Genomic DNA, 115,343 nt, shown 5'->3' with positions numbered 1-115,343 from the left:
CAGGATGTTTAAAAGCCCATCTTTTGGCATACGTTTTAAAAGCTTTATCAAAAAGTTCTCTTCCCATAATGGTTTCACGTAGAATATTCAGTCCTGTAGCCGGTTTTGCATAGGCATTTGGTCCAAACTGAATAATGTTTTCAGAATTACTCATGATAGGTTCCAACTGATCTTTCGGTAGTTTCATGTAATCTACAATCGTCCATGCCGGGCCTCTTCTAGACGGGAATTTATTGTCCCATTTTTCTTCTGTTAGGTATTCTGTGAATGTATTTAATCCTTCATCCATCCAGCTCCACTGTCTTTCGTCTGAATTGATGATCATCGGGAAAAAGTTGTGACCCACTTCGTGAATAATTACGCCGATCATCCCGTTTTTGATGGCTTCGGAATACGTGCCGTCTTTCTCTGTTCTTCCGTAATTAAAGCAGATCATCGGATATTCCATCCCGTTGGAAGCTTCGATCGATTGAGCTACAGGGTAAGGATAAGGAATTGTAAATTCTGAATACGTTTTAATGGTATGAGCAACAGCTTTAGTAGAAAATTTTCTGTATAAACCATAAGCTTCTTTCGGGTAAAAACTCATCGCCATTACTTTATTGTTGTTTTCAGGAATCGTAACTCTCATTCCGTCCCAGACAAATTTTCTTGAGGAAGTCCATGCAAAATCTCTTACATCTTTAGCCTCAAAAACCCATGTTTTTCTTTGCTTTGAATGATTTTTCTCTGCTTTTTTCGCTTCATCCAAAGTGGCAATTTCCACAGGCTCAGAAGCTGTTTCTGCTTTCTGATATCTTGAATACTGAGCTGGAGTAAGCACTTCGCTGTAGTTTTTACATTCACCCGTTCCGCCAATCAGATGGTCAGCAGGAACATTCATTTTAACTTTAAAATCTCCGAAAACCAAAGCAAACTCGCCGCGGCCTGTAAACTGATGGTTCTGCCACCCCTGAAAATCGCTGTACACGCACATTCTGGGATACCATTGTGTGATGGTGTAAAGGTCATTTCCGTCTTCTGCGAAGTTTTCGTAGCCGCCGCGTCCGCCCATCTGCATCCGGTTCGGTATGTTGTAATTCCAGTCTATTTTGAAGATAAATTTTTCACCTTTCTTTAAAATTTTGGGAAGATCAATCCTCATCATCGTTTTGTTGACCGTGTATTTTAGAGGATTTCCGTTGGCATCGGTCACCTTCTCCAGATTTACGCCGTAGCCATTGTCTTTCGCCGGAAGCTCTGAAACTTTCAGCTGCTGATCAGTGGTTGCCTTCGGAAGGGTAGAAGAAAACTGATAATCTGCTTTTTTAACGGTAGACTGTTGGTTTTCATCCAGCTGAAGCCAGATGTAATCTAAATCGTCTGGTGAATTATTGTGATAGGTAACAGTTTCTGATCCTTTAAGATTTCGTTTGTCTTCGTCCAGATAAGCTGTAATATCATAATCTGCCCTATTTTGCCAGTAGCCGTGACCTGGAGCTCCTGATGCCGAGCGGTAAATATTGGGAGTAGGGAGAATGGTACCCAGCTGTTCAAACCTATTCCCGTGGTTGCTTCCCGGATTATTCTGAATATTCTGAGCAAACGCAGCCGAACAGATGGCGGTAGCAAGTACAGTTATTTTGAGTTTCATAGCTTATGCATTAAGAATTTGTAAATATAATAATAACTGTTTGTGTTTTCAACAAAAATTATTAAAACGGAAGCCTCTCTAAAGTCATTTTGAGTGAAAGTGCAAAAACGCCGGACGATACAAAAAGAATCCAGTCTTTTTTGTTTACTTTAAATAGGTTTAATAAGATAAAAAGTAAAATTGAAATTCCTGCAACAATCACAATCTGCCCAAGTTCAAGCCCTACATTGAAACCGAAAAGTGGCACAGCAATGCTCTGGCTTTTGGCAATCATTACTCTTGCAGTGTTAGCAAAGCCTAACCCGTGAATCAGCCCGAAAAATAAGGCTAAATAATAATTGGTTTTATTTCCCGACTGCTTTTTGTTTTTCATTAAAATATTTCCCAAAGCCGTCAGAATAATAGTCAAAGGAATCAGAAATTCCACCCAGTCTGAAGGCAATCTCACAATGTCCAGAATGCTTAAAGCTAAGGTAACAGAATGCCCTATGGTGAAAGCGGTGATTAAAACTAAAATTTTTTTCCAGTCGGAATAAGAGTAGATTGCGATTAAAGCCAGTACAAACAGTTGATGATCAAGTGCATCCAGAGAAATAATGTGTTTCCATCCCAGATTCAGATATAATAAAAAATCCTGCATTTCAGTTTCGTTTTTAAAAAAGCGATTATACAAAAATTATTTTAACTTTGTCTAAATTTCAGTGTCTTGATTGTAAATATAGAATTAGAAAATAAGGAAGATTTCGCATTTATCAAACAGCTTTTAGAGAAAATAAAAGGTGTGAAATCTGTGTCTATTGAAAATGAATATGAGCAGAATGGAGAGTTGCCTGAAAATGTTTTAGAAGCTACTGAGAAATACGGAGCGTCTTTGCGGGATGATGATACGATTTCTAAAGAAGATTTTGTTCGATTATTGATAATGAAATATGCAGGTTGAATTCACAGAATTAACTCAGCGAACTTTGACCCACAAAAAAAATTAGAACTCCTTCAATGAATAAAAAACTCTTTAAATCTCTGCTGTCTGTTGCATTCTGCCTGCTTCTTGGCTCATTTGCCTTGATTCTTACCTCTTTCAGGCATCCTTATCATGTAGGGTCGGTGGAAATCAATCATAATAAAAAGTCTAAAACTTTTGAGATTACCGGAAGATTTTTCATGGATGACCTGGAGAATGCTTTGGGAAAAAAATACGGAAAGCCTTTTCATTTCAATGATCTGAAATTTAAAAATCAGCTTAATGAAGCATTAAAAAACTACAGCGCAGAATATTTTAAACTGAAATCCGACGGAAAATTTTTAAAAGTAAACTTCGTAGGCTATGAAGAGGATCATGAGTCTGTAAATATTTATCTCGAAAGCGAATCTGCAGAACGCCCAAAAAAAGTAGAAGCTGCTGTGAGTTTTCTATATAATTATTTTGATGATCAGATTAATATCGTCCATTTAATCATCAACGGAGAACGGATAAGCGAAAAATTAAGTTATCCTAACCGATATACTTTCGGTGTTTTTTAACCTGATACAACGCAATCGGCTCAACAAAATGTTGAGCCGGATTTTTTTATGCGTATACTTCTTTAAATTTTTCGATCATATGATCCAGATTGTGACGCTGCACATAAACGGTCTTTACTTCCTCATATCGTGGTGATCTATAGTAAACCTCATGGAAATCCATACTTCCATTTCCTACTTTTACGATTTTTTCTACATCAATTTTCAATTTCTTCATTTCTTCTTTGAAATACTGAAATTCATCCTGTATATTTTTCATTTATATATTTGGGTTAAGTTAAAAAATACTCTACATCTGCAAACACCCTACCAAAATAGGAGGGTCTATCCAGAATTCCTGAATAAAGTTAATAAATATTTTAAATAAACCTAATGAATTTTGTAATATATTGTAAAAAATCTTAAATAAATGAAAATTTTATCAAAAACCAGATGAAGAATAAAAAGTTTGAAATTGAAGCAATAATTTTTCACCTTGAAATTACTTATTAAAAAAACTTCTTCAGATTAAGAAACAGCTTTAAGCATTTAAGATTTACCCATTTCGTCAACTTCAGTTTCGTGACGAAGCTGTGCTTTGTACAGTGTAGAATAATATCCGTTTTGATCCAGTAAATCCAAGTGTGTTCCTTCTTCCACAATTTTCCCGTGCTCCATAACGATTATTTTATCGGCTTTTTCGATGGTTGAAAGCCTGTGGGCGATAATAATGGATGTTCTGTTTTTTGTAATTTTTTCTGTAGCCCGCTGAATCAGTTTTTCACTTTCATGGTCAATTGACGACGTTGCTTCATCCAAAATCAGAATTTTAGGATCTGATAAATATGCTCTTAAAAATGAGAGCAACTGTCTCTGCCCCAGTGAAATAGAAGAGCCCCGCTCGCTCACTACATATTCGTAACCGCCGGGAAGCTGCTCAATAAACTGATCTACTTCAATTTGTTTGGCAACGGATTTTATTTTTTCCAAAGTAATCGTGTCATCACCAAACGCCAGATTTTCATAAATACTTCCGTGAAAAAGGAATACATCCTGCAGAACCACACCAATGTGACTTCTCAAATTATAGAGTTCGTAGTCTTTCAAATTAACATCATCAATCAAAATATCACCTGAGTTGAGGTCATACAATCTTGTAATCAAACTGATGATGGTAGATTTTCCCGCTCCGGTTGCTCCTACAATCGCAACGGTTTCGCCGGGATTTACTTTAAAATCTATTCCTTTCAAAACTTCCTGCTTTTCATCATAAGAAAAACGGACATTTTTAAACTCGATCTTTCCGTCAAAATGATCTTTTTCAAATTTTCCGGTATTGGTCATTGCGTAATCTTCGTCCATCAGACCTAAAACCCTTTCTGCACCCACAATTCCCCGCTGGATGTTGTTGAAACGGTCTGCAATCTGTCTTAAAGGACGTATCAGCATTGAAATATACTGGATAAAAGCAATCACAACTCCCGCACTGATGGTGATATAACCGCCGTAAAACAAAATAAATCCTATAAAAAGTGACGAAATCAATTCAACAACGGGGAAGAAGAGCGAAAAAATAAGAACCGTTTTCAACAATGCTGCTTTTAAAGAGATATTAATGTCATCAAACTTTTTAAACTCAGCCCGCTGTCTGTTAAAAACCTGAATAATGGGCATTCCGGCAAGTCTTTCCTGCACAAATGAGTTTTGCGTAGAAGTCCAGTTTCTTTCATCACCAAAAGCTTTTTTAAGTTTTTTCTGAAAAAATCTTGTAATGAAAACCATCAGCGGAAGAATCGCCAGAGAAATATAACTCAGATGAACATCCGTCTGAAACATCATCACCAAAACAAAGATAATCCTCAGAACATCCCCGAAAACCATCAGAAAGCCATCAGTATATACCGTTGCAATAGTTTCTACATCACCCACGGCTCTTGTAACCAACTGCCCAATTGGTGTTTTGTCGAAAAATGAGGTTTTGAAGTAAATTAATTTGTTGTAAAGCCGTTCCCTGATGTCGCGGATTACGTTCTGGGAAATAAAATTGGAGAAATAAACTAGAAAAAAGTTCAGAACCGTTTCGGCGAAAACAAGACCTATCAAAATGTAGATATGCTTCATCATCAAAGCTTTATCCTGAAGTCTGGTGATGTCATTATCTACAATCTGCATCGTAAGATATGGTCTGTACGTAGAAACGACAGATAAAACGATGGAAATGATGAGGGTGAAAATAAACCACGAACGGAACTTCATTCCGATAAAGAAAAGCCTCTTTACAATATCCCAGGTGTCTTGCTTCTTCATTATTTTTAACGAACTGAAAAACTTATTTTAAAATTCTATGCAAAAATAATACTTTAAAACAGGAAAGCACTGTAAAGGTTTCTCTAAAATTTTCAGATTGTCTCTAATTGGTAAAAAATCTCCCGGAATTTAAGCAGGATCTCCTTTACCGATTTCGTCTATTTCGTAAAGAGGTTTTTTAGCTGCCTCAAGTTTAAACTTTTTCTTCAAAAAAAGATAAACAAGATAAACTATTATCACTGAGACAATCCAGCCTAAAAAGTTGACCAGAGAAAAACCGGTGTAATTCATGTTATTTGCTGCAGAAGGGTCTGTAATAATCAGGTAAGCGCCATACAAGACACCGAACATCAGCTGGGAACCGATATAAATAGCAATGGCCAGAACACCGTAGTGCCACTTGGTTTTGCGGTAGGCTTCTGCCAATCCTGCGTAATAACGGTAAGCGCCGATCAGAATAAAAATAGAAAGCATAGCATTAGTTTTGTAAAAAGATAAATTTAGAGATTATTTCCGAAACTTTATCATTTTTCACTCACTAAAATTATATCCTACATCCACCAGATACAGACCGTGCGCTGGGGCAGAGGTTCCGGCAGAACTGCGGTCTTTGTCTTCAATTATTTTTCTTACATCGTCAGGCTTGATCTTGCTTGCGCCTACCTCTACCAGAGTTCCTACGATGGCTCTAACCATATTCCGCAAAAAACGGTTGGCAGAAACGGTAAATTTTAATTCTGAACCATGCTGTTCCCATTCTGCTCTGTATATTGTGCAGTTATTGGTTTTGTTGTCGGTATGAAGTTTAGAAAAACTTGTAAAATCTTCGTATTCAAACAGAATTTTGCAGGCTTCATTCATTTTATTGATATCTAAATTTCTCTTCCACAGCTGCCACGCAGAATCCTGAGTGAAAGGATTTTTTTCCTGAGAAATATAATATTCATACGTTCTGAAAGTGGCATCAAAACGGGCATGGAAGTCATCTCTAACCTCAAATATTCTTTTAACTGAAATATCTGCTGGCAAAAAACTGTTCAGCTTTCTCGTGAAATGAGAGTCTAAAACGTGTTCTGTATTAAAATGGGCAAAAATTTTCTTCGCATGTACGCCGGTGTCAGTACGTCCTGCTCCTGTGGTTTTTATTTCTTCCCTTAAAATAGTTGAAAGTGCTTTTTCTAATTCTTCCTGCACAGAAACTGCATTCGGCTGAATCTGATAGCCAAAATAATTTTTTCCGTTGTATGAAAATTCTATAAAATATCTCAAGATATATAAAGTTTGAAGGTAGGTTTGAAGTTGAGAATTTTAAAATTTGGGTATAAATTTTAAATATCAAAACAGTTCTGCAAAAATACTTCAATTTGACGATTAAATTTTACAGATTTATTTGAAAACTGACTAAAAACATCCCTCAATAGGTTTAAAAATTCTTATTTTTGCCACCGTATGAAATCTCCATTACAAAAATTTTGTTGTAAACACCAATGAAGATATAGCGATAATATATGGCAATTTAAAAAAATAGATATCTACATATGAAAAGATGGTATCTCTATCCTTTTTCTCTGGGTTATCGTGCGGTTACCGGTTTTCGGAACTCATTTTATGATCTGGGGATTTTTAAATCTACACAATTTCGCACACCGGTGATCAACGTCGGTAATCTGTCTGTGGGCGGAAGCGGAAAATCTCCGATGGTGATGTATCTGGCAAAAAGTCTCTCAAAACAGTACAGAACAGGAGTTCTCTCGAGAGGTTACGGAAGGCTGACGAAAGGTTATGGCATTACCAACTACGAAAGCAACTACAAAACCGTAGGCGATGAAGCCATGCAGCTATTTGAAAGATTTAAAAACAGGTTCGTCATAGCTGTTTCTGAAGAACGCGTTCCGGGAGCCAGAAAAGTGATCGAAGATATGGATCTGGATGTTTTGATTCTCGATGATGCATTTCAGCACAGAGCGATAAAAGCAGGATTCAATATTCTGATGACCGATTTTAATGATCCTTACTTTAAAGATCATCTTTTGCCGGCAGGAGATTTGAGAGAATCCCGGAGCGGTGCCAAACGTGCAGACATCATCATGGTAAGCAAATGCCCGGATGAACTCACCGATGAAACCAAACAGTACTACATCTCCAGAATACGGCCTGAACGTGGGCAGAAAGTATTTTTTTCTTCCATAGGATACGACGAAAATGTATACGGAAGAGAAAAAATACTTCCCGATAACAATTTGAATTATTACGACATTCTTCTGATTACAGGAATTGCCAACCCGAAACCTTTGCTGGCTCATCTGGCGAAATTTTCCCAGCGTGTAAAGCATTTGAAATTCAGAGATCATCATAATTTTACAGATTCAGACATAAAAAATATCCTTGCTGAGTACAAAAAACTGGGTGAGTACAGATTGATTTTAACCACCGAAAAAGATTTTGTTCGCCTGAAAACTTTTGATTATCTGAGAGATCTCGTTTACTACTGGCCAATCAATGTTGTCATTGATAAAAAAGAAGAATTCAATCAGGAAATTATGAATTTCGTGAATAAAAGATAAAATCTTATCCGCAGCAACCGTTGCGGATTTTGTTTTGCTCAAAATAGAGTTTCTCAATCTCTCATATTATGTTAAATCATACAGTGTCATCATAAAAATTACGTTTCAATGTTTAGATTTGCATAAAAATTAAATATGAAGCAGTTACTGACGTTCATGATGTTGAGTGTTTTCACTTTAGGCTGTTCACAGCAGGCGCCTGAGGTTTCAAAAAAGGAATTTTCAAAGGAAGCTCTAAGCCACAAACTTCAGGATGAAGATGGGAAATCAATCAGCATTCAGGAAATTTTAAATCAGCATAAAGGTAAAGTTCTGGTCATTGATTTCTGGGCTGGATGGTGCAGAGACTGTCTGAAAGCAATGCCGAAAGCCAAAGAACTGGAAGAAAAAAATCCTGATGTAGATTTTATCTATTTTTCACTCGAAAGATCAAAAGAAGGTTTTGACAGAAGCCTCGAAAAACATGCTATGAAAGACAAAGAAAATTATTGGTTTTCATCTGGCTGGAAAAATGATTTCAACAATTACATCGAGCTGAACTGGATTCCGAGATACATGGTGATTGACCAGACTTCTCAGATTGCAAAATACTACGCCATTTCTCCGGAAGATCCGGAAATTCAGGCTACAATTGATAAACTTTCGAAATAAAGTGGAGGCTGAGGCAAAGGTTTAGGTGAAAAAACAATCAATTAATCACTAATCATCTCAAATTGGGATGATTTTTTTTGCATTAAAATGAAGATTTTTTATCTAAATTTACTTAAAACTAATTTCCAATGATTTCTTTAAAGCAAATGTTCTGTTTTTTGATTTTGCTCTGTTGCGGAAATTATTTTTTTGCACAATTAAATCTCAATCACTTCAATATTTCCCGGGTTTCCCAAGACGATGGGCTTTCGCAAGGATCCAATTATTTTCGGTTTGAAGACAGCAAAGGTTTTATGTGGATTACGGCAAACGATGCACTCAACCGTTTTGATGGCTCGAATGTGAAAGTTTATAACCTCAATTATTACTTTAAAAACTGCCCCAATTTACAGCAAGGTTACGGATTTGCAGAAGACACCAAAAACCTGTACATCGGTTCTACGAGAGGTTTGTACCAATACGATTACCTTAAAGATGAATTTAGATTAATAGAAATTTTCAAAAATTCTAAAACCAAAACCGCCATTCCGATTGGGTTTTTTGATGGGAAAATCTGGTGTTTCAATGAAAATTTTGAGTTGGCAACGTTTGATGTTACTTCCAAAAAAATTGAGAAAATTACGCAATTACCCATAGAACCAATGGTTTCTTTGCATGTTTACGGTAGCAATGGAACCTCGTTTTTTAATCAAATGCCATTTTTTGATAAAGAAAGTAATCTTTGGGGTTTTTCGGGAAACCAAATTGTACGCTATAATATGAAATCGAAGAAAAGCGATTTCCCGCTAGGTAAAAACGATGAAATTATCTATTCATCTGACTATGACAGCGAAAAAAATATTTTATACATAGGCACAAAAAACAGCTTGCTAATCTTTAATCTCAAAGATTTTAGAAAAAAGACAATCGCCGAAATTGATGGTGAAAAACTGAATGCAGTATCTTCTATCGCCCATCACCAAAATGTTTTGGCATTAAAAATAGAAAATAAAATCATTCTTTCAAACAATAGTTTTAATCAAAAATATATAGAAAATTATCGGAGAGCTTACAGTTTGACCTTTGATAAAACAGGCAGACTTTGGTTTTGCGATGATGGTTTGGGACAATCTATTTTCAATTTTGACAGGAAAATTTTAGGCAATTCAGAATCTTTCAGAGACCAAAAATTTTCTTATTTCAAAACGATGGGCGTTGGTAGTTTTGCAGAATTACCCAACGGAAATGTACTGGTTGATAAGAATATGGAACATAACGGATTGATAAATAGTTTGGTGCCGGTTTCAAAAACTAAAACTTTTATATCCAGAGTTTATTTTGATGCACAAAGAAATGGAAATTGGATTTACCAAGAAGGGAAAAATTACCATCAAATTGCGTTTTTAGATAGTAAGGAAAAATTGAAAACCATTTTCAAAATTGAAAATACAAACAATTCTCGTTTTCAATCGATGGCGGTTTTTAAAGATTTTCCGCTAATGCTTTCTTTTTCTAATGGCATTTTTTGGCTGAATGAAAAACAGAAAACAATTGAAAAAATAAAAGCGCTTCCCGAGAAAAATGGCTTTTACATCAACAAAATCAGCCAAAACCGAGTGGCGATAAGTTATCTGAACGGCGATATGATTTTGGCTCAAATAAATCCCGACAAATCTGTTAAAATTTTAAAAAAAATTCTTCCTGGTGTGCAGTCATTTTATCTTCAGGAAGATGAAAAAGCGAATCAATTTTGGGTAGGAACCAACGAAGGTGTTTTTCTTTTAGACAAAAATTTTAAAATCCTCAATAAATTCGACAGCAACAACGGTTTGGCGGGAACTTACATCTACGGAATTTTGATTGACGATGATGGAAACGCGTGGTGCAGCCATCAAAGAGGATTGAGTTCTATCGAAAAAAATACGTTCAGAATCATTAATTATGACCTGGAAGATGGGATTCAGCATTGGGATTTCAACAACCGGGCTTTTTTGAAAACCCGCGATGGAACGCTGTATTTCGGGGGTGTTAATGGTTTTAATTATTTCAAACCGCCCTTGAAAATAAAATCTCATTACCAAACGGAAATTTATTTTGATGAAATTCTTATTAATAATAAAAGAATAGAAGCGATAAATGGCTTCAATTCCATCGAGAAATTAACATTGAAAAATGATGAAAACAATATTAACCTCAAGGTTTTTATTAAAGATTTAGAATTCGGGAAACAGCGGAAATTGTTTTACAGAATAAAAAATAAAGAAAACAAATGGCGAATGATTTTACCGAAAAGTCCGTTGATATTCAACAGTTTGTCTCAGGGAGATTATATGGTAGAATTTGCGATCTATGATAAATTTTCGAACCAATTTTCGGGATTCAAAAAAATAGAAATCACGATAGAAAAAGCCTTTTACGAAACCATTTTATTTTGGATTTTGGTAAGTGGTTTGTTTTTCGGAGGAATTTTTGCGCTTTATGGAAGATGGCGGTTCTTGAAACAAAAAGAATTCTACCAACACGAATTGGATATGGATAATCAGCGGAACAAAATCACCGCAAATCTGCACGATGATTTGGGTGCGACGCTCAGTAGTTTGCAAATAAATTCTGCAATTGCCCGGAAAATGATGACCAAAGATCCTTTGCAAACAGAAATAATACTGCAAAAAATTGAAGCTCAGGCAAAACATATTTCAGAAAACATCGGCGATATTATTTGGAGTTTGAAGCCCGGGAAAAACGAATTTATGTCTTTGAGTACGAGAATTATCAACTCTGCCAATGAAATTTTGGGTCACACAGAAATTCCTTTTCAGATTAAGGTTTGTCCGGAAATTGATCAGGAAATTAAAGATTTTACGATGCGGAAAAATATTGTTCTCATTTGTAAAGAAGCTTTGAATAACATTGCAAAATACAGTGAGGCAACGAAAGTTGAAGTAGATTTAATGAAGAAAAATGAAGAATATCATTTGGGAATTTTTGATAACGGAATTGGTTTTAATCTGGAAAACAAAAAAGGAAACGGCTTGCACAATATGAAAAAACGCACCGAAGAAATGAACGGAAAATTTGAGATTGTCTGCAATCCTGGAACTTTAGTTAAAATTATTATCCCTACAATTAGGGATTGAGAAATCGTGTTTTTACGGATACATTTGTAGTAGAAAACTAATAACCACAGTATTACAAACCTTCAAGGTTTTTGAAATCTTGAAGGTTTTAATTTTAAAAAAATGATCAGAATATTCGCATACGATGACAGCCCAGAACGGCTACAAAGCTTAAAGGCACTGATTTCTTTGAGCGATAACCTTTTGTACATTGGCGATGCAGAATGTTGTGAAAATGTTTTGGATGAAATGACCCTGTATTCTCCAGATGTAGTTTTAATGGACATCAATATGCCAAAAGTTGATGGAATTGAAGGTCTAAAAAGGATAAAATCTAAATTCCCACAGATTAAAGTCTTGATTCAAACGGCTTTTGATGATAGCGACAAAGTTTTTAAAGCCATTTCGAACGGAGCAAGCGGTTATATTTTAAAATCCGACAATCCGACCCGAATTTTGCAGGCGATAGAAGAAGTGTATGAAGGTGGAGCATCGATGAATCCTGCAATCGCAAGAAAAGTGATGGAATATTTTGTCCCGAAAAAAACACAGGAAATACTTACTCCAAAAGAACAGGAAGTCTTGAAATTTCTTTCAGAAGGTTTGAGCTACAAAATGGTCGCCGATAAACTGGGAGTGAGTTATTCTACGATTAATACGCACACGAAACATATTTACGAGAAATTGCATATTTCATCTTTGGGAGAGGCGATTTATTGGTATTACAGGAATTCGCAACCGTAAAAAGTTTCAAAATTTATAAGAATTAGGTTTTGCTTTGAAAATTAATGATTAATAAGGCGAAAATCTATAATTAAAAAATTCCAATTACTAATTTCATCAATTTTACACCATTATAAACTGACGGAATTTTATTTATTTCCGTCAATTAGATGGCGGTATTTGTGTTTGTTGAGTATATGTGTATTCAAAATGTAAGAATATGGAACATAATAGATTAGCCGAAAAAATCATTTCTGATAAGCTTCAAGCGAATAAAGTGGTTGTTTTGTTAGGTTCAAGACGTGTTGGTAAAACGCAATTAATCAATAAAATAATAAAAGATAGTACCGAAAAAATTCTTTTTTAAATGGAGACGATGTAGAAATGCATCAGTTATTAGAAATTCAAAGCACCGCAAACTTCAACCGAATCTTGGGCGACACTCGGTTTTTAATAATTGACGAAGCCCAAGAAATTGCAAATATTGGCAAAAAATTGAAGTTGATGGATACCATCGAAGGTTTAAAAGTATTGATCACAGGCTCATCTGCGTTCGAAATCAATAACCAAATTGGGGAACCTTTAGTTGGCAGAATGAAAACCATAATGTTGCACCCAATGTAGCAAATGGAGTTTTCGCAAACTGAAATTTTTTTAGAAACTAAAGGCAATCTCAAAGACAGATTGATTTTTATTGGCTATCCTGAACTCACAAAATTGAAAAATCGAGAAGATAAAATAACGTATCTAAAGGAAATTGTAAACAACCAACTTTTACGAGATATATTGGCATTTGAAGGCATTAAAAAACGGGACAAAATAATTGCATTATTACAAATAATCGCTTTCAGAACGGGTAGCGAAGTTTCGTTGGAAAGCATTGGCAGAGATTTGCAAATTAGTAAAAACACGGTCGAAAAATATCTGGATTTGTTTCGTAAAGTATTTATCATCTACAGCGTGTCGCGATTTTGCAGACATCGGGATAATGAAATCACCAAAATGAAAAAATGGTATTTTGTAGATAATGGCATTCGGAATGCGATTATCAATTCTTTCAATCCATTTAATATGAGGGAAGATTCGGGAAAATTGTGGGAGAATTACCTCAATTCTGAACGCAGAAAAGCAATGGATTACAAACAAGATTTTGTATTTGATTATTTCTGGCGTACCCACACCAAACAAGAAATAGATAGAACTGAAGAAAAAAATGAGCAACTACAAGCATTTGAAATACAAATGGGGAAAAAGCATATCAAAAATCCCAACTGAATTAGCAAAATCTTATCCCAATGCTGGATTTGAATTATCAATCAGGAAAATTATTTGGATTATATTTTATAAGACGGATCGTTTTTTTGATAAATCATTTAAATCCCTTTGTCATTAGATGATTGGATTTTTTGGTGTTTTGATAGTTTTCATTTTTGTGTCATAATAATTTCAATCCCTATAATTAGGGATTTTTTTGTGTTAAAAAAATCTTAAAATTTGTAGAAACATTAAACGATTTTACAATGAAAAATTTTAGACTAATTTCAAGTGCAATCATCATATCAGCTTTCATTTGGCAATGTACAGACAAAGATGTGATGTTTGATAACGACATTACGCCGCCATCTGCAGAGCGTTTTAACCAGTTATTCGAAGATGGGCTGCGAAGTGAAACTGCATTTGCTCATTTCGATTCTGCAAACAACAATTTTATCTACACCTCATCAAGAGGAACCACAGTAAAAATAAATGGTTCTTGCCTGAGATTGAATGGGGCACCAGTAACAGGAACTGTCATTATGGAGTTTGTAGAACTGTACGACCGTGCAAAAATGCTTGTTGCAAACAAACCAACAATGGGCATCAAAACCAGTGGAGAAAAAGAAATGATGCTCTCCGGAGGTGAGTTTTTTGTGACTGTTAAGAAAGATGGCAATGTGCTTACAACTACATGTCCTGTCACTATAGAAACATTAACCTCAAATTCCGGTGGCACCGTTACCGGGATGCAGGCCTTCAATGGTGCAATAGCAAATAATACTTTGACATGGACGCCCACTGCAACCTGGGATGTGATTACCAATACGCAGGTTACGCCCAATAAATATACGATGAGCGTGCCGGGATTTGGATGGTTCAACTGTGATAAGTTCTATAATTATCCTAATCCTAAAACCACAATTACTGCTAATGTTCCTTCGGGATATGCCAATGCATCTCAGGTATTTATAATCACAAAAGATGTTCCCAACGCCTTAGGTACAATTGGCGGTCAATATCCTGTTGGCTTACAATGTTATCTCTTATTTGTCACAGAAAACAATGGCAATTTTATGTGGGTGACAAAAGAACAGACTTTAACGGCAAACCACACCATATTTTTTGATCTGAAAGATGCTCAGGTCGGCAAAAGTGCAGATTATGTGGGGCATGTAACTTTACTTAAATAAACCTAAAAACTATTAAAATGAAAACAAAAAACTTACTAATCATCATATTGCAGTTCTGTATGATGATATACTACGCACAAGCACCAAATCTCAGTACTACCAATGCTATCAACAAAGGATTTCAACTTTCCCTGAGGGGTGGGTATGACGCACTTCCTATCTACAACAACAATACGCCCTACATCGATTATAAGGGAAATTGGATGGCTGGTGGAAGTTTAGATTACTATGTAAACAGATGGTGGGGAATAGGGATAGACTTTGATTATCTGGTTAATAATCCCGAAAGCACTTATCCTACCGATAATTTGTGGCACAGCGGATTTACAGTAAATAACTTCCATTTGCAGGAAAAGCATATCTCAAGAACATTTTTGGGAATAGGTCCTTCTTTCAGATACAAAAAAAATGACCGCTGGAATATTGAAATGAGACTGCGTGGAGGTATTTCTAATATCAAAGGTGGCTACACTCTGCTAGACGGCACAATCAATACATCGCCAAACCCAACCATGCTTTACCTCAATCATCATGCGGGTTACGATGCAAAAAATGTGCTTTCAGGAAAGGCATCACTACAGTACAATTATTTTTTCAGCAAAGCTTTTGGAGTGCATTTAGGCGTTTATCACATCAACCATTTCAAAGTTCCTGAACTGATAGATCCTGTAACTGGAGCTTCTTCTATGTATTACAATTTTTCGTCTGGCAACAATCACCAAACAGGAAGCGCAGTTTCTGAGCTTGATTTGGATGCAACCATGAGAACCAAAGCTTGCAACTGCAACATCAATTCTACGGGTGTGTATGCTGGTATCACTTTGAGATTCCCCAAAAAAGAAAAATGCACCACCTGCCAATATTGTAATGTCTGCAAAAAAGTACACGAGCCACCAATGTGTACCGCAACTTGCAACACATGCGGATGCAAAATATCAATCACGGCAAAAGATAAAATTAGCGGAGAACTTCTTAATGATACCGATGTAGTACTGCAAAGACAAGACGGAACAATCGTAGAATCTGGTAAGACCAACAGTTTTGGCGTTGTGGTTTTTGATGAAGTTGCAGCCGGTAATTATACCGTAAAAGGTAAACTTCATAATGTAAATCTACAGGAAAACAGAATCACCCAGGCAGATTTTGATCAGTGCAAAGCGAATGGTGGCGTTATCCAAAAAGAAATTCTCTACACAGATGATAATTTCGTTCTCAAAGGTCAGGTTTTCGAATGCAATACAACCAAAACCATCGAAGGTGCAAATATAGAACTGGCACATTTACCATCAAATGCCAAGAAAAATACAATTTCATCTTCTACAGGAGAATATATTTTTAACGTGAGCAAAAACACCAAATATACCATCAAAGGCAACAAAGACGGCTACTTCTCCAACGAAATGGAAATCAACACCACTACTTATGACAGAACAAAATCATTGTTTATTAAGTTCGAGGTGTGTGTAGATCCTTGCGGCAAGGCAATCAGATTAAATAATATCAACTTCAACCTTGATAAGTCTGACATTCTTCCGGCATCAGAGCCAGACCTCAATTATGTAGTAAATCTTATGAAGAAAAACCCTAAATTAAAAGTAGAACTTTCTTCGCACACAGACTCCCGTGCAAGTAACAGTTACAACCAAAAACTGTCTCAGAGAAGAGCAGATTCTAGTGTAAACTATATTGTAAACAAGGGGATAGACAGAAACAGATTGGTATCGCGTGGTGCCGGTGAAGCAGAATTGCTCAACCGTTGTGCTGATAATGTGCCGTGTACCGAAGATGAACAGCGCATCAACAGAAGAACAGAATTCAAAATTCTTTGTGTAGAAAACTATTAAACTAAAACTATCGAAACGCTTACTATCAAAAAAAAGCACAAAAAATAAAGAGTAGGCGTTTCTGGTTTTTAAACTTTAAAAAATAAACCATGAAATATTTAAATATAAAAACAGCAGCAGTAGTAAGTTTATTTCTTCTACTGAATTGCGACAAGGAAACTTGCGAATACGTTACGCCTTGTGAGCCTTTAGGCAACAATACCGAGCAATCCGGACTTACCATCGTTACCTATAATGCAGATAATCCCACCGATTTTGTGGCTTCAATTTATGATACCAGAAATAATGCAACTGCACCTGTAGGAGCAGATTGGGCACCAGCTCTTGGAACGGGAGGCAAAATAACAAAACCCGCAGACTGGACCTTGGGTAAATTGGGCAGAATCTTTGGCATCGCAACAGATAAAAATGCAAATGTTTACCTTGCGGCATCAGGAATTTACGGACAAAACTTTATGAATGCTCCTTACCAAAATTTGGTTCCGGGAAGAATTTACAAAGCTACTGCTGGAACATATTCTACGGCTTCATTTGTAGATCTTCCCATGTCGTATGCCAGTTTAGCAGGAAGTTTAAACGGGGTTGGAAATGTCGCCTATGACAAAATCAACAATCAGTTATTTGCAACCAACCTTGATGATGGGAAGATATACAGAATTTCGATGAGTGGCTCAATACTTCAAACCTACGATCCTTTTGCTGTCGATTCCGGAACTCCCGATATCACAGTTCAGGACGAAAGAATTTGGGGAATCGGAGTAAATTATGAAAACGGAAACGTAAAAGTATATTTTCCGAGAATTACTATTCCTGTAACCACACTTACCAACAGAAATCTTTATTCTATAACCTTGAATTCCAGCGGAGCGATGCCTACTTCAGCTCCGACATTAGAAATTAGTAATCTTCCGGGGATTTTAGACGCAATCACAGATGTTGAGTTTTCGGCAGATACCAAAAAGATAATTTTATCAGAAAGAGGAGATCCGCATAATTCTATTGCATTCAGTTACAACAAAAATGGAAGCAATTGGACGTCTAATACCCAATATTTTGTCGGTGGTTCTACCGGTAAAAATGCTGCCGGTGGAGTAGATTTCCAATATATGGGAGATGATAAAAACTTAGTGAAATGTGAAGAGTTCATCTGGGCAAGCGGAAATTATCTTGAAGCAACAGCCGTTACATCAGGAAGAGTCTATGGTTTGCAGGGAATAAAATATACCGGAAATACTCTGTCAGCAGCACCTTCCACCGATTTATTTATAGACTACAATCCACCGGTTTATAACTTTGCAATGAAAGGAGATATCGGCGATGTAGATGTTATCGATGCCGATCAATGTACCTGTATTTCAAAATGATACAATATGTATTTATCATAAACTTTTAAAACTAAATATCTCGGTTATAACAGTCGGGGTATTTTTTTTGGCGCCAGTTTCCGCCCGTAATGTATCCTGAGCCTGTCGAAGGGTTTCCGCTGTCATTGAGAGGAACGAAGCAATCTTTTGGTAGAGCTATTTTGACCCTCGCAACGACGAGCTCCATTCAGGTCGGGGCGCGTGCAATTCGCTGTCAGAAAAATCAAGAGCATAGTTTAAATAATTGTCTGTAATTTTGTAGAAATGAGTTTCGTTTCCCGCAAAATTATTCATGTCGATATGGATGCATTCTATGCTTCTGTGGAGCAGCATGACAATCCCGAACTGCGCGGAAAACCTATCGCCGTGGGAGGCGGTCATCGTGGTGTGGTTTCGGCGGCGAGTTATGAAGCCAGGAAATATGGAGTCCGTTCAGCGATGCCCAGTAAAACTGCGAAAGAAAAATGTCCACATTTGATATTTGTTCCACCAAGATTTGCGAGGTATAAGGAGATTTCAAAAAAAATCCGTGAAATTTTTTATGAATACACAGATATGGTAGAGCCGCTTTCTCTGGATGAGGCATATCTGGATGTTACCGAAAATAAAAAAGGAATAGAGTCTGCCAATCAGATTGCCAGAGAAATCCGTCAGAAGATATTTGAAAAGACAGGTTTGACGGCTTCTGCAGGAATTTCAATCAATAAATTTTTAGCCAAAGTCGCTTCAGATATCAACAAACCCAACGGACAAAAAACGATTCATCCCGATAATGTTGAAAAATTTCTGGAAGATTTGCCTGTTGAAAAATTCTATGGCGTAGGAAAAGTGACAGCCAACAAAATGTACAGTCTTGCGATTTATAAAGGATTAGACTTAAAAAAAAGAAATATAGAAGATTTAACGAGACTTTTCGGTAAGTCCGGAAAATATTATTATGATGTCGTGCGCGGAATTCACAATTCTGAAGTGAAGCCTCACCGGATACAGAAAAGTGTGGCGGTAGAACGTACATTTTTTGAAGACCTTTTTGATCAGCAGCAAATTGACGAAAAACTGCAGAGTCTGAGTGAAGAACTACACAGCAGACTTCAGAAAAACAACATCATGGGAAGATCGCTTACGTTGAAGATCAAGTATAAAGATTTCTCTTTATTTACCAGAAGTTTCACAAAAGAAGAATATTATTCATCCCCTGAAGAATATTTCATCACCGGAAAAAAGCTTTGGGAACTGCGTCCCTTCGATAAAGCGGTACGATTATTGGGATTGTCTGTGTCACAACTTAACACCGAAGATAAAAAGCAGGTTTCTGTACAGCTTAAAATCCCATTTGAGGAATTTCGGAACGAGTTGTGATCACTTACAAACTATTTATTGATCAAAATCAACTTCAGATGACAAACCCAACAATGATTCAATACTTCCATTGGTATTCCGAAGGTAACGGAACACTGTGGAACGAGGCTAATAAAAACGCAGAATACCTTTCAGAATTAGGAATTACTTCAGTCTGGTTTCCTCCGGCTTACAAAAGTGCGAACGGCGGAAATTCCGTTGGTTACGATGCCTATGATCTTTTTGATTTAGGAGAATTTGACCAAAAAAATTCCATTCCCACAAAATACGGAACCAAAGAAGATTATATAAATACCATAAAAGCTTTAAAGGAAAAAAACATTCAGGTGATTGTAGACATTGTTTTGGGCCATAAAGCCGGCGGCGATGAACTTGAAAAATTTAAAGTGGTAAAGGTTGACGAAAACAACCGTGATAAAGTGATTTCCCGTGAAATTGATATAGAATCCTACACCAAATTTACTTTTCCCGGACGTGGAAAAAAATATTCAGATTTTGAATGGAATTTTACCTGTTTCAGTGGTGTAGATTATGCCGAAGGAGAAGAATCTCACATCTACAAAATCAAATCTGAATACGGCGACGACTGGGAAGAAATGATTGATGATGAGAAAGGAAATTATGATTTCCTCATGTTCAATGACGTAGAACACCGTAATCCACATGTGCGTGAAGAGCTTAACCATTGGGCAAAATGGTACTTTGAGCTGACGGATTTTGATGGGGTAAGACTGGACGCTTTAAAGCATATTTCTTACGATTTCTACAAAGAATGGCTCACAATGCTCCGTACCAATTCAGGGAAAAACATTTTTGCTGTAGGAGAATACTGGGCTCCGGGACAACTTAATCTTCTTCAGAAATACATTGATGCTACGGAAGGATGTATGAGTCTTTTTGACAGCTCGCTGCACAACAACTTTCACACGGCTTCCAAAGAAGGAGATTCTTATGACCTGAGACAGATTTTTGAAGAAACACTTACAAAAGCAGATCCTTTACATTCGGTAAGTCTGGTTGATAATCATGATACCCAGCCGCTTCAGGATCTGGAGGCCCCAGTGGAAGAGTGGTTTAAACCTGTGGCTTATGCATTGATTTTATTACGTGTAGACGGTTATCCATGTGTTTTTTACCCCGATTTATTTGGTGCAAGCTATAAAGATAATGGCAGTGACGGCAATGAGTATGAAATTTTCCTCAATAAAGTAGACGGAATTGAAGAGCTTTTAAAAGCAAGAAAAAACCACGCATACGGAGAACAGAAAGATTATTTCGAAGATGCCAACTGTTTGGGATGGGTTCGTCTGGGTGATGACGAACACGAGGGTTGTGCTGTAGTTTTAAGCAATAAAGATCAGTATGAAAAACCTATGGAAATGGGTGAAAGATACATTGGCAAAACTTTTTACGATGTTTTAGGCAGATTCGAGGATAAAGTTGTCATCGATGAAAACGGTTGGGGAAATTTCCCTGTTCCGGCTGGGAATGTGAGTGTTTGGCTTGTTGAAAATGATAGTGAAAACTAATACAATTTACGGACTTAAATTATAGAAATCCCTGCTTCAAAATGAGGCGGGGATTCTTATTTTGGTACATGTATTAATTTATATTTACAATTCATATAAATAATTATCTTTACATCCAATAATTTATCAAGTTTATGAGAAAAATTTTACTGTCTATAGCAATTACTTCAATAATTGGTATGCAGGCACAGAGTATCAATTCTGAAAATGTGGAATTTAGGGTTTTAAAAGCTCCACAAACTTCCATTAAGGAAAACGAAAGAACCTACAATATTTCGGTGAAATCACCATACAATCTGAGCAAGGAAGACGTTCTGAAGCAATCTAAAAAAGACCATCAGGATGCCGTAGCCAATTTCAGCAATACGATTAAGGAAAGTCAGGATAATTATCAGCAGTCATTGAAAGATTATAATGATGAGGTGATAAAAGCGAAAGAAACATTCGCACTAGAATCTGCAGAATTCAAAAAATTGAGTCTTCTGGAACGTCTGAATATGCAGGAAAAAGGAATGAAACCCACACTCAGACTTCCTTCTAAACCAATTTATGTAAAACCTTCTCCGCCAGTTTACAGGGAGCCTGATCTGAATGATTATTTTATCGTAGACAACAATGTTTTAGCTTCTCAAATTTCTATTGACGGATACAAAAAAGGAAATCCGGTAGTCGACGTTTATGTTGATATGGCAACTGTCAATTTTCAGGATAATGCAGGGCAGACCTTTGCTAACCAGCCTACAAAAATCACGGTGAAGGAGAATGGAACAGAGAAAATTAACACCAATATCGGTCAGGATTTTGTGTTTGTATCTTCACAGCCTTCTAATAACATCAACAAGCCTGCGGAGGAGAAAAAATTCTTAGGAAATACTATCAAATCAATCAATACTTTCCTGAATGAAAATTATGGTTACAAAACTTTAAACAAGCAGGTGAAACTTGAATTTGTGAAAAATAAAGGTGAATATAACGACCTTGAAAAAGCACAGATTTATGTAACGACGAACCTTAGAAAGCTTCAGGCAAACTCAGATCCGACTGCAAATAATGTTGCTTTCGAAAACATGAAAAAAGGTACAGATATTTGGGAACAGACTTTGGCTAAAGTAAATTATACCGATAAAAAAGCAGTTTACAATGCCAAAATCGGGAAGTTTCTGTTTTTAAATTTAATAAGACTGAATGTTGCTTTGGAAAACAAGAAAGTTGCAGAAAAATACCTGAACCAGTTGCAGGAAAAAATGGTAGAATTAGATTTATCATACAACGAAAAAGCAGAGCTGAAAACTTTGGAAAACCAAATCTACAAATAATCTGAACCATGAAATTTAAAATATTTACAATCCTTGCTTTGGGTATTGCTACAATGGCTTTTTCTCAGGCAAAATATAACCACGGAAACAAATTCGATTTCGATAAAGCCATCGAGAAAGATGTAAAAATGATTGCCGGAGATGCCAGTAGTTTTTACATGAGCAGCGTTGCCAACGAAAATACCATTGATAGTAAAAGCCAGATTTTTGTAAGAAAATTTGACAATACCAACAATCTGAAGCAGACTTTTACTCACAACATTCCTCAGATGGAAAAGTACGCCTACATCAATTATCTTGGGAGTTTTGATGCAGGAAACAACATCGTTTTTATCACAGAAACGTTCGCAGGTAAACTTAAGAAGAAGGAAATCTACAAAGTTATTTTTGATAAAACTTCCGGAACTTTTAAGGAAGATTTAATGGCGACTTTCCCGATAGAATCTGTCATGAAATCCGGAACTTCTTACTTCGAAAAATCTGAGAACGGAAGATACGGTGCAATAGTTTTCTATGAGCATTCTCCGAGAAAAGAACCTGTGAAAATCAATATCAATGTTTTTGAATTATCTAATCTGAAAACTGTTTGGGAAAAGCAGATCACGGGTGAAGCTGGAAGTTCAGACACTCACTTTTTTGTTGCCAATTCGGGTAACGTTGGTCTTTTGCGCTCTGCAAAGCAAAACGCTTCACTTTTATATGTGACTCCGTCTGGTCAGGAAGAGAAATTCTTTACTGAAAAAATGAAGGTTATAAGCGAACACGCAGTTTCCATCGGGGCTAAAGAATATCTTTTGGCATTCAACAGCACGCCGAAGACGATAAAAATGAACGCCGCCAACTTCGAAAATCTGATGTTGTACGATATTGCAGAAGGAAAAATTATTTCAAACGAGGTGGTTTCGCAATACAATGACGGAAGCAAGATTGTTGAAATTTATACGCCTTATTCCACAGTGAGTGGTGACAATATTTACCTTTTTACAGAAAGCAGACTCAATGCTGGAACAAGACAGGTAAAATCTCCGATGGGAACAATGATGATCGATGAAACCTACTACGTAACTGCAGATCCGAGAATGGTCATCATCAATTCAACAACAGGGAAAATTGACAATGTAGTTTCTCTGAATGGAAAGGGTCGCAAAAATGCTGATCTCAGTCTTCATGCTTTGGGAATCGTCAATGTAAAAGGAAATTACATCATGAAGAAGGGTGAAAACTATGATCTGTCTGCGGTAAATCTGGACAGCAAATCTGTAGTTGAACTTAAAAATATGCCTCCTTACAAAGAAACGCAGGCAACTCAGTTTCAGGGTTCGGGTGATGCTTACAGTCAGGCTTTGTTGTATAGACCTGATGTGAAAGGAATTTATTATCCAAGAACTTACGATGGTAGCAGAAGTGCTGCGATTGTCGCAATTGAAAACTTTGACGGAAAATAATTTTCAAAATATTTTATCAGTACAAATCGGTTTCATTAAATTGGAACCGATTTTTTTTTTAACTAAACTTTTCGTATTTCCAAAATTTCAGGTCTGTCTTTCGGATCTGAAATTTTTCCGTTTCTGGCAAATTCTGCCCAGACCGCACGCAGTTTTTTTCCGTTCTCAAATAGATATTCCCAAGGCACATGTTTTAAAAGTCCCGCTTCTTTCCATGCGTCTTCGTTAGCGAAGATTAAGGGAAGATCAAAACAGTGCGATGCTCCGATGAAGTGGTTTTTTAAAGTCGATTTAATTGTATACAAATGGATATTTCCTCCACCGGAAGCATAATTTTTGGCGAAAATTTCAGCAGGTTTTCCGTAGATTGATTTTGTGGTTGTTTTGACAATTCTGTTCAGAATTTTCTCCGGAAGATAAGTGTAGATACCTTCCTGAGCGGTTTTTACATAGAATGATGTTTCATCTTCATTAAAACCAATCAAAACATCAATTTTTGAAGCGTTCTGTTTCCATTTATCAAGAGTATATTTTTCTTCGGGAAGTGGAGCATGACCGTATTTGAGACAGAAAGGCATGGCGGCTTTTAAACCATATTTAAAACTTGACGGAAGAAAATTCTGGTAGGAATCAACCATTTTTAAAACATCAGTTTCAGTTTTAAGAAAATCGGTCTGACTAAAAAGTTCGGTATACATTTTCTCTCTTTTCAGCCTGAAACCTAAAGGTGCACTTTGAATAATTACTCTTTTAAATAAATCATCAATACCATCTGAAATTAAAAGGTGTGCAATGGCATCACCACCGGATGATTGTCCGAAAAGCGTGATGTTATCAGGATTTCCTCCAAAATCAGAAATGTATTTTTTAATCCATTTCAAAGCTTCGATAATGTCAAACAAACCGAGATTTGCAGGTCGCTCATCGTTGCCTCCCAAAAATCCAAACAAACCTAAACGGTAGGAAACTGAAACGACAATAATATTCTGTTCTTTTACCCAAACCGAAGGATCAGAAGTGGGTAAATCTCCACAGCCAATTTCATAGGAACCACCATGAATCCATACGATAACGGGAAGTTTTTCTTCAACTAAATTTTCAGGTCTGGTGATCGTTAGGAATTGAGTTGATTCTTCCGGCTGAAATTTTTCCAAATCTGTTGTACCAATTAATCTTTCTAAAAGCGGACTGATTTTCTGCGGACAAACCGGCGTTTTATCTGAAACGAAATTTTCTGCAAAATCTAATGGTATTGGCTTTTTAAACCTTTCAGATTGAGCATAGCGAATGCTTTTAGCTTTAATGACACCATTTTCCTTAAAAGCTAAAATTTTCCCGAATGAAGTTTCAAACGTATGATTGTGTAGTTGCTGATTTGTACTCATCTTCAAGTTCAAAACCGAAAATTAAGAAATAAAACAATAATCTGAGAAAATAATCTGTTGAAATGGTAAGTGGTTTTTCGAAAAAAGGTCGGAAATTTGTAAGACAAAAGATTACATTTAAAATTATCAATAAATTATGAGCACATTTTCTGTAAAAGCTTTTGGAGCAGAATCCAAAGAAGCTGACCTTAAAGAAATGAATATTGAAAGAAGAGAAATTACCGCCAACGATGTGGAAATTGAAATTCTTTACTGCGGGGTTTGTCACTCCGATTTGCATACTGCAAGAAACGACTGGGGTGGAACAAAATATCCGTCAGTTCCAGGGCACGAAATCGTGGGAAAAATCACAAAAGTAGGTTCTGATGTATCTAAATTTCAGGTAGGTGATCTTGCCGGAGTGGGATGTATTGTAGATTCTTGCGGACACTGCGATAGCTGCAAACAGGATCTTGAACAATACTGCGAAAACGGATTCACCGGAACATACAACGGAAAAGATACGTATTTGGGAGGTCATACTTTCGGTGGATATTCTCAGAAAGTGGTGGTAGATGCTGATCACGTATTAAAAGTTCCTGCCAATCTTGATCTGGCTGCCGTTGCACCGCTTCTTTGTGCTGGTATCACAACCTGGTCACCTTTAAGACACTGGAATGTTGGTAAAGATTCTAAAGTTGCTGTAATTGGTTTAGGTGGTTTGGGTCACATGGCGATCAAACTGGCAAAAGGTTTGGGCGCTGAGGTTACTCTGTTCTCAAGAACGCCTGGAAAAACTGAAGATGCTAAGAATTTAGGTGCAGACAACGTTATTATTTCTACAGATGACGAGCAAATGACAACTGTTCAGAGAAAATTTGATTTAATTATTGATACGGTTCCTTACGACCATGATGTCAATCCTTATGTGAATACTTTAAATGTAAACGGAACTTTGGTTTTGGTAGGATTTATCGGTAAAATGGAAGAGGCATTATTCACACCGCCAATGATTATGGGAAGAAGATCTGTTGCAGGTTCTGTAATTGGTGGTATTGCTGAAACTCAGGAAATGCTTGATTTCTGTGGTGAGCACAACATCGTTTCGGAAATTGAAATGATCAAAATGCAGGATATCAATGAGGCATACGAAAGAATGCTGAAAAGCGACGTGAGATACCGTTTTGTGATTGATATGCAGTCTCTGTCTTAAGAGATTTAAATTTAACTATAAGTATCTCGGCGGTGTCTTTGGGCTCCGCCGATTTTGTTTTCTAATTTAACATAAAAAAAGACTGACAAAATTTCACATAAAAATTTAAAAGTCTGCCAAATCTCCATCATCGTTCCCTTGGCATACAATTAGACAATTTCAACACAGAAATAATTAAAAAATCAAATATATTATGTCAGTAAACTTTAAACCCTTAGCAGACAGAGTGCTTATTGAGCCTATCGCTGCAGAAACCAAAACAGCTTCAGGTATTATTATTCCAGACACGGCTAAAGAAAAACCACAGGAAGGTACAGTGGTAGCGGTAGGTCCCGGTAAAGTAGACGAGCCTACAACTGTAAAAGTAGGAGACAAAGTTCTTTATGGAAAATATTCAGGTTCAGAATTAAAATTAGACGGAAAAGATTTCATTATCGCTAAAGAGTCTGATTTATTAGGAGTAATTGGCTAATTGCTATTGGCTTATGGCAGATGGCTTTCCAGCGTTGAAAATAGACAATGAGAGATTTTAAAAAATTTGAAGTTTGGCAACTGAGCCATAAATTAACTTTAAAAGTTTATAAGTCAAGCCAAAGCTTTCCTAAAGAAGAAATTTTTGGTGTAACTTCTCAAATCAGAAGATCTTTTGCTTCCATAGGATACAATATTTCTGAAGGAAGTGGCAGGAATTCAGATAAAGAATTTGCAAATTTCATTAACATCGCATTAGGATCATCCAACGAAGCCGAGAACCAATTAATTCTTTCAAAAGATTTAGAATATCTGTCAGAAAAAGATTTCCAAATCCTTTCGGATGAATTAACAATACTAAAAAAGAAGCTTGTCACCCTTTGGAACAGGCTTAACGGAAATTAAAATCAAATTATAAATTAATACAGCGAATCGCTAAAGCTAAAGGCCAAAAGCAATTCGCCAAAAGCAAAAAAATATGGCAAAAGAAATAAAATTCGATATCGAGTCAAGAGACGCTCTAAAAAGAGGAGTTGATGCATTGGCTAATGCAGTAAAAGTAACTTTGGGACCAAAAGGTAGAAACGTAGTAATCGAAAAATCTTTCGGTGCACCTCACGTTACTAAAGATGGTGTTTCTGTAGCAAAAGAAATCGAACTTGAAGACAGAGTAGAAAACATGGGAGCGCAAATGGTAAAAGAAGTTGCTTCCAAAACCAATGATATCGCAGGAGACGGTACTACTACCGCTACTGTTTTAGCACAGGCTATCGTAAGAGAAGGTCTTAAGAACGTAGCTGCTGGAGCTAACCCAATGGACTTGAAAAGAGGAATCGACAAAGCGGTAACTGCTGTTGTTGCTAACCTTAAAGAGCAGTCTAAACAAGTTGGTGATTCTACAGAAATGGTGAAGCAGGTTGCTTCAGTTTCTGCTAACAATGACGAAACAATCGGATCTTTGATCGCTGAAGCTTTCGGAAAAGTAGGTAAAGAAGGTGTAATCACTGTAGAAGAAGCTAAAGGTATCGATACAACAGTAGACGTTGTAGAAGGTATGCAGTTTGACAGAGGTTACCAGTCTCCATATTTTGTGACTAACCCTGAAAAAATGACGGTTGAATTGGAAAATCCTTATATTCTTTTAGTTGAGAAAAAAATCTCTTCAATGAAAGAATTGCTTCCGGTTCTTGAACCAATCGCACAAAGCGGAAAATCTTTATTGATTATTTCTGAAGAAGTTGAAGGTGAAGCTTTGGCAACTTTGGTAGTAAACAAATTAAGAGGTTCTCTTAAAATTGCTGCTGTAAAAGCTCCGGGATTTGGTGACAGAAGAAAAGCAATGTTGGAAGATATCGCGATCTTAACTGGTGGACAGGTAATTTCTGAAGAGCAAGGTTTCACAATGGAAAACGTATCTCTTGATATGTTGGGAACTGCTGAGAAAGTATCGATCGACAAAGACAACACAACAATCGTAAACGGTGGTGGTGAAGAAAGCAAGATCAAAGGCAGGGTAAACCAGATCAAAGCTCAGATGGAAACTACGACTTCTGACTATGACAGAGAGAAACTACAGGAAAGATTGGCTAAATTAGCTGGTGGTGTTGCTGTATTGTACGTAGGTGCAGCTTCTGAAGTTGAAATGAAAGAGAAAAAAGACAGAGTTGACGATGCATTGAACGCTACGAGAGCAGCTGTTGAAGAAGGTATCGTTGCAGGTGGTGGTGTTGCTTTTGTAAGAGCAATCTCTGCTTTAGCTAACCTTGAAGGCATCAATGCTGACGAAACTACAGGTATCAAAATCGTAAAAAGAGCGATCGAGGAGCCATTGAGACAAATCGTTGCTAACGCAGGAGGTGAAGGTTCTGTAATCGTAGCTAAAGTTGCTGAAGGCAGCGGAGACTTCGGATACAACGCTAAAACTGACGAGTATGTAAACATGCTTGAAGCAGGAATCATCGACCCTACGAAAGTAACTAGAGTTGCCCTTGAAAACGCAGCTTCAGTTTCTGGAATGCTTCTTACAACTGAGTGTGTAATCACTGAAATTAAGAGCGCAGAACCTGCTATGCCAATGGGTGGTGGAATGCCGGGAATGATGTAGTCATCATCGATGCTATAAATATTTAAACCGTTCAGATTTTTTCTGGGCGGTTTTTTTTGTTTTTAATCAAATCAAATATCCACATAATTATTAAATTTGTAGCTAAACTAACTCATTCTAAATTTATTGTAATGGCATTACCTCTCAAAAATGATAATGTTTATCCTAAAACTAAAAAAAATATTAACCATCTATTAAACTTTTATTTCAATGATTTAGAGCCAAACAGAATCGGTAGTACAGAGTATCTAATTTCAAAAACTTCATTGACATTAAATCAGGTGGAATTTATTGTGAAAAAACTATTTGAAAATTACAATTATATTCAAGGCCTTTTTAATATGAATGCAGATTTAAAACTCCTTTTGAGTTCTACAACAGAAGCAATAACGAAAGCTAGTGATTTATGGACTGGCTCGGAAAATAGAAAAATATTGCTAAGCAAGATAAAAAATAAAATTGATTATAATGAAGATATGGATAGTTATTGCAATATAAGTCCAAAAATAATTGACGAAGAAGATGATGAATTGTTTTTTCGTAATGCACATAAAAAAGAATTACCCAGTTCTCCCTCAGAAGATACATTTGGGATAACTTTAGACGAATTCGAAAAGCAGTTTGAATTTGATTTGTACAAACTAGGTACGGATTACTATTTTCACGTATGTCAGGATCCAGACTTTAAATATAACTCTTGGGAGTATAGAAATGATGACTCTCTACGATTCTATAATCATAATGATAATCACTTTGTAAGTGTTAATATTTGTGATTTGAAAGAATTTCTAGAATTTGAACTCGAAGAAAATGAAGAAGTTTTATTAGGTGTGAACAAAACTTTAGATCCCTTTCAGTATGTTAATTACCATATTGAGTATTTTCAAAAGATAAGGATAGGATATGAGAATGAAACAGATGTAGTTTCTAATGACTTTGAAACATTTGATGATTGGGTTAGAAATAACTTTTATGAAGATGATATTGATACTGTATATGGAAATCTAGATTAATTTGAAATGAATGATTTAACAAATAAACATATCAGAAATGCATTGGTGGTAGCGTTTGTTAAAAAAGATCCGAAATATTTCATTTCTTTTCTGAAGTCTGAAATTGTAATTGTAGATAGGGAAAGTAAATTAGATTTCTACAAATTATTTAGGAACAAAATTTTACACTCAAAAGTCCGCGGGAAGATAAAAGAGATAAAAGTCGAAAAAGAATTTAATGGATTCTACGATGACTATTTGCAATTGAATATTTATGATGGGTTTCATAAAAATCCAAGGTTTTCAATTTTCTATAAATACGATAATGAAAAAATACACTTAGGCTTTATGCCGTTTTAGAATTCCCCTCTGGTGCGAGCGTCTCGCTCGTACCCATTATTATGTCGCAGATTTCCAATCCATCACTTTTCCCTATATTTAAAACATATTTTTCAACCCAGAAAATCGATTAACCCGAACCTCAACACTATTGAAAGCAAAGTTATTACTCCTTTTAATTTCCGTGATTTTATGTACGGATTATAAATCCGCGCTATCTGATTTCACATTATTTAAAGTTTATTATATGAAATTTTTAGTTTACATTTCTTTTTTAATACTTATCATCAGTTGTTCTGCAATGTCATACAAACCTTTATCACGGGACGGAATATCTCAGTCACTCCTAAGATTTGATGGATATTATTATTCTTACAAAAGAATATCAGAAATAGATTCTTTAAATCCTCGAAAAGTAGACATTCCTGAATTATACCCAGCTAGATTATCAATTTATATGTTTAGCAGTGAGGGTAAAGCTATAAATAGGGTAATTGGGGCGGAAATGTGGCAAATACCTGGCTCAAGCAATGAGGACAGTTGGGTTTTTGACGTATTATTTGGTCGCTTGGGTTGGAAAAAATCAGATTTAATTAAAGAATACAAAAATGCTGACTCTTATATACTTAATGGCAATACTTTTAAATTAACATCTTTTTATAATAGAAAAATATATCAATATACAAGAGAATGTCAAATAGTTGATTCCAAAACCATAATAATAGATCAAGATACATTCAAATTCAAAAAATATTATGTGAACTTTAATACAATTAATGGGTATTGAGAGCTTGATGTGCTATATTCCCAATCCGTGACTTTTCCCTATATTTAAAAACATATTTTTCAACACAGAAAATCAATTAAACCAAACCTCAACGCCATTGAAAACAAAATCATTCCTACTTTCACTTTTCGGTTTATGTTTAGCCATTGCACAAACATTAAAATTTAAACACCTTTCGGATATGTCTGTTCGCAGAGGAGCGATAAGCAGTGCTATTGCAGGTGACAATATCTATGTGAGCAATGGATATAAAGACACGGATGGTTATGCAAATTTTATTGAGAAATACAGTACTAAAGATAACCGCTGGAGTCTCATCAACTCCAGTCTGGTTCCTAAAAGATTCGCCAATTCGGAGACTTACGGTAATAAAGTTTATATTTTTAACGGATGGGGAAACAGCCATCTTGAAATTATAGACCTTGAAACTCATCAAAAAACGAAGGGAGCTGTTAATCGTGCCTACACAGGAAATGCAGGCTCTGCCATTCATAATGGAAAAATATATACGTTCGGCGGCAGTGGGCTAAACAATGCCGCCACCACAGTATTTTCTGACAGGTTTCAATATTACGACATTGCTTCAGACACATGGCATACTTTACCCGATATGCCAACAGCCAGAGAAGCAAGGGGCAAAATTGTGAATGATAAGCTCTATGTAATCGGTGGTTTTAACGGTACGTCATCCCGTCTGGTGAATGTGTTTGATCTCAACAAAAATGAATGGACTGAGCAATACACGATGTCTGCTGCGATATCCGGTCATTCATTAGCGGTATCCGGTACTAAGATTTTTATTGCAGGCGGTTATAATAATCAAAATTTTCTGGCCTATTTTGATACAGAAACCAATAAGCTGCATAAGTTATCATCCAACATGATTCCCAGACGACATGCCGCTGCAGAAATATATAATAATAAACTCTACATTATGGGTGGAAGTACAGCATCTTCAACCAAATCAGCTCTTAAAAGCGTTCAGGTAGCAGATATTAGTGATGAGGTGCTTTCGGGTAAATAAACCATTGCAGTAACCTGCTTCCCGCTGATGTGCGCCTTTTGACTTTTTTAAATAATTAAAATAAACCATTAACCCTTATAGTGGACTCTTTATGAATTGGCATCAAATCTCTACACTCTTTTTTGAGTTTTTTATGCTCGCCATTGGAACACCAATAAAGGGAATTGGGTTTTTTACACTTGTTTTTTAGTCTTTTACATCCAGCTCCGCAAGGTGTTCACACTTGTTTGGAAACAGTAAAATCTCTGTTTTCTTTCAAAATGTTTTTTTTAATATTTAATTTTACATCATCTTAAAAACTACATTTAACCAATGCAAAAAAGACAAGTTCCATTCTCAGCGTTTATCAATTTATTGAAAGAAAGAAGACCATATTCTACCCTGGGAATTTTATTTCCTCTTTCCGCAATTCTGATATCTGTTGTTTTAAGTATTGTTTTAAACTTAAATAGACAACCTTTTGAGAGCTATGATTATGAGAAAATAGAAAAAAACGGTATCGAGAAAACGGCAGTAATTTCACATATTGAGAAAACCAACATGAATATTAACGGGGAATCTGTGAAAATTATTACGTATAAATTTGATGACGAAGGAAAGGAAATCACCGATAAATTTAAAATGTTGAAGTCTGATAAATTGACGGATCCAGACGTTGGAAAGGAAATACAGATAAAATTTTTTGAAGGTCAATCTGTCATAAAAGATATTGAACCTTTTGTTTTACCAATCTATTATGTCTTTATCTTCGCATCGGTTTTTCTTTTGATCGGAATTCCGTTTTTCATTAAATCTGTAATTCCATCCTTGAAAAACTTCAATCTCTACAAAAACGGAATTGTGAAAGATGCTGAAATCGTTTCAATGGAAATCAACAGCAATACGGTATCAGGAAATGGCTTCAGAAGCTACCGTACAGGAAATCATACAATAACAGTCAACTACTTTTTCAAAACAAAAAATGGTTCAAACGTATTTGGAAAATCTATTACGACAGATTTTTCTATATTGAATGAGAAAAAATCCGGTGATATTATAAAAATATTTGTTTCCGAAAATAATGAAAGCAAATCATGTCTCATCCCAAAATTGGAGGCTTTAAAAAATAACTGGAAAATATAATAATATAATCTTCTCAAGCTGCTGCAACTGCCGCACTTGTACCTTCAATCATAAAAATTGCTCTCATCCGGGCGGTTTTTTTCATTTCAAAAAAATTGCTAAGTTTTCTACTGATTTCATCTCAAAAAAAACGCAATCATGCTAAATAAAAAAGACGAAAAAATTCTGGATGCAGGTCCATTTTACCACGGTACAAAAGCCGATTTGAAGACCGGAGATTTGCTTAAAGCAGGTTTTAATTCAAACTATAAATCTGAAGTTGTTATGAATCACATCTATTTTACGGCTTTACCAAACGGAGCTGTTTTGGCTGCTGCTTTGGCTGAAGGAGATGGTGATGGCAGAATCTACATCGTAGAACCTACCGGAATATTTGAAAACGATCCTAATGTCACCGACAAAAAATTTCCCGGAAATCCTACGAGATCTTACCGAAGCAGTGAACCTTTAAAAATTGTTGGCGAACTGACAGATTGGGTGAGGCTCTCGGATGAAGAACTTCAGAACTGGAAAGAAAAAATTGCAAAGCTTCGTGAAAATCCTGATGCGGAAATAATCAATTGACTGGCGAAGAAATTCCAGTTTAAGAGTATCTGTTTTTTGTTTCAAAATAGACTGAATGTACCATCATGCTTCTGGCAGATCTTTAATGTAAACCGCAACAGCTATCAATTCCAGAATATCCTAAATAGTGTTAAAATATTCTTAAAATTATTTAATTTCCGTATTGGTTTATTGCGTAATTTTAAACAATATTTTACACCCATGAAAAAAACTTTACTGTCTTTAACTTTTTGTTTTTCATTATTTAATGCACAAACAACTGTTACCAAAGCTTTCAACGACCCTGTTGTGGGCGATGTAGCCAATTATGTGATTTTGGCCGGCACACCAGATAACAGCGCAACCGGAGCGAATACTACATTTAACAATGCCTCTCTTACACAGGGTGGTGGCAGTCCGGGGATTTATTCTGCGCCAACATCTGCTGAAATTGCTTCTTATCCCGGTTCTACCCTGAAGTATGTAAACGGTTCAAACACCATTTTTTACAAACAGACGGCTTCCAAATTGGAAATTACTGCATTGGTCACCGCTGATGCTACGCTAAATCTTTCAGCCAATAACGGGACTTTTATTACCTATCCTGCAGCTTTCAGCTATTCTGAGACAGATCAGGCTCAGGGAACTTTCACATCGGCAACCCTAAGCGGACTGTGTAAAGGAAGCATCAGCAATTCCGGTGACGCCACAGGAACTTTAATTGTTGGCCCTAAAACTTATACCAACGTTTTGAGGATTAAATCGGTACAAAATTTCAACCTTCATTTGCCTACAGACACTCTTTTTCTATTCCCGATAGGGACTATTGTAAACACTTCTTACAACTATTACGACAGCACACATAAATTTGCACTGCTTTCAACGTCGCAGGTAGTGGTGAACGTAGCTGCAGCCGGTATAAATAATCAGACTACTGACGGTGCCCAGGGATTAAATGAAATTTTTCTTGCTGTGCAGAACTCAAAGCTCAAAAATAATTTTGAATTTTATCCTAATCCGGTAACTGATGTGGTGCATTTTAGAAATGCTGAAAATGCGAATGTGGTGATCTACAACTTAGATGGTAAGGTTTTAAAACAGTTCAATAAAACCCAGGATGCTGTGCAGGTAGCAGATCTTCCGTCTGGTGTCTATTTTATCACAGCTGAAAAGGATGGTGCTGTATCTGAAACTAAAAAGTTGATTAAGAAATAAAATCAATTTTGCCTGCTTTTTGATATTACTTTTTCACACCAAAATCACATACTATGACCAAAAGAATCACTACTTTACTGGCAATCGGCGTTATGTCTGCTGCAAATGCCCAAATAGAAAATTCAATTCCGCCAGCTTCTGATGTTCCTGAGAAAATGAATATCGTAAAAACAAATGTTACAGCTTACGCCTTCAGAAATTTTAACCTTACCTACGAAAGATCCCTGAATCAGTGGTTTTCATTAGCAATAGGATTTGGTACCATGCCTGAAGGAAAAGTTCCTTTTATGGGAGTTTTTTTAGATGATGAAGACGAAAAGCAGTTTCAGAACCTGGAAATTAAGTCAACCAATTTTACCCTGGAGCCGAGATTTTATATCGGTCAAGGCTATGGGAAGGGTTTTTATTTTGCACCTTACTACCGTTATTCAAGTGTTGAGTCTAATGAATTTGATTTTTATTACAATTTTCAGCCTGTGGCAGGTGTCTCATATCCTATTCCGCTTACCGGCAAGGGAGATACGAGAGGTCACAGCGGCGGCCTGATGGTGGGAGCTCAGTTTTTCCTGAACAAGGCACAGAATCTTGTACTTGATTTTTGGATTGCCGGAGCCCATTACGGAACCGGAAAAGGAGACTTTGCCCTCACAAGCAATATTTATCTCACACCAGAAATGCAGGGTCAGCTGAAAAAAGAAATTGAAGACCTTGATGTTCCCTACGTTGAGTACACCGTAGAAACGAATACGGAGGGGGCAAGGGTAAAAGTAGACGGTCCATGGGCCGGTTTCAGAAGTGGCCTGTCGTTAGGATATAGATTTTAAATTATAATAAATTTTCTACATGTTTTTCCGCCCTTTAAGGGATGGGGAAAAGAAAAACATTTATAAAATTTTCAGTAATTTCTCCATATTTGTAGGCTGAGGCAGAGATAAACTATAAGGTAAATCTAAAAGTGTGTCATCAGATCATTGGTCTGTTTCGCATGTAAAAACAGTTCCTGAAAGAAGTTGTCATAGCATTCTTTCAGGAATTTTTTATTGTCTGTAAATGCCTCAAAAACGGGAATGTCTTTTTCTAAATATTTTGCCTTATTTAAAACATTTTTCATGCTGAAACCAATGTTTTTGTCATTTCTGTAGTTGTAAAGCCAATCCTCAGATTCCATTCGTGACAACATCAGTTTGAAATTTTCAGGAAATAAATGAATGTGTTGGTTTAATACTTTGTAAACATTCCGCGAATGTGATTTCCAGCCTTGTAAAGAATTAATTGATAGATCATTAGCTAAAAAGTAATCCATTGAAACATCTACAAAAGCACCGGAATATAATCTTACAAGCGGACTGAATACTTTCTTCGCCTCATGAATCGCAGGATGAGAATCTGTAAAAGTATCAATGGTGCGGTGCATGGTAATGCCATTTTGGATGTCTTTCGGGAAGGAAAAACGGTCTTTATTCCGGATGTAATCTTCCAGAAACTGCCCAACGATTTGTCCGTCAGAAAAAGAAAGAAAAGAGTGGGCGAGGAAGTTCATTTTTTTTTGTAATTAAGCTTTGGAGCGTTGTTAGGGCTTTAAGCCCTAACAACGCTTTACGTTATTTGATAGGATCATAATTTTGATGAAGCAGTCGGAAATTATCTAAACTGCCAAAAAGCGATATTATTTCTTTTGTAATTTTTCCATTCTGATTATTATTTAATATTTGTGGTAGTGAAGAGTGCTGGTAACTAAATATTTCGTTGGTTAAAAAATGTTTTTTAGGATTATTATGAATATATAGAATTGTTTTTATTAAATAATCATCAGATGTAATTAATCTTCTTCGAAAAGGAAGCTCAAAAAGCTTTCCTGTTCTGGAATAATTTTTATTCACTGCCTGCGTGTAGCTGTTGAAGACATTAGAAAACTGCTGACTTATAATCTTATCAACATCAATTTGTGCTTTTTCGCTGAAACTTTCACGGATTTCATTTTCAGATTTAGTTTTTATCAAAATATGAAAATGATTTGGGAGGAAGCAATATGCATATATTCCAGATACAGAGAGCACTTTATCTTTCAATAATTTTAAAAAGTAACTGTAGTTCTGACTTGAAAAAAAGATTTTATTACCATTAATACCTTTGTTGAAAATGTGGTAGAAGGAGTTTGGCTCCAGGTTAGTTACATATTTTTTCATCGTGTTTAAATTTAGCGATTTTAAAGCGTTGTTAGGGCTTTAAGCCCTAACAACGCTCAAAGATTAGAAGAGTCTCTCATGAAAATCCTCCACCTTGCTCACTTCTTCAATTATTATCCCGAATTTTTTCTTGGGTAGTTTATTCAGATTAGAAATGAAAATTTTCTCATAGCCCAGTTTTTCAGCTTCTGTAATCCTCTGCTCAGCCTGTGCAATCGGACGGATCTCTCCACTCAATCCAATTTCTCCGGCAAAACAGTAATGTTCTGAGATGGCAATATCTTCATTCGATGACAAAATTGAAGCAACAACCGCCAGATCCAAAGCAGGATCGTCTGTTTTTATCCCTCCCGTAATATTCAGAAAAACATCTTTTGCGCCCAATTGGAAACCTGCTCTTTTTTCTAAAACGGCAAGAAGCATATTCAGTCTTTTAGAATCAAAACCGGTGCAGCTTCTTTGTGGAGTTCCGTAAACGGCTGTGCTAACCAAAGCCTGAATTTCCAGAAGCATCGGTCGGTTTCCTTCCAGCGTTACGGCGACAGAATTTCCTGAAAGTTCTTCAGATTTTTTGGTAATTAAGATTTCTGATGGATTTTTAATTTCCTTTAAACCTTGTGAAACCATTTCATAAATACCGATTTCAGCAGTCGATCCGAAACGGTTTTTATTGGCTCTCAATAATCTGAAAAGGTGATTTCTGTCGCCGTCAAAATTCAAAACAACGTCCACCATGTGTTCCAGAACTTTTGGTCCGGCAATTTGCCCATCTTTCGTGATGTGACCAACTAAAAATACGGGAACATTGTTTTCTTTGGCATATTTAATAATCTCATTCGAACATTCACGGATTTGCGAAACTGTTCCTGGTGAACTTTCAATCAGCTGTGACTGCAAGGTTTGAATGGAATCAATAATCACAAAATCGGGTTCCAGTTTTTTGGCTTCGTGAAGAATTTTTTCCAAAGAAGTTTCTGTGTACAGAAAACAGTTTGGATTTTTGATTTCAGCCAAACGGTCGGCTCTCATTTTGATTTGAGAAGCACTTTCTTCACCGGAAACATAGAAAATTTTCTTCTTCATTTTTAAAGCCAGCTGAAGAAGCAGGGTAGACTTTCCAATTCCCGGTTCGCCACCAATCAACGTGACCGATCCCAAAACAATTCCACCGCCCAAAACTCTGTTGAGTTCATCAGAAGGCGTTTTTATTCTCGGTTCTTCCACAGCTTCAACTTCAATAATGTTGATGACGTGCTGTTTTGATTTTGAAAAAGGGGGCGTTTTTGATGAGGTTTTTTCTACAATTTCTTCTACCAGAGTGTTCCATTCAAGACAATTTTTACATTGCCCTGTCCACTGTGGATATTGTGAACCGCAGTTCTGACAGAAATATGCTGTTTTAAGTTTTGCCATACTGCTAAGTTGAAGATTTTTTTTGAAATTTTCTTAATTTTAGGAGATGAAAAATGTTATTCTGAAAAGCAGCCAGATATTTACTCTCATGGCTATGCTGAATTTTCTGCTTAGTGTTGTTGCGATTTACATCTTAGGACTACCTGGTGAAAGTTTGGGAATGGCTCCATTCCTAATTCTTCTTAAATGTGTTTTTACTCTAATTGTCGCCTTTATCACAGTGTTATTATTTAAGAAAAACTACAATTCAGTATTGAGAATCGCATTACTGTTTGAAATTATTTACCTTATAAGTTTGGTTATTTCGGGCTTTAATCCGTTTGGATTAAAAGAAGACAATATTTACAGCATGCTCATCTACCTCAATTCTTTTATTGTGTTGTTTTTCATCTTTTATGGTAGCCAATTAGTTTCATCCAAGAGAAGATCTTAACATAAATCAATGTCTTATTGTTTAAAGATTTATATCTTTGTTTCGTTTTAAAGCAATAAATAATTGTTTTGATTTTAAAATGTTTATAATAGTTTTTCATATTATATAATTTGGTTTGGGTAAAGGTTTTCGATAGCAGTATTGGAAACCTTTTTTGTTTCAAAAATTATTTTTAAGTGCAACAAAATTGCTTTGCTTTTCTTTTTGTCCTAACTTTGCACAAACCTAATCTAATGAGTAAAAAGAATACAAAGTACATCTTTGTGACAGGAGGTGTAACTTCATCTTTGGGAAAGGGAATCGTTTCTGCTTCTCTTGGTCTATTGCTAAAATCACGTGGCTTCAATGTAACAATTCAAAAACTTGATCCTTATATCAATATCGATCCGGGTACTTTAAATCCTTATGAGCACGGTGAATGCTATGTAACCGAAGATGGTGCAGAGACGGATCTGGATTTAGGTCACTACGAGCGTTATCTTGACTCGCCAACTTCTCAGAATAACAACGTTACCACAGGGAAAATCTACCAGACTGTAATCGAAAAAGAAAGAAAAGGAGACTTCCTTGGAAAAACAGTTCAGGTAATTCCTCATATTACCAACGAAATTAAGCGCAGAATTAAAATTCTATCCAAACAAAATTACGATATCATCATTACCGAAATCGGCGGAACTGTAGGAGATATTGAATCTTTACCTTACATCGAAACTGTTCGTCAGCTGAAATGGGAACTGGGTGAGAAAAATTCTATGGTAATTCACTTAACTTTATTACCATATCTGGCTTCAAGTGGAGAATTAAAAACAAAACCTTCCCAGCATTCGGTTCGTCAGTTGATGGAAAGCGGAATTATGGCTGATGTTTTGGTTTGCCGTACCGAACATAAAATTCCAAAAGATCAGAGAGCAAAATTAGCTCAGTTCTGTAACGTTCCTTTGGATAATGTGATTGAGTGTAAAGATTTGGAAACGATTTACGAAGTTCCGATGTACCTTCAGAAACAAAACTTTGATGATGTAGTTCTTAAAGAATTAGATTTAAAAAGTGATAAGGAAGCTGATCTTAAAGACTGGAAAACTTTCCTTAAAAAATTCCAGAATCCGAAGAGAACTGTTGAAATTGCCTTAGTTGGAAAATATATTTCGCTACAGGATTCTTATATTTCAATTGCTGAAGCTTTCAAGCATGCAGGTGCAGATTTGGAAACTGAAGTGAAAATCAGATGGGTTTACAGTGGTGATTTAACCAAAGAAAATATCAAAGAATCATTAGACGGAGTTTCCGGTATTTTGGTTGCCCCAGGATTTGGTGACAGAGGTATTGAAGGTAAAATTCTTACTGCTCAGTACGCAAGAGAAAATAAAGTTCCGATGTTGGGAATTTGTTTGGGAATGCAGATTATGACTGTTGAATTCGCAAGAAACGTTTTAGGATATACAAAAGCCAACTCAATGGAGTTTGATACTTCAACAGAGCATCCTGTAATTTCTTTAATGGAAGAACAGAAAAATGTAGTGGATAAAGGTGGAACAATGCGTCTTGGAGCCTGGAAATGTGCCGTTAAAAATGGATCTAAATTATCTGAAATCTACGGAAGCAAACATATTTCTGAAAGACACCGTCACAGATACGAATTCAACAGTGATTATATCGCAGAATTTGAAGATAATGGTTTTGTGGCAACAGGTACAAACCCTGAAACGGGATTGGTAGAAGCTTTGGAAATGCACGATCACCCGTTCTACGTTGGGGTGCAGTATCACCCGGAATACAAGAGTACAGTAGCCACTCCGCATCCTTTGTTCAGAGCTTTCATTAAGGCTTGTTCGGGAAAATAACACGATTTACAAACCTTCAGGGTATTCAAACCTTGAAGGTTTATCGAATATAAAGTAATTTAAAAATTACAAACGTCATAGATAAACTCAGACTGATCTTTCTCAGCCTGAGTTTATTATATAGTAACATATTATAATATAGAGTTCTGATAAAAAAACAGTATTTTTGTCGACTCAAAAAAGTGATAAAATTATTACTTCATTAAATTTAAAAATTTTAATTAAAATAAAATGCAACAGAACAAAGGACTCGATAAAAGTCAGATGATTAGTTTTGCGGTTTTATGTTTGGTTCTTTTCGGATTCATGTTTTATTTCCAGAGAAATAGTGCTGAAGAAGAAAAACTTAAAGCTGAACAACAGAAAACAGAACAGGCAAAAAGCGCTGTAAAGCAGACCCAGGCAGCTCAAATCAACACAAATGTAACTCCGGGAGCGATTCAAAATGTAAATCTTGCAAATGATGAGCTTAAAATTGAATTCTCAAGTTTAGGAGGGCAGGTTTCTAAGGTTGAGCTTGCAAAATTCAAGGCTTACAACCACAAAACTGATGTTGCAGACCTTCCACTTTATTTAATCACGAAAAACAACTCCAACTATGGTTTTCAGTTTAAAGATAAAGCAGGTAAAACCATCAATACTAAAGATTTAGTTTTTACCCCTTCAGTTGCTGGAAATGTAGCAACGTTGACGGCTAATGTTAACGGTGCTGTTATTCAGTTTGTCTACACTCTGATGCCGAAATACACTGTTGATTTTAAGGTTAGAACTAAAGGTTTAGCTAATGTATCTTCCGACAACAAAGCAGATTTTATCTGGGATTACAATGTAAGAAATCTTGAAAAAGGTAGAGCTCAGGAGCAGTCTCATTCCGAATTCTCTTACGCGTTTAATAATTATAAAGATTATGATTATGACGGAAGAACAGATATGTCTGAAGATGAAGAAACCCTGAACTGGATTGGCGTAAAACAGCAGTTTTTCTCTTCAGTAATCGAATCTAAAACAGGTTTCACAAACAGTAAAGGGAATCAGGAAACCATTGAGGAAGGAGAATACCTTAAAAAATTAAATTTTGAAGGTTTTGTAGGAATGAGCGGTGGTGAGTTGAATCAGGATTTCACGTGGTATTTCATGCCCTTGGATTTGCCATTGTTAAAATCTTACGACAAAAATTTTGATGAAATTTTACCATTAGGTTGGTCATTTATTGGAGCAATGAACCGTTATTTCTTCATGCCCATGTACAATTTCATTGCAGAATGGGGACTATCTGCAGGTTGGGTAATTTTCCTGATGACGATTATTGTGAAACTGATTTTGTCACCAATCATGTACAAACAGCACAAGCTGAGTGCAATGATGAGAGTGATTCGTCCGGAAATTGATGAAGCAACTGCTAAATTAAAGGATGCTGATCCAATGAAGAAGCAGCAGGCAACAATGGAAATTTACAGGAAAGCTGGCGTAAATCAAATGGCGGGATGTCTTCCGGCGTTGGTACAGATCCCGATTTTCTACGCATTATTCCGTTTCTTCCCGAACTTTATTGATTTGAGAGGTAAGGGTTTCTGGTTTGCAAAAGATCTTACAGCTTATGATGATTTGATTAAATTACCATTTAATGTACCGTTTTTAGGTGAACATTTAAGTGTTTTTGCACTTGCATGTACGGTGGTGATTTTAATTTATACAGTAATGACTTCTGGAAATATGCAGCAGCCACAACAGGAAGGAATGCCGAACATGAAAGTATTAATGTATATTTTCCCGATTACGTTCTTATTCTTCCTGAACACTTCTGCATCCGGTTTGTCATGGTATTATTTTGTGTCTAATGCGATTAACATTTTGATTATTTTAGTGATTAAATATCTGATCTTAGATGAAAAGAAAATTCATGCACAGATTCAGGCGAACAAAGAAAAGCCTAAAACCGAAAGCAAATTCCAGAAGAGAATGCGTGAAATGATGGAAAAAGCTCAGGAGCAGCAAAAAGCTCAGGGTCAGCAGGGATCCAGAAAGAAATAGAGGTTTTTACAAACCATTTAAAATATAATGAGAAGCAGAATGATGCTTCTCATTTTTTATTTGTAATCTGTTTAAATAATTTCCGTTGGCTTTATAATTTGTTAATGTTAAATTAATCAAACAATCAATCGTATTTCAGTCTGAAAGACTTTCTGTGATGCAGAGTTGGACCATGTTGAATCAACGCTTTCTGATGATGTTTTGTGGCGTACCCGAAATTCGTATTCCATCCATATTCGGGATACTCTTCATGTAATCGCATCATTAAGAGGTCACGGTAATTTTTTGCCAGAATGGATGCAGCAGCAATGGCTAAAATTTTTGAGTCTCCTTTTACAATACATTCGTGAGGAATAAAATTGTAAGGATAAAACTTATTTCCGTCCACCAAAATAAACTCAGGCCTGACTGTTAACTTATCTAAAGCTCCATGCATAGCATGAATACTCGAATTAAGAATATTATGCTCATCAATATAGGATGGTGGAAGTTCATGAATGGCGTAGCACTTCACATGATCTTTTATATAGGCATCAAGATCCAACCTTGTTTTTAAATTTAATTTTTTAGAATCGTCAATAAGATTCTGCTCAAAAGTTTCATCAATAATTACTGCAGCTGCTACCACCGGTCCGCAGAGACATCCACGGCCAACTTCATCGCAGCCCGCTTCAACATATTGAGAGTATTTTTTTATTAGTTGATTCATCTGTACTTCCGCTAAAAAACATCTGCAAATATAAAAGGTATTTCTTTATTATTGAAATCATAAAAAACGTCTGGATATCCTTATACATTTGTAAAAATTTTGTAATTATTATAAAATCTGCACGTTGTGTTAAATATTTTTAACAAAACATTTGTTTAATTTAAGAAAGTTTCACATATTTGCATTTAGTAAAAAATAATCAATTTAAATATGAAGAAATTAACTGCTAGTGTTTTATTGGTTGTCGTGTCTTCTTCTATGGCATTAGTAAATGCACAGGATAGAAGAAATGATACAATACCTAAAACTACAGAAATCGCCGAAGTTGTTTTTGTTCAACCTATAACAGGTAGATTAAAAGTAAAAGACGAAGTTACTACAGCTCAGCAAATTATCAGCAACGAGCAATTAAAAGTAGCAAGTAATCCAAATGCAATAAATGCAATTGCAGGTAAAGCTTCTGGGGTAAGAATCAACCAGACTAACAATAGTGTAAACTCATCGCAGAGTATTGTTATTAGAACTCCGAACACCATCACAGGTAATACTGAAGCGCTAGTTGTAATTGATAACGTAATTTCATCAGCAAATGTGTTATCTCAATTACCACCAGATGCGATTGAATCTGTAAACATCATCAAAGGAGCTGGTGGAGCCGCACTCTATGGACCCCAGGGTGTAAATGGAGTTGTAGTGGTTACTACAAAAAGAGGTACTGCTTCTGGAGGATTGCGAATAAGCTTCAATTCAGCAGTGGATTTTGAAACTGTAGCATTTTTGCCAAAGAGACAAAGGACTTATGGTCAAGGATGGTTTGGAGATAAAATTCATGTAGAAAATGGAGCTTGGGGTCCTGCATTTACAGATCCAAATTTTGCTGGAACTACTCAGCCTTATGGTATACCCTTGTTTGATGCAAATGGAAATGGTACTATCGATGTGAATCCTAACGACAGTAACCCAGCTGGAGATGAGGCAGGATCAATAATGTCTCCATTTACTCCTTATGGAAAAGATAATATAAAAGATTTCTTTCAGACAGGAACGATTTACCAAAATACTTTATCAGTAGCTACAGGTAATAGAGATGGTTATTTCGGGATGAATATTGGTAGTTTAGAGAAGGAGTTTATAGTAGCTAATGATAAACTTAGTAGATATTCTGTTTTGTTAAAAGGTGGCGCTAAAGTCAATAGATGGTCTTTTGACGGACAGGTAAACTATATTAGAACTAAGAGTTCTGAAGCAGATGCAACAATCTACCATGATCTTCTTCAAAGTTCTTCAGATATTCCTATTGAAAAATTCAAGGATTACGCAGATACTGGATATGCATGGAATATTTATTATACAAGCCCATACTATAGACAGAAGAATATACGTGGAAATTCGGTAAGGAATTATTTCAATGTGATTGCGGGAGTTGGTTACGATTTCAATGATCATATCAAGATGACTTACCGTGGAAATATGAACTATACTGCATTGGAATCTAGTAGCTTTAATAATGGTTATGTTGCTGCACCTATATATAATGGTATAGTAAATGATATTCAATCGAATTATTTTGAGTCTACTCAAATTGCACAAAGATATTATGGTGATTTACTATTGAATGCCAACTATGATATTGCGACTGACTTGAATTTAGATGTAACCGTTGGACACAACTTTCAGGATACGAGAGCTAAAAATGGCCAAGCTGGTGGCACAGGTATTGTTATTCCAGGTCTTTATGCTATTTCTAACTTGTCCAGCCCTGCACAACCAAGTTCTTTAGCAAATAACAGAAGCCACAACAACGTACATGCATTGCTTGCTAATATTGATTTGGGTTACAAGAAATTCTTATTTGTAAATCTTACGGGTAGATATGAATTAAATTCATTGTTGGTTCAGGAGCAGTATGGTAATAAGTTTCAATACATCTATCCATCAGCGTCAGTATCATTTATTCCTACCAAAGCATTTGATTTTGGAGGGGATGTATTAAACTTTCTTAAAATTACAGCCGCTGTAGAAGGCACGAAAGGTACAGGTCCAATAGCTGCATACAACCTTGATCCTATTGCAAACATTGGGCCTGGTTATCCTTATGCATCCAGTGGATATATTAGTTATATACCACAAACAACGATATACAACGTTAATTTGAGACCTCAAAATATTTCTAAAGCAGAGGTAGGTGTTTCATTTGGAATGTTTAAGGATAGAATTACATTTGATGGTGCTATTTTTCAGACAAAGACATCAGATTTGATTACTTTTCAACAGACTTCAACTTCCTCTGGTGTAAATGGTCAGTGGGACAACGTAGGAGATCTTGAGGGTAGAGGTATTGAGATGAATCTTAATTTGGTTCCTATAAAAACCAAAGATGTACGTTGGGATATTGGTGCCAACTTTACAAGTGCATATACATTGGTAACTAAACTTGCTGATGGTGCAAAAGAAATTGCATTACTTTCTAATTCATATTCTGGTTTATTTGCTATCGAAGGTGAAAGATTAAATACGATTAAAGGTACTACTTACGTAAGAGATGATCAAGGTAGAATCGTTGTTGACGCCGTAACTGGGTTACCAAGAGTAAATTCTCAGTTAAGCATCCTAGGTCAAAGTACGCCAAAATATATTTTAGGATTTACAACTACCCTGAAAGTCAAAGGCTTTACATTATCTGCTACTGCTGATTACCGTACAGGTCACCAATTCTTTTCAGGTACAAAGAACAGTTTAGCATTCTCTGGTCAGTTAGAGGAATCAGCTTCTTTCGACAGAACTCAGGCTTATGTGATTCCTAATTCTGTATATCAGCAAGGAGGCACTTATGTGGCAAATACTAATCCTATTTATGCTACTACCTTGAACAATCCGACAAATCCAAATTTTAATCCAACATTTGCTTTATCTGAATACTATGGAGGTGCTCTATATAATCAAGTTGGGGAGAATTTTGTTTTAAATGCTACAGCATTTAAAGTACGTGAAATAGGACTTTCTTATACATTCAGCAAAACCCTTTTAGGCAATTCTAAAATTAATGAATTAACTATCGGAGTGCAGGCAAGAAATCCTTTCACAAAATTTGCAAAATCTAATAGAAATTATGATGATCCGGAAACATCATTTGAGGGTAATGGATCTTATGCAGGATATATCAGTAGTGATGCTGTACAATACCCTAACCTGAGAACTTTCGGAGGAAATATTGCTATTACATTTTAATTCTTAATTTCAAAATTTATAAAAATGAAAAAATATGTTTATATAGCGTTTGCAGCATTATCATTATCTTCTTGTGGGTTGGATGATAATACAGCTGTGAATGCTCCACAGATTGAATTGGTTTCGCCAGACAGATATTTAAGTGCTGCGCAAACAACCAATTATGATGTTGAGGTATCTGATATATTTCAGCTGTCTAATATTTGGATGAACAACTGGGCAGGGAATGTTTACTTTTTCGCTTCACCTATGAGTGCAGAATATCAAATGCAGGTCACTTCCGCATTTGCCCCTGCAAACAATTATTGGAATAATAGCTATTTGGCTATGAGTAGATATGAGAATATTTATAACAATCCCAAAGCTGCTCAGTATACTCACCATGCTGCTATTGCTAAAATTATGATGGCTAACAGTATGCAGTATATTGTAGACTTCTACGGTGACGCACCTTTTTCTGAAGCTTTCAAAAGAGAAGCTAATCTTACTCCCAAATATGATAAAGGAGAAGACATATACAGAAATCTTGTAGTATTGCTTAATGAAGCTATTGCTACAATAGATAATCCCGCTTCTCCTCAATTTCCTGTAGGTGATGAGGATGTGGTTTTAGGTGGAGATATGGCAACCTGGAAAAAAGTAGCAAACACAATAAAGTTAAGAATACTTTTAAGACAGTCAAAGGTAACTGATTCAAACATCAGATCTTTTGTAACTGCTCAATTACAGACTTTGGCAGGTGCACAATTTGTAAATTCTAATATTGCAATTAATCCGGGATATGGAAATGCAAATGCTGGCCAACAAAATCCATTAATTAATAATTATGGATATGTGATTTTTGATGGTTCTGCAATTAACACCAATGGGTGGAGATATATTATGATATCTAATCATTTTGCGACATTATTAAATGGATCAAATGCTAAGACTTTAGCTACAGTAGATACTCGTCGTGGTCTTATGTATTTAGCTGCAGGAGGAACTATCAGAGGGATCAACCAAGGTGAAGGTCAAATTGCTGGTGCAACAGAAGCTTCATTTTCGAGATTGAGCTGGAGATTTTTGAATAATTCATCAGCTACTACTAATTCGGAGATTGATGGTTATATAATGACTGCTGCAGAATCATATCTTCTACAGGCGGAAGCTGCGGAATTATATCCTGCTGTTTTCTCTAACGCTCAAGGTAATTATAATGCTGGTATTGCTGCATCTTTTGCGATTTTGGGAGGTACTGCTGCACAGGCAACTGCGTATACTAACTCGCTAAATTCTAAGCCTTACGGTTGGAACGGAACAGATGGGCATATCGCTGCGATTCAATATCAGAGAATGGTTGCTTTACATTTCTTCAAGCCACAGGAAACTTATATCAACTATTTGAAAACTGGTTTCCCTGTTACGCCATTAGCGCTTACAGCTACTCAGCCTAACAAGCCTTGGAGATTAGTTTATCCTGGTAGAGAGTACAATACGAACAGTGCGAATGTTCCTGTAGTAAATCAAGCAGATGTATTTGTAAAAAATCAGTTCACTCCTTTCTGGAACAGAAACTAATTTTAGCAAAGCTCAAATTATACTATAAACCGCCTTCGGGCGGTTTTTTTATTTCCGTATATTTGTATTTCAAACGATAAATAATGAATATTAAAAATATTATAGAAGAGAAACTGGCAGAGATTATTCTTAACGTCTATCAGTTGAAAGATATAAAACTTGAAATTCAGGAGAATAAAACTGAATATGAAGGCGATTTTACCATTGTTACTTTTCCTTTGGTGAAACAGTTGAAGAAAAACCCTGAAAGCATTGGGGTAGAACTTGGACAGGCGTTAACTGAGCAAACCGAATTACTGGAAAGTTTCAATGTGGTGAAAGGATTTTTAAATGTGAAAGTTAAAAATCAGTTTTTTGTCAATCAGTTTAAAAGCGTTTCAGAACAGTTTTCAAATATAGAAAAGAAAAACGAAACCGTAATGGTGGAATATTCTTCACCGAATACCAACAAACCGCTTCACCTGGGGCACGTAAGAAACAATCTTTTAGGTTTTTCCGTGGCTCAGATTCTTGAAGAAGCCGGCTATGGTGTGATCAAAAGTCAGATCATCAATGACAGAGGAATTCATATCTGTAAGTCGATGCTGGCATGGGAGAAATTTGGAAAGGGTGAAACTCCGAAAACCGATCATGTGAAAGGGGATAAATTTGTAGGAAACTACTATGTAAAATTTGATCAGGAATATAAAAAAGAGATCTTCGCTTTGATGGAACAGGGAATTTCTGAAGATCAGGCGAAAAAAGAAGCCCCGTTAATGAAAGAAGCCCAAAAAATGCTTCTCGACTGGGAAAATGGTGACGAAAAAGTAAGAAATCTATGGAATGAAATGAACTCTTGGGTTTACAAAGGTTTCGGTGAAACTTATAAGAGACTTGGAGTAGATTTCGATCAGGTTCAGTACGAAAGCAATACCTATATTTTAGGAAAAGACATTATACAGGAAGGTTTGGATAAAGGTGTTCTGTTCCAGAAAGAAGACGGTTCGGTTTGGTGTGATCTGACGGATGAAGGTTTAGATCAAAAACTTTTGCTTCGTTCAGACGGAACTTCTGTTTATATGACTCAGGATTTAGGAACGGCGGTGGAACGCTTTAAAGAAAACAATCTTCAGAAGTTGATCTACACTGTAGGAAACGAACAGGATTATCATTTTCAGGTTTTGTTTAAAATATTAAAAAAACTGGGCTATGAATGGGCGGACAATTTATTCCACCTTTCTTACGGAATGGTAGAACTTCCGAACGGGAAAATGAAATCGCGTGAAGGAACTGTAGTTGATGCGGATGAGCTGATGCAGGATATGTTTGATATTGCAAAATCCAAATCTGAAGAGCTAGGCAAACTAGAAAATTTTACAGAGGTAGAAAAAAACATCAATTACGAAAGTATAGGAATTGGAGCTTTAAAATATTTTATGCTGAAAGTGGATCCTAAGAAAAAAATGCTGTTCAATCCTGAAGAAAGTATTGATTTTAACGGAAATACAGGTCCTTTTATTCAGTACACTTATGCCCGAATTCAATCTTTATTGCTCAAAGCCAATTACATGAACCGGGAAATTTTAGATGTAGAGTTGAATCAGTTTGAAAAAGAGCTGATTATGCAGCTTGCCAATTACAGGCAGGTGGTTGAAAAAGCAGCGGAAGTTCTCAGTCCGGCCTTGGTGGCTAATTATCTTTACGATTTGGTGAAATCTTACAACTCATTCTACCAAAGCAACATTATTCTGAAGCTTGAAGATGAAGATTTGAAACAGTTCAGATTAAATTTGTCAAATCTAACGGCTCAGACTATAAAAAAATCCTTAAACTTACTCGGAATAGGTACGGTAAACAGAATGTAAAAAGTAATCCTCCTGAAAATTTCGGGAGGATTTTTGTTTTAGGCAGGTTTTGCTTCCTGGCTTTTAAGGCTGTCCTGATATAATTTTGATTTACTCCATTTTGCATGTTTAGATGGCCAAATTCTGTATCCTTTTTTATAGGTGTACACCTTTGTAAATTCTGCCCCGAAAAATATCATCATGCATGAGTAATTGATCCAAAGCATCACCAGTACAATGGTTCCAGCAGTACCAAACGCAGAAGTAGGTTTAAATTCACTGAAATAGAGACTCAGTAAAAATTTACCCAAAGTGAACAGTGCTGATGTTAAAATGGCACCTTTCCAAACAGATTTCCAGCTGATTTCCACATCCGGTAAAACTTTGTACATCAGGGCAAAAAGCAGAGTGGTAATCGCAAATCCTATAGTGAAGTTTATAATTTCGATGACGTAATAAGTTTCAAGCCCAATATTTCTTGCAATAAAATCGTTTAAAATACTGATGACGAGCGTTAATACCATTGTAATTACAAGCAGAAAGCCTAAAATAAGAATCATTCCCAGAGAATTTGCCCTGTCCAGTAAAAATTTTGTTAAGGCCTTTTTTGGCGCAGCTTCCACATCCCATAAGTTATTTAGTGATTTCTGCAGCTGAAAAAATAACGTGGTTGCACCAAAAACCAGTGATCCAATCCCTACGATTTTCATGAATATATTTTCCTTATCAATCAATGCTCCGGCAATCATCTCTTCTACGCTTTTGGCGGCTTCAGACCCCATCATACCACTGATTTGTGTACTGATCTGCCCCCGTATCGCTTCTTCACCAAAAAAATATCCGGCTGACCAGATGATTATAATCAGTAATCCCGGAATTGAAAATATGGCATAATAAGCCAGACTTGCAGAATCATTGGATGCATTGGAATTATTCCATTCCGTGAAGGTTTCTTTGACGGTTTCCCAGAAAAATTTCAGTTCTTTCAGCATGATTTTTTTGTTAACAGTTGTGATTTGGTAATGTAGAATAGACCCTTTTTAAAAGACTTTATAGGAGATTTAAGGCAAAGATTATTCCTTAAAAGGTTTTCCAGCCGATTTTTTTAATCGTCCGGTACCAGAGATTTTTTAGATCAAACTTATCTTAAATCTTTAGTTACCATGATTAATATGAAATAATACAAAACTTAGGTTTTAGCTTAAAAGTATTGAGATGTATTAAAACAAAAACGGACTAAAGCCCGTTTGTAAAGATGTTGATATGTTTTTCACCATATTTTAAGCTAAAAGCCACCTGTCAACCGATTTTTAGAACGGATATCCAATGGCAATATTCAAAATTAAGTTATCCCGTCTCCAGCTTCCTTCACCGAATTTAACTCTGTCTAAAACCCAACGGTCGCCCTTTTCGTAGTAAGGAACTCTCAGCGGCATCGCTAAATCAAGTCTCAAAATTAAAATTGAAAAATCAAGTCTCAGACCAACTCCGGCTCCTACTGCAACTTCGCTTATAAAGTCTTTTGAAAATTTTCCGCCAGGTCGCAGATTAACGCCATCTTCTATATCATCATTGATGAGCCAGATATTTCCGGCATCTACAAAGGCGGCAACATTTAAAAACTTATAAAGATTGGCGCGGTATTCAGCATTCAATTCGAGTTTTACATCTCCAGCCTGATCAAAAATTGCTGTGGTTTCTTTTGCTGTTCTGGGGTCGTAACTTCCCGGACCTAAGGTTCTTGCTCTGAACGCTCTGATACTGTTGCTTCCACCCACAAAAAACTGTCTTGAAAACGGAATGTGCAGAGAATTTCCGTAAGGTACAGCAACTCCCGCAATCAATCTTGTAGCTAATGAAGTTTTGTCTGAAAACTTGTGATAAAATCTCACATCATTTTCAATCTTCGCATATTGGCTGAAAGGAATTCCGAAAATATTTTTTTCCTTACCATCTTTCACGTTTGCTCCGGTTATGAGTCCGGTAATGTTTCCTGCCAAATCCAGCATTCCTTTGTAGTAGAAAGTATTTTTCTGAGGAAGCATTGTGGTGGAGTAGGTGTAAGAATAAGTAGGGCCAAAAATTAACTGCTCTGTTGTAACCCTTTTTAAATAAGGGTTTTGATCAGCAAGCGCAACGAATTTTGGTGTTACATCTGCGGGTCGTATCAACGAAACATCAATTAAATTAAGTTCATGTTCTTTCCGTACATTTTCTTTCCACTGGTATCCAAACGTAGCATTAAAAGTATTTAAAGAATATAAAGTTGTTCTGTTTTGAAATTCATAACCCAGTTTAATATTGGTACGCGGCACGAAGGCACTTGAAGAATTAAATCTGAACGGAGCCACAATCCTCGGAATCGAAAGCTGTGCATTTGCTCCCGCTCTGAAAATATTTTCTGCCTCTGCAGGTCCGCCAATCTGTACATCAAAAGCGCCATAAACAGAAGCTTTAAACTGCTCTGCACCACGGAAAAAATTTCTCTGCGTCCAGTTTAAATTTAATTCACTTCCCGCGTAGTTGGCAGAATTGGTTCTTCCTAAAGCTTCCAGTCGCAAAGATTGAAGTTCTCTCGGGGTTAGAATATAATAGGCATCAAATTTATGATTCAAAGAATCTGAAACAATAAATTCATTTTTTACAAATTTAAAAACACCTAAACTGATGAGCCTGTTTAAAGATAGATTGTGATCTTTTCGGTTATAAATATCTCCTTTGTTGAAATACAGGGCACGGTCAAAAACTCTCGGTTTGAATTTTTTATCGGGATCAACCACGTAAATATCTTTGTATTCATAACCTTTCAGAGAATCTTCACTCATCGGAATGCTGTATTTTCCTCTCTTTGCATCACGGAGATTATAGTTCGGGAAAACCACAACTTTATCAATGGTAAACTGCTCTTTTGCCAGTTTGGGAGTGTTTTCTTTTAACTTTACAATCAGCTCAACGTCATTTTTCTTTCTGCTCACCGTGCTGTCTGCCTGAACAATGATGTTATCCGGATTAAAATAATAAAAACCTTTATCCTTCAGCCCGTCATCGATTCTCTGTCTTTCAGCTTTAATTACATCAAGGTCGAAAGGGTTTCCGGATTTCAGTAAAGTCTTCTCTTTTAAGATCTGAATTTCCTGATTCACCAAACTTGAATCTGCCGGAAAATTCACATTGCTGATTAAATATCTTCCGCCAGGATTTAAAGTATAAATTACCTGCGCTTTTTTGTTTTTAGAAACCGTGTCATATTTTGCTCTGGAATTGAAATAGCCTTTATTTTCAGAATAATTAACTATAATATCTTTGTTAAATTCTCTGTCAACATCGCCCAACATTACAGGTTCTTCTCCGAATTTGTATTTCAGCCAATATCTGATTCCTTTTTCTTTCTTCGGTTCTTTGGTTGCATTGTATGCGTATAATTTTGGTCTTAAGCCTAAAAATGAAGAATTTGGTTTTGGTGTCAGGTTTTCTTCCAAAGCAGATTTGAGCTCTTTTTTTTCTTTTTTGGTTAAAGAGTCACTCTCAATTTTCACTTCTGCTCCTGTGTAAAGAAGCTGTCCGTCTTTCAAAAACTTCGTGTTGCTGCAGGAAATAATCGTCGCAGTAATTCCTGAAACCAAAAAATATTTACAGTATATATTGAGTTTATTTTTCATGTATATTATTTGAATTCTACGACTTCTTTATCTTTATTTCTTTTATTCTCGACACCTTCCCGGTTACGGTTATTTCTCGATTTTCTGAAAATGTCCCTGAATTTATCGTAATCCAAAGTAATTACAAAACCAAGTCCGGTTTCCACAATTTGTCCCTGTAATGCAACCTGATATTCATTTTTACGGTAAGCCCGCAACATGTATCTTCCGTCTCGCGAAAGGCTGTAATCAATAGTTACATCTCCGGCAATGTTGGTTGTATTTTCATCAGGTCTGGCCTCGCCTTCAACTCCGAAATTGCTTCCTACAGAGACTTTCAATCGGTCATTCAGTAATTTTTTGCTTAAACCAACATTCAGGTCAGTTCGGGTGTTTTGCGTTCCGGTAGAGTAGTCTTCGGTAGATTCCAGATCAAAATTCAGGTCAACTCCTTTGATTAAATTTCCGGCTAAATTATTCAGCTGCTGAGAAAGTATTTTACTCACACTCTGTCTTGCCATCGTCTCCGCAGAAACCCCGGAATTGCTTTCGAAAGGATTTTCACCCACAAATCTGTTGAGTAAAAGCAAAGCAAAAACCTGCTTGTTCATCTCATTAGGATCCTGTCTCAGCTGAGCAAGTTTTCCGTCTACAGTATCGGTAACTTCAGAGGAAACGGCGTTGTTTTTTTCGTCTGTGGTAATGTCAAACGTAATTTCCGGTTTCAAAAGTTCGCCTTTTAAAATCAATAATGTATTGAATGGAATTCTCTGTTTATACTGGTTCAGATTAGCCTGATCAACCTGCTGCTCCACAAGGTCAATCGGTGCGGTCTGCGTTTTATAAATGGCAGTGATATCAAGATTCGCGGTTGTAGGTTCGCCAGTCCAGGTAATTGTGCTTCCCTGCTGAATATCAAATTTTCTTTTCAACAAGCTTACAGACATTTCATAACTTCCTTTTTCTACAGCATAAACGCCCACCAGAGTTACTTTTCCTGAAGGGTCAATTCCTCCCGTAAGATCTGCTTCACCCTGAAGTTTTACGAAATCTCCTGCTGCTTTATCAATTACAATAGACATTTTTGCTTCTTTGCTCAACTCGATATTCACATTCACATCCAAACCTTTTATGGGACTCTGAGCGTCAATTGAGTCTGCTTTTATGGTTTGGTTTAAAGCGATCTGATCCTGATCAATAAATTCTACAATTCCGTCTCTTTCCTGCAATGAAGGGCTGGATTGTGGTAAAATAAAAGTAAAATCCGTGTTTTTTGAAACTGCCAGTCGTCCGTCAACTTTTGGTAAATCTAAATTTCCACGAACTTTCAAGGCTGCGTCAATTGCTAAAATTCCGTACATCATCGCATCGTTAGATTTTTCAGAATTCACTACTTTGAAATCTTTTGCATCCAGATCTAAATTAAATTTAAAGTCTTTGTAAGTCTGCGTCAAAACCTGTCCGTCGATATTTAAAGAATTTCCGTCTTTGTCTTTGATTTTAAAATTATCAAACTCAATTCCACGGCTGGTAAATCCTATTTTGTCGTTGATTCCTCTGAAATCACTTCCGGTCTGGGAAATCATCAGGCCAACATTATTCATTTTCACATCACCCAGAATTTTTGGTGCTGTGGTCGTTCCTGTAATTTTTAAATCTCCAGAAAGAAAACCTTCCGTATTGGTAATTGCATTTGCGGTAAAACCCTGCAGTGTTTTCATCTGAAGCTGATTCATTGCCAAATCCAAATCAAAACTGCTTAATGAAGTGTTGTAGTTTCCTGTAATTTTCACATCATTATTATTCCCGGAGAGAGCGATATCGGCAATCAGAAGATTGGCAGACTGGTTATTGACTTTAATGTCTAAATTCCCAACCGGACTTCCAAATACAAAAAGATCGGTCACGTCAATATCTGAAGTGAAAGTCATATTTTGGGTTAAATCTCTCAGTTGTGCCGTTCCATTGATTGTTCCCTTGGCTAAAAGTGAATCTTTTTTTATAATTTCTGTGAGGGTTTCGATTTTAAAATCCTTCAGCGAAACATTTAAAGGGCTTGCTGGTGAACTGCTTTCAGACTGTAATGAGATTTCCGCTCCCGAATTTGACAGGGTGAAATTATCCGCCACAATTCCCTGACTGAAAATTGAGATTTTGTTGTTTTCGGCAACCGTCCAGTCCATATAATTCAGTTTTAAACCGTTTGGTTTTAAAGAGATTTCCGTGATGTCATTCATCGATTTGGCATTTCCGGCAATCAGGAATTGGGTTGCATCTTTATCATCTTTGGTTGTTATGTTATAATTGATGATATTCTGAGCAACATCGCCATTGATATTTACTTTTTTTAAAGCAAAACTTTCACTGGCTAACGATGCAACACTCAAATCATACTGTAAAGCTTGATTTTCGTTGGTGATTTTTAAGCTGGTATTTTCCAGTGTGTTGGTTCCGTATAAAACCTGTGGAATCTGCGCGTCCAGCTCAATTGCCTGAGAATCTGCATTATAGTTTCCTTTAATATTGATGGTTTCAAAACTCTTCAGTTCAGGAACGAATTTTCTGATTAAGTCATCATTTTTAATCTTTGCATTTATGGTAAAAAACTGTCCGGCATCAATCTTCTGAGCTTTCCCAGGCTTTTGAAACTGATAGTATTGATTAAAAGTCTGCGTTAAAGCTCCAAAAATCTGCGTCAGTTTATATTTTCCGTTCAGTTCAACATCAGCAATCTGAGAATTGAATTTAATTAAGGTTGAATCTAACGTAGAAGCTGCATTCAATTTAATCTCCTGAAGCGGATAAACTTCTTTGGTATCTGAAATTGCAAAATTCTGTAAGTTTAAGTAACCGTTCAGATTGTCGGGATCTAGACTTTTAAAATCTCCGTCAATTCCACCGGCGATAATCATAGGCGAACTGTAAAAACCGAGTTTGTTGAGATCTAATTTGTTGATATTTCCATTGACTTTCACCGTAGGGTTGTCATTAAAAACACCCGAAGCAGCCAGATGTAAATTGGCATTCGGATCTTTTGAATTCAGATCAATATCATAAGCTCCACGGTTGATTTTGCCTTTCAGATTCATATTCTGATAGGTATAGCCTTTGTAAGTTGCAGATTTCACATCGCCCAGAAGATTTGCAGACATTGTTTTAGGATCAAAGCCCTCTCCTTTTGCATTTATTTGTGCGGTAATGCTTCCCAATTCCTTATTCTGAATGATTTTTCCAATCTTAAGGCTCTGAAGATTGGCTTTGACGTCAAATGTTTCTCTGTTTTTTCTCCGTAAATCAGCTTTTGCAATAATTGCAGCGTTGCCTAACGTTGAAGTAAGACGCAGATTGGTATCAACAACCTGAGTAGTCCCTTTAGCCGTTCCCCGAATTGTCATGAAGGAAGGCAAAGTAATATTTGTGGGAATTGTATTTTTAGGAACTAAATTGTAAATCGTTTTTGACGCAATAGAAAGCTCAGCAACATTCAAATCATAATACAGTTGCTTAGGATTTATTGCATTTTTGATTTTTCCTGAAGCCAAAACTTTCAACTGATCCAAACCTGAAACTTTCAGATTCTGAATTGCCAGATCGTTTACAGTACCTCTTACGAATGCGTTAACATTTAAAGTGGCATTCGGATATTTGTTGAAGGGAGCCGTATTTCTTAAAGTCGGAACAATATTTAAAATATCGGCAAAACCAATTTTTGAATCACGGATATCGGCTGAAATCTTTACCGCTCCAAGATTGGAAGAAAGTTGCTCAATAGAATTATAATTTAAAGCCACTTCATCTCTCAAAATCGTTTTCGGAGTCTGCAGATAAAGGTTTTTCAGATACGCTTCTTTTTCACTGTAAACAAAATCAGTGTTGAATTTTTGCACGTTCAAACCTCTCGCTTCCTGAATTTCTGCTGATTTTACAGAACCGGCAAAACCATTGTTTTCCATTTTAAAATTTCTGACGTCGAGATTCAGTTTGGCAAAATTCAGGTGATTGAAATCCATTCCGGAGCGGGTAGGAGCTACTGCAGTGTTGTTGTAAGCTACTTTTACATCATCCAAAAGTAATTTTCCCAAAATCACTTTCATCGCTTTTTCTTTCGTTGAATTTTTAGAGATTTCAGGATTTTCATCCTTTTTCGGATTGGCGTTTTCAGTAGGTGAAAATAAATTGGCGTTGATATTTGCGGCCGTCAAATAAATATTTCCAACGTTGTAATCATTATTTTCAAGATCAATTTTGTTTACTTTTGTGCTTAATTCTTTAAATAAAACTTTAGCGAAAGTTTTGGAATTATCATCGCCGTAATCAATATTGAAATTGGTCAGTTTTATTCCGTTCAAGCCCAGTTTCATTGGCTTTTTCTGATTGAGTGAATCAACAGTCTGCTCCACATTTTTGGCCACTTCTTCTACGAGATCCTGTTTCAGTTTTAATTTTAATCCGTCAAGATTAATATCGTTTACTGCGTAACTGTTGTTTTGAAGGTCAAACGTTTTAACTCTTGTATCGAAAGATTTAAAATAAGCCTGGATGTCGTTTTTAGACTGCTGATCATTGAAAGTAACGCCAATATCTTTTAGTTTGATTTTGTCTAAAGAAATAATGAAAGGCTTTGAAGGCTTCTGTTCCTGCTCTTTATCAGAAGTCGCAAAAGCATCAATTATATAATCAAAATTAAATTTCCCTTTTGAATCTCTTACCACGTTGGCCCGTACACCTTCCAGGTTAATGGACGTGATATCGGCTTTTGATTTAATGAGTTGCCACATATCTAAACCTACATCGAATTTTTTAACGGCAAGCAATGTGTCTATATTCTGCCCTTTCAGATAAAGGTTTTCCATCACCAGACTGTTAGGGAAAGCTATGTAAACTCTGTCAAGGCTTACCTTAGTTTTGATTTTTTTTTCCAGATAGACAATCAGTTTATCTTTTACAAAGTTCTGAACAGCTGGAAGACGAAGGCTGAGAATGAGTAGGGTCAAAAGCAGAATCACCGAAATAATAAAAATTCCGATGCGCTTGAGAAGCTTCCGATAATTTAGTTTTAGTGTCAAAAGTGGCGTTTTTAGGAGGATTAGCAGTCCTTAAAAAGTTATGTTAAATCCTACTGCAATGATTACGCCATAACAGAAGATAAATCCCACTTTAGTCACCTTTATGGTATCAGATAATAAAAAATAAAGTAACGTAATGTAATGCAATGTAATGTTGTGGAAAGATTTGCGTAATAACCAAAGTAGAATACTCCACAGAAATTGCATTGAGGCTGGCGGAAGGAGTGATTTAAAAACCAAAAACCACCCTTAAAAAGAGTGGTTTTGTAGTCCAAGATGAACAAATATCGAACCAATTAGCTGCTGATTTGGAAATGTTGGCGAAATTAAATTCGTGCTGTAAATAATTTTTTTTACTACTAATAAGCTATAATAAGATAATTTCTCGTTGCAATAGTGCCTAAATAATTCGGTAGTATTTGATTTTAAAAGATGTGAATTTTAAAATCTAATTTTTTCAATAAACTTTCTCAAAATCTCGTATCATTAAACAAAGTTTCATAAATTTACCGAGTATGACTTTAATGTAACAAAATATGAAAATAGGATATGCCCGGGTTTCAACGAAAGATCAAAATTTGGATTTACAAATTGAAGCCTTAGAAAAGGAGGTTGTGAGAAAATTTATCAGGAGAAAATTTCAGGCGCAACAAAGAATCGCCCGGAACTTGATAAAATGATTGAACAGTTCAGAGAAGGTGATGAACTTTATGTTTGGAGGTTAGATCGATTAGGGAGAAGTTTGAAAAATATTATCGATGTTGTCTTAAGTTTGAGTGATAAAGGAATTATAATAAAAGGTCTTGTAGATGGTGTAGATACTGCAACTATCAATGGACGACTATTTTTGAATCTCATGGCTTCTCTGGCGGAATATGAAAGAGAGTTGATAAGAGAAAGAACTAATGCAGGCTTACAGTCTGCAAGAGCAAGAGGTAGGTTGGGAGGCAGGCCGAAAGGCTATACTGCAGAAACAACTTCTAAATTATTACTCCTACGTAATATATATAAGGATGTCACTAAACGTCCGGAAGATATTTATAAGCCTTTTGGATTGACTAGGGCTACCTTTTATCGGTATGCCAAGATTCTTGATAATCATACAGATGCAGAAATAAAGAATATGGGAATTAAGAAATAAACAGAATCATCTTATTCAAAAAAAAATGTCTGCAGATAACCCAAGAAATGGAATTTGTAATTTATTTTTTAATTTATGGTAACTACAATTGTTATCAGATTATATTAATTATCTTTGATTAGGTCATATAAACTGAAGAGAGATAAAAGCATGTATTTTATCGCATATCCAGTCGTATTTGGATCGATATGCGCTATAATACAGCGTGTATATACAAGTTATGGGCAAGGCTAAGACAGACACGCAATAAACAAAATGACACCTACAAATAAACTGACAATTAAAGACGACAAAGTAGTTTATGAGCAAGACCCACAAAATATGTGGACTCTTGACATTGATAAAATCAAGTTCATAGGAGAATATACAACCTCGGCTGGACCAATGGCAGACGACTGGTTTTTTGTTTTTGCGGATACTGTTGACCAATGGTGGCAAGCACCGACACTTGCAGTTGACCATGAACAGTTTTGGAAACAGTTAGGAGAAAAACTTAATTGCGAAATAGCACCTGGACTTTTCGCCTCGACAAATTGGGCGACTAGATTAATTTATCCAAAATAACTTGACGGACAAGAATTGTTCGTATTTGTAAAAGCTGAAGCAAAATCAAAAACGTTTTGGCAGAAATTGTTTGGTTCAGATGACGAAGGCGAACATCTTGAATTAACTGACAACGTAAAACAACTTTTCAAATGACAACAGCCGACAAAAGCCCAGCCCATAATAGCACATTGCAATAGACGGGGTTTCGCGCTCCGCTGACACATTTGTGCAAGGTTGAAGCTCATTGCTCCGAATGAAGATTTGAAGTAAAAAACCCGCCATCGCAAATCTGCAAAACGTTATTAATTGCTATTAAAATATCAAAAAACGATAACATTTTAAATTCTTTCTGCAAAACAAGTAAATAAATTATATTGGTTATATAATGCATATAATTTTTATTTTCTAAAAAGTTATAAGATTACAGAAAGAAAAGTTTTTAAGATTACCAAAAAATATTTTAAGTTTTTAAAAACGATGTGAAAATCTCAACCACAGGCTTGCTTTTAATTTCTACGAACTTGAAAACATTATCCATTTTAGCAATGAAAAAAAAAGAGAAGTAACTTTTCGAACAATTATAAACTTCAAAAGCATAAAAAAGAAAATTCTAATTTGAGAATTTAAAATTAAATTTTAATTGGAGAGCCTTTTAAATAATTGTTGAGTGTCTCCTGCAATTGTTGAAATATCTGATCAGAAAATGATTTAGGTTCAAGAACAGTAGCTTCTTTTCCGTAGGAAAGGATCTCCTGCATGAAATCGTAAGTTGGATGAAGGAAAAATTCAAAATCTATTTCTTGGGGAGTTTCACGGATTTCTTTCTGAGAATGGTGCAGAGGAAAACTACGGATATATTCTCCCTGATGACGGCTGCATCTCAGGACTATTTTTTCAGGATTTTGTTCGGAGAGATTCATGACTCCAAAAGCATTTCGGAAATGTTCTCTTAAATTGAAATTGTATTTTTCCCTGAAAGATTTATCTGAAACATCCAGATAATTGATTCTGTCTAAGCCGAATGATTTTAAAGCTTTGTCGTTAGTGTCTACAGCAATGAGATACCACCTGTCTTTAGATTGTTTTAAAGCCAATGGATGAACCTTTCTTGAAGTCATTACTTTATTCTTGTAATTGTAATGTTCAAACTCAACAATTCTTTTGTTGCGGATGGCAAAGAAGAGATCGTAGAAATGATCTACACCCGAGGGTTTTCTGCTTTCAAAAAAGACGGTTCCTGCAAAATCCGGTCGTTGGTTGATGGCATTGTTTACCTGAAAAGTTTCTAATAATTTCTGGTTGTACTCATCCACTTCCATATCCGGGCGGCCATCGATGTAATATCTTTTGTCGCCCTTTTTTTTGTTGTGAATGGTCAGGTTAAAAAGTCTGGAAATCTCACGAATATCCCTCTGCAAAGTACGGATAGAGTAGCTTTGTACGCCTGCATCCTGAAACTCGAAAGAGGTTAGCAGGTAGTCTTCAAGCTGAGAATAATCTGCCGGAGAGGTTTCTAATTTCTTTATTATTAAAGCATATCTTGCCAGGTAAAAATCTTTTTTCATCTAATATTTGTTTTTTATGCCTGCAATCTTATTACTAAAAATTGCTACACCAAATATATTGGCTTAATGCGACAAAAGATGTCGTGTTTTATTTTTTGTGGATAAATTTTGGAATATTTTATTAAGTTTTCAAAAAAAATGTATTTGTATCATTTCTGCTAAATACATTCAGCCAGCCTATGATAGCAAAAACTTATAAATATAGATTTTATTATTTTACATAATGTATATATTTAACATCATTTTTAATAGCATTATATACTTGTTCAGACTCCTTCATAGTTCGATAAGTTAATTTTTGAAATGTAATTTTGACTCGTTATTATGTTTATATAAGATAAAAATAATACAATTGTGAGAATTATGTTTAAAAAAGCCACACGATAGAATCGTGCGGCAGTGTGACAATATATATTTTTTCATTATCTATTTGTCAAAAGCATAATTTCCATTTTTATCTAAATTAATCTTAAGCTCTTCGAAAGAAATCAATAAAGATATAGGTGTTTTATCCTTATCACTTATTGTGATTATGTAATTTTCATATATTTCATTAGGCGGGAAACCTTTTGAATAGTCATAGCATCCAGCCCAATAATCCATATTAAATCTGTTATCCTTATCCTCTTTCTTCCAAAAAATTAGTCTTATAGGGTATTGATCATTATGATCCAATTTTAAATCTTTATAAACCTTTGCTATGATTTTTTTTATCTGATCTTCTGTATGTTTCATAATTATTTTATTGAATATTTTAAAATTAACTTTTCCATTTCTTGATTTTCCAAAAAGGGCTGCTTATTCTCTTTGAAAAAATATTTAACATATTTGTAGGCACTGACTAATTCTTCTTCTCGGTATTTATTTTTGGTTTTGTAAATTTCTTCCCAAACATTCCATTCCAACTCCCAAGGTTTTTCAGCAACCATTTTTCTATAGTTTTTTCTACCTAATTTTAATAAGTCATCGATATGAACATTTTCATGAAACCATGCCATTTTAGGACAGTTTTTTCTTATCAGAAGTTTAATAGGACCACTCTCATATACCAGAACTCTACCTTTTAATCCCGTAAGATACATGTTATGTGTTTCATCTATCCAAACTATTTCAAGTTTTAAGTTATGCTTTAACATTTTCAAATCAAGCTCACGAATGTATTTTTTTAACAGATTTGAAGATAAGACTTCAAACTGACTTCCTCCAGGAAATAAATCAACTTGCCTCATGTCAAGTCCTGCAACTTTAGTTAATTCGTCAATAGCTTCATCGGCCTGTCTGCGAGAAAGCTGTCCGTTTTCAACTAAATCATCAAGTTGTTTTTCCAGCTCGGCTGCATCTTCCGGTTTTTCTACCAGTTTTTTAGCACTTTTCCTCAACCCATTGTGAATTGCGACTGTAAGTTCACCCGATAAAGATAATAACTCTAGCCAAAATAGATATTCAGATAATGCTTTACCCCATTCTGTATCTCTTGCACCGGTAAGTTTCAATAATGCATTTACCGTACCGCTGGTAATTTCTACTACTGCTGCCGTTGCTGCCACAGCTTTTCTTGCCGCTACTACTGCTCTACCTGCCTCACTTACAAAGCGGAGATTACCAGCTTTACTTGCAAACTTAGCCAAATATCTGAACTTTGCAATATTTCCTACTCCCGAAATAGTCGTTAAAATATCTGCAGCATATTCTGCCGTAGTGATGACGTTGCTCCAGAATTGCTTTTCTTGATTGGCCTTTAGCATAAAGGCAGGAACAATAGAGTCCAGCTTGATATCTGTTTCCTGCTTTTCTATGTCCTTCAGGTAAATAGGATAGAAAGGATGATACCAGAACTGATCTACTATTTCTTCGTCAACCTCATAAGTTCCCGCTTTAGGATGTACTTTAGTCACTTTTTGGGTTTTACCCGTTTCATACTCAGTTTTCAGTAATCTTCCTTTTTGATGATGGGTTTCGAAAGACAGGCTTACATTGCTGAAATAAAAGCCCAATGTTTTTTCGGAACTGTATGGTAAAAATAGCAGCCCGTCTGTGGTAGCAAATTCAGAATTTTTTTCTGTGTCTGGATAAATAAATCTTGATTTTTTCCAAGCTTTATTAATCAGTTTTACAAATTCGATAAAATTAGCACCATTGATTCTATCATAAATAAATTCAAACTTCGTAATGTTTTTATCTCCGTCTTTTATTACCTCAAGAAACCAGTTCATCAATCGTACTTCTCTGCCTTCTTTTTCCAAAATCACCTTTAGAAGTTTCACAAAGATATTCTCTTCAGCGATATTTGTTTTGTTGGTGAGATTGTCTCCTTTTATTGCCATCTCTAGAAGCATCCATAAAAAATCATCACTAAATATCGATGTCACAGATTCCGGTAAATAGAAAAGGGTTTTCATTGCATCCTCATATTCTTTCTTAGTAGGATTGTATTTTAGGCTATCTTCTATAGCTTTAATAATCTGAATCCTAAACTGATACCTAAAATAATCTCTGATAATATTTTCATTTTCTCCTTCTTCTATAGAAAATCCCTGACTAAACAAGGTTTCATTAAGATAAGAAAGTAAACCTCCAATACTTGTAAACTTTATTACAATGGCACATTCATCATTTTTCAAATGGTTTTTTGGACGATAACTTTTTTCGTAGTATCGGTATTTCAGAGTATAATTCCAATGTCGGTAATCTACATCTAAATAAGGTATTAGATTGATTTTACCGGCTTTGTTGGCTTTAATTATATTTACTTTTTTGTCAGGGTTTTCCCAAATATAAGATACATTATCAAAAAGCACTTTTATAATTTTCCCAAAAGTAGTGACATCATCTTTATAATCGTAATCCAAAGTTTCACCATCTTCAATATCCTTCATGAATTCACTATTTGGATCGTAAGATATAATATCAGGAAAAATAACGACTTCATTTATTGATGTTACCACCGTCACAACTCTGTGTTTGTCACTGTCATAAATGTAGGCACTTGTATCAAAGTCGATTGTCAGTTCTTTGGCAGAATTAACGGAAATAATTCCCAAAGTTCCATCTTGGAGATTGCGATACTGGTTAATTGATACTTTTACGAAATATTTTTTTTCTGTAGGTGTTTCTAAGATGTAAATTTTTTCATCAATACTATCATCTAAAAAATTAAAAATACGTTTGTATTTGTTAAAATTTGTTTCAAAAGTATATTTGTCTACCTTATAATTGGTGTCATCTTCTATGCTATTCAAAAGTGTTTCCGTTTCCGGAGCAAGATTTTTTTCCGCTTCTTCTGATCTTCTCCGAAGTCGAAAAAATTCAACAATATTTTTAAAATCACTCATTTTTCTTCGTTTTTAGTTGTTAAACAATTCATTATTCACTTTCAAAATTTCATGATGGTTATAAGGCAGCACGATAAAGTGCTGCCATGTAACCTCGGGTTTTGCCCGATTCATGATTGAAAATTTTAAAAAGATTACACTAAAAATTTAGAAAGCGGAGCCTGATTGCTATACTCATCAGAAGTAAGAGTCTGCCCGTCTTTATCTAAAATTTTCTCTATTCCAAATTGTACCACTGGCGATGTAACTTTCAAATAGGTATCTGCATCAGTAGTGAAGGCAAATTTCTTTTCTTCAGGATTAGCATCTACTTCGCCAAAATCAAAGTTTTTAATAAGTCTTGCGTTTACTTTAAAAGTGATACCATTTTCTCCTGTAGGATAAGCTTCCACGCCTTCAATCTGTGAGATTTCATCGGCAATTCTTTTATAGAGCTTTATGGAAGGTTCGGATTTATCCAATTCGTCTCCTATTTCAAATGTATTTCCAAGACACTCAAATGTTTTAGGATAAACACCGGCATCAACATAATCTTGAATTGTCTTGAATGATATATCATCCATTTCATTAAAACTGATCTCTACCCATTTATCAGATGACTGACCAACCTGGTTATTGTTGAGCGCAAAATTGCTTCCGCACATTTCTCCCAGCTGATCGTCAAATTTCACTCCTGGTTCACAGTTACAAGGCAAAGCTTTTTCAACTCTCAAACCGATAGAATCTGCCTGAAGAATTGTTAAAGCTGTAGGAATTTTTTCTCTCCATGGCTCTCCTTCTTTTGTTCCTTCTGCAGATCGAAGCTCGTCTACAATTGATAAGAATAGTTCATCATCGATTACCGGTACTTCTCCGCCATTCCAGATCTGACCTGTAGAAAGATAATGTCTTACCGCTTCTTCAAATCCAGGTCTTACTGTAACAATTACTCTTGCCATACCAGACTGCATAAATGCTCTGAAGGTAGGGTCATTGTCTTCAAACTGATAAAGATCCGGCCATGATTTGTCTTCTCCCCAGTAGAAAGGATACAGGTAGTAACTCATAATATCCCACTCAAAAGCCTGTTCCATGAATTTTACAAACGCTGCATACTGATCCAGTTTTTCATCTACCTTAATGTTTGTGTTAAGGAAAGTTTCAGCCAAACCGTTATTGGTTTTGTATCTCTTCTTCCCAAAAGTAAGCTCAACATTAGGATCCTGATCCAACATATAAGAAATACAGTTTTTTCGTAAAATTGTATTTTCAATTTTTCTGTAGAAACCGGGGTTTGAACCTTTGATCTGTACTCCCAGCGCTCTTGCTTCTGCTAAAACCTGATTGTATTTTTCAAGCTCGATTTCATAGGCCTCTATGATTTTGTTGAAAGTTTTTTGAAGCCAAGCATTTTTAGCTTCTTGGGTAAGCTGGCACTTTACACTTACGTTTAAATCTAAAATGTGAAGATTAGTAAATCCTACCGAAACAGGGAATTCGTCCTTAAATTCTGCAACAGTCATAAAACCGGTATTTCTCTCTGGAGTGTGCTGATAAGGATAATGTCTAGTGACATTTCCCATACTGATGAAAATTGTTGAACCCCAACCCGTATTTCCTCCAGGTCCTGAGCAGGATAATGAAGCACACGCTTCAATAGTTCTGTATCCTTCGGCAATATTAATCATACCTGCCTTTGTTTGAGCCTGATTATGATCATTACTTGCAAATTCAAAGGCTTTTCCCAGATAAATTATTTCTTTTGGTTTTTCATCTGCTTCGATGTTGAATTTTCCAGCCCAGTATTTTAAAACTGTCTCACCCAAAATACCGTCCAGTGAAGCGCTATTTTCCATTTTATGAAAATCTGCTGTTCTAGGATCTATAGGTTTCACAATCGTATTTTCGGAACTTTTAGATGTCATTCCTAATTTGTGAAGTTTTGCTGGTTCAGGAATCATAAACTCAAACATCATACGTTTGCCATAATTGTAGATTTGATTTTTCACAACTTTATCTACCCATCTGTATACACCAACTACATGACTGTTACCTTTGGTGTTGTCGAAACCATGTTTGTTATTTTCCTCATATTCTTCAAGAATTTTATCAATACGCTCTTCTTTTACCTTAGTTACAATTCTGTCTAAAGCTCTTGCAGTAATGTCTTTTGCTTCTGTAACTGCCTGACGGTTGCTTTCTTCTTTAGAATTATGAGTCGCATAGCTTGCATTAGCACTTGCGCTGAAACCAGCATCACCAATTTTCCAATTTGCTACGACCCCTGCATTTGCTGCAAAATCTTTTGCTTCCTGCATAATTTTAGAGATCTCGCTCTGCATCTCATGTCTTTCGGTAGATGTAGTGTCCGTAAGCTTCTCTTTTTCTGTTTCTGAAGATGTGGTTGTTTGAGATTCGCTTCGCTTTAATCTTCTGGTGGCACGCTCTTTATATTCGCGAGCCATAATGTTTTCAATATGAGCAACATCGCCCTCAACATAGCAATAGGTACTTTGCTCCACTTTTCGGTAATCTGCAATACCGATATTCTTCATACCAAAGCCTGAAGGGATAAAGAGACCGTCGATTCCTTCACTAGGTAAAGTAGGTACTTCTGGATTTTCAGGGTTCTCAGGTTCTACAATTTCAGGCTTTTTTGCTACCAATAGTGCATTTCCTTTAAAGTGTGGACTTTTGGTTAGTCTGTCTAAATCAGTAGGGTCTTTTATAAGTGTAACATTTAAAAGATAGGTATTTCCATCATCTAAAGTAATTTCTCCCTGTAAAACAAATCCTCCTGTAGAAGCAGTTTGAGAAACCAAAATTTTAGGAACATCAAATAGTAAAGTGGTGCCGCTTCCTGTATTTGAAACGCTACTAGAAGTAAAATCAGTTCCATTAACTGTAATTTTATAATTTCCACTTATAATTTGATTTGTATTTGACAATACAAAGAGAAGGCTCCATTCTGTTGAGCTTCTTGAGTATGTTCTTACGCTAAAAGGGATTTGTCCTAATGGATAGTTTGGAAGATTATTAACAGGAATTACCACACCACCGATATTAGTTGAAACCTGCGTAGGCAAAAATGTATTATTTAAAACAGTCTGCTGTAAGACCTGATTATTTTGCGTGATATTTTGATAAAGTTCATCAAAAGTTGAGATTCCTGATAATGCAGTAGTAACCGACGGAGCATTGAATAATCTGCATAATGCATTTTTTTGTTCTGTACTCAATGTTCGTTCAATTGCTGCCGGATCGATTTCTAGAACTTTATTTTCAAATACGAACTCGGGAATTTCAGTCTCAGGATAGCTAATATTCAGAATGTCTTCTTTCAGTCTGTGGAGTTCCATTTCAAGCTCTGCATTAGCATAGAATTTTTCCGGATCTGCAACGCTGAGCTGACTAAGATAATTGATTCTTGTTTCGAAAATCAGCTTTCTGTTGTCTGCGGAAACAATATCCTTCTGCATCTGTTTTACTGCCGGTTTCGTATCAGCCTCATAGCTTTTATATGCTATTTTGTAAGCTGCATCAGCATTTTTTCTAAACGCTTTTTCAGTTTTCTGAAATGAAATCATTAGGTTTTCATTATCCTGAAGATTTAGATGAGCTTCTGCAGACTTCATCGCACTGCTGTTGAAAGCTGTTTTCTGTGCAATATTTGACTCAATTCCCGCAGTTGCAGCACCTTTTACTTTAAAAAGTTCTTTAGGCAATACAACTTTTGCTTTTTTAATATCGTTGAAGCATTGTTCAGTACCATCATAATTTTCTAGAATATGATTCAAATGTAAAAACTGCATGATGGTTTCTTTTGTATAAAAATCTTTTTGCGTAACGATTTGATAGACAAGGTTATCCCAAAGACGGGTGAGATCAGAAAAATATGGAAATACATTTCCTGCTGTCTTGTAAGCATTTATTTTAGTGTCAAATTCCTGTTTAGTGGTAGTGGCTTTATTTCTTGCTACCCAAACTGCCAGGTCGTAAAAATTTCCTGAATTGAATAATTTAAGATCATCCTCAGAATAGATATCTAAATCGTAAGTAGCTTCTTGTTCATCAATTTTTTTTGAGATTACTGATAATGTTTTATCCAGTGGTAGTTTAACGTTATAGATACTTACGTCAGCTGAATTCTCAGGTCTGAAGATAAATCTTTTCTTTTTGTTTTGAGGATCAGATAACTGTGGATTACGCATGGTCGCAAATCTGAATAGTGTTTGCGAAGAGTTGTTGTTTGTTGTCATTGTTTTTGTAGGTTTTTTTAAGATTAAAATTTTTGGAAGTTCTTTTTAGTAGAATGGTTTCCCAGTTAAGTCTTATTTTTTTAAGTGGTGTCAGACTATCTATATCCACCTCATTTTCTATTATTCATATACTTATTTTTTGACATAGCTCTGGCTGTTCAGCATTTTTTTAATGATAAATTTTAAATATTTCAGTAAGTTTTTGGGATTCTTTTCCGGCTTTATTTATAATTCAAAAGTAGGACTGAAAAGCGACAGAACTTGACGTGTTTTATTTTTTTTGAAACTATTTAGTTTATAATTTCAGTATGCCCCATCATGGTCATAACAATTCTTCCATCATTGCTCATATAGAACATAGTAGTAGAGTATTCTTTAAGCCCGATGTAATTTCCCGAACCATTGATCTGAATTCTTAATGGAAAAGGCTGGGGATTTCTTACAATAATGGAGTCTTCTCTTTTGAAATTGCTGAGATCAATATCCGCAGATGCATTTACCAGAATATTAAACTGATATTTTCCTTCGGTAAAGTCACTCAGATCTATCGGATTTCCAATAAATTGAAGATCAATTGATTTCTGTGCATCTACAAGACTTTCCGGATTGAAATTCCCTGCATGCCAGATTTCTGAATTATTGATGAAGGCTGATGAATGGGTCAGCTTAAAAATTTCGCTTCCATCGTTATTAATGCCAATCGTAAAGTCATCTGCAATTGGGCCTAAACTCCACTTTGTCTCAGATGTAAAACCTATTCTCGGATAATACTGGCCACTACCGTAGTCTCTATATCCTAAAATGATGTTTTTCCCTCCTGGTGTGGTTGTTTTTAAAGGTGTTGCGGATGCCGAAAATAAACCCTCTGGTGTATAAGAACTAAAACTCGTATGAAACATTCTATCGGAAAATGTGCTGATATCTGTATTAAATAAGATGTAATCACCTGCGGGCTGGTAATCAGCAGGTTTGAAGTTTCCTTTGTGCCAAATTTCGTTTCCGTTCGCTTTTACAACTCCACCAAGGGGTGCTATGTCAATACCAAAAACATTATTGCCTCCATCAAACCTTTGAGGCTGAAGCCAGGCTTCACCAGTAGAGCTGTTGTGACCGATTGCTGTCCCCCAAAGACCATTATCCCCACTGATTAAGAACGAGGCACCAGAGCCGTCTCCGGCAGATGGAGCATTTGAGGTAACCCCAATTCCAGGAATGATTTTCATTTTACCATTTACATCTCCACCTTGTTTAGAGAAATAACTGTTGGACGTCCATTCTTGTGTTGCATATCCTTGTTCGGAATGATTCCCCCAGTTGTATGCCTGATTCCATAATTGTGAATTACCCTCACCATTGGAAGCAATTGTTCCATTTGAATTAACTGACATTTTCCAGTTAAATACCCCATCAATGTAGGTTCCGATAAAAAAGCCCCCTTCTGTAAAATAATCCGAGCCATGCGATAATGCCCAATTTTGGTCTGATGAAGCATTGTTCTTTAGAAAGAGTTTAGTTTTACCAGAGTTAACGTTTTCTCCTTGAACTATCATTGTGTCAGTAAATGTTTTCTTACTTATTATGGTTTGTGGGACATCTATTCTGACAAAATTAGATAAGTTATAACCTGCAATTCCATCAGCAATCCTTGCATTATCTACTCTTACTCCGTAAGTATTTAAACCATTAAAGCCCATTAATGTTGGAAATGTTGGGCCCCAAGGCACTTGACTGTCTTTATTGTCTACGTTTATATTAGTAGGCGTCAATCCATGTGAAGCATCGAATATAGTGTGACCATTACCATAATTTCTCCAGGCAAGTTCTCCGATGATTTTTCTTTTGTTAATTGTGGGATGTGTTAACCAGTTACTGTCATTTGGTAACTGATCTTCTGGATTGAAATTTCCTGAATGCCACAAATAGCCCTGATTAATATCATTTTTAAATAAGTAATTCTCAAATCCATCCCAACCAATATAATAATTTGCTCCACCCTGTTTTATGAAAGAACTATCTAAATAACTTAAGTTCTTTTCATTAATAATTGGCGTGTTAAAATCCTCTTCAAAGAAAACAGAGTCATCTGTGAGATCGTTTGAGTTGTTTCTTATTTCAACTTCAATAAAAACAGGATTTACAGCAGGTTCATTTTTGTGAACATTGATATAATTTCTATTTTTGGCCACATCGAAATGCACAGTCTGGTCAATGAATAGCCAGTTAGTTGTATTTCCAAAAGCTTTTATTATTTGAGAAGTCCAACCCCAAGTAGCTCCGTCATTACAGCCATAAATCAAGTGTAATTCAATCATACCTATTGCGTTACCGGAATGATATGAAGAATTAAGTCTAACTACTAAATCGCTTACCGTAGTATTTGGTAAATAGATTCTTGTAACTACAGTTGAATTATATGGGCCACCATTATGGAAATATGTTCTTTTCTTCTCTATTGGCGCATATTTTTTCAACTGTTGGAAGTTTGTAGCATGATTATTTAATGACGCATCCGGCACTGTGAGATTACCAGACATAGTGTCTCCCAACTTTGAGACAAAAGTATCAATATCAAAGTCAACAAATTGTGGTAAAAATATTCTTTCAACTTGTGAGCCTATTGTTGGTATTATTTGAGATATACCATCGGCCCCGTTTCCCTCATCCCAGATAAAATCTATCGTTGAATATCCAGCTTTAATATTAAAAGTAGCAGATGCTGAATTATTATAAATATCATTTCTATAAACTTGAATTCCATTGATATAGATTGTACAACCATCATCGTGTATAAAAGCAAAGGAGATAGTTTTGTCTATTGCTGAATATAATACTGTTCTCAGCAGACCTGTATAATTATCGCCATTATCACCAATAACCAAATCTGACCCTTCTCTTATAACTCCTTGCATTATAATATTATCTTCATCAAATCTTTCATAAGTTCTTGCTGTACCTACACCTGTACCTCCTTTGATTTTATAGAATAACCATTTATTTTCAACGTTAGTGTTTGGTAAGTAGGGTAATGATTTATAAGTTTTAGTATAGTTATCTAATGATAAAATCGATGCAAAATCCGAAATAGATTTATCTCCTCCTCCGCCAAGTAATATTTTACTATTATCTGAATTACTTTTAACAAATTCAGATGCTCTAACTTTTTCATAAGTAGAATCATTTAAGTTTTTAAAGTTAAAATAATTGCCATCATAATTTACTTGAGCAGTCCCCATTCCTGCACTGTAAAAAAAATATCCTCCTTTTGCTCCATTGATACCAAAAGCCTGTATAGGTAAGTCGTATCCATGGTTGTTACTGTTTATAAATCTTTTTACATTATTTACTTCTTGATAAGTGTTGGTAGTCATCTGAAATTCAGCTGAATTGATCTGTATATAAGCTGAGCCGCTCCATCTGTACTGTGTATTGTCGGATATTACGATATATATTTTGCCTTTCTCGCCGGATGCGGGCAGGTTTTGAAAAGTTTCACTTTCGATAATATCATCTACATAGCTGGGAAGTTGGTTGGTAGGCACCGTTCCGTTGACCAGATCAGCTTTCTTTTTCCAAAAAGGTTCCGGTTGCCCGAAATCTCTGTTGTTATGCCAGAAAGAAACCATCTTTTCCCAAAAGGAATTACTCCCGTTGCTAAAATTGTTGTTATTATTTTCTTCTGTATTCATTAATTCATATTTTTGTTACAGGTTTTTTTAAGATTAAAATTTAGAAGCTTCTTTTTATTAGAGCCGCTTCAGGTTTTAGCCTTATTTTTTAGGGTGGTTTCCGGCTTTGGATATCCACCTTAATTTTTAATATGCATGATCTTTTATTTAATTTTTAGACATAATTCTGGCTGTTCATCATCGTTTGTATGTTGAATTTTAAAAACTTTTTAAAATTGGAATTGTTTTTTTTGTGCTTTGTTTTATACTTCAAATGTACTGCTGTAAAGCGACAGAACTTGACGTGTTATAATTTGAGTTTTATTTTTTTCATTATTTTTCAAAGTCATTAATGCTGATTAAGAAAACGCTTTTATTTATTGGTACTTGTTTATTTTCAAATCTAATGCTGTAGCGACAGAACTTGACGTGTTTTAAATAGTTAATTCTTTTTCCTGAATATAAGCTAATTCGCTTATAGTTGATCTTTATAAGTATTTTTGCTTATATTTTATTTTTTATTAGCTTTTGAACAATCTGATTTAAGCTTTCCCGGTTATCATCAATATAGCACATTCCTGCCTGGATCAGGTTTTCAATATTGGATCTCCTTACATTATCCATTGCAGAAGAAGCATTTTTGAGTGAAGGATTTATTCTGAAATAATTCTTCTGGTTTCTCTGACCTAAAGTCTGAAACATTTGTGTAAGCTGATAATCTACTGTTTCAGCATTGGCAGAAAGAAGAATATCAATAATAGGATTGATCCAACCGATTTTCCCGGACTTCTGCATTTTCCTGTATGAGTAAGGCTTAGATTCAATTCCTGTTCCTACTGATACAATAATCATATCATTCACTGTGGGATAATTGGCCTTTTGATGGTTTTTCAGAACTTCTGCAAAAGGAATTTTTCTCGCTTCAGCGTAAGCACATAAGGCCGGGTTGTTGGCAAACATTCCTCCGTCAATCAGACTGAAAATCTGCCCGTACATCGATTTGATCTGAGCCGGACTGAAATAAGTGGGAGCAGCCGAAGTAGCCCTGCAAATATCTTTGACATAAAAATTGTCTGCATTGATGCTGGCATTATAGGAGTTGAATAATTTGGCTCTTCTGTTTTCAATGTCGTAGCTCGTAATGAGACAAGGTTTTATAAATTCTTTTAATTCCAGGTTTCCAAAAAAGTCGTTCAGATTTTTTTTGAGTGATTCTTCAGATATTTTTTCATTTAAAAGTCCGAAAGGATTCACAAGTCTTTCCCAAAATGAAACCTGAAAAATATCTCCTCCTTTCTCAGCATACAGTTCCAAACCTTTCTGAATGGAATATTTTGCTTTCCGGTGTTCATCGGGACACAAAATAATTGAGGCTATTAAAGCTCCTGTGCTGCTTCCGGCAATAAGGTCAAAGTAATCTCCGAGCTTTGCATCCGGTTTATCATGTATCTGTAACTGTTCTTCTATATAGCGCAGAATAATGCAGGTAATAATACCCCGGATTCCGCCGCCGTCTAAACTTAATATTGCGATCTTTTTCATTGCTTTTTTCTTTGGTAAAGCAAAGGTAGATGGGGTAGGCGACAGAACTTGACGTGTTAAAAATAATATGAAACAGGAATAATAATTACGCAATAATATAGCCTTCTTTATCTCTTTTTAACTTCGCAAGAATTCTCCAGCTCGTTTTGATTACACCTTGTTTTGTAGCAATAGTTTTTTTCTCAAAATGCGGAAGATCTTTGAATGTTTTCCAGTTTCCACCCCAATCCCAGCCGTATTTTGCAAAGATTTTCACACACTCATACCAATCTGCAACTTTATCATTGTCCCAGTCTTTCACCGTATCCCAGCTTGCTGTTTTCCCGTCGATAATCATACAGATGTCAACAGCCAGTCCGTAATTGTGAATACTCTGTCCGGCTTTGGCATTGGTTACTTTTTTTCCGGAAGTGATTCTTCCGATAGCATACAGTTTTTCTTGCTCTTCAAAACTGCGAAGGCCTTGGGTAATTCTTACTTTTGCTTTTCCTGTTAATGATTCATCGCATTCCTTGATGATCATCTTTACTTCTTCCCTTATTAAAGGATGAAGTTTTTCAATTCTTTGTAATGTTACTTTGTCCATAAATTTTTTATTAATGGAGCAAAAGTAGAGGAGGGTAGCGACAGAACTTGACGTGTTATAGTAATATGGAAATATAATAAAGTTTTTTTGAAAATCTTATCCGTAAACCAAGTATATACAATTTTTAAATTAATAAGATTTCAAAAACATTTAATTTTCAAGTATTTTATTTTATTATCATAACTAATCATTATACTTGTAATTTAGCAGATGACTATCAAAATCATCTTTAAAAAAAATTGAACCAGTATTATATTTGAGATGATGTTAATGAAAATAACGGTTGTGCTTTAACATTATAACTGAACAACGCCCTTATTATGTATAGTCTCAAAAAAACGATTACTTTAATGTTTTGCCACTTATGGTTTACAAAAATTAAGAAGTCCGCTAAAAAGCGGACTTCTTAATTTTTTTTTAAAAGGAAAAAGAAGCTAATTTCCCGCCTTTAAGTACCTCACGGAAATTAGCACCTTTCAAATTTTTATTATGAGAATTATTTTCTCAACAATATATTAATTTTAAATTCCGGAAAAAAGATTCCAAAACTAAATCCAATGATAAGGTTTATCTTTTCTATTTAGATAACAATGCATCTCCTCTTTTTTAAGTTCCGGCAAAAAGTCGATTGCTCGGTCAATTGCATAACTAGGCAGAAAATAAATTTCGTTTTGAATTGTATTTACAACTTTTTCATGACCGTAATATTTTATAATTTCATCAATCTCATTTTGACCTCCTCTTTCGATAATTCGAGTAATGATAGGAACATAGGCATTCTCCCAATTTAATAAGTTAAAATCGGTGTCCCAAAAGAATTTAGGATGAATATCAGGTAATATTTTATCTTCTATTCTCATACTATGAAATTAAGGTTTTTATCTCTTTTTCGCAACATTATTACCTTATAAATCCTTTTCCTTTATTGATAGGAGTGGCTCTTTTTGAAAGCGAAATTCCAAATTTAAGATTGGGATTTGAAACAGCTTTTTTGAGTCTTTCCTGCATTGTCTTCCAATTATTCTCTTTCCCTTGAATCATTGAAACATCATATTGTGTTCTAATACCGTCAAAGTAGATTAATGAACGTGCTACTAAATTTGAATTTCCATTATATTTTAGTTGGTAGCTGTCGAGATATGACTTTAAAGGATTTTCTTCAAGAAGAAAATACATATCTACGAAATCCTTTAACCTTGCTCCACTTTGAAATATTGTGTGAAGTTTCATAGCACCAATATCATCATTTGAAATCATTCTAACATTTTCTGAAATTTTATCGATTGCTATAACAGGATATTTGTGAGCTAAAAGGTCAACTTTTATGTCTTCAATATAGGTCATAACGGTATTTTCGAAAACAATCTCATCTGTTGCCTTATATTCTTTTTGCAGGTAGCTAATTAAATCTTTTGAGTTAAAGTCTTTTGTAGTGAACACACCAAAATGAAGTCCTTTAGCATTTCATCTTTCATTGGTTTTTGCAGGAGTTCCCACATTTCTTTACTTACAGTTTCTTTATGTAACATACCTTCATTTTTCAGAAAAATAATTCTGAAAATGAGGTATGCCTGTACAATGGAAGTGCACGGAAACATTTGACTTCGATTGTCGATGAAAGTCTAAAGTAGAATCCTTTTATTGATGGAGATATTACTAATTGGAATTACAAATTTTTCCGGGAATAGTTACTTTAGTACGCACTATTTTTAAGAAGTCCGTCTTTCAGTCGGAAACCTTAAACAAGATCTAAAATATGTAGGTGGCTTCTTTTTGCACATTTCAAACATTAATGACAATATAGCCTGTTTTGTAAAAAGTAATGTTCCAAAAATACTGTTTTAAGAATAGATTTATTGCTTATTGAAATGCGTGCGATTTTACAACTACGTGGAGAAGTTAGGAGCTCATTCGCAACTTTGAAAGTCGTTCCTCCTAACAAAGTTTCTACTTCGCTCTCCGAGAGTTTAAATTTAAATCCATATTTATAATAGATTTATCTACCTTAAAAATAGATAAGTATATATTTAATGTTCCGCTTTTTAAGGAAGATTACAATAGCTAAAATAAAAAACAACCACTGCAATTGCAGTGGTTGTTTTTTACTCAAACTGTTTATCTACCAAGTCAAGAAAACTCTGCAACAGTTCGTCGAGGATGACAAGATATTCTTCTTGAAGATGATAGAAGTTCTTGTACAGGTTCTTGTGCGGATTATTGAACTCAAAGAAGTCAAAGGGCAATTTTTTAATGAGGTAGCCAAAATCCTTTATCTTAGGCTCTGCATATTCACAGAGCTTCCAAAGGATGCGGATATTGATATCGTTAGGACGATAATCAAGAGTTGCATACGGAAATATTACGCAAATCCTATAAAATAGCATAGTCAGAATCATTCCTAAACCTTCATCTGATTGTATCATTTCCTGTGATCGCAATAGTTTATACTTATCGTATAGTTCCTTGCAATCCCTGTACAGCACTGCACAAGTATCTGAGTTGAGTTGTTTTCTGTGCCAATGAATTACCGTTGGAAAATCTGTTCGGAATATTAAATTTTTCGGAGTCATCACTTTTTGAAAAAATACCTGATAGACCCATAGATGTTCCTGTATCCAAGCCCCTGAATGTGCAATCGGTACGACATTAAATCTTCCTTCCGTCTGTTTGGACACCATCTGCATTATATTGAAAAGACTATCATTATTTATTTTACTGGCGATTAAAAGAAGATACAAAACCGTTGTTTTTTTGTTCTCAGAATAATCTTCTTCCTGATGAAACAGAAAAATCTCCTTGATACGGAAACGTTTTGTCAGGATTGTAATAACAGGTTCGTAAGGAGAAACCGCTTTATTTTCAATCAATACAAGTTTTTGTTCTGACCTTTTGACTTCTCTTTTGGCTTCTGCGAAAGTTTCCCACACAAGATTTTGAAGTCGCTCTTCGGTCTGAAATATGGCATCTTTAAACTCTTCTTTCAGGTACGAGGGTTCTTGCTCTTTATCTGCTTCTTTGGCACTATTAAGTGCGTCAATAATAAAATAGGAATTTTCGGTTTTTTTCAGCATCAAAGCTTTAAGTTCGGGAATAAAATCCTCCAACCTTAAAATGCGTTCACTGAGTGAACCCTTAGCGAAATAATCGCCTAAACATAAAATCTCCAAATGGTAAATATAATGCTCGAATAATGAGAGATAGAGGTGGTATATCATGGACAAAGCGTCATTTTCTTTAGCTCTATCTATCTCGTCTTCTAAAAGGGATCGTGTACGATAATAATCCTCTCTGAACTGTCTGAATCTTTTGAACTGTTTAGAAAGTTCGGGATATGTAAATTGGTGTTCTTCCTTTTCATATATCAAAGTTGAAGCATTGCAGTGCCTATCCATAAATAAACTTCCCTGTTTCAAGCTTAATTCGACATTTAGCTCATCCATTATAAATATATGCGTATCAAATTGCTTCAGTGCTTTTTTAATCCATTTGCTTTTTCGGATTTCTTCAGGAAGGTTTATATTATTGATATGGATAATAAGAAAGTGTTTCTGGCAGCTCTTCAAATAGCTTAAGAATACATATTTAATATAGAATTTTCCTGCAAAGGTGTTAATAGAGTCCGCCAATCTTTTGTGATGCGGATGTGTGTTTGGGATAATGATTTTGTGTGACATGACATTACGATTTTTATTTTGAGTAAAATTGGTAAGGAGTATGAGGATATTCAAGTTTGATCAAGGATAAATTATCCTCTAACAATACAGGTCATGTTTTAATTAAGTTCTAAACTCATCAGGACATTGAAAGCCAAATTGTAACCTTGAAGTATATTTCAGCTTTTGATCAGATATTTTGCAAGAAATTGTAATTATGAGAACGTCTATCAATTTCAAGTCAGTAAAATCCGATTCCGAAGCCCACAATTTCAGAAAGAAGACTTTTGATTATATTAGAAAAGACTTAACTGCTACAAACGAGTATTGGTCAGAAGAAAAACTTTCAGACAGACTACGCAAGATTGAATCATATTGTAAAGAAAAATCCGGAAGAAAATTACAGAAAAATGCAATGCCAATCAGAGAAGCTGTTGTTGTGATTAAAGAAGATACAAAAATGCTTGACTTGCATAATTTATCCAAAAGATTGGAAGAAGAATTACAAATCAGAATTTTCCAGATTGCTATCCATAAAGATGAGGGACATTTTGATAAAGAGTCCAAAGAATGGAAACCCAATTATCACGCTCATCTTGTTGCGGATTGGCAAGATTTGCAAACCGGAAAAACTTTAAAGCATCAATCTTTCCACTATTCAAAAATGCAGGATATTACAGCGGAATGTTTGGGAATGGAGAGAGGTATTGAAGGCTCAAAAGGTAGATTGGAAGCTATAGAATTTAAGATCCAGAAAAAAGAACAAGAGCTCTTAGCACTAGATGAAAAGATAAATGGTGTCAAATCTGAGCTCAGTTCCAAAAAGTTTGAAGATTTGATTGTGAAAGAAAGCGATTTCTTAGGCTTTAAAAAAATTAGAACCGATCAAACTCTTGATAACTACGAAAAAGTGTTCAAAACGTACAATATACAGCTTAGCAAAAACAAACAGGAATTAGAATTCAAAAACAAACTGATAACAGAACTCCAAAGCAAAAATTTTGATCTTAAAAAAGAAAGTTCAATTCTGAAAAATAAATTATCCACCGTTCTATCCAGCGGCGATATTTATTCGAGCGAAAAAATAAAATATTTAGACTCAGTAAAGGATACTTTGATCAAAACATTGCAATTTGAGAAAACAAAATTACCTCAGCTATTTACTGGCTCTAAAGAAAAGTTAATCGCAGAAATTAATGATGTTTGTAAGAAGGTTTCACAGGAAAACAATATACCTTTCTCTGCATTTGAAGAAGTTTTTAAAGATTCAGAAAGTGTTTCTCAAATAATATCTCTCTTAAATTTTGGCAATTCTGAGATCAATTATAATTCGGAGCAAATTCCTTTACATCAAAAGAAGAAAAAACAACGCAGGTTGTAATAGACGATTGTAAAAAATAATAAAAAGAAAACAAAGGAATAGTTTCAGATTATAAACACAAGTTCAAGCCTATAGGTATCAATAAAAATCTCCACCTTTCAGGTCGTATTTTTACTGATAAACTTGCTTATTAAAATCTGCAACAATGATGAAATGCCTTTCTTTTTTTTCCTTTTTTCTTTTAGAAATAAATTGAAATTTCAGTTTTCAATTTAGGTTTATAATTATAAGAATGTATGGTATATAGATAAATTAAAATTGGATGTGAAAATACAGATTTGTAGAGATCTAATATAAAAGTTTTGCGTAAAATTCTTTATGCAAAAGCTTCATGTCATGATTATATAAAAAATCTGTAATCATATTCTGTACTTCCCATGTTATTAACCAGTTTTCCAATTCTAGCAATCTCATTTGATGAAAATATTGTTGCTGGCAATTGGGAATACATATTTAAAGAATTCCAATTCATTTTAGATAATCCTAAAATCTCGTTAGAAATTTGTTCCAATGAGCTATTGCCGTAATGTCTTATAATTTTTAACGGTTTTGGAATGTACCTTCCACCTGGATAAAAATTATAATATTCGTTTTTCACTGACGGAATAATTCCGTGAGTCCATAATAATGCTGAATAACTTGTTAATTGAATACATGTGCCTCTAGCGATAGAATAACCATCAATTTCTGTTTTCCCATTTTTAATTTTACTAGACACATATTTAACATCATCTTCAAAATTTATTTCAATTAAATCGACATTCTGAATATTGGCATTTTCTAGAAGACTATCGCAAATTCCATCTCTTTCTTCTTTGGTGAAAAATGTCCTTTTATGAATTACGACCCGTCTGGGCATTTCGTTCATGGATTCATAAAACAAGTTGATAATCGACCTTCCAAAATCATACGCATCATCATATGATAGATGAGGTTTTTTATCTCGCCATTGAATTTTATCATTACTTAATTTAGAGAGCTTATATTTTAGTCCTTCTCCATTAGATGTATATAAATGACTACACCCTAATATTATTGGATTATTTTTATTGAATTTATCAACGCTGTAGCCTATTCCTGCAAAAGCTGTATCAGTTGTGGAGTTCTCTACCAGCCAAGGCGTTCTGAATGATTTTACATAGAATGACAATGAGAGCCACCATATAACTTGGCATTCTTGTTTGTTATCTAACAATGTCCTTTCTGTTATAAATTGAGAAGTCAAACCTTTCTCAGCACAAAATGCTTTTATGTAATCATGAAGGTCAAAGGATTCATATTCATTTGAAAAAGAAGTATATTTTAGCCATTTGTTCGGTATAAAAATTACGATTACCTTTTGAGTTCTCGATGCACCTATTTTTAAAATTTCGGAACAAATATTTTCTTTAATTCTATTTGAAATATTTTTTATATCACTTGATAGTTCTAAATTTTCGATTTCTCTCCAATCAGACGAATTTATATTTGGAATTTCCAAATTCACATTATATATACTATCAAATCCTTCATAATCAATTAAGTAGCTTTCTTTAGGATTGTTAACAGGTATTTTTGTGTTTAATTTTCTTAAAAAATTGTTTAATTTTTGAGAATATTCAGAAATACACAATACTGACATTTTTATCTCCTTATTCAAAAAATGATCAATCCCAGTTTCATAAGGTTTATGATTAACCAAACCCTTCATTGGATGAGGTTCTAAACATCTTTTCCCACCATTGTTTGAGCTAAAAATCAAATTTGGCTCTCTAAATTTAACACCTCGATATCTTATCAAATGAGATGGGATATTATGAACCTCATTATTACTTCTGGTCAAGTCATCAATCAATGTAAATACTGGATTTTTTTTGATTTTAAAAGTAAAGCCTGAATTTGAATTATTTGGAAAATCGAATTCGTTAGAATTTTTGAACAAAATTTCTCTCCATTTTGAAACATACTCATTGAATTTACTATTCCAAATTTGATGAAAATATTCAAGACCTATTGCGTGAATTTCATCTTTAGAATCAACATGAAAATCTGGATTTAAAGTAATATATACTTGACTAGATATAATTTCAATGTTTAAACGAATTGCACTGTATACCTTATGTCCCTTAATGAATTTAAAGTCATTTTCATTCCATAATTTTCTATTATTATCCGTATTTAATTTGTGTTCTAAAGAATAATACTTACATATCGCTGAAAGAAATAGGTAAATTAAATTATTAGAATTATTAGTGATTTCGGTTATCGGTTTTCTAACTAGCTTAGATTGAATAAAAGAACCAAAGAGCTTACTTATATTCTCTGCAACACCAAGGCTCCATATTTGGTTGCCAATAGGAACAGCTGCAATTCCTTTTTCAGGTAGAATGTTTTCATTTAAAAAATCCCATGTTTTTCCTATAATTGTGTGTTCAAAAACGTAAACTTCTTTTGGAAATTCTATTGGGAAAAAATTGCTTTTTAAAACAGTGTTGGTTTTCTTAGGCATAAGATTAAATGGAATTGATTCAATTTTCTTTGAATCATCTTTAACAAGTGCCTCAAACTCATTATAGATTTGTATATTATCACTTAGTAGTAATTGAGCAATTTGATAGATAGCATTATCAAATCCTTCGGTAGCAACATAAAAGGCTCTCTTTTTGCTTTCATTTGCAGAAAGGATCAGGTTTTTGACTATTTCACTTTTGTTTTCTTTATATCCACACCAATATAATCTACCTCCACCATCTTTTGAATATAATTCTCGCAGAGTATTCATAAGAGAATGATCCCTACCACTGTATCCAAAAACAATAAGATGTTTATCCTTAAGATACTCGATCATTTTTTCTCGAAATACTTCATCTTGAGTCTTCAACTCACTTTCAGTATTTTTTAAATCTCCAAACTTAAAATCTCCGTGAAGTTTTAGAATTGGTAATTCGCTACTATTTTGAGCGCGATTGATAATTCTGGAAGTATTTTCTAACGTTATATCGATTGATTGAAAACGCTGCGATATACATGCATCTCTCATTAAATCGTCGAAATTAGTTGTCCAAACCGTATCAACAAAACCTGATTTGGCTAATAATGCTGTTGCTTTGTAGCCAATAGAAGGTTGAGCATTAGAACAAATTTTCTGAAAATATTTTCTTCGGTCTTCGTCAATGGGAAAGCATTCGTTTGCATAAAAAGAATATTCGATTTCAGATTCATTGGGAGGAAATCTCCCTTGATTATCCAGCCAATTTTGTATGATCTCTTGATTTTTTTTATTCCTAAAGTTTTCAATTAGCTCATTTGAGATATTATTACTGGTTTGATAAATCATTTTTTTCCATTCCCAAATGCAATCATAAGCTGATTGAATTCCGGAGGTTATTGAACTACCTGCACCTAAAAGAAAAGCATATTTGTCATTTTTCGAAATAATTAATGACCTTTTAAACTTATCAAAATCTAATTCCATCGTTCAATTTTTTAATTATTAGTTTAGTTTTTAAATTTCAGTGCAAGCTTGAGTATTTAAAAGGCTCAACTACAAGTTGAGCCTTTCTTATGAAAAAGTAATTATCCCTAATTACTTATTCTTTATTTAAAAGTTTTTCGAGGGTTTTGATTTGATCATCCTTTGCCTGCAAAAGTTCAGCATTCAATCTTTTAATTTCATCTAACGCTTCAATCCATTTCTCGACAGGATTAACATTGAATGTAGGATAGTAATTATATCCATTTGATTGATCATTAAATGTGTTTGATATAATATTAACAGCTTGTTCTTCATCAAAGTTTTGGAAAGCCTCTACAGGAATTTTAAGAGTATTTGAAATTGCTTTCAACAGATCATCTTCGATCACATCTTTCTGCTCCAAAAGAGAAATTTTCTTTTGATTCCATTCCTCGCCTAAGTCAAATGCCAAAGCTTCCTGCTTGATTCCAAGCATTTCTCTAAAGCGTTTTACATTTCTTCCTTGATGTATTTTCTGTTCCATAGCGGTTATCAAAATTTTAAAGGCTTAAAGATAAAGCCATTTCTATTAATTCGTCTGAATTGTAAAGTTAAAAAATTATCCTGTAAAATATCCCTTACAACGGATATTTTATTCGCTAAAAGAATAGATTATTCAGTCACAACAAGAGAATTTAGTTCTCACATTTCAAAACCTATTCTAATGAAAAAGATTAAAATATCTATGGAGACGAGTTTCTGGGCAACATACGAAATTGAAGATCCTTTTGAGCTAATCAACACTTTCTTCAACTACTGTACTATAGACAGCTATAAAAATACACTCAGCGAGGTTATGCTGTATGTCTACAAAGCTGAGGTCTGTAACAAAGAACGTCCGGGAGACGTCTTCGATTTTCATACTGCTGTCAAATCATTTATAAGGGGAGCTTATCTGCTAACATTCAAATCTAAAAAATGGAAGGTAAAAGAAGTTCCCGAAGAATGGCAGATCATAAGTCAGGCATCTTTAAACAAAGAAGAATATCAGGATCCATTTCTTGTGTTCGAGAAAGCATTCAAATGCAAAACGTTGGACGAATATGAGTTTTTCTTGAATGAAATCGTTCACGTGTCGCTTTCACCTTACAGGGAAGAATTTGATTATGACCTTATCACTCCCCACATTTATCTTGTTAAAATGCTGGATGCAGCGCAGGTAATGAGTGAAAGAGGTGTCATAAAGATCAAAGATAAATTTAAGGATAATTCTGAATAATATATCCCTTTCCGGAATAGAATATCCTTCACTCCTTCGTCAACTTTACTAAAGCAAAATTATTGAAATGAAAAAGAACACACCCTTTAGTAAAGAGAAACAGCTTGTACAAACAAGAGAGCAAGCTAAGATCGCGTTAAGTATTCTGGTTCAGAATTCCCAAGGAGAAGGTCTTGAATTAGGTATATTCTACCTGCGTGACCAACTGAATAATCCCAGGCTTACAGAACTGCTCGATAGCTATCCTGATTTGATTCAAGAATACGAATTGCAGAAATTGTTATCAGGAAAGATTGAGATCAAAGATGCAAGCAGGCGGGATGTCAAGACGGCAGGACTGCTGTCCTGCCTGTTATTACTCATTCATTTTTACTTTGACAAGGATAGGGTTAATTTGAGCAAATGCCAAGTCGATGATGTGACTCAATTTGATAGCATCAATTATATATTAAATGCAATCACTTCCGAGGAATGTAGTAGTGAGCTATTCCTACTAATATTATCAATAGTAGCAATCGATTACTTTAAGAAATATCAGGAAAATATGAAAGACCCAGATTTTGTTTTGAAACAGACTTTGGATTTTGACAACGATCCCGAAATGGGTGTACATATAGATATGATGGTATGGTTTGCTTTGGTTCGCTTATTTATTGAGGCTATCTTTATATACTACCATAGTGATTATGAAACTAAAAACGATCAGCTATGAAAAAGCAAAAGAAAGCTCAAAAAAACTGTTAGAATATAAGTTTTATTTACAATGAGACTTCTGACGCCTAACTATACTATAACTTTCCGATTAATAAATACGTGGGATTTTCTAAATTATATTTAGGGAAATTCTGTATTTATGTCTCAGCCAAAAGAAATTAAGAAGATCCCGATTGAGGAAGTAATGGAATACTTCAAAAGCGAAGGTATGAAAGTAACACAAGAGGAAGCCGAATCGATAATGGAATTTCTCTACAGTCTAACATTGATCGTTATCAAAAAGTATTTTGACAACGATGAAGAATGACCTACTTTTCGAAATAGTATCATTTAGTACTGGAATATAATTAGTTCCACATCTCTTTTACTTGATCATAGAATCAACATCATATCACAAAATCAAATCTTAATCATTATGAAAACAGCAGATCTATATATACGTGTCTCTACAGACGAACAAGCAGACAAAGGCTATTCACAAAGAGATCAGGAAGAGCGGCTATGTCGCTTTTGCTCACAGAATAATATTACCGTTGGAAGAATTGTCTACGAAGACCATTCTGCAAAATCCTTCAACCGTCCCGAATGGACAAAATTGTTGGTTGATATAAAGAAGAAAGGTTCTAAAACGAATTTGATCTTATTTACGAAATGGGACAGGTTCAGCAGAAATGCAGGCGATGCCTATCAGATGATAAGCATCCTAACCAAATTGGGAATAGATCCGCAAGCGGTTGAACAACCCCTTGATCTTTCTATTCCGGAAAACAAAATGATGCTGGCAATCTATCTGGCTGCGCCCGAAGTCGAGAACGACCGACGAGCATTGAATGTATTTTATGGAATGAGAAGAGCTGTAAAAGAAGGTCGTGTAATGGGAAAAGCACCTTTCGGATATGCAAACAAAATAACTGAAAACGGCAAGAAGTACATTGCACTCAGCGAACCGGAGGCATCAAAAATGAAATGGGCATTTGAAGAAATATCTAAGGGTATATATGCTTCTAATCAGATAAGATTAAAAATGAACGAATCACTTCGGAAGAAAATTAGCAGAACGTCTTTTCATATCGCCATCAGAAATCCTGTCTATTGTGGAAAAGTCTTTATTCCCAAATTCAAAGAAGAAGATGCTTATTTTATTATTGGTCAACATCAGCCTTTGATTACAGAGTCGTTGTTTTATAGGGTACAGGATGTTTTAGATGGAAAAAAGAGAATACACAGACCTAACACCAAAATATTATCCGATGAATATTTTCCATTGAGAGGCTTTTTGATCTGTCCTAATTGCGGAAAGAATGTCACGGCAAGTGCATCAAAAGGCAGAAACAACAGGTACTACTATTATCATTGCAATGCTACCTGCGGTTTTCGCCACAGGGCTGAGATTGTGAATTCTGCTTTTGAGAATGGATTGAAGGCATTGGAAATGACAGAAACCATTAAGAAATTGGTCAGAAAGGTATTCTTAAATTCTTATGAAAGTTTTATCAAGACACCAAGAGATGAAAAGAAAAAATTATCAGATGAGATCGATAAACTAAATTCAAGATTGTCTGTAGCAAGAAATAAATTGCTTGCTGAAACGATAGATGATGATGAATATATTGAGATAAAAAAGGACTGCAAAGAGCAGATTGAAAAGCTGGAAATTCAGTTGAATACTCTGCCTGAGCAATCAAAAGTTGACATTCCAAAACTCATCGATCAGGCTATTGAAAGTCTTACAAATATTTGGAAAATATACTCTGAAGGGGGCATTGCAGTTAAACGAAAAATTATCGGTTCGATATTCCCCGAAAAACTGGAATATGACGGAATTCATTATCGAACCACCAGAATTAACTCCATCGTAAATCTTATTTTTCAGATTAACAATGAGTTACCTCAAAAAGAAAACAGGAGAAACGAAAATAATAATCATTTCTCCTGCTATGTAGACCCACAGGGACTCGAACCCCGAATGACGGTACCAAAAACCGGAGTGTTACCATTACACCATGGGTCTGTTTTATTTTGGTGATGCAAATTTAAAGCTTTTTTCTTTATCTGCAAATCATTTTTAATTTTTTTTTAAATTTACAGTTCTATTAAACTGCAAGGAAAAATGACTGTAGATTTCAATAATCTCAATATTAATAATTTACAAACTGAAAACGAATATGAAAATAATATAATTTATTTTCTTAAAGAATGGTTTTCAGATGACGGTAAAGTGAAAGTACAGACATCCGGTTCTACAGGCGTTCCCAAAGTTTTTGAAATTGAAAAGGAAAAGATGCGGAACTCCGCAGAAATGACGTGTGATTTTTTAGGTTTGCAAAAGGGCGATAAAGCGTTGAACTGCCTGCCAATAGAATATATTTCGGGAAAAATGATGGTGGTAAGAGCTATTGAAAGAAAATTACAGCTGATTATTAAAAATCCGTCCACAAAACCTTTGGAAGATTTAGATGAATACATTGATTTCTGTGCGATGACGCCTCTGCAGGTTGAAAATTCTTCAGATAAAATTCATTTTATTAAAAAACTTATCATAGGCGGAGCTGCCGTTTCAGAATCTTTAAAATCTAAAATATTTGAAGTTTTCCGTCAGCAATCTCAAATTTCAGGCATCAAATCTCAAATTTTTGAGACTTATGGAATGTCTGAAACACTTTCTCATATTGCTTTGAAAGAAATTTATCCAAATTCTCAGGAGTGGTTTACTTCTTTCGAAGGGATCGAAATTTCTGTTGATGAACGCGGTTGTCTCAAAATTTCTGCACCCAAACTCAATGATCAGATTCTTCAGACGAATGATTTGGTAGAAATTAGACATGAGAATAGATTCAGATTTTTGGGGCGGATTGATCATGTGATTAATTCTGGTGGTGCAAAAATATTTCCTGAAGAACTGGAAGCTTTGGTGAAAAAAGAAATCTCAAATGAAGTGGTGTTTTTAGGTTTGAAGGATGAAGTATTGGGTCAAAAGCTCACCCTAGTAATAGAAGATATTGACTGTTCAAAAGATAGTCAGTCTGAGCGCAGTCGAAAATTTAAATCTCAAATCTCAAATCTCAAATTCGAAAAAAGTTTTCATAAGCCAAAAGATATTATTTTTGTGGAGAAAATCCCCAGAACGCCGAATGGAAAGGTCAATCGGAAAGAATTATTAAATTTGATCAGCGGAATTTAAAACTCCATCTTCCATCACCATCTTCCATCTCCCAACATCCAACACCCATCATCTTATGAAAGACTTCAGCAAAGAACTCAGCTTTAAAACTTCCCGCAGCAGCGGCGCAGGCGGACAGAACGTGAATAAAGTGGAAACTGCCGTCACTGTGATGTGGAATGTAGAAGAATCTGATTTTTTTAATGATTTTCAGAAAGATTTAATTCAGAATAAACTCAGGAACAGGATTAATTCTGAGGGAATTTTGCAGTTAACGGTTTCAGAAAGCCGAACGCAGCTTCAGAACAGGAAAATTGCGATTGAAAAAATTCTTGAAATTGTAAATGATTCTGTAGTTATTCCCAAGACCCGATATAAAACAAAACCGTCAAAGGCAAAGGTTGAGAAGAGACTGGATACTAAAAAGAAACTTTCGGACAAAAAAGAGAACAGAAGATTTAAATTTTAAGTCTCCGCATTTTGAAAAACAGTATTTTTGCGAAAAATTTATTAAAATGATCAAAAAACTAATGTTGTTGGCAGTTTCTGCTATACCCTTCCTATTTTCGGCTCAGGAAACTATAACTCAACAAACTCCAAAAGTGGCGATAATACCATCGGTAGGTTACGGATGGCGTCTGGCAAAAATGCCTGCCGGGATTAACAATGAAACAAGAAATTACATTAAAGGATTAAAAAACGGAGTTGATGTAAGCCTGGGAGCTTATTATCTTTTAAATCGAAACGGTGGAATAGGTTTGAAATACTCGGGTTACTTTGCATCAAGCGATGGGAGAATCACAGTTCAGGACACAAACGGTCAGTTTGTTACAGGTGCTGTCAGCACGAAGGATAATATGAGTTTTATCGGTGCCTCTTATATGCTTTCCAATTTTAAGGAAGATACAAAACACAAATTTTTTTACGATGTTGCACTGGGTGTCATCACTTATACTACAAAAACCGGAAACGTTAAAGGTACAGGATCGAGTTTTGGTGCAGATATTAATTTCAGCTATCAGTACGCGGTAAGTAATCATGTTTTTATTGGTCCGAGGATAGGTCTTACAGGTGGAACATTAAGTAAAATGAAATACAGTGGAACGACTGTAAACTTTCCTGACGACCAAAAAGAAGGTTTAACACGACTTTCTTTAAGTGCTGCCGCAACTTTCCGTTTTTAAGTTTTATCTTTGCAAAAATTAAAAATAATGAGCAAACCGATTACTGAGTTTATCGAAAAATATTATCTGCATTTCAATGCTGCGGCTTTGGTAGACGCATCAAAAGGATATGTGGCACACCTTAAGGACGGTGGAAAAATGATGATTACTTTGGCTGGAGCAATGTCTACGGCTGAATTAGGAAAGATTTTGGCTGAAATGATCCGTCAGGGAAAATTAGATTTTATCTCTTGTACCGGTGCGAATCTTGAAGAAGATCTGATGAACCTTGTGGCGCATTCTCACTACGAAAGAGTGCCTCACTACAGAGATCTGACGGCTCAGGATGAATGGGATCTTTTGGAAAGGGGCTTAAACAGAGTTACTGATACGTGCATTCCTGAAGAGGAGGCTTTCAGAAGATTGCAGAAGCACATCGTAGAAATCTGGAAAGATGCTGAAGCTAAGGGTGAAAGATATTTTCCGCATGAATTTATGTACAAAATGATTCTTTCAGGTGTTCTGGAGCAGTATTATGAAATTCCAAGAGAAAATTCATGGATGATCGCTGCTGCGGAAGCTAATTTGCCGATTGTGGTTCCGGGATGGGAAGACTCTACCATGGGTAATATTTTCGCTTCTTACTGTATCAAAGGCGAACTGACGGCTACAACAATGAAATCCGGTATCGAATATATGACGTACTTAGCAGACTGGTACACAAAAAATTCCGCAGGAAAAGGTGTTGGTTTCTTCCAGATTGGCGGAGGTATCGCGGGAGATTTTCCAATTTGTGTGGTTCCGATGCTGTATCAGGATATGGAAATGCATGATATTCCGTTCTGGTCTTATTTCTGTCAGATTTCAGATTCTACTACTTCTTACGGTTCTTATTCAGGAGCAGTTCCGAATGAGAAAATCACCTGGGGAAAACTGGATATCACAACTCCGAAATTTATCGTTGAAAGTGATGCAACGATCTGTGCACCATTAATGTTCTCTTACATTTTGGAAAATTAATTTTAGAATTAAATTTAACTATAATTAAAAGGCTTAGCAATAAGCCTTTTATTGTTTTAAAACTTTTGGAAACTCTTCAGAAAAATAAGTTTGATGCTCTAACGGGAATGCGCGCCATTGCCGCCATCATGGTTTTTGTATATCACAACAGAAAATACTGGCGAAATGATCTTCCTTTTGAAGTGATGCGTTTCATCAGTGAATGGCATATCGGCGTTACCATATTTTTTGTGTTGAGTGGATTTCTTTTGGCTTACCGGTATGAAGAGAAACCTTTAGAATCCGGAAAATCTTATTTAAAATATATTCTGCTGCGGATTGCAAGAATTTTTCCGTTATACTGGATTTTGCTGAGTGCATTTTTTCTTGATACTTCTTATTCTAAAGATGTAAAAACGTACTTTCTGCAGTATTCACTTTTTTATTCACTTTTTGACAGCTATTCCGTTTCGGGAATTGTGCAGGCATGGTCGCTTACTGTGGAGTTTTTCTTTTATCTGTTGTCGCCTCTACTTTTTTTACTGTTAAAGAAAAGCTGGATATACTGCATCTTATTTTTAATCGGATTTTTCCTTTTGGGATGGGGGATTGGATATGGTCTGAAAGAACTGAATGGGAACCCGAAAGGCTTTCTGTATCCTTTAAAATTTATGGTAGGAAGCACATTTTTCGGACGAAGCCTGGAGTTTTTCTTCGGAATGTTGCTTGCTTATTTAATGAAAAAGGAAAGCGGAATTCAGTTTTTAAATAAAATTAAAAAACCGACACTTTGGGGCGGAATTTCAATTGTGTTTTTAATTTTTGCCATCCGGTTTTTTGCCAGAAATAATTTTGTGCACGGTGTTGAACGTTGGGAGGGAAGAGTAATTCATGAATTGTTTTTACCGGTTGGAATTATTGTTTTCTTCTGGGGATTGATGACTGAAAAAACATGGATTTCAAAAGTGCTTTCCAACAAATTTTTTATTTTGCTGGGACATGCTTCGTTTGTGTTTTATCTGATTCACCTCAGTTATTTTAATATGAAACTGAAAACGTACTTTTATCTTCCGGATAAAAATTTTGTTTTGCTTTGGATTTGCTCGATTATCATCTATCTTTTGATTGAAAAACCGCTGTACGAGCTTTGCAGAAAGGGAATTGCGAAAATTAGATAGTTTTTCTCTCGCAAATTTAGCCGAAAGCGCAGATTTTTAAACATGAAGTTTTTAATAAACTCGTAAAATCTGCTAATCAGTAAAATCAGCGTGAGACATAAAAAAATCAGTCCATAGAATTAATCAGCACAAAGTATCTGTACGCCAAAATTCCTTTCTGAAACTTCGTCAGTTTCAATGGATCTTTATCACTCAGTTTCGGTAAAATTTTCTTGTTGATCTTATTTAAAAATTTAAAAACAGACTTTTTCATGGGAAGAAACTTTTTTAGATTGATTAAATAAAATCAAAAAATGTGCAGTTTTGGAAGGTGGGAGCTGGAAGATGGGAGATGGATGTTGGATGTTGGAAGTTTGAGCATTTTTTAAAACAAAAATTGTCCTCAAAAATGAAGACAATTTTAAAAAAAATAAAATTAATTGACTGAATACTCAAACAACTAATTTTGCTAATTGCTAATTGCTAATTGCTAATTGCTAATTGCTAATTGCTAATTGCTAATTGCTAATTGCTAATTACCCATCACTTATTACCCATGATCAGGGGTTTCCGTACATATTAGATTCTCCGCCATCAATCGCTATTACCTGGCCTGAAACATATCCGTTTTCATCACTTAAAAGATATGCAACTAAATTTCCGACATGTTTCGGGTCGCCTAATTTTCTGGTGGGATTTCTTGATGCATATTCTTTTTCAGCCGCTTTGGGGTCTGCAGGATTTACCTGATTGAAAGCTTCTGCAACCATCGGCGTTAAAATCGCTCCGGGAGCAATGGCATTCGTTAAGATATTGTCTTTACCATATTCCAAAGCGGCATTTTTTGTCATTCCTGCAACAGCGTGTTTCGTTGCAACGTATGCCGTCTGGTTTAAAACTCCTCTGATTCCGCCCACAGAGGCCACGTTGACGATTTTTCCGCCACCGTTTTTCTGCATTTCCGGAATTACATATTTCATTCCGTAGTAAACTCCTAAGAGATTGATATCGATTACTTTTTTAAATACATTAATGTCATAGTCTACCAGAGATGCCTGTTTTCCTTCGATTCCTGCGTTGTTGTACAGTCCGTCAACTTTTCCGAATTCTTTTACGGTTTGTTCAACGTAATTTTTTACATTTTCTTCTACCGAGACATCGGCTGTCACTGTTAAAAATTTGCTTCCAGGGTATTTTGTTTCCAATTCTGTTTTTGCTTTTCCAAGAGCTTCGGCATTGAAATCCACCAAAGTTAAATCAGCGCCTTTTGCGGCTAAAGAATCAGCTGCCGCTAATCCTAATCCCATTGCAGCACCGGTAACGATTATTGTTTTTCCTTTAAAATTTGACATGATATTATTATTTATTTCAATGCTTCAAAATGCAACAATGATGCCTTTGTGGTACTAAAAATCGTAATTTTTTGTTAAACCTTAATTGAAGATATTTTATAAAGTTCTTCTCCTTATAAAATACAAATGTTTCAGTCTCAAACCTTTGTCAGGGGTATCTTCGCTCAATTAACACTGATAAAGCTGGATGTGTTAAGAATCAAACATAAAAAAGTTTTTTGATAAACCTTGTCAAGGTTATTTTTGGTGTGCAGATTAACCTTGACAGGGTTAGGGTATAGAGAAAAAAAGAACGATTATATATTTCTTACTTTTGATACACGTTTTAAACTTAAAAAATGAACGAACTTTTCAAAAAACAGGTCTGGGAAATCACCAAACTGATTCCACAAGGGAGAGTTTCTTCTTATGGCGCAATTGCAAAGGTAGTTGGCTTTCCGAATCATTCCCGTCATGTCGGCAAAGCGATGGGTGGCTGTCCGAAGGATGTTCCGGCGCATCGGGTAATTTCGAGCTCGGGAACTTTGTCGGTTCCGGAATTTCAGGAAAGGCTGGAAGCTGAAGGAATTGAGGTGGAGAATTTCAGGATTAAGAATTTCAGAGAGTTGTTTTGGAATCCTTTGGAGGAACTTTAGACGGCGGTCGGCAGTCGCTTTATAGCGGATAATGATTTGCTTTCAGCTTTATTCTTTCAGTAATGAATGTTGGGGGCTTTTGGCTGGAAATTTTTTGTTTTTGGAAATAAATATTCCCCGGAGCTCGCTTCCCTAGCCCCGATAGAAACGGCATCCTTTTTTGTGGTGGACGCAACGAAGTGGAGGCCGGCGCAAATAAGATATAGTGGATAGCGGGAAAAAGCTTCTAAATATGAGTAATAAGTAATGAGCAATGAGTAATCTTTGATGAGTAGGTTTTCAGCAGAAAAAAATCGGCGAAGTTAACTACTACGCCGATAATCTATTGTATTTTGAACCTTAAAGATTTCAAAAACCTTGAAGGTTTAGGGTTAGTGGAAAAAACTATTTCTCCAACTGCTTATAACTTCTTTGAATAAAGTCTGTAAGCTCTTTTCCTTTCAGTAAATTCTGAGATAATTTCGCCAGATCTAAAGCGTGTTTAATTTGATTGTTTTTTTCTTCAGCATTTTCATTGGCTAAAATTTTTGCAGCAAAGTCGCTGTTTGAATTCACGACCAGATTATACATTTCCGGGAAACCGCCCATTGCGAACATTCCGCCACCGCCGGTTGCCTGCATATCTTTCATTCTGCGCATGAATTCTGGCTGAGTAATCGTGAAAGGTGCATCACTGCTGTCTAAATCTTCAAGCTGAACGGTGAATTTTTTGTCATTAACAGACTCTTCAATGTTTTTCTTCAATGATTCTTTTTCGGTTTCATTGAGTTTTGAAATCGCCGGTTCGTCTTTTTTAATCAAATTATTGATGTGGTCTGCATCTACTCTTACGAAGGAAATTTTCTCTTTAGAACTTTCCAGTTTCTGAATTAAATGCGGAACAATTGGCGAGTCGAGCAATAAAACTTCGTAACCTTTATCTTTTGCAGACTGAATATAAGAGTGCTGTTCATCGGCGTTTGTAGCGTAAAGAAGGACTAAATTTCCGTCTTTGTCCGTTTGATTTAACTTAAATTTTTCTTCCAGTTCATTCCAAAGGAAAAATTTACCGTCTGTTGTTGGATACAATGCAAATTTGTCAGATTTTTCGAAGAATTTATCCTCGGAAATCATTCCGTATTCGATGACGATTTTAATATCGTTCCATTTTTTCTCGTAATCTTCACGGTTTTCATTGATTAAAGACGCCATTTTGTCGCCCACTTTTTTGGTAATGTAAGAAGAAATTTTCTTTACGGCACCATCAGCCTGAAGGTAAGAACGCGAAACGTTCAGCGGAATATCCGGAGAATCGATCACTCCTCTCAAAAGCATCAAAAAGTCGGGAACAATGCCTTTTACCTCATCAGTAACAAAAACCTGATTTTGATAGAGCTGAATTTTATCTTTTTCGATATTTAAATTGTTCGCCAGCTTTGGGAAATACAAAACACCCGTAAGGTTGAACGGATAATCTACGTTCAAATGGATGTTGAACAAAGGCTCCTCAAACTGCATTGGATATAATTCGTGATAGAACGCTTTGTAATCTTCATCTTTTAATTCACTTGGAGCTTTCGTCCACGCCGGAGTAGGATTGTTGATTATATTATCAACCTCAACTGTTTCTGCAACCGCATCTTCTGCGGCGTCTTCCGGTAAAGGAAGCGTTTCTGTTTTTGTTCCGAATTTAATGGGAACGGGCATGAATTTGTTGTATTTAGTCAACAGTTCACGGATTCTGCTTTCTTCCAAAAATTCTAAAGAATCTTCTGCTATATGAAGGATGATTTCCGTCCCTCTGTCGGTTTTATCTGTTGTTTCTTCTAACGAAAACTCCGGACTTCCGTCGCAAATCCATCGAACTGCTGGATTCTCTTCACGATAAGATTTAGCGAGGATTTCTACTTTTTCTGCCACCATAAAAGCGGAGTAGAAGCCCAAACCAAAGTGCCCGATAATTCCTGAGTCTTTTGCAGAATCTTTGTATTTATCTAAGAATTCTTCAGCTCCGGAAAAAGCAACCTGATTGATGTATTTTTCTACTTCTTCGGCTGTCATTCCCAAACCCTGATCGATGATGTGAAGTTTTTTGTTTTCCTTATCGATTTTCACCTCGATTTTCGGATTTCCGTATTCTACTTTGGCTTCACCAATGGTGGTGAGATGTTTTAGTTTTAGGGTAGCGTCTGTTGCATTTGAAATTAATTCTCTCAAAAATATTTCGTGGTCGCTGTACAAAAATTTCTTAATCAACGGAAAAATATTTTCCACCGAAACATTAATATTTCCTTTTGTCATTTTTAGGGATTTTTAAATTTGATTTTAAGTTCTCAAAAGAAATACCATTGAAGAGAAAGTGACAGATTGGCATTTTTATCCTGAATAAGAGGTTTTGTTTAAAAACAAAAAAGACAGCCTCTCAGCTGCCTTCTGTATTTCAAATCAACAAATTAGTTTTTCTTGTTGATGATCTCTTCTTTTACTTTGTTTTCAAGCTCTTCAGCAAGTTCCGGATTGTCTTTCAACAAATCTCTCACACCGTCACGACCCTGACCAAGCTTAGTCTCACCGTAGCTGAACCAAGAACCGCTTTTCTTCACAATTCCCATATCTACTGCAGTATCCAGGATCTCTCCAGTTTTTGAAACGCCTTCACCATACATAATGTCAAATTCTGCCATTTTGAAAGGTGGAGCTACTTTGTTTTTCACAATTTTCACTTTCACACGGCTACCAACAGCTTCGTCGCCATTTTTAATCGGTGCAGATGCTTTTCTGATGTCTACTCTTACAGAAGCGTAAAATTTCAAAGCGTTACCACCTGTTGTGGTTTCAGGATTTCCGAACATTACACCGATTTTTTCTCTCAACTGGTTGATGAAAATTACGGTACATTTTGTTCTGGAAATTGTTGCTGTTAATTTTCTCAAAGCCTGAGACATCAATCTTGCATGAAGACCCATTTTAGAATCACCCATTTCGCCTTCAATTTCCGCTTTTGGGGTCAATGCAGCTACTGAGTCAATTACTACAATGTCGATTGCACCAGAACGGATTAAGTTATCGGCAATTTCCAAAGCCTGCTCACCGTTGTCCGGCTGAGAAATAATCAGGTTTTCAAGATCGATTCCCAGTTTCCCAGCATAGCCTCTGTCGAAAGCATGCTCGGCATCGATAAATGCTGCTATTCCGCCAGCTTTTTGAGCTTCTGCGATGGCGTGTAAAGTTAAGGTTGTTTTACCTGAAGATTCAGGTCCGTAGATTTCAATAATTCTTCCTCTTGGATATCCGCCAACGCCCAAAGCGATGTCTAAACCTAATGATCCGGAAGGAATAACTTCGATGGTAGTGTCTATTGCACTGTCTCCCAACGTCATTACAGTTCCTTTTCCGTATGTTTTATCTAATTTATCAAGCACCAGCGCCAGTGCTTTTTTCTTATCATCTATGTTGCTCATATCGTATTAAAATAATTTATCAAAATTACATAATTTTAAGTTTAAAAGCTAATATATTTTGTTTCTGAAAATTGTTTTTAGCGTTAAAAAAATGATAAAATTTTAAAACCCAATCAAACTTTTTCTGACTCATCTTTCATGTTGGTACCATTTGTTTAAGTGTAATACTTTGTTCCTGAAAAGGCATTGGTAACTAGCCCCGATTGTCGCGGCATCCTTTTTCTGGATTGGCTTTGAAAAAATGCGCTGGTGAAAAAGATATAGCAGAAAGCGGGATTAAGCTCCTGAAAAAATTAGTGAAAATTTGAATTCTGGGTTATGTTCAAATAATCCTCCAAAACTTTCATCTGATCTTTATTTCCTTTTTTAATTCTCGCTTCTCGGCTCACAGTAGAATCATAGATTTTGTTGAGTATTTTCTTCGTCACCGGAAACCCTTTTCTGAAAGGCACTTCGGGAATCTTTAGTCTTTTGCAAACGTCTTCACCTAATAGATACCATGTACAGCAAATGTGCAGGTATCTCAGATTTTTTCTCTGAAATTCATATTTTAAAATCGGATTTTCCAAAGATTCATTCAACAGAGAGTGAGCCAGCAAAACCGAATCTTTGTCTGAAGATGGCTGAACGGAGGTCCACAGATAAAAATACTCTGTCGCCTGTTTTTTGTTGTTCGGAAGAAGTTCAACGGGAATTCCCAACAGATACCCGACGTATTTCCAGAGGTGAAAATGACCTTTTTCTTCCTCTTCAGAAATAGTATTTCCTAATTTTTTGAGACTGTGCATAAAAACCAGACTGAAACCGATATAGGTTGCCATCATATCCCAGGAATTGATGGGTTCGCCCCAGTTTTCTGTGTCCCAGTTTTTATAATGTTTCCTGATTGAAAGTCTTGCGTAGGAATGTATTAATCTGGTTTTAATGGCAAATTCATACCCTTTTTTATGAACTTCCAAAGCGTCGTACCGGGTAACATTCACCCAAAAATCCAGTGTTTCTGAAAGTCTTTTTACAGCACCTTTTTTGAGGGCTTCCGTGGCAATTAGAGGTTTGTTGAGGTAAGCATAATCATAGCCGCCGATAAGGCAGTAATCTCTGAGCGAAATCAAAGAATCAAGATTGGCTCTCATGCAGAGTTCGGCACCTTTCTTTATTAAATTCAAATCCAGCCAATCGGGTAGGGCTTGGGTTTGCCGGAAAAGTTTTTTTACACTTTCGGGAACTGCATCATTTTCTGAAACGCCATCTCTGATGTAACTTTCAATTTCTCGAGAAGCTTCGGGATAGCTTTTTTTAAGATAAACTTCTCTCACCACCTGATCGCCGATTTCATCAACATGATAAAAATATTTTGAAAATTGAGCAAAATCTTTAAAGCTGAGTTCAGCTCCGGAAAAATCAGTCAGTTGTTTCCCGTTTCCTGTTTTCCAGAAGTCCTTAAAATGTTTGGAATCTTTATATCTCGGCTGTAAAATCTGCTTTTCCATTCAGGATAAAGTTAAGGAATTTTTTAACGAGAGCCTTCGTGAGATTTGTCAGGTGATTTGAGATTCAAGATTCAAGATTTAAAATTTAATATCATCAATCATCAATCATCAATTATCATTTATAAATTATAAAATTGCCCATTACCCATTTCAAATCATTCCCCATTCAAATGCTTTTTTAATCAGCTCTTTACAGTTTCTTGATTCTGTTTTCCGCAGGATGTTTTTTCTGTGGGTGCGGATGGTATGTTCAGATAGAATCAGCATTTTTGAAATCTCTGCTCCGGAATATCCTTTGGCGATTAAAACTAAAATTTCCGTTTCTCTGCTGGTTAATTTGGGAATATTAAGAGCGTCTTTATCTTCAACAGGCTGCACCGTAAACTGATGAAAATCTTTTCTCGGGCTTATTCCTGTAATTAAAACGGTGTACGGGTTTTGTGGTGTTATATGCTGAATATTGGTGTGGATGTTAATCGCCTGATAGAGACGGTTGCTTTCGTCCATCAACGTGTGAATCGCCTGATGATGAAATAATTCATATTTTCCTTTTTTGGTTTTCATCCTGAAACAGTAGCTTGGCTTAAGTAAAAGCTGGTGCTCAACACCAATCTGTTTGATTTTATCAACAACAATATTTTCTGCTTTTAAAACGAACGAAATATCATCAGGATGAATAAGACTGAGTATTTCGCTCAGGTGTAAAGGCAATTCTGAAAGCCCATGTATCTTGAGAATATTTTTGTGATGATGAGAAATTGTGGAGTCTGCGAAATTAATCACATAATAATAAAAATTCCCAATGGAAAACATTTCGCCGATAATCTTTTCTATAAAAGGCTTTTCGGGTGCTTTAGTTTGATTAGGTACAGCGAATCTTTCCCAAATTTCCGACAGCAGATGTTTATCCTCAGGATTTTCCATTCGTAAGATTTTAATCTAAAATACTTAAAATTTGTTAAAAATACCCCAAAAGTGGTATTTTTTTATATTAAATAATTTCCAACTTTTGTATAACGATAATCATGAAAACTCTATCTTGATGATGGACTTAGTTTTAAAGTTTATATTGTATCTCATAAAGCTTTAAAACGGGAAGGTAATAGCACCGGTGATGAAAAGAAAGAAGAAGAAACCCTTCAGTTGAGCCACTTTCAAACAGATAAGTGGTTTTTTTTATGCACAAAAAAAACCTCCCACAAGGAAGGTTTTATTATGTATCGGTTATCTTTTATCAATTATAAAGAAGAAGCGTGGATCAACATATCTACCAATTTGTTTGAATAACCCATCTCATTGTCATACCATGAAACAAGCTTTACAAAGTTTGGAGAAAGTGAAATACCAGCATCTTTATCGAAAATTGAAGTTCTTTTATCACCGATGAAATCCTGAGAAACCACAGCATCTTCAGTGTAACCGAGAATACCTTTCAATTCACCTTCAGAAGCAGCTTTAATAACTGCACAGATTTCGTCGTAAGAAGCACCTTTTTCAAGTCTTACCGTTAGATCTACTACAGAAACGTCTACAGTTGGTACTCTGAAAGACATACCTGTCAGTTTTCCGTTCAAAGAAGGGATTACTTTACCTACTGCTTTAGCAGCACCTGTAGAAGAAGGGATGATGTTGTTTAAAGCAGCTCTACCACCTCTCCAGTCTTTCATTGAAGGCCCGTCAACTGTTTTCTGAGTAGCTGTTGTAGCGTGTACAGTAGTCATCAAACCTTCTACAATCCCGAAGTTATCGTGGATTACTTTTGCCAAAGGAGCTAAACAGTTGGTAGTACAAGATGCGTTTGATAAGATTTTTACATCATCAGTAAGTTCCTTGTGGTTTACACCCATTACAAACATTGGTGTATCGTCTTTTGAAGGAGCAGAAAGAATCACTTTCTTAGCGCCTGCTGCAAGGTGTTTCGCAGCACTTTCTTTATCTAAAAATAAACCGGTTGATTCTACTACGTAGTCAGCACCGATTTCGTCCCATTTTAGGTTGCTAGGGTCTTTTTCAGCCGTTACTCTGATTTTTTTTCCGTTTACTACAAGGTCATTTCCGTCTACAGAAACTTCTCCCTGGAAAATACCGTGTACAGAATCATATTTCAGCATATAAGCCATGTATTCTGCATTGATAAGGTCATTGATACCAACGACTTCGATATTGTCTCTTTCAGTCATTGCTCTGAAAACAAGACGACCGATTCTACCAAATCCGTTAATACCTACTTTGATTGTTGACATAATTGTGTTGATTTAATTAATTATTTAGAATATTAGATTGATAAGATTTCTGAAATTAACAAAAGATCTTTATTAATTTCGTTGTGTTTTTTAATAGCTTCTTCGATAGGTGTGTACACGATGTCGTTGGAACGCATTCCTGCCATTACATTCGTCTGACCTTCCATTAAACCTACCACCGCGCCGAAACCAAGTCTGCTTGCCAAAACCCTGTCTGCACAGCTTGGCGAGCCACCTCTCTGTATGTGACCCAAAATCGCCACACGGATATCATAATCCGGAAATTCTTTTTTGGTCTGCTCTGCAAGTTCGTAGATATTGGCGAGCTCTTCACCTTCAGCCACTACTACAATACTGGAAGCTTTACCTGTCTTTTCGGCCTTTCTGAAGTTGGCAAAAAGATCTTCCATACTGTCTTTCTTTTCAGGGATAAGAATGTCTAAAGCCCCTGTTGCAAGACCGCTGTTTAAGGCGATAAATCCTGCATCACGTCCCATTACCTCCACAAAGAAAACCCTGTTGTGTGATGTTGCTGTATCACGGATTTTATCAATCGCGTCCATTGCGGTATTTAATGCAGTGTCGTAACCAATCGTATTATCTGTCCCGAAAATATCATTATCAATAGTTCCCGGAACTCCGATGGTTCTGATGCCGAATTCTTCGTTGAAGATTTTTGCTCCTGTGAAAGTTCCGTCGCCGCCGATGCATACCAAAGCCTCAATCCCGTGCTGCACGCAATTGTCATAGGCCTTCTGGCGGCCTTCTTTGGTCATAAACTCTTTTGAACGGGCAGATTTTAGGATAGTTCCACCCTGGTTGATTATATTTTTTACAGAACGGGGTCCCATTTTAAGGAAATCGTTATGAATAAGACCATTGTAGCCTTCCCGCACTCCATAGCATTCAATTTTATAATAGTTTGCAGTTCTCACTACTGCTCTTAATGCTGCGTTCATCCCCGGAGAGTCACCTCCTGAGGTAAGAACTGCAATTTTTTTTACAGCACTTTCTTTCATTTAATAAAAAATTTCAAACACAAATTTACAAAAACAAGTTCAGATAACAGCAGTATCTTCTTAATACTTTTCATCCTTTGGTATCCTGCTTTTTATCAAGAGACTGGTAAAAAGGAAAAAGAGCCAGGTTAAAAGGAAAAAGAGCCAAGTTAAAAGTAAAAAAGAGCCAGGTTAAAAGTCACAAGAGACAAGTTAAAAGCGCCGGTTTTAAAGCAGAAAGAGGCAAGTGGAGCGGAATAATGAGGGAATTTTCAGATGGTTTAAGTTTGAATTATTAAAGCGGTCTTACGAATTTCGGTCATTTACGGTTGGATTATTTTAAAAAATTTTAAAATAATGTGCAGAAATCTGTGAGATCTGTGCGGAAATTAATGCTTTTCAGTCAAATATTTCCAGTACCTTTTTGGTACATGCTGAATATGCAGTTTTAGATTTTTTCTTTCCACAATGTTGGTTTTAAAAAAATACCGTTGCCACAGTTTTTGGTATTGATTTTCTTCATCGTGGAACTTCTCCTGATACTTTTGTAAGTTAATTTTCTCATCAGGATAAAAGAATTCGCAGCTTTCCAGATCATACAGAAGTCCGTAATTGCGTTTTAAATCATAGATCATCCATTTCTGGTCCTGATAACGGTTTTTAAAATGATTTCTGATTAAAGGTAAAACATTAAAATCCGGATCTATTTTCGCAAAAAAAACTTCATCCTGCATTTTTTCGAATCTAACAAAAGCGGTCATCCGATGTCTTTCTCTCCTTACCGATTTACAGATTTTGGCGATTCTCAAAATATCGGGATGTGCATAATTCTGAAGAATATTTTCTTTTGGATACTGAATCGATTGCCGAACTGCAGATAAAATCACCTGTTCCAAATCTGCCTCCTCCGACAAGAAAACTCTCAATAAATCATGGATTCCAGATTTGCCGATGTTCTCTTCCACTTTAACCAACACCCTTTCAGATTTTTGCTCCTGAGTAATCACCTCATGAATTTCTGCAAAAATATTTTCCTGATGAAATCTTTCTTTGCTTACGATTTCCACGTCTTTAAATTTATATTCAAAAATCTCGAATATTGCTGTGAAAAGTCCGTCGAAACTGCCGTCGTAGAGGAGGGTGGTCATTATCTTTAATTTGAAAATTTGGAAATGGGATAATTTGAAAAATATAATAATTTTAAAGTATTTTTCATCAGTTTGTCATGCTGAAAGCATCTAAGCATAGTACTAGAGAAATGATTTTATTTACAGATTGAGATCCTTTCAGGATGACAAAGGCAATGTTTGTCTTTAGAAATAATGCGGGAAAAAAATCTTTTTATTTTAAATTTTATAACAAATCAATTTTAATTCAACGTGATTGATTTCTATATCAAACTGTCCGTTTTTTTTGATAATTGATTTTATTTGATTTAAATCTTGAATATCGTTTTCAGAACTGACAATTTTTGGAAAAATCAAATATTCAATTTCTCTGTATTCAAGCCAGCCACCTAAAGAATTATTTCCTTCAAATCCGTTCTGCCAATAATCAAATTCAAAAGTACTTTTTTCATTGATGAATAATTCTCCGATAATATTATTTTGAACTTTTTTGAATTGAATTTTCTTGAAGTAATCAGCGTTTTCCACAAAGTCATTTATCAATCGACTCCACTTAGAGTTTGACATTAAATGTTGAGAGAATCTGGAGACAGCTTCGTCAATCTCTCTATTTTTCTGCTCATCGTATTTTGATGCCTTTTGAGTTTTCATAATTAAAACAACGTCAACTGCTTCGAAAATTGATCCTGAAATTTAGAAGTGCTTCCGCCAACCAACAGTTTTTTTAAATTCAAATCTGTTAAATGTCTCAGGAAAATATTTCCGGCATTAAAATCTATAAAATATTTCGCACGGTTTACAGCTGCTCCTAATTTCTGTAAATTCTCAATCGTCAAAACCTGAAAATGCCTTGCTGAAATAATTTTCTTTGCCGTTTTTACTCCGATTCCAGGAATTCTGAGAATCATTTGATAATCAGCGGTCTGAAGATTGACAGGAAACTGATCAAGATGTCTCAGTGCCCAACTCAGTTTAGGGTCAACTTCCAAATCAAGAAACGGCATGTGCGGATCTAAGATTTCATCAGCTTTAAATCCGTAGAAACGCATCAACCAATCCGACTGATACAAACGGTTTTCCCTAAGCATGGGAACTGCTGTCGTTAAAGCCGGCAATCTGTTGTCCTCCAAAACTGGAACGTAACCGGAATAGTACACTCTTTTTAAACTGTAATTTTTATAGAAATGATCAGCAACTTTGATAATCTGCAAATCATTTTCATTCGTAGCGCCCACAATCATCTGCGTAGACTGACCTGCCGGAGCAAATTTCGGAACTTTTCTGAAAATTTTCTTTTCTTCTTTATACTGAGTAATTCCACCCTGAATATACTTCATAGGGTTCAGCATATCTTCACGGTTTTTCTCAGGAGCCAGCAATTTTAAACCGCTTTCTGTGGGAATTTCAATGTTGATAGACAACCGGTCTGCATACAGTGCTGCTTCTTTCATCAGTTCGTCACTTGCTCCGGGAATTGATTTTAAATGAATATAACCGTTAAAATTTTCCTCCAAACGAAGTTTTTTTGCAACACGTACCAATCTTTCCATCGTCGTATCGGCATTTTTAAAAATTCCTGAACTTAAAAATAAACCTTCAATGTAATTTCTGCGGTAGAAATTAATGGTTAAATCAACCACTTCTTCTACCGTAAAAGCTGCTCTTTTGATATCATTTGAACTTCGGGAAACGCAGTAGGCACAATCGTAAATACAGTGATTGGTCAGCAGAATTTTAAGCAGAGAAACACATCGGCCGTCTTCGGTATAGGTATGGCAAATCCCACTTGCAGAGCTGTCGCCCAGGCCGCCAGTTTTATTTTTTCGTGAGCCACCGCTTGATGAACATGAAACATCATATTTCGCAGCATCAGCCAGTATTTCCAGTTTTTCTTTTACTCTGTCGAAATTCATTTGTCTGCAAATTTTATTTAACCACAAAAGTCACAAAAGCTATTTTAGATTAAGCTTGATTAATGCTGTTTTAAAGTTCAGATAAGTTTTTGAAAGTCTTTGATTTTTGTGAAGTTGTTCAGAAAAATTCAAACTAATTTTTTTAAAAAAGCTTTTAGGAATTCTATATCAAAAATAATAATATCATTTTGTGAACTTCTATTCTCAATAATTTAAACTTAAAGCTATTGTAACTTTTTGGTAAAACTTTTTCAGTTTAATTTCACCTTCAAAAGTAAGTCCAAAATTGATAAATATCAACCGTTTTACGTCGAACTTATCCACATTTTAGACTAACAAATTTACTATCTTTACACACATTAATTTTATGAGTGAAATCGTAAACCTATGATTTTAGTCATTGAAAAATAAACATTTTATTATGAATCACAAACCTGTTGAAGGTTTTTCTAAATTGACAAAACAAGGGAAAATCGATTGGCTCGTTGCCGAATATCTTGACGGAAATACAGAATATCAGAATATATTAAACCAATACTGGAACGGAAATACTGATCTTCAGAAACTTCACGACGAGTTTTCTGAAAACACGATTTCAAATTTCTATATGCCTTACGGAATTGCCCCAAACTTCCTGATTGACGGAAAATTATTTGCCCTTCCGATGGCGGTTGAAGAAAGTTCGGTGGTTGCAGCGGCTTCCAAGGCTGCTAAATTCTGGATTGATAAGGGAGGTTTTAAAACAACCATCATCAACACAGAAAAATTGGGTCATACCCATTTTATCATTGATGTAGAATCTCATAAGCTTCAGCATTTTTTTAATTTTAATTTAAAAAAGAAACTGTTTGAAGCCACAGAAAGCATCACAGTAAACATGAGAAATCGTGGCGGTGGAATTTTAGATATAAAACTCATCGACAAGACTGCGGAAATGCCGAATTATTACCAGCTGAAAGCGAGTTTTGATACGGCGGATTCTATGGGTGCAAATTTTATCAATTCGTGTCTGGAGCAGTTCGGGAAAACTTTGAAACAAGAAATTGCCATAAGTGAAGATTTTTCTCAGGAAGAAAAGAATTCCCTTCAGGTTGTAATGAATATTCTCTCCAATTTCACTCCGGACTGCATTGTAAGAGCTGAAGTTTCATGTAAAATTGAAGATTTAAAAGACGACAGCGGAATTTCAAACGAAGAATTTGCAAGAAAATTCAAACAGGCCGTTACGATTGCTGAAATTGAACCTTTCCGTGCGACAACCCATAATAAAGGAATTATGAACGGTGTGGATGCCGTTGTGATCGCGACAGGTAATGATTTCAGAGCCACAGAAGCCTGTGCTCATGCGTACGCTGCGAGAAACGGAAAATATTCTTCATTAACCCATTGCACCATTGACAACGGAATTTTCAGATTCTGGATTGATTTGCCGATTTCTGTAGGCGTTGTGGGAGGTTTGACTAATCTTCATCCTTTGGTTAAATTTTCTTTAGCCTTGCTTGGAAAACCAGCAGCTCAGGAACTGATGAGTATTTTGGCAGTTTCAGGTTTGGCTCAAAATTTCGGAGCTTTGAGATCTTTGGTCACAACAGGAATTCAGAAAGGTCACATGAAAATGCATTTGTTTAATATTTTAAATCAATTCGGAGCAACGGAAGCAGAAAAGCAACATTTTGTGACTTATTTTAAAGATAAAACGGTGAGTCATCATGAGGTGATTGCAGAGTTGGAGAAATTGAGAAATAAATAGATTAAATATGAATTTCAAAAAATATTTTATTGCTTTTGCCGTTTTTAGTTCTGCAATTTTATTTGCGCAAAATACCAGATTTACGTTACATGAAAAACTCGATAAGATTTATTCAGACTTAGAAACTGAATGTGGTAAAGACTACGGATTGCTTGATGCAAAGTACAAAGTGATAGTTTCAAAATCACCAGACAAAAAGCTTTCAGAGACGGATCGGGAAGAATATTTAAAGGAGTTTGATGCTCTGAAAAAATCTTATCTTGAATGCCTGGATGACAATCGACCGATAAGAATCGAAAAATTAAAACTTCTGCTGGCAAAAGTTGAAAAGGAGAATATTAAGGAATATATACCGCCAAAAAATACAATGCTACCGGTTCCGGAGGCTTTTTCTCAGGATATCATTCGTGGAAAATTATCAGATAGGTTAGCAGGTCATTCACTTTTTGAAAATTTAGAGAGTACTTTAAAACTTAAATTAACATTTGTTTTAGATACTGACGGTCAGACAAAAGAGGCGAAAATTACGGGTACGGATGATCAAGAAATAAAACTTTTTGTTCTTCTGAGTTTTTATTCGGTTGCAGATGTGTTTAAACCGAAGGAATCCAACGGAAAAGCAGTAAAAGAAATGTACGCGATTCCACTTGTAATGATCGGAGTTGAGTAAAGCGGCTAAAAATAATTTATAATAAAAAATGAAAACAATTACCCTCGTCTTCGGAGCTGCCTTCGGAATGTTATCCGTTATTTTAGGAGCTTTTGGAGCACACGCTTTAAAGAAAATTTTATCTGTGGAAAGACTGGAAAGTTTTGAAACAGGCGTAAGATATCAAATGTACGCCGCATTCTTTTTACTGATTGCAGGTTATATTTTAAAATTTGACACCTCATCTCAAAAATGGATTTCTATCCTAATGATTGCAGGAACGATGCTGTTCTCTTTCAGCATTTATGGTTTGAGCTTACAGGATCGTTTTGGTTTAAATCTAAAGTTTTTAGGACCAATCACACCGCTTGGAGGATTGCTTATGATTTTAGCTTGGTTGATGCTGATTTTTTATTTTGTGAAGAATAGAATTTAACGGTAAAGAAAAAAGACACAAAAAAGTTCAGGTTTCGCCTGAACTTTTTGTTTTTACAGTCTCACGCAGATTAAGGTGATTCTGCAGATCTCTATCTGCTCAATTTGCAAAAGCTGCGTGAGATTAAAATTTAAACCAGTAAAATCACTAAAAAAGTAAGATTGATTAAGGAAAATCTAATAGAGTTTAAGCAGGTCGCTTAAAGCGAATCTCACCTAAACAAATCTTAAAAACTTATTAAAATTAATGGTTCAAATTAAAATTCTAAAGTGTGAAATTCTCCCTCATCCACTTCAGTTTATTGAAGCTTTTCAGGAATTTTGTTCTGATGGATATAAATTTTTCCTGAGCTTCAATTACTTTATTTTCCCTGGAATTGATCAGGAAAAGCGAGCTTTCACCGTTGCTGTATCTCATTTCTTCGGCACTTAAAAGTTTTCTGTAGTTCTGAAGATTTTTTCCGGACAGATCAATCTGAGTATGATAATTGAGGATTTCATTTTTGTAGGTTTCAATTTTCACATCAAGTTCTCTAATTTTAATAGTAGTATCGAGTTCGTTTTGATTGATTTTAATCTTTGCCATCTGAAAATTGGCTCTTGCTTCCCTTTGAAATATTGGGATTTCTAATTTTAAACCGTATTGAAAATTGTTATCAAAAAGCGGAAGATAATCCGGACTGTAATTTTCTTTGTTGAAAAAATTATAAGTGAAATCTAATTTAGGCAAAAAACTCTGCCATTTCAGACGTCTTTCACTTTCAAGAATATTCTGCTTTTGATTGTAATACAAAACCGAAAAATGCGAGTTGATCTGTCTTGAATCAACATCCTGAATCAAAAATTCGAAATCTGAATATGCAGGATGATCAGCAAGTCTGTCTGATGGATAAATCATTTCTGATAATTCGTAAAACTGCTGATTGTCTTTCCATAAATAAAGTTGCAGCTCCTGTGTACTTTTAACGAAACTTAAATACGCATCCCGTTGCTGAAGTTCAAAACTTTGAAGCTGTGAAAGGGCTTCAACTGTGTCGATCGCGGGCTTTTCCCCGAAATCAAAAGTTTTTTTGGTGAATTTTAAACGGTCTTTATTGATTTCAACAATTTCAGATTTGAGTTTATAAATCTCATAATTCTGAACCCATTCCCAATAGGTGTTTTCGGCTTCAAGCAACAAGTCATTGGTTAAAACAGCCTGTTCGGCTTCAGTCATTCTCAGTCCGAACTTTGCCTGATCGAGCATCGCTCTTCTTTTATCATACAGAAGGTTCTTAGCTAAAGGAACCGTAATACCAAACTGATACAAGCCGCCTTTTGTTTCGCTGTCATTCAGTTTTTGTCCGTCGAGATAGTTGTAACCTCCGTGCAGATCAATTCCGTACCAAGTGGGGATTCCGAGTTCCAGATTTTTCTGTTCGTAATATTTTGTTCCGTCAATGTTTTTCTCACCTAATTTTCCTGCTAAAACCGGATCAAAACTACCCCGTGCTCTTGTGATTTCCTGTTCTGCCAATCTGTTTTTAAGCTGATATTTTAAAGCTAAAGGATGATATTTTTCTACGATATTTATAAATTCAGCTGATGAAATTTTCAATGAATCCTGAGCGGAATTTAAACTGAAAAACAACAGGAAAGCGATAACAAAAATTTTATTTTGCTTTTTCATCTTTACCTGATTTTGCATTCGTTACCTCATAATAATCCGGCGGGAAACCATTAATGTTTCGCCACAACTCATACCAGATTGGTACATCATTTAAGATGGCAATGCCCTGAACTCCGGTTCCCATTTTTATTTTACGGGGCCATTTTTTTTCATTTTTATCTTCCACGATTAGGGCTTTAAACATTCCGTTGGCGCTGATGTTACTTTCTACGGCAACTACCTTGCCGGCAAAAGTTCCGTAGCTGGAATCCGGCCAGCCAGAGAAGACAATCGCAGGGAAACCGTCAAAAATATTCATTACCCGCTGCCCTTCTTTTATCAGGGGTAAATCTACAGGTTTGATGTAAATTTCCACGGCATAATCTACCGTTGTGGGAACCACCGTTCCAATGTTTTCGCCATCTTTCAAAACTTCACCAATTCCGGCTTTATTCAGCTGAACAATTTGGCCATCCTGAGACGCTAAGATGAAGTATAGCCCCTGTCTTGCCTTATAATTGGCAACCTGATTCTGAAGTTTGGCAATTTCGCCGTCACTTCCCTCAATCTGTCCCATACTTTGAAACCGCTCGCCCTCAATCTTGCTCAGTTTCTCGTTGTAATCCTGCGTAACGGCATTTTGCTCAATCTGTGTGTTGAGAATTTCCTGCTGCGTCTGGGCTACTTTATTTTCGGAGGCAGTTTTTTTTGCCATCGAATTTTGATATGAGATACTTCTCTGCTGAAACTGCGTGAGAGAGACCAAACCTTCATCATACATTTTTTTCTGTCTCTGAAACTGGTCTTCGGAGAGTCTGAGTTCATTTTTGGCAGCCTCCAGTTCTGCCTGTTCACCCACCAGCTTACTGTTCAGCTGAATGATTTTTATTTTAACCTGATTCAGTTTTAAGTCTCTCGCAGCATTTAAGGCTTCTAACTGATTTTTTGCTGTTCCCACTTTTGCTTCGTAATAATCTCTTACGCCTCTTTTTGCATCTACCTGCTGCTCGGTTCTCTGTACCAAAAGTGGATCCATGTAATCTTCCTTGATCTCTGAGAGCTGTAAAAGTGTATCACCTTTTTTTACGTAGTCGCCGTTTTTTACATTCCATTTTATAATTCTTCCGGGGATGGGAGAGTTCAGCTGCTGAGGTCTCTGCGACTGGTAAAGTGATGAAACATTTCCTTTCACTTTAATATTCTGGGTCCATGGGAGAAATAGAGTGATAATTCCTGCAATCAGAATAAACAAAAACCATCTTTTTACCCGTGATTTTCTGTTGATGTGATAAATTTTATCGTATGCCTGTAATTTCATTTTGTGCTTAATTTTATGAAATGATACTTAAACTTCCGTCTTCCAGATGAATATGCTGATCTGCATTGTAAATCATATTTTTATCTGGTGAAACAATAACGATGGTGCAGTGCTGCTTCAGTTCCCGAAGATATTCGCTCAGTTTTTCCTGAAAATTTTCAGACATTCCTGCCAGAGGATTTTCAAGTAAGATTAATCTTTTATCACCTAATAATGAACGGAGAAGGAGGATTTTCTTTTTTGAGCTGAAAGTTATTTCAGGATCTGTCTCGCTGATATCTGTGGCAAAACCGTTGGTGAAATTGCTGGATATACTTTCTATGCCGAGTTTTTCCGAAAGGTGAAGAATGCTTTCTGTATTGCTTTGCTTGCTTCCCAGCAGAATATTTTCCAGAACTGTTCCCTGTATCACTTTCATGTTTTCCAGATAAAGACCTACACTGTTTCTGAAATCTGTTTTGTGTAAATTCTTCAGCGGAATTTTATCAAAAAGTATGGTCCCGGAACTGGGTTCGTAAAAACCTGAAAGCATATTGAGAAGTAAAGATTTTCCTGTTCCCATTTTTCCGGTGATCACGGTGAGGCTGTTTTCTTTCAGTCTGAAATTGAGATCTGATAAAATAGCCGGTGTATCGCTGAAAGCAAACTGTACATCTTTAAATTCTATTTCAACGCCTTTGTCTTTCTGCGAAAGTATAATCTCTCCTTCAGTCTCCTCTTTCAGCTCTGTTACCTTAGAAAGTTTGGCGAATGAGGCGATGAGGTCATAGTAGCTTTCAAGGCTGATAATGAGTTTTTCTACCGCTGCCATGATGGTAAGTACCACAATCTCTGCTGCGATGAAGGCACCGATGTTCAGCTGCTGATTAACCATCAGATAGGTACCGATAGCCAAAATTGCAAACGTGATGATTACTTTAAAAGCAATGATTGTTTTGTACTGAAAAACAAGAATTTTAAAATGAGACGTTCTGTGATCAAGATATTCTACCACTCTGTTGTCAATTCCCTGCAGGTGCGTTTCCTGTGCAGAATGCATTTTGAATGTCTTCACAGATGCGGCAATGTCTTCAATCCATGCTGCTGTTTCGTATTTTTTATCACTTTCTTCGATGCTGGATTTTATTCCGCTTTCCATGCTGTAGATAAAAATAAGGACTACCAGAAAGATGACCAAAGCCCCAAAGGCTAAAAACCAGGGATGATAGAAGGAAAGAAGCAGTATTCCGAATATAATTTGTATTAAGGCAGTGGGAATTTCCAGAAGAATTTTTGAAATTCCTTTCTGTAGAATCTGAACATCGAAAAAACGGTTTACAAGTTCCGGGAGATAATATTTCCGGTTTTCGGCGAGGTTTATTTTAGGTAATTTTTCGGCAAAAGCTGTAGAAAATTCCACAAATATTTTCTGCTGAATTTTTTCAATGATCTGAAGCACTTTAAGTCTGAAATGTCCCACTAAAAATGTTCCCAAAACCACAAAAAGGATGAGCAGATAAATAGATGTAACCATCGTTGCCCCCATCACAAAACTAATGATGGACTGTATACCCAATGGGATACTGAGCGAAACCAAACCGTTGAGGATGGCGTAAAAATAGATGTTTGTAACATCTTTCTTTTCTTTTGTAATGTAGCTGAACAATTTTTTGCTGTGTTCGCTTGCTGTGAGTCTTGCCATTTTTTCTTATTTGATAAGGTTAAATGTGATGTATTTTAAATAACCGAAAACATACGTTTCAGGCTTATATTTTTTTTGATAATCAGTCAGTTTGGGCAGATGTTCACTGAAAAAATGCTGGTCATGAGCAGTTTCCAAAAGTGTACTTGCCAGTGATAACGGATAAGGAAAATCTGGTTTTACCATAGAAATAATTTCGGAAACATATCTGCAAACACTTTCTAAAGGATCAAAAACCATTTCTTTACTTATTTCGTCCACCTCTTTCACAAGATAAGATTTACTGCTTTCCGAAATGACGATTAAATGTAGCTTGCTGATATCATAATCTTCCACTTCGTCACACGAATTGTTGTGGTGTGTAATGATTTCAAGAATTTTCTCCAGTTTTTCGGGAGGGTTTTTTATTTCCGAAGTTTTAAGTTCAGCAATGCATTCCAGATAAGACCAGTACCAGTTGAGAATATACGTAAGAAGTTTATATTTGGATGCAAAGTAGCGGTAAACCGTCGCTTCTGTAGAATTGATTTTCAGTGCCAGTTTTTTAAAGGTAAACTGCTCAAAACCCATCTCAAAAATCAGTTCGATGGCATTTTTGACTATAGATTTTCCAATCTCACTGTTTTCGGGATCTTTCAGGTATAAGTTTTCGTTGACATTAAATTTCAGCTGAAAATTCATTCTTTTGATTTTGCAGATTATAGATGCCACAAAAATACGCAACACTTTTTTACGATAGTATTACTATACATTAGAATAGTATTAGAATGTGATTAGAAAACGGTATTAAAATTAAAAATTATTTTTTTTGTCTGAAAATACCAATAATTATCTATGAAATGAGGTCTATTTTGTTGTAAAGGGATTAAATCATTTAAAAGTATGATAATTTATTTTCCTTCCTTATTCATTTTTATTAAATTTGTCAACCTTTAAATATTAAAATAAAATAATAAAAATAATATGAATCTTCACGAGTATCAATCTAAAGAGATTTTATCAAAGTATGGAGTAGCTATCCAACGTGGTTTCGTTGCAAACAACGTAGATGAAGCTGTAGCAGCTGCAGAAAAATTGACTGCTGAAACCGGAGCTCAGGCTTGGGTTGTAAAAGCACAGATTCACGCAGGTGGCCGTGGTAAAGGTGGTGGTGTAAAGTTTTCTCCAAACATGGATAAACTTAAAGAAAATGCCGGAAACATCATCGGAATGCAGTTGATTACTCCACAAACTTCTGCTGAAGGTAAATTGGTAAACTCTGTATTGGTTGCAGAAGACGTTTATTATCCTGGAGAATCTGAAACTAAAGAATTTTATGTTTCTATTCTTTTAGACAGAGCTGAAGGGAAAAACACCATCGTATATTCTACTGAAGGTGGTATGGATATTGAGCACGTTGCTGAAGTGACTCCTCATCTTATTCATAATGAATTAATTGATCCTACTTTGGGTCTTCAGGGTTTCCAGGCAAGAAAAATTGCTTTCAACCTTGGTCTTGAAGGGAATGCTTTCAAAGAATTCACAAAATTCATCACTTCTTTATACAATGCATATGTAGGAATTGATGCTTCTCTTTTCGAAATCAACCCGGTTTTGAAAACTTCAGACAACAAAATCATCGCTGTAGATGCTAAGGTAACTTTGGATGGTAACTCACTGTTCCGTCACAAAGATCTTGAAGCGTTGAGAGATACAAGAGAAGAAGATCCTTTGGATGTTGAGGCTGGTGAAGCTGGTCTTAACTTCGTAAAATTAGACGGTAACGTTGCCTGTATGGTAAACGGAGCCGGTCTTGCAATGGCAACGATGGATATCATCAAATTATCTGGTGGTAACCCTGCAAACTTCCTTGACGTAGGAGGTACTGCTGATGCTGCGAGAGTAAAAACTGCTTTCGAAATTATCCTTAGAGATCCTAACGTAAAAGCTATCCTGATCAACATCTTCGGAGGTATCGTGAGATGTGACAGAGTTGCTCAGGGTGTTGTAGATGCTTACAACGCTATGGGAAGCCTTCCGGTTCCGTTAATCGTGAGATTACAGGGAACAAACGCTGTAGAAGCTAAAAAATTAATTGACGAGGCTGGATTGCCTATTCACTCTGCAATTACTTTGGAAGAAGCTGCAAACAAAGTAAAAGAAGTTTTAGCTTAAAACTGAAATTTTCAGATAAAATCAAACCGTTTCATTTTTTGAAGCGGTTTTTTATTTTTAATTACAGTGACGGTATT

90 protein-coding genes, 1 tRNA gene and 2 pseudogenes (1 of these 93 only partly in view) are annotated in these 115,343 nt (G+C 35.6%); 51 read left to right on the top strand and 42 right to left on the bottom strand.

The annotated features are described in order from the left end of the window. Window positions 1-1,633: the 5' portion of a M1 family metallopeptidase gene (locus ASG31_RS15255; RefSeq protein ID WP_056034613.1), read on the bottom strand. 749 nt of this gene lie to the left of the window's left edge; 1,633 of the gene's 2,382 nt are visible here — the first part of the coding sequence; its start codon is at window positions 1,631-1,633; its stop codon lies beyond the left edge, outside the window. Window positions 1,634-1,694: 61 nt separating this feature from the next. Beyond that, window positions 1,695-2,273, bottom strand: coding sequence for a HupE/UreJ family protein (locus ASG31_RS15250; RefSeq protein ID WP_056034610.1), 579 nt, complete (start codon window positions 2,271-2,273; stop codon window positions 1,695-1,697). 66 nt (window positions 2,274-2,339) lie between these two features. On the opposite strand from ASG31_RS15250, the gene ASG31_RS15245 reads away from it, so the two are divergent. Together ASG31_RS15245 and ASG31_RS15240 are read left to right on the top strand one after the other, a co-directional pair. Further along, window positions 2,340-2,573, top strand: coding sequence for a hypothetical protein (locus tag ASG31_RS15245; protein ID WP_056034607.1), 234 nt, complete (start codon window positions 2,340-2,342; stop codon window positions 2,571-2,573). A 56-nt stretch (window positions 2,574-2,629) separates the two neighbouring features. Beyond that, complete coding sequence (locus ASG31_RS15240; RefSeq protein ID WP_056034605.1) at window positions 2,630-3,154, top strand: DUF6702 family protein; 525 nt, start codon at window positions 2,630-2,632, stop codon at window positions 3,152-3,154. A 46-nt stretch (window positions 3,155-3,200) separates the two neighbouring features. On the opposite strand, the gene ASG31_RS15235 is transcribed toward ASG31_RS15240, so the two are convergent. The 4 genes from ASG31_RS15235 to truA form a co-directional block, all read right to left on the bottom strand. Further along, the gene (locus ASG31_RS15235; RefSeq protein WP_056034602.1) at window positions 3,201-3,413 is read right to left on the bottom strand and encodes a hypothetical protein; all 213 of its coding nucleotides are present in this window, start codon (window positions 3,411-3,413) and stop codon (window positions 3,201-3,203) included. Window positions 3,414-3,682: 269 nt separating this feature from the next. Beyond that, complete coding sequence (locus tag ASG31_RS15230; protein WP_056034599.1) at window positions 3,683-5,440, bottom strand: ABC transporter ATP-binding protein; 1,758 nt, start codon at window positions 5,438-5,440, stop codon at window positions 3,683-3,685. 129 nt (window positions 5,441-5,569) lie between these two features. Further along, entirely contained in the window at window positions 5,570-5,914 is a 345-nt protein-coding gene (locus tag ASG31_RS15225; RefSeq protein WP_056034596.1) for a hypothetical protein, read from the bottom strand. Between the two features lie 57 nt (window positions 5,915-5,971). Next, window positions 5,972-6,712, bottom strand: coding sequence for a tRNA pseudouridine(38-40) synthase TruA (gene truA, locus ASG31_RS15220; protein ID WP_185113223.1), 741 nt, complete (start codon window positions 6,710-6,712; stop codon window positions 5,972-5,974). Window positions 6,713-6,978: 266 nt separating this feature from the next. Between truA and lpxK the strand changes: the two genes are divergently transcribed. The 14 genes from lpxK (at window position 6,979) to ASG31_RS15160 (ending at window position 23,777) form a co-directional block, all read left to right on the top strand. Then, window positions 6,979-8,004, top strand: coding sequence for a tetraacyldisaccharide 4'-kinase (gene lpxK / locus ASG31_RS15215; RefSeq protein WP_056034591.1), 1,026 nt, complete (start codon window positions 6,979-6,981; stop codon window positions 8,002-8,004). Between the two features lie 135 nt (window positions 8,005-8,139). Next, a complete protein-coding gene (locus ASG31_RS15210; protein ID WP_056034589.1) occupies window positions 8,140-8,655 on the top strand; it encodes a TlpA family protein disulfide reductase in 516 nt (171 codons plus the stop codon). Between the two features lie 128 nt (window positions 8,656-8,783). Beyond that, the gene (locus ASG31_RS15205; RefSeq protein ID WP_056034586.1) at window positions 8,784-11,771 is read left to right on the top strand and encodes a histidine kinase; all 2,988 of its coding nucleotides are present in this window, start codon (window positions 8,784-8,786) and stop codon (window positions 11,769-11,771) included. Window positions 11,772-11,873: 102 nt separating this feature from the next. After that, entirely contained in the window at window positions 11,874-12,494 is a 621-nt protein-coding gene (locus tag ASG31_RS15200; protein WP_082504606.1) for a response regulator, read from the top strand. Between the two features lie 199 nt (window positions 12,495-12,693). Beyond that, window positions 12,694-12,840 (top strand): hypothetical protein, encoded by a 147-nt coding sequence (locus tag ASG31_RS18615; protein ID WP_157844479.1) that lies wholly within the window; start codon window positions 12,694-12,696, stop codon window positions 12,838-12,840. A 17-nt stretch (window positions 12,841-12,857) separates the two neighbouring features. Further along, entirely contained in the window at window positions 12,858-13,097 is a 240-nt protein-coding gene (locus ASG31_RS18270; RefSeq protein ID WP_082504605.1) for an AAA family ATPase, read from the top strand. 60 nt (window positions 13,098-13,157) lie between these two features. Next, complete coding sequence (locus ASG31_RS18265; protein ID WP_157844478.1) at window positions 13,158-13,748, top strand: ATP-binding protein; 591 nt, start codon at window positions 13,158-13,160, stop codon at window positions 13,746-13,748. A gap of 245 nt (window positions 13,749-13,993) precedes the next feature. After that, a complete protein-coding gene (locus ASG31_RS15190; RefSeq protein WP_056034583.1) occupies window positions 13,994-14,920 on the top strand; it encodes a hypothetical protein in 927 nt (308 codons plus the stop codon). 17 nt (window positions 14,921-14,937) lie between these two features. Further along, window positions 14,938-16,764, top strand: coding sequence for an OmpA family protein (locus ASG31_RS15185; protein ID WP_082504603.1), 1,827 nt, complete (start codon window positions 14,938-14,940; stop codon window positions 16,762-16,764). Window positions 16,765-16,853: 89 nt separating this feature from the next. Continuing rightward, entirely contained in the window at window positions 16,854-18,128 is a 1,275-nt protein-coding gene (locus ASG31_RS15180; protein ID WP_056034577.1) for a hypothetical protein, read from the top strand. A gap of 264 nt (window positions 18,129-18,392) precedes the next feature. Then, window positions 18,393-19,487, top strand: a complete 1,095-nt coding sequence (gene dinB / locus ASG31_RS15175; RefSeq protein WP_056034573.1) for a DNA polymerase IV — start codon at window positions 18,393-18,395, stop codon at window positions 19,485-19,487. 38 nt (window positions 19,488-19,525) lie between these two features. Next, window positions 19,526-21,016, top strand: a complete 1,491-nt coding sequence (locus tag ASG31_RS15170) for an alpha-amylase (protein ID WP_056034741.1) — start codon at window positions 19,526-19,528, stop codon at window positions 21,014-21,016. Between the two features lie 134 nt (window positions 21,017-21,150). Then, window positions 21,151-22,332, top strand: a complete 1,182-nt coding sequence (locus ASG31_RS15165) for a hypothetical protein (RefSeq protein ID WP_056034572.1) — start codon at window positions 21,151-21,153, stop codon at window positions 22,330-22,332. A gap of 8 nt (window positions 22,333-22,340) precedes the next feature. After that, on the top strand, window positions 22,341-23,777 hold the full coding sequence (locus tag ASG31_RS15160; RefSeq protein WP_056034570.1) for a hypothetical protein: 1,437 nt from the start codon (window positions 22,341-22,343) through the stop codon (window positions 23,775-23,777). 62 nt (window positions 23,778-23,839) lie between these two features. Here ASG31_RS15160 and ASG31_RS15155 read toward each other — a convergent pair whose 3' ends face one another. After that, on the bottom strand, window positions 23,840-25,162 hold the full coding sequence (locus tag ASG31_RS15155; RefSeq protein ID WP_056034567.1) for a carboxylesterase family protein: 1,323 nt from the start codon (window positions 25,160-25,162) through the stop codon (window positions 23,840-23,842). A gap of 136 nt (window positions 25,163-25,298) precedes the next feature. Between ASG31_RS15155 and ASG31_RS15150 the strand changes: the two genes are divergently transcribed. The 12 genes from ASG31_RS15150 to ASG31_RS15095 all read left to right on the top strand — a co-directional run bounded on the left by ASG31_RS15150 (window position 25,299) and on the right by ASG31_RS15095 (window position 35,775). Beyond that, window positions 25,299-26,354, top strand: coding sequence for an NAD(P)-dependent alcohol dehydrogenase (locus tag ASG31_RS15150; protein ID WP_056034564.1), 1,056 nt, complete (start codon window positions 25,299-25,301; stop codon window positions 26,352-26,354). 193 nt (window positions 26,355-26,547) lie between these two features. Beyond that, window positions 26,548-26,826, top strand: coding sequence for a co-chaperone GroES (groES, locus tag ASG31_RS15145; protein ID WP_056034561.1), 279 nt, complete (start codon window positions 26,548-26,550; stop codon window positions 26,824-26,826). Window positions 26,827-26,873: 47 nt separating this feature from the next. Continuing rightward, window positions 26,874-27,230: a four helix bundle protein gene (locus ASG31_RS15140; protein ID WP_056034558.1), complete on the top strand. Its 357-nt coding sequence runs from the start codon at window positions 26,874-26,876 to the stop codon at window positions 27,228-27,230. Window positions 27,231-27,303: 73 nt separating this feature from the next. After that, entirely contained in the window at window positions 27,304-28,929 is a 1,626-nt protein-coding gene (gene groL / locus ASG31_RS15135) for a chaperonin GroEL (protein ID WP_056034555.1), read from the top strand. 131 nt (window positions 28,930-29,060) lie between these two features. Further along, the gene (locus tag ASG31_RS15130) at window positions 29,061-29,942 is read left to right on the top strand and encodes a hypothetical protein (protein WP_056034551.1); all 882 of its coding nucleotides are present in this window, start codon (window positions 29,061-29,063) and stop codon (window positions 29,940-29,942) included. Between the two features lie 6 nt (window positions 29,943-29,948). Beyond that, the gene (locus ASG31_RS15125) at window positions 29,949-30,281 is read left to right on the top strand and encodes a hypothetical protein (protein WP_056034548.1); all 333 of its coding nucleotides are present in this window, start codon (window positions 29,949-29,951) and stop codon (window positions 30,279-30,281) included. A 226-nt stretch (window positions 30,282-30,507) separates the two neighbouring features. Beyond that, window positions 30,508-31,047 (top strand): hypothetical protein, encoded by a 540-nt coding sequence (locus tag ASG31_RS15120; protein WP_131725565.1) that lies wholly within the window; start codon window positions 30,508-30,510, stop codon window positions 31,045-31,047. Window positions 31,048-31,228: 181 nt separating this feature from the next. Continuing rightward, a complete protein-coding gene (locus ASG31_RS15115; protein WP_056034543.1) occupies window positions 31,229-32,071 on the top strand; it encodes a Kelch repeat-containing protein in 843 nt (280 codons plus the stop codon). 312 nt (window positions 32,072-32,383) lie between these two features. Then, window positions 32,384-33,193: a hypothetical protein gene (locus ASG31_RS15110; RefSeq protein WP_056034541.1), complete on the top strand. Its 810-nt coding sequence runs from the start codon at window positions 32,384-32,386 to the stop codon at window positions 33,191-33,193. Between the two features lie 138 nt (window positions 33,194-33,331). Further along, the gene (gene arr / locus ASG31_RS15105; protein WP_056034538.1) at window positions 33,332-33,757 is read left to right on the top strand and encodes an NAD(+)--rifampin ADP-ribosyltransferase; all 426 of its coding nucleotides are present in this window, start codon (window positions 33,332-33,334) and stop codon (window positions 33,755-33,757) included. A 201-nt stretch (window positions 33,758-33,958) separates the two neighbouring features. Beyond that, window positions 33,959-34,951 carry a T9SS type A sorting domain-containing protein gene (locus ASG31_RS15100; RefSeq protein WP_056034535.1) on the top strand — a complete coding sequence of 331 codons (993 nt, stop codon included), beginning with the start codon at window positions 33,959-33,961 and terminating at the stop codon, window positions 34,949-34,951. Between the two features lie 53 nt (window positions 34,952-35,004). After that, a complete protein-coding gene (locus ASG31_RS15095; RefSeq protein ID WP_231433768.1) occupies window positions 35,005-35,775 on the top strand; it encodes a DUF3575 domain-containing protein in 771 nt (256 codons plus the stop codon). A 125-nt stretch (window positions 35,776-35,900) separates the two neighbouring features. Here the strand turns inward: ASG31_RS15095 and ASG31_RS15090 are convergent, their stop codons facing one another. The 3 genes from ASG31_RS15090 to radA form a co-directional block, all read right to left on the bottom strand. Continuing rightward, a complete protein-coding gene (locus tag ASG31_RS15090; protein WP_056034533.1) occupies window positions 35,901-36,491 on the bottom strand; it encodes an ACP phosphodiesterase in 591 nt (196 codons plus the stop codon). 61 nt (window positions 36,492-36,552) lie between these two features. Continuing rightward, window positions 36,553-36,951, bottom strand: coding sequence for a hypothetical protein (locus tag ASG31_RS15085; protein ID WP_206549405.1), 399 nt, complete (start codon window positions 36,949-36,951; stop codon window positions 36,553-36,555). 249 nt (window positions 36,952-37,200) lie between these two features. Then, the gene (gene radA, locus ASG31_RS15080; RefSeq protein ID WP_056034525.1) at window positions 37,201-38,550 is read right to left on the bottom strand and encodes a DNA repair protein RadA; all 1,350 of its coding nucleotides are present in this window, start codon (window positions 38,548-38,550) and stop codon (window positions 37,201-37,203) included. 46 nt (window positions 38,551-38,596) lie between these two features. On the opposite strand from radA, the gene ASG31_RS15075 reads away from it, so the two are divergent. The 3 genes from ASG31_RS15075 to yidC all read left to right on the top strand — a co-directional run bounded on the left by ASG31_RS15075 (window position 38,597) and on the right by yidC (window position 42,855). After that, complete coding sequence (locus ASG31_RS15075) at window positions 38,597-38,983, top strand: hypothetical protein (RefSeq protein ID WP_056034522.1); 387 nt, start codon at window positions 38,597-38,599, stop codon at window positions 38,981-38,983. 233 nt (window positions 38,984-39,216) lie between these two features. Further along, window positions 39,217-40,824 carry a CTP synthase gene (locus tag ASG31_RS15070; protein ID WP_056034520.1) on the top strand — a complete coding sequence of 536 codons (1,608 nt, stop codon included), beginning with the start codon at window positions 39,217-39,219 and terminating at the stop codon, window positions 40,822-40,824. A gap of 231 nt (window positions 40,825-41,055) precedes the next feature. Continuing rightward, window positions 41,056-42,855, top strand: a complete 1,800-nt coding sequence (gene yidC / locus ASG31_RS15065; protein WP_056034517.1) for a membrane protein insertase YidC — start codon at window positions 41,056-41,058, stop codon at window positions 42,853-42,855. Window positions 42,856-42,979: 124 nt separating this feature from the next. On the opposite strand, the gene ASG31_RS15060 is transcribed toward yidC, so the two are convergent. Continuing rightward, a complete protein-coding gene (locus ASG31_RS15060) occupies window positions 42,980-43,564 on the bottom strand; it encodes a ribonuclease HII (RefSeq protein ID WP_056034514.1) in 585 nt (194 codons plus the stop codon). 210 nt (window positions 43,565-43,774) lie between these two features. Between ASG31_RS15060 and ASG31_RS15055 the strand changes: the two genes are divergently transcribed. The 3 genes from ASG31_RS15055 to argS all read left to right on the top strand — a co-directional run bounded on the left by ASG31_RS15055 (window position 43,775) and on the right by argS (window position 50,196). After that, window positions 43,775-46,792, top strand: a complete 3,018-nt coding sequence (locus ASG31_RS15055; RefSeq protein WP_056034512.1) for a SusC/RagA family TonB-linked outer membrane protein — start codon at window positions 43,775-43,777, stop codon at window positions 46,790-46,792. A 78-nt stretch (window positions 46,793-46,870) separates the two neighbouring features. Beyond that, window positions 46,871-48,352, top strand: a complete 1,482-nt coding sequence (locus ASG31_RS15050) for a SusD/RagB family nutrient-binding outer membrane lipoprotein (RefSeq protein WP_231433767.1) — start codon at window positions 46,871-46,873, stop codon at window positions 48,350-48,352. Between the two features lie 83 nt (window positions 48,353-48,435). Then, complete coding sequence (argS, locus tag ASG31_RS15045; RefSeq protein WP_056034506.1) at window positions 48,436-50,196, top strand: arginine--tRNA ligase; 1,761 nt, start codon at window positions 48,436-48,438, stop codon at window positions 50,194-50,196. 38 nt (window positions 50,197-50,234) lie between these two features. Here the strand turns inward: argS and ASG31_RS15040 are convergent, their stop codons facing one another. The 3 genes from ASG31_RS15040 to ASG31_RS15030 form a co-directional block, all read right to left on the bottom strand. Beyond that, a complete protein-coding gene (locus ASG31_RS15040) occupies window positions 50,235-51,167 on the bottom strand; it encodes a YihY/virulence factor BrkB family protein (protein WP_056034501.1) in 933 nt (310 codons plus the stop codon). Between the two features lie 318 nt (window positions 51,168-51,485). After that, entirely contained in the window at window positions 51,486-53,834 is a 2,349-nt protein-coding gene (locus ASG31_RS15035; RefSeq protein ID WP_056034495.1) for a BamA/TamA family outer membrane protein, read from the bottom strand. Between the two features lie 5 nt (window positions 53,835-53,839). Beyond that, window positions 53,840-58,879 carry a translocation/assembly module TamB domain-containing protein gene (locus ASG31_RS15030; protein ID WP_056034492.1) on the bottom strand — a complete coding sequence of 1,680 codons (5,040 nt, stop codon included), beginning with the start codon at window positions 58,877-58,879 and terminating at the stop codon, window positions 53,840-53,842. Between the two features lie 536 nt (window positions 58,880-59,415). Between ASG31_RS15030 and ASG31_RS15025 the strand changes: the two are divergent. Both ASG31_RS15025 and ASG31_RS15020 read left to right on the top strand, forming a co-directional pair. Then, window positions 59,416-60,020: pseudogene (locus tag ASG31_RS15025) on the top strand (recombinase family protein). A gap of 255 nt (window positions 60,021-60,275) precedes the next feature. Continuing rightward, on the top strand, window positions 60,276-60,584 hold the full coding sequence (locus tag ASG31_RS15020) for a hypothetical protein (RefSeq protein WP_056034489.1): 309 nt from the start codon (window positions 60,276-60,278) through the stop codon (window positions 60,582-60,584). 611 nt (window positions 60,585-61,195) lie between these two features. Here ASG31_RS15020 and ASG31_RS15015 read toward each other — a convergent pair. The 10 genes from ASG31_RS15015 to ASG31_RS14970 form a co-directional block, all read right to left on the bottom strand. After that, on the bottom strand, window positions 61,196-62,131 hold the full coding sequence (locus ASG31_RS15015; protein WP_056034487.1) for a helix-turn-helix transcriptional regulator: 936 nt from the start codon (window positions 62,129-62,131) through the stop codon (window positions 61,196-61,198). Between the two features lie 426 nt (window positions 62,132-62,557). Next, the gene (locus ASG31_RS15010) at window positions 62,558-62,866 is read right to left on the bottom strand and encodes a hypothetical protein (RefSeq protein ID WP_056034486.1); all 309 of its coding nucleotides are present in this window, start codon (window positions 62,864-62,866) and stop codon (window positions 62,558-62,560) included. 2 nt (window positions 62,867-62,868) lie between these two features. Continuing rightward, window positions 62,869-65,463, bottom strand: a complete 2,595-nt coding sequence (locus ASG31_RS15005; protein WP_056034484.1) for a zincin-like metallopeptidase toxin domain-containing protein — start codon at window positions 65,461-65,463, stop codon at window positions 62,869-62,871. A 134-nt stretch (window positions 65,464-65,597) separates the two neighbouring features. Next, on the bottom strand, window positions 65,598-69,701 hold the full coding sequence (locus tag ASG31_RS18405) for a hypothetical protein (protein ID WP_131725564.1): 4,104 nt from the start codon (window positions 69,699-69,701) through the stop codon (window positions 65,598-65,600). 290 nt (window positions 69,702-69,991) lie between these two features. Beyond that, window positions 69,992-73,387, bottom strand: coding sequence for a hypothetical protein (locus ASG31_RS14995; RefSeq protein WP_056034480.1), 3,396 nt, complete (start codon window positions 73,385-73,387; stop codon window positions 69,992-69,994). A 483-nt stretch (window positions 73,388-73,870) separates the two neighbouring features. Then, the gene (locus ASG31_RS14990) at window positions 73,871-74,908 is read right to left on the bottom strand and encodes a patatin-like phospholipase family protein (protein ID WP_056034478.1); all 1,038 of its coding nucleotides are present in this window, start codon (window positions 74,906-74,908) and stop codon (window positions 73,871-73,873) included. A gap of 85 nt (window positions 74,909-74,993) precedes the next feature. Continuing rightward, window positions 74,994-75,494 (bottom strand): M15 family metallopeptidase, encoded by a 501-nt coding sequence (locus tag ASG31_RS14985; protein ID WP_056034475.1) that lies wholly within the window; start codon window positions 75,492-75,494, stop codon window positions 74,994-74,996. A gap of 548 nt (window positions 75,495-76,042) precedes the next feature. After that, the gene (locus ASG31_RS14980) at window positions 76,043-76,354 is read right to left on the bottom strand and encodes a DUF6922 domain-containing protein (RefSeq protein WP_056034472.1); all 312 of its coding nucleotides are present in this window, start codon (window positions 76,352-76,354) and stop codon (window positions 76,043-76,045) included. Window positions 76,355-76,394: 40 nt separating this feature from the next. Continuing rightward, window positions 76,395-76,934, bottom strand: coding sequence for a hypothetical protein (locus tag ASG31_RS14975; protein WP_231433765.1), 540 nt, complete (start codon window positions 76,932-76,934; stop codon window positions 76,395-76,397). A 662-nt stretch (window positions 76,935-77,596) separates the two neighbouring features. Next, window positions 77,597-79,168, bottom strand: a complete 1,572-nt coding sequence (locus tag ASG31_RS14970) for a hypothetical protein (protein ID WP_056034466.1) — start codon at window positions 79,166-79,168, stop codon at window positions 77,597-77,599. 418 nt (window positions 79,169-79,586) lie between these two features. Between ASG31_RS14970 and ASG31_RS14965 the strand changes: the two genes are divergently transcribed. Beyond that, on the top strand, window positions 79,587-80,528 hold the full coding sequence (locus ASG31_RS14965; protein ID WP_131725563.1) for a hypothetical protein: 942 nt from the start codon (window positions 79,587-79,589) through the stop codon (window positions 80,526-80,528). 340 nt (window positions 80,529-80,868) lie between these two features. On the opposite strand, the gene ASG31_RS14960 is transcribed toward ASG31_RS14965, so the two are convergent. Together ASG31_RS14960 and ASG31_RS14955 are read right to left on the bottom strand one after the other, a co-directional pair. Beyond that, window positions 80,869-83,982, bottom strand: coding sequence for an SIR2 family protein (locus ASG31_RS14960; RefSeq protein WP_056034460.1), 3,114 nt, complete (start codon window positions 83,980-83,982; stop codon window positions 80,869-80,871). A 115-nt stretch (window positions 83,983-84,097) separates the two neighbouring features. Further along, window positions 84,098-84,505: a helix-turn-helix domain-containing protein gene (locus ASG31_RS14955; protein WP_056034456.1), complete on the bottom strand. Its 408-nt coding sequence runs from the start codon at window positions 84,503-84,505 to the stop codon at window positions 84,098-84,100. 180 nt (window positions 84,506-84,685) lie between these two features. On the opposite strand from ASG31_RS14955, the gene ASG31_RS14950 reads away from it, so the two are divergent. The 4 genes and pseudogenes from ASG31_RS14950 to ASG31_RS18965 all read left to right on the top strand — a co-directional run. Then, window positions 84,686-85,240, top strand: coding sequence for a hypothetical protein (locus ASG31_RS14950; RefSeq protein ID WP_231433764.1), 555 nt, complete (start codon window positions 84,686-84,688; stop codon window positions 85,238-85,240). A gap of 67 nt (window positions 85,241-85,307) precedes the next feature. Continuing rightward, window positions 85,308-85,952 carry a hypothetical protein gene (locus ASG31_RS14945; RefSeq protein ID WP_056034449.1) on the top strand — a complete coding sequence of 215 codons (645 nt, stop codon included), beginning with the start codon at window positions 85,308-85,310 and terminating at the stop codon, window positions 85,950-85,952. A gap of 141 nt (window positions 85,953-86,093) precedes the next feature. After that, on the top strand, window positions 86,094-86,261 hold the full coding sequence (locus tag ASG31_RS18400; RefSeq protein WP_117585859.1) for a DUF2624 family protein: 168 nt from the start codon (window positions 86,094-86,096) through the stop codon (window positions 86,259-86,261). 108 nt (window positions 86,262-86,369) lie between these two features. Next, window positions 86,370-87,353: pseudogene (locus ASG31_RS18965) on the top strand (recombinase family protein); the annotation flags it as partial. A 541-nt stretch (window positions 87,354-87,894) separates the two neighbouring features. Here the strand turns inward: ASG31_RS18965 and ASG31_RS14940 are convergent. After that, window positions 87,895-87,965 (bottom strand) — tRNA-Gln (locus ASG31_RS14940). A gap of 99 nt (window positions 87,966-88,064) precedes the next feature. On the opposite strand from ASG31_RS14940, the gene ASG31_RS14935 reads away from it, so the two are divergent. The 5 genes from ASG31_RS14935 (at window position 88,065) to ASG31_RS14915 (ending at window position 92,454) form a co-directional block, all read left to right on the top strand. After that, complete coding sequence (locus ASG31_RS14935; RefSeq protein ID WP_056034446.1) at window positions 88,065-89,135, top strand: AMP-binding protein; 1,071 nt, start codon at window positions 88,065-88,067, stop codon at window positions 89,133-89,135. 55 nt (window positions 89,136-89,190) lie between these two features. Next, window positions 89,191-89,583 carry an alternative ribosome rescue aminoacyl-tRNA hydrolase ArfB gene (gene arfB, locus ASG31_RS14930; RefSeq protein ID WP_056034444.1) on the top strand — a complete coding sequence of 131 codons (393 nt, stop codon included), beginning with the start codon at window positions 89,191-89,193 and terminating at the stop codon, window positions 89,581-89,583. A gap of 46 nt (window positions 89,584-89,629) precedes the next feature. Then, complete coding sequence (locus tag ASG31_RS14925; RefSeq protein WP_056034441.1) at window positions 89,630-90,298, top strand: hypothetical protein; 669 nt, start codon at window positions 89,630-89,632, stop codon at window positions 90,296-90,298. 27 nt (window positions 90,299-90,325) lie between these two features. Continuing rightward, window positions 90,326-91,297 (top strand): deoxyhypusine synthase family protein, encoded by a 972-nt coding sequence (locus ASG31_RS14920; protein WP_056034438.1) that lies wholly within the window; start codon window positions 90,326-90,328, stop codon window positions 91,295-91,297. Window positions 91,298-91,362: 65 nt separating this feature from the next. Continuing rightward, the gene (locus ASG31_RS14915; RefSeq protein WP_056034436.1) at window positions 91,363-92,454 is read left to right on the top strand and encodes an acyltransferase family protein; all 1,092 of its coding nucleotides are present in this window, start codon (window positions 91,363-91,365) and stop codon (window positions 92,452-92,454) included. A gap of 106 nt (window positions 92,455-92,560) precedes the next feature. On the opposite strand, the gene ASG31_RS18650 is transcribed toward ASG31_RS14915, so the two are convergent. After that, window positions 92,561-92,707 carry a hypothetical protein gene (locus ASG31_RS18650; protein ID WP_185113222.1) on the bottom strand — a complete coding sequence of 49 codons (147 nt, stop codon included), beginning with the start codon at window positions 92,705-92,707 and terminating at the stop codon, window positions 92,561-92,563. A gap of 286 nt (window positions 92,708-92,993) precedes the next feature. Beyond that, a complete protein-coding gene (locus ASG31_RS14910) occupies window positions 92,994-93,785 on the bottom strand; it encodes a glucose 1-dehydrogenase (RefSeq protein ID WP_056034433.1) in 792 nt (263 codons plus the stop codon). Window positions 93,786-94,123: 338 nt separating this feature from the next. Between ASG31_RS14910 and ASG31_RS14905 the strand changes: the two genes are divergently transcribed. Continuing rightward, the gene (locus ASG31_RS14905) at window positions 94,124-94,420 is read left to right on the top strand and encodes an MGMT family protein (RefSeq protein ID WP_056034430.1); all 297 of its coding nucleotides are present in this window, start codon (window positions 94,124-94,126) and stop codon (window positions 94,418-94,420) included. 384 nt (window positions 94,421-94,804) lie between these two features. Here the strand turns inward: ASG31_RS14905 and htpG are convergent, their stop codons facing one another. From htpG to ASG31_RS14860, 9 genes are all read right to left on the bottom strand, one after another. Next, window positions 94,805-96,700, bottom strand: a complete 1,896-nt coding sequence (gene htpG, locus ASG31_RS14900; protein ID WP_056034427.1) for a molecular chaperone HtpG — start codon at window positions 96,698-96,700, stop codon at window positions 94,805-94,807. Between the two features lie 152 nt (window positions 96,701-96,852). After that, complete coding sequence (recA, locus tag ASG31_RS14895; protein ID WP_056034424.1) at window positions 96,853-97,860, bottom strand: recombinase RecA; 1,008 nt, start codon at window positions 97,858-97,860, stop codon at window positions 96,853-96,855. A gap of 293 nt (window positions 97,861-98,153) precedes the next feature. Further along, window positions 98,154-99,350 carry an oxygenase MpaB family protein gene (locus tag ASG31_RS14890; protein ID WP_056034419.1) on the bottom strand — a complete coding sequence of 399 codons (1,197 nt, stop codon included), beginning with the start codon at window positions 99,348-99,350 and terminating at the stop codon, window positions 98,154-98,156. 150 nt (window positions 99,351-99,500) lie between these two features. Further along, entirely contained in the window at window positions 99,501-100,274 is a 774-nt protein-coding gene (locus tag ASG31_RS14885; RefSeq protein ID WP_056034416.1) for a LuxR C-terminal-related transcriptional regulator, read from the bottom strand. 314 nt (window positions 100,275-100,588) lie between these two features. Beyond that, window positions 100,589-101,593: a type I glyceraldehyde-3-phosphate dehydrogenase gene (gap, locus tag ASG31_RS14880; RefSeq protein ID WP_056034413.1), complete on the bottom strand. Its 1,005-nt coding sequence runs from the start codon at window positions 101,591-101,593 to the stop codon at window positions 100,589-100,591. Window positions 101,594-101,625: 32 nt separating this feature from the next. After that, entirely contained in the window at window positions 101,626-102,612 is a 987-nt protein-coding gene (gene pfkA / locus ASG31_RS14875) for a 6-phosphofructokinase (RefSeq protein WP_056034410.1), read from the bottom strand. Between the two features lie 368 nt (window positions 102,613-102,980). Beyond that, window positions 102,981-103,739, bottom strand: coding sequence for a TIGR03915 family putative DNA repair protein (locus ASG31_RS14870; protein WP_056034408.1), 759 nt, complete (start codon window positions 103,737-103,739; stop codon window positions 102,981-102,983). Between the two features lie 198 nt (window positions 103,740-103,937). Continuing rightward, complete coding sequence (locus ASG31_RS14865) at window positions 103,938-104,369, bottom strand: hypothetical protein (protein ID WP_056034404.1); 432 nt, start codon at window positions 104,367-104,369, stop codon at window positions 103,938-103,940. A 2-nt stretch (window positions 104,370-104,371) separates the two neighbouring features. After that, window positions 104,372-105,631 (bottom strand): putative DNA modification/repair radical SAM protein, encoded by a 1,260-nt coding sequence (locus ASG31_RS14860; protein WP_056034402.1) that lies wholly within the window; start codon window positions 105,629-105,631, stop codon window positions 104,372-104,374. Window positions 105,632-106,052: 421 nt separating this feature from the next. Here ASG31_RS14860 and ASG31_RS14855 point away from each other — a divergent pair, with 421 nt between their 5' ends. From ASG31_RS14855 to ASG31_RS14845, 3 genes are read left to right on the top strand one after another with little or no spacing between them, the layout of a single operon-like run. After that, window positions 106,053-107,381 (top strand): hydroxymethylglutaryl-CoA reductase, degradative, encoded by a 1,329-nt coding sequence (locus tag ASG31_RS14855; RefSeq protein WP_056034399.1) that lies wholly within the window; start codon window positions 106,053-106,055, stop codon window positions 107,379-107,381. Between the two features lie 7 nt (window positions 107,382-107,388). Next, on the top strand, window positions 107,389-108,051 hold the full coding sequence (locus ASG31_RS14850; RefSeq protein ID WP_056034398.1) for a hypothetical protein: 663 nt from the start codon (window positions 107,389-107,391) through the stop codon (window positions 108,049-108,051). Window positions 108,052-108,079: 28 nt separating this feature from the next. After that, the gene (locus ASG31_RS14845) at window positions 108,080-108,466 is read left to right on the top strand and encodes a DUF423 domain-containing protein (RefSeq protein WP_056034395.1); all 387 of its coding nucleotides are present in this window, start codon (window positions 108,080-108,082) and stop codon (window positions 108,464-108,466) included. A gap of 264 nt (window positions 108,467-108,730) precedes the next feature. Here the strand turns inward: ASG31_RS14845 and ASG31_RS14840 are convergent, their stop codons facing one another. From ASG31_RS14840 to ASG31_RS14825, 4 genes are read right to left on the bottom strand one after another with little or no spacing between them, the layout of a single operon-like run. Next, the gene (locus ASG31_RS14840; RefSeq protein WP_185113221.1) at window positions 108,731-110,134 is read right to left on the bottom strand and encodes a TolC family protein; all 1,404 of its coding nucleotides are present in this window, start codon (window positions 110,132-110,134) and stop codon (window positions 108,731-108,733) included. After that, window positions 110,118-111,431 (bottom strand): HlyD family secretion protein, encoded by a 1,314-nt coding sequence (locus ASG31_RS14835; RefSeq protein WP_056034391.1) that lies wholly within the window; start codon window positions 111,429-111,431, stop codon window positions 110,118-110,120. Before ASG31_RS14835 ends, ASG31_RS14840 begins: the two co-directional genes overlap by 17 nt. 13 nt (window positions 111,432-111,444) lie before the next feature. Further along, window positions 111,445-113,112: a peptidase domain-containing ABC transporter gene (locus ASG31_RS14830; protein ID WP_056034388.1), complete on the bottom strand. Its 1,668-nt coding sequence runs from the start codon at window positions 113,110-113,112 to the stop codon at window positions 111,445-111,447. Window positions 113,113-113,118: 6 nt separating this feature from the next. Continuing rightward, the gene (locus tag ASG31_RS14825) at window positions 113,119-113,793 is read right to left on the bottom strand and encodes a TetR/AcrR family transcriptional regulator (RefSeq protein ID WP_056034385.1); all 675 of its coding nucleotides are present in this window, start codon (window positions 113,791-113,793) and stop codon (window positions 113,119-113,121) included. Window positions 113,794-114,075: 282 nt separating this feature from the next. Here ASG31_RS14825 and sucC point away from each other — a divergent pair, with 282 nt between their 5' ends. Then, entirely contained in the window at window positions 114,076-115,266 is a 1,191-nt protein-coding gene (gene sucC, locus ASG31_RS14820; RefSeq protein WP_056034381.1) for an ADP-forming succinate--CoA ligase subunit beta, read from the top strand. Window positions 115,267-115,343: the final 77 nt, after the last annotated feature.

Source organism: Chryseobacterium sp. Leaf404, from assembly GCF_001424145.1.
In the GTDB taxonomy this organism is placed as follows: domain Bacteria; phylum Bacteroidota; class Bacteroidia; order Flavobacteriales; family Weeksellaceae; genus Chryseobacterium.
This window is presented reverse-complemented; position numbering and strand designations above follow the sequence as displayed.

What these genes read in the sequence shown, in the direction of transcription:
- ASG31_RS15250 (WP_056034610.1), bottom strand. Translation starts at nt 2,273, where the DNA reads ATGCAGGATTTTTTATTATATCTGAATCTGGGATGGAAACACATTATT.
- ASG31_RS15240 (WP_056034605.1), top strand. Translation starts at nt 2,630, where the DNA reads ATGAATAAAAAACTCTTTAAATCTCTGCTGTCTGTTGCATTCTGCCTG.
- ASG31_RS15235 (WP_056034602.1), bottom strand. Translation starts at nt 3,413, where the DNA reads ATGAAAAATATACAGGATGAATTTCAGTATTTCAAAGAAGAAATGAAG.
- ASG31_RS15230 (WP_056034599.1), bottom strand. Translation starts at nt 5,440, where the DNA reads ATGAAGAAGCAAGACACCTGGGATATTGTAAAGAGGCTTTTCTTTATC.
- ASG31_RS15225 (WP_056034596.1), bottom strand. Translation starts at nt 5,914, where the DNA reads ATGCTTTCTATTTTTATTCTGATCGGCGCTTACCGTTATTACGCAGGA.
- lpxK (WP_056034591.1), top strand. Translation starts at nt 6,979, where the DNA reads ATGAAAAGATGGTATCTCTATCCTTTTTCTCTGGGTTATCGTGCGGTT.
- ASG31_RS15210 (WP_056034589.1), top strand. Translation starts at nt 8,140, where the DNA reads ATGAAGCAGTTACTGACGTTCATGATGTTGAGTGTTTTCACTTTAGGC.
- ASG31_RS15205 (WP_056034586.1), top strand. Translation starts at nt 8,784, where the DNA reads ATGATTTCTTTAAAGCAAATGTTCTGTTTTTTGATTTTGCTCTGTTGC.
- ASG31_RS15200 (WP_082504606.1), top strand. Translation starts at nt 11,874, where the DNA reads ATGATCAGAATATTCGCATACGATGACAGCCCAGAACGGCTACAAAGC.
- ASG31_RS18615 (WP_157844479.1), top strand. Translation starts at nt 12,694, where the DNA reads ATGGAACATAATAGATTAGCCGAAAAAATCATTTCTGATAAGCTTCAA.
- ASG31_RS18270 (WP_082504605.1), top strand. Translation starts at nt 12,858, where the DNA reads ATGCATCAGTTATTAGAAATTCAAAGCACCGCAAACTTCAACCGAATC.
- ASG31_RS15190 (WP_056034583.1), top strand. Translation starts at nt 13,994, where the DNA reads ATGAAAAATTTTAGACTAATTTCAAGTGCAATCATCATATCAGCTTTC.
- ASG31_RS15185 (WP_082504603.1), top strand. Translation starts at nt 14,938, where the DNA reads ATGAAAACAAAAAACTTACTAATCATCATATTGCAGTTCTGTATGATG.
- ASG31_RS15180 (WP_056034577.1), top strand. Translation starts at nt 16,854, where the DNA reads ATGAAATATTTAAATATAAAAACAGCAGCAGTAGTAAGTTTATTTCTT.
- dinB (WP_056034573.1), top strand. Translation starts at nt 18,393, where the DNA reads ATGAGTTTCGTTTCCCGCAAAATTATTCATGTCGATATGGATGCATTC.
- ASG31_RS15170 (WP_056034741.1), top strand. Translation starts at nt 19,526, where the DNA reads ATGACAAACCCAACAATGATTCAATACTTCCATTGGTATTCCGAAGGT.
- ASG31_RS15165 (WP_056034572.1), top strand. Translation starts at nt 21,151, where the DNA reads ATGAGAAAAATTTTACTGTCTATAGCAATTACTTCAATAATTGGTATG.
- ASG31_RS15160 (WP_056034570.1), top strand. Translation starts at nt 22,341, where the DNA reads ATGAAATTTAAAATATTTACAATCCTTGCTTTGGGTATTGCTACAATG.
- ASG31_RS15155 (WP_056034567.1), bottom strand. Translation starts at nt 25,162, where the DNA reads ATGAGTACAAATCAGCAACTACACAATCATACGTTTGAAACTTCATTC.
- ASG31_RS15150 (WP_056034564.1), top strand. Translation starts at nt 25,299, where the DNA reads ATGAGCACATTTTCTGTAAAAGCTTTTGGAGCAGAATCCAAAGAAGCT.
- groES (WP_056034561.1), top strand. Translation starts at nt 26,548, where the DNA reads ATGTCAGTAAACTTTAAACCCTTAGCAGACAGAGTGCTTATTGAGCCT.
- ASG31_RS15140 (WP_056034558.1), top strand. Translation starts at nt 26,874, where the DNA reads ATGAGAGATTTTAAAAAATTTGAAGTTTGGCAACTGAGCCATAAATTA.
- groL (WP_056034555.1), top strand. Translation starts at nt 27,304, where the DNA reads ATGGCAAAAGAAATAAAATTCGATATCGAGTCAAGAGACGCTCTAAAA.
- ASG31_RS15130 (WP_056034551.1), top strand. Translation starts at nt 29,061, where the DNA reads ATGGCATTACCTCTCAAAAATGATAATGTTTATCCTAAAACTAAAAAA.
- ASG31_RS15125 (WP_056034548.1), top strand. Translation starts at nt 29,949, where the DNA reads ATGAATGATTTAACAAATAAACATATCAGAAATGCATTGGTGGTAGCG.
- ASG31_RS15120 (WP_131725565.1), top strand. Translation starts at nt 30,508, where the DNA reads ATGAAATTTTTAGTTTACATTTCTTTTTTAATACTTATCATCAGTTGT.
- ASG31_RS15115 (WP_056034543.1), top strand. Translation starts at nt 31,229, where the DNA reads ATGTCTGTTCGCAGAGGAGCGATAAGCAGTGCTATTGCAGGTGACAAT.
- ASG31_RS15110 (WP_056034541.1), top strand. Translation starts at nt 32,384, where the DNA reads ATGCAAAAAAGACAAGTTCCATTCTCAGCGTTTATCAATTTATTGAAA.
- arr (WP_056034538.1), top strand. Translation starts at nt 33,332, where the DNA reads ATGCTAAATAAAAAAGACGAAAAAATTCTGGATGCAGGTCCATTTTAC.
- ASG31_RS15100 (WP_056034535.1), top strand. Translation starts at nt 33,959, where the DNA reads ATGAAAAAAACTTTACTGTCTTTAACTTTTTGTTTTTCATTATTTAAT.
- ASG31_RS15095 (WP_231433768.1), top strand. Translation starts at nt 35,005, where the DNA reads ATGACCAAAAGAATCACTACTTTACTGGCAATCGGCGTTATGTCTGCT.
- ASG31_RS15090 (WP_056034533.1), bottom strand. Translation starts at nt 36,491, where the DNA reads ATGAACTTCCTCGCCCACTCTTTTCTTTCTTTTTCTGACGGACAAATC.
- radA (WP_056034525.1), bottom strand. Translation starts at nt 38,550, where the DNA reads ATGGCAAAACTTAAAACAGCATATTTCTGTCAGAACTGCGGTTCACAA.
- ASG31_RS15075 (WP_056034522.1), top strand. Translation starts at nt 38,597, where the DNA reads ATGAAAAATGTTATTCTGAAAAGCAGCCAGATATTTACTCTCATGGCT.
- ASG31_RS15070 (WP_056034520.1), top strand. Translation starts at nt 39,217, where the DNA reads ATGAGTAAAAAGAATACAAAGTACATCTTTGTGACAGGAGGTGTAACT.
- yidC (WP_056034517.1), top strand. Translation starts at nt 41,056, where the DNA reads ATGCAACAGAACAAAGGACTCGATAAAAGTCAGATGATTAGTTTTGCG.
- ASG31_RS15060 (WP_056034514.1), bottom strand. Translation starts at nt 43,564, where the DNA reads ATGAATCAACTAATAAAAAAATACTCTCAATATGTTGAAGCGGGCTGC.
- ASG31_RS15055 (WP_056034512.1), top strand. Translation starts at nt 43,775, where the DNA reads ATGAAGAAATTAACTGCTAGTGTTTTATTGGTTGTCGTGTCTTCTTCT.
- argS (WP_056034506.1), top strand. Translation starts at nt 48,436, where the DNA reads ATGAATATTAAAAATATTATAGAAGAGAAACTGGCAGAGATTATTCTT.
- ASG31_RS15040 (WP_056034501.1), bottom strand. Translation starts at nt 51,167, where the DNA reads ATGCTGAAAGAACTGAAATTTTTCTGGGAAACCGTCAAAGAAACCTTC.
- ASG31_RS15035 (WP_056034495.1), bottom strand. Translation starts at nt 53,834, where the DNA reads ATGAAAAATAAACTCAATATATACTGTAAATATTTTTTGGTTTCAGGA.
- ASG31_RS15020 (WP_056034489.1), top strand. Translation starts at nt 60,276, where the DNA reads ATGACACCTACAAATAAACTGACAATTAAAGACGACAAAGTAGTTTAT.
- ASG31_RS15015 (WP_056034487.1), bottom strand. Translation starts at nt 62,131, where the DNA reads ATGAAAAAAGATTTTTACCTGGCAAGATATGCTTTAATAATAAAGAAA.
- ASG31_RS15010 (WP_056034486.1), bottom strand. Translation starts at nt 62,866, where the DNA reads ATGAAACATACAGAAGATCAGATAAAAAAAATCATAGCAAAGGTTTAT.
- ASG31_RS15005 (WP_056034484.1), bottom strand. Translation starts at nt 65,463, where the DNA reads ATGAGTGATTTTAAAAATATTGTTGAATTTTTTCGACTTCGGAGAAGA.
- ASG31_RS18405 (WP_131725564.1), bottom strand. Translation starts at nt 69,701, where the DNA reads ATGACAACAAACAACAACTCTTCGCAAACACTATTCAGATTTGCGACC.
- ASG31_RS14995 (WP_056034480.1), bottom strand. Translation starts at nt 73,387, where the DNA reads ATGAATACAGAAGAAAATAATAACAACAATTTTAGCAACGGGAGTAAT.
- ASG31_RS14990 (WP_056034478.1), bottom strand. Translation starts at nt 74,908, where the DNA reads ATGAAAAAGATCGCAATATTAAGTTTAGACGGCGGCGGAATCCGGGGT.
- ASG31_RS14985 (WP_056034475.1), bottom strand. Translation starts at nt 75,494, where the DNA reads ATGGACAAAGTAACATTACAAAGAATTGAAAAACTTCATCCTTTAATA.
- ASG31_RS14980 (WP_056034472.1), bottom strand. Translation starts at nt 76,354, where the DNA reads ATGAGAATAGAAGATAAAATATTACCTGATATTCATCCTAAATTCTTT.
- ASG31_RS14970 (WP_056034466.1), bottom strand. Translation starts at nt 79,168, where the DNA reads ATGTCACACAAAATCATTATCCCAAACACACATCCGCATCACAAAAGA.
- ASG31_RS14960 (WP_056034460.1), bottom strand. Translation starts at nt 83,982, where the DNA reads ATGGAATTAGATTTTGATAAGTTTAAAAGGTCATTAATTATTTCGAAA.
- ASG31_RS14955 (WP_056034456.1), bottom strand. Translation starts at nt 84,505, where the DNA reads ATGGAACAGAAAATACATCAAGGAAGAAATGTAAAACGCTTTAGAGAA.
- ASG31_RS14950 (WP_231433764.1), top strand. Translation starts at nt 84,686, where the DNA reads ATGAAAAAGATTAAAATATCTATGGAGACGAGTTTCTGGGCAACATAC.
- ASG31_RS14945 (WP_056034449.1), top strand. Translation starts at nt 85,308, where the DNA reads ATGAAAAAGAACACACCCTTTAGTAAAGAGAAACAGCTTGTACAAACA.
- ASG31_RS18400 (WP_117585859.1), top strand. Translation starts at nt 86,094, where the DNA reads ATGTCTCAGCCAAAAGAAATTAAGAAGATCCCGATTGAGGAAGTAATG.
- ASG31_RS14935 (WP_056034446.1), top strand. Translation starts at nt 88,065, where the DNA reads ATGACTGTAGATTTCAATAATCTCAATATTAATAATTTACAAACTGAA.
- arfB (WP_056034444.1), top strand. Translation starts at nt 89,191, where the DNA reads ATGAAAGACTTCAGCAAAGAACTCAGCTTTAAAACTTCCCGCAGCAGC.
- ASG31_RS14925 (WP_056034441.1), top strand. Translation starts at nt 89,630, where the DNA reads ATGATCAAAAAACTAATGTTGTTGGCAGTTTCTGCTATACCCTTCCTA.
- ASG31_RS14920 (WP_056034438.1), top strand. Translation starts at nt 90,326, where the DNA reads ATGAGCAAACCGATTACTGAGTTTATCGAAAAATATTATCTGCATTTC.
- ASG31_RS18650 (WP_185113222.1), bottom strand. Translation starts at nt 92,707, where the DNA reads ATGAAAAAGTCTGTTTTTAAATTTTTAAATAAGATCAACAAGAAAATT.
- ASG31_RS14910 (WP_056034433.1), bottom strand. Translation starts at nt 93,785, where the DNA reads ATGTCAAATTTTAAAGGAAAAACAATAATCGTTACCGGTGCTGCAATG.
- ASG31_RS14905 (WP_056034430.1), top strand. Translation starts at nt 94,124, where the DNA reads ATGAACGAACTTTTCAAAAAACAGGTCTGGGAAATCACCAAACTGATT.
- htpG (WP_056034427.1), bottom strand. Translation starts at nt 96,700, where the DNA reads ATGACAAAAGGAAATATTAATGTTTCGGTGGAAAATATTTTTCCGTTG.
- recA (WP_056034424.1), bottom strand. Translation starts at nt 97,860, where the DNA reads ATGAGCAACATAGATGATAAGAAAAAAGCACTGGCGCTGGTGCTTGAT.
- ASG31_RS14890 (WP_056034419.1), bottom strand. Translation starts at nt 99,350, where the DNA reads ATGGAAAAGCAGATTTTACAGCCGAGATATAAAGATTCCAAACATTTT.
- ASG31_RS14885 (WP_056034416.1), bottom strand. Translation starts at nt 100,274, where the DNA reads ATGGAAAATCCTGAGGATAAACATCTGCTGTCGGAAATTTGGGAAAGA.
- gap (WP_056034413.1), bottom strand. Translation starts at nt 101,593, where the DNA reads ATGTCAACAATCAAAGTAGGTATTAACGGATTTGGTAGAATCGGTCGT.
- pfkA (WP_056034410.1), bottom strand. Translation starts at nt 102,612, where the DNA reads ATGAAAGAAAGTGCTGTAAAAAAAATTGCAGTTCTTACCTCAGGAGGT.
- ASG31_RS14870 (WP_056034408.1), bottom strand. Translation starts at nt 103,739, where the DNA reads ATGACCACCCTCCTCTACGACGGCAGTTTCGACGGACTTTTCACAGCA.
- ASG31_RS14865 (WP_056034404.1), bottom strand. Translation starts at nt 104,369, where the DNA reads ATGAAAACTCAAAAGGCATCAAAATACGATGAGCAGAAAAATAGAGAG.
- ASG31_RS14860 (WP_056034402.1), bottom strand. Translation starts at nt 105,631, where the DNA reads ATGAATTTCGACAGAGTAAAAGAAAAACTGGAAATACTGGCTGATGCT.
- ASG31_RS14855 (WP_056034399.1), top strand. Translation starts at nt 106,053, where the DNA reads ATGAATCACAAACCTGTTGAAGGTTTTTCTAAATTGACAAAACAAGGG.
- ASG31_RS14850 (WP_056034398.1), top strand. Translation starts at nt 107,389, where the DNA reads ATGAATTTCAAAAAATATTTTATTGCTTTTGCCGTTTTTAGTTCTGCA.
- ASG31_RS14845 (WP_056034395.1), top strand. Translation starts at nt 108,080, where the DNA reads ATGAAAACAATTACCCTCGTCTTCGGAGCTGCCTTCGGAATGTTATCC.
- ASG31_RS14840 (WP_185113221.1), bottom strand. Translation starts at nt 110,134, where the DNA reads ATGAAAAAGCAAAATAAAATTTTTGTTATCGCTTTCCTGTTGTTTTTC.
- ASG31_RS14835 (WP_056034391.1), bottom strand. Translation starts at nt 111,431, where the DNA reads ATGAAATTACAGGCATACGATAAAATTTATCACATCAACAGAAAATCA.
- ASG31_RS14830 (WP_056034388.1), bottom strand. Translation starts at nt 113,112, where the DNA reads ATGGCAAGACTCACAGCAAGCGAACACAGCAAAAAATTGTTCAGCTAC.
- ASG31_RS14825 (WP_056034385.1), bottom strand. Translation starts at nt 113,793, where the DNA reads ATGAATTTTCAGCTGAAATTTAATGTCAACGAAAACTTATACCTGAAA.
- sucC (WP_056034381.1), top strand. Translation starts at nt 114,076, where the DNA reads ATGAATCTTCACGAGTATCAATCTAAAGAGATTTTATCAAAGTATGGA.